Annotated in this window: 100 protein-coding genes and 2 tRNA genes (1 of these 102 cut by a window edge); 42 read left to right on the top strand and 60 right to left on the bottom strand. The window is 63.1% G+C overall.

From position 1 onward, the window contains the following. Window positions 1-285, top strand: partial view of a hypothetical protein gene (locus BBD46_RS12080; protein ID WP_006167237.1) — the 3' portion only. 21 nt of this gene lie to the left of the window's left edge; 285 of the gene's 306 nt are visible here — the last part of the coding sequence; the start codon falls outside the window, past its left edge; the stop codon is at window positions 283-285. A gap of 361 nt (window positions 286-646) precedes the next feature. On the opposite strand, the gene BBD46_RS12075 is transcribed toward BBD46_RS12080, so the two are convergent. From BBD46_RS12075 to BBD46_RS12060, 4 genes are all read right to left on the bottom strand, one after another. After that, the gene (locus BBD46_RS12075) at window positions 647-3,433 is read right to left on the bottom strand and encodes a DUF7527 domain-containing protein (protein WP_071401951.1); all 2,787 of its coding nucleotides are present in this window, start codon (window positions 3,431-3,433) and stop codon (window positions 647-649) included. 37 nt (window positions 3,434-3,470) lie between these two features. Then, a complete protein-coding gene (locus tag BBD46_RS12070; RefSeq protein WP_004216022.1) occupies window positions 3,471-3,749 on the bottom strand; it encodes a UPF0058 family protein in 279 nt (92 codons plus the stop codon). 164 nt (window positions 3,750-3,913) lie between these two features. Continuing rightward, entirely contained in the window at window positions 3,914-5,086 is a 1,173-nt protein-coding gene (locus BBD46_RS12065) for an ABC transporter ATP-binding protein (protein ID WP_071401950.1), read from the bottom strand. A gap of 124 nt (window positions 5,087-5,210) precedes the next feature. Next, complete coding sequence (locus tag BBD46_RS12060) at window positions 5,211-5,681, bottom strand: DUF5793 family protein (protein WP_071402193.1); 471 nt, start codon at window positions 5,679-5,681, stop codon at window positions 5,211-5,213. Window positions 5,682-5,963: 282 nt separating this feature from the next. Here BBD46_RS12060 and BBD46_RS12055 point away from each other — a divergent pair, with 282 nt between their 5' ends. From BBD46_RS12055 to BBD46_RS12045, 3 genes are all read left to right on the top strand, one after another. Beyond that, window positions 5,964-6,704, top strand: a complete 741-nt coding sequence (locus tag BBD46_RS12055) for a class I SAM-dependent methyltransferase (protein ID WP_071401949.1) — start codon at window positions 5,964-5,966, stop codon at window positions 6,702-6,704. A 114-nt stretch (window positions 6,705-6,818) separates the two neighbouring features. Next, window positions 6,819-6,889: transfer RNA gene (locus BBD46_RS12050), tRNA-Gly, on the top strand. Between the two features lie 230 nt (window positions 6,890-7,119). Beyond that, window positions 7,120-7,641 carry a hypothetical protein gene (locus tag BBD46_RS12045; RefSeq protein WP_071401948.1) on the top strand — a complete coding sequence of 174 codons (522 nt, stop codon included), beginning with the start codon at window positions 7,120-7,122 and terminating at the stop codon, window positions 7,639-7,641. A gap of 21 nt (window positions 7,642-7,662) precedes the next feature. Here BBD46_RS12045 and BBD46_RS12040 read toward each other — a convergent pair whose 3' ends face one another. Further along, window positions 7,663-8,214 carry a hypothetical protein gene (locus BBD46_RS12040; RefSeq protein WP_071401947.1) on the bottom strand — a complete coding sequence of 184 codons (552 nt, stop codon included), beginning with the start codon at window positions 8,212-8,214 and terminating at the stop codon, window positions 7,663-7,665. Window positions 8,215-8,429: 215 nt separating this feature from the next. Here BBD46_RS12040 and BBD46_RS12035 point away from each other — a divergent pair, with 215 nt between their 5' ends. The 3 genes from BBD46_RS12035 (at window position 8,430) to BBD46_RS12025 (ending at window position 10,556) form a co-directional block, all read left to right on the top strand. After that, entirely contained in the window at window positions 8,430-8,987 is a 558-nt protein-coding gene (locus tag BBD46_RS12035) for a GNAT family N-acetyltransferase (protein ID WP_071401946.1), read from the top strand. A 75-nt stretch (window positions 8,988-9,062) separates the two neighbouring features. Then, on the top strand, window positions 9,063-10,040 hold the full coding sequence (fen, locus tag BBD46_RS12030) for a flap endonuclease-1 (RefSeq protein ID WP_071401945.1): 978 nt from the start codon (window positions 9,063-9,065) through the stop codon (window positions 10,038-10,040). A gap of 180 nt (window positions 10,041-10,220) precedes the next feature. Beyond that, window positions 10,221-10,556 (top strand): hypothetical protein, encoded by a 336-nt coding sequence (locus BBD46_RS12025; protein ID WP_071401944.1) that lies wholly within the window; start codon window positions 10,221-10,223, stop codon window positions 10,554-10,556. 498 nt (window positions 10,557-11,054) lie between these two features. Here BBD46_RS12025 and BBD46_RS12020 read toward each other — a convergent pair whose 3' ends face one another. From BBD46_RS12020 to BBD46_RS12010, 3 genes are all read right to left on the bottom strand, one after another. Beyond that, a complete protein-coding gene (locus BBD46_RS12020; RefSeq protein ID WP_071401943.1) occupies window positions 11,055-12,302 on the bottom strand; it encodes an NAD(P)/FAD-dependent oxidoreductase in 1,248 nt (415 codons plus the stop codon). Window positions 12,303-12,420: 118 nt separating this feature from the next. Then, window positions 12,421-13,404, bottom strand: a complete 984-nt coding sequence (mvaD, locus tag BBD46_RS12015; protein ID WP_071401942.1) for a phosphomevalonate decarboxylase MvaD — start codon at window positions 13,402-13,404, stop codon at window positions 12,421-12,423. A gap of 152 nt (window positions 13,405-13,556) precedes the next feature. After that, window positions 13,557-14,480, bottom strand: a complete 924-nt coding sequence (locus BBD46_RS12010; protein WP_139173584.1) for a hypothetical protein — start codon at window positions 14,478-14,480, stop codon at window positions 13,557-13,559. Window positions 14,481-14,790: 310 nt separating this feature from the next. Between BBD46_RS12010 and nth the strand changes: the two genes are divergently transcribed. Both nth and BBD46_RS12000 read left to right on the top strand, forming a co-directional pair. Beyond that, entirely contained in the window at window positions 14,791-15,474 is a 684-nt protein-coding gene (nth, locus tag BBD46_RS12005; protein WP_071401941.1) for an endonuclease III, read from the top strand. A gap of 119 nt (window positions 15,475-15,593) precedes the next feature. Further along, window positions 15,594-15,863, top strand: coding sequence for a hypothetical protein (locus BBD46_RS12000; RefSeq protein ID WP_071401940.1), 270 nt, complete (start codon window positions 15,594-15,596; stop codon window positions 15,861-15,863). A 349-nt stretch (window positions 15,864-16,212) separates the two neighbouring features. Here BBD46_RS12000 and BBD46_RS11995 read toward each other — a convergent pair whose 3' ends face one another. The 4 genes from BBD46_RS11995 to BBD46_RS11985 all read right to left on the bottom strand — a co-directional run bounded on the left by BBD46_RS11995 (window position 16,213) and on the right by BBD46_RS11985 (window position 19,846). Further along, the gene (locus tag BBD46_RS11995) at window positions 16,213-17,070 is read right to left on the bottom strand and encodes an NAD(+)/NADH kinase (protein WP_071401939.1); all 858 of its coding nucleotides are present in this window, start codon (window positions 17,068-17,070) and stop codon (window positions 16,213-16,215) included. Between the two features lie 102 nt (window positions 17,071-17,172). Beyond that, window positions 17,173-17,511 (bottom strand): PQQ-binding-like beta-propeller repeat protein, encoded by a 339-nt coding sequence (locus BBD46_RS23175; protein ID WP_253184557.1) that lies wholly within the window; start codon window positions 17,509-17,511, stop codon window positions 17,173-17,175. Then, on the bottom strand, window positions 17,417-18,361 hold the full coding sequence (locus tag BBD46_RS11990; protein WP_253184556.1) for a PQQ-binding-like beta-propeller repeat protein: 945 nt from the start codon (window positions 18,359-18,361) through the stop codon (window positions 17,417-17,419). The genes BBD46_RS23175 and BBD46_RS11990 overlap by 95 nt, the downstream gene beginning before the upstream one ends. 174 nt (window positions 18,362-18,535) lie before the next feature. Beyond that, entirely contained in the window at window positions 18,536-19,846 is a 1,311-nt protein-coding gene (locus BBD46_RS11985; RefSeq protein WP_071401938.1) for a M28 family peptidase, read from the bottom strand. 157 nt (window positions 19,847-20,003) lie between these two features. Between BBD46_RS11985 and BBD46_RS11980 the strand changes: the two genes are divergently transcribed. Beyond that, window positions 20,004-21,068 (top strand): polyprenyl synthetase family protein, encoded by a 1,065-nt coding sequence (locus BBD46_RS11980; RefSeq protein ID WP_071401937.1) that lies wholly within the window; start codon window positions 20,004-20,006, stop codon window positions 21,066-21,068. 15 nt (window positions 21,069-21,083) lie between these two features. On the opposite strand, the gene BBD46_RS11975 is transcribed toward BBD46_RS11980, so the two are convergent. The 17 genes from BBD46_RS11975 to tuf all read right to left on the bottom strand — a co-directional run bounded on the left by BBD46_RS11975 (window position 21,084) and on the right by tuf (window position 38,859). Then, window positions 21,084-22,061 carry a cation diffusion facilitator family transporter gene (locus BBD46_RS11975; protein ID WP_071401936.1) on the bottom strand — a complete coding sequence of 326 codons (978 nt, stop codon included), beginning with the start codon at window positions 22,059-22,061 and terminating at the stop codon, window positions 21,084-21,086. 125 nt (window positions 22,062-22,186) lie between these two features. After that, window positions 22,187-22,993, bottom strand: coding sequence for a CBS domain-containing protein (locus BBD46_RS11970; RefSeq protein WP_071401935.1), 807 nt, complete (start codon window positions 22,991-22,993; stop codon window positions 22,187-22,189). Between the two features lie 35 nt (window positions 22,994-23,028). After that, the gene (locus tag BBD46_RS11965) at window positions 23,029-24,579 is read right to left on the bottom strand and encodes a DHH family phosphoesterase (protein ID WP_071401934.1); all 1,551 of its coding nucleotides are present in this window, start codon (window positions 24,577-24,579) and stop codon (window positions 23,029-23,031) included. A 177-nt stretch (window positions 24,580-24,756) separates the two neighbouring features. Then, window positions 24,757-26,277 (bottom strand): NADH-quinone oxidoreductase subunit N, encoded by a 1,521-nt coding sequence (locus tag BBD46_RS11960; protein ID WP_071401933.1) that lies wholly within the window; start codon window positions 26,275-26,277, stop codon window positions 24,757-24,759. Beyond that, the gene (locus BBD46_RS11955) at window positions 26,277-27,806 is read right to left on the bottom strand and encodes a complex I subunit 4 family protein (RefSeq protein WP_071401932.1); all 1,530 of its coding nucleotides are present in this window, start codon (window positions 27,804-27,806) and stop codon (window positions 26,277-26,279) included. Before BBD46_RS11955 ends, BBD46_RS11960 begins: the two co-directional genes overlap by 1 nt. Further along, complete coding sequence (nuoL, locus tag BBD46_RS11950; protein ID WP_071401931.1) at window positions 27,803-29,839, bottom strand: NADH-quinone oxidoreductase subunit L; 2,037 nt, start codon at window positions 29,837-29,839, stop codon at window positions 27,803-27,805. The genes BBD46_RS11955 and nuoL overlap by 4 nt, the downstream gene beginning before the upstream one ends. A 1-nt stretch (window position 29,840) precedes the next feature. Beyond that, window positions 29,841-30,146, bottom strand: a complete 306-nt coding sequence (gene nuoK / locus BBD46_RS11945) for an NADH-quinone oxidoreductase subunit NuoK (RefSeq protein ID WP_004215987.1) — start codon at window positions 30,144-30,146, stop codon at window positions 29,841-29,843. Further along, the gene (locus BBD46_RS11940) at window positions 30,143-30,616 is read right to left on the bottom strand and encodes a hypothetical protein (RefSeq protein WP_071401930.1); all 474 of its coding nucleotides are present in this window, start codon (window positions 30,614-30,616) and stop codon (window positions 30,143-30,145) included. The genes nuoK and BBD46_RS11940 overlap by 4 nt, the downstream gene beginning before the upstream one ends. After that, window positions 30,613-30,897: an NADH-quinone oxidoreductase subunit J gene (locus BBD46_RS11935; protein WP_071401929.1), complete on the bottom strand. Its 285-nt coding sequence runs from the start codon at window positions 30,895-30,897 to the stop codon at window positions 30,613-30,615. Before BBD46_RS11935 ends, BBD46_RS11940 begins: the two co-directional genes overlap by 4 nt. Window positions 30,898-30,942: 45 nt before the next feature. After that, a complete protein-coding gene (locus BBD46_RS11930; RefSeq protein ID WP_004215981.1) occupies window positions 30,943-31,404 on the bottom strand; it encodes a NuoI/complex I 23 kDa subunit family protein in 462 nt (153 codons plus the stop codon). Continuing rightward, complete coding sequence (locus BBD46_RS11925; protein ID WP_071401928.1) at window positions 31,401-32,513, bottom strand: complex I subunit 1/NuoH family protein; 1,113 nt, start codon at window positions 32,511-32,513, stop codon at window positions 31,401-31,403. Before BBD46_RS11925 ends, BBD46_RS11930 begins: the two co-directional genes overlap by 4 nt. After that, entirely contained in the window at window positions 32,510-34,186 is a 1,677-nt protein-coding gene (locus BBD46_RS11920; RefSeq protein WP_071401927.1) for an NADH-quinone oxidoreductase subunit D, read from the bottom strand. Before BBD46_RS11920 ends, BBD46_RS11925 begins: the two co-directional genes overlap by 4 nt. After that, entirely contained in the window at window positions 34,183-34,890 is a 708-nt protein-coding gene (locus tag BBD46_RS11915; RefSeq protein WP_071401926.1) for an NADH-quinone oxidoreductase subunit B, read from the bottom strand. The genes BBD46_RS11920 and BBD46_RS11915 overlap by 4 nt, the downstream gene beginning before the upstream one ends. Then, window positions 34,887-35,300, bottom strand: a complete 414-nt coding sequence (locus tag BBD46_RS11910; RefSeq protein ID WP_006654641.1) for an NADH-quinone oxidoreductase subunit A — start codon at window positions 35,298-35,300, stop codon at window positions 34,887-34,889. Before BBD46_RS11910 ends, BBD46_RS11915 begins: the two co-directional genes overlap by 4 nt. Window positions 35,301-35,545: 245 nt before the next feature. Next, window positions 35,546-36,196, bottom strand: a complete 651-nt coding sequence (locus BBD46_RS11905) for an AIR carboxylase family protein (RefSeq protein ID WP_071401925.1) — start codon at window positions 36,194-36,196, stop codon at window positions 35,546-35,548. Between the two features lie 14 nt (window positions 36,197-36,210). Next, window positions 36,211-37,467 (bottom strand): 5-(carboxyamino)imidazole ribonucleotide synthase, encoded by a 1,257-nt coding sequence (locus tag BBD46_RS11900; protein WP_256374987.1) that lies wholly within the window; start codon window positions 37,465-37,467, stop codon window positions 36,211-36,213. 120 nt (window positions 37,468-37,587) lie between these two features. Next, on the bottom strand, window positions 37,588-38,859 hold the full coding sequence (gene tuf / locus BBD46_RS11895; RefSeq protein ID WP_071401923.1) for a translation elongation factor EF-1 subunit alpha: 1,272 nt from the start codon (window positions 38,857-38,859) through the stop codon (window positions 37,588-37,590). A gap of 203 nt (window positions 38,860-39,062) precedes the next feature. Here tuf and ribH point away from each other — a divergent pair, with 203 nt between their 5' ends. The 4 genes from ribH to BBD46_RS11875 all read left to right on the top strand — a co-directional run bounded on the left by ribH (window position 39,063) and on the right by BBD46_RS11875 (window position 41,851). Then, window positions 39,063-39,494, top strand: coding sequence for a 6,7-dimethyl-8-ribityllumazine synthase (gene ribH, locus BBD46_RS11890; RefSeq protein WP_071401922.1), 432 nt, complete (start codon window positions 39,063-39,065; stop codon window positions 39,492-39,494). A gap of 71 nt (window positions 39,495-39,565) precedes the next feature. Further along, complete coding sequence (locus tag BBD46_RS11885) at window positions 39,566-40,714, top strand: pyridoxal phosphate-dependent aminotransferase (RefSeq protein WP_071401921.1); 1,149 nt, start codon at window positions 39,566-39,568, stop codon at window positions 40,712-40,714. Window positions 40,715-40,825: 111 nt separating this feature from the next. Further along, the gene (locus tag BBD46_RS11880; protein ID WP_071401920.1) at window positions 40,826-41,575 is read left to right on the top strand and encodes an HNH endonuclease; all 750 of its coding nucleotides are present in this window, start codon (window positions 40,826-40,828) and stop codon (window positions 41,573-41,575) included. Between the two features lie 172 nt (window positions 41,576-41,747). Then, window positions 41,748-41,851 (top strand) — tRNA-Gln (locus tag BBD46_RS11875). 469 nt (window positions 41,852-42,320) lie between these two features. On the opposite strand, the gene BBD46_RS11870 is transcribed toward BBD46_RS11875, so the two are convergent. The 14 genes from BBD46_RS11870 to cobN all read right to left on the bottom strand — a co-directional run bounded on the left by BBD46_RS11870 (window position 42,321) and on the right by cobN (window position 57,463). After that, entirely contained in the window at window positions 42,321-43,559 is a 1,239-nt protein-coding gene (locus BBD46_RS11870; protein ID WP_071401919.1) for a PQQ-binding-like beta-propeller repeat protein, read from the bottom strand. A 6-nt stretch (window positions 43,560-43,565) separates the two neighbouring features. Continuing rightward, window positions 43,566-43,937 carry a DUF3209 family protein gene (locus BBD46_RS11865; protein ID WP_071401918.1) on the bottom strand — a complete coding sequence of 124 codons (372 nt, stop codon included), beginning with the start codon at window positions 43,935-43,937 and terminating at the stop codon, window positions 43,566-43,568. A 74-nt stretch (window positions 43,938-44,011) separates the two neighbouring features. After that, entirely contained in the window at window positions 44,012-45,244 is a 1,233-nt protein-coding gene (locus tag BBD46_RS11860; RefSeq protein WP_071401917.1) for a CbiX/SirB N-terminal domain-containing protein, read from the bottom strand. Window positions 45,245-45,265: 21 nt separating this feature from the next. Continuing rightward, a complete protein-coding gene (locus BBD46_RS11855; protein ID WP_071401916.1) occupies window positions 45,266-46,003 on the bottom strand; it encodes a cobalamin biosynthesis protein in 738 nt (245 codons plus the stop codon). Then, window positions 46,000-46,266, bottom strand: coding sequence for a ferredoxin (locus tag BBD46_RS11850; protein WP_071401915.1), 267 nt, complete (start codon window positions 46,264-46,266; stop codon window positions 46,000-46,002). Before BBD46_RS11850 ends, BBD46_RS11855 begins: the two co-directional genes overlap by 4 nt. 20 nt (window positions 46,267-46,286) lie before the next feature. Further along, window positions 46,287-47,252, bottom strand: coding sequence for a precorrin-3B C(17)-methyltransferase (gene cobJ, locus BBD46_RS11845; protein ID WP_071402191.1), 966 nt, complete (start codon window positions 47,250-47,252; stop codon window positions 46,287-46,289). Between the two features lie 19 nt (window positions 47,253-47,271). Next, a complete protein-coding gene (locus BBD46_RS11840; protein ID WP_071401914.1) occupies window positions 47,272-48,144 on the bottom strand; it encodes a precorrin-3B C(17)-methyltransferase in 873 nt (290 codons plus the stop codon). Further along, window positions 48,141-49,136 (bottom strand): cobalt-precorrin 5A hydrolase, encoded by a 996-nt coding sequence (gene cbiG / locus BBD46_RS11835; RefSeq protein WP_071401913.1) that lies wholly within the window; start codon window positions 49,134-49,136, stop codon window positions 48,141-48,143. Before cbiG ends, BBD46_RS11840 begins: the two co-directional genes overlap by 4 nt. Before the next feature lie 3 nt (window positions 49,137-49,139). Further along, a complete protein-coding gene (locus BBD46_RS11830; protein WP_071401912.1) occupies window positions 49,140-50,030 on the bottom strand; it encodes a cobalt-precorrin-4/precorrin-4 C(11)-methyltransferase in 891 nt (296 codons plus the stop codon). 1 nt (window position 50,031) lies between these two features. Beyond that, window positions 50,032-50,862, bottom strand: coding sequence for a cobalt-factor II C(20)-methyltransferase (locus BBD46_RS11825; RefSeq protein WP_071401911.1), 831 nt, complete (start codon window positions 50,860-50,862; stop codon window positions 50,032-50,034). After that, the gene (gene cbiT / locus BBD46_RS11820) at window positions 50,859-51,476 is read right to left on the bottom strand and encodes a precorrin-6Y C5,15-methyltransferase (decarboxylating) subunit CbiT (RefSeq protein WP_071401910.1); all 618 of its coding nucleotides are present in this window, start codon (window positions 51,474-51,476) and stop codon (window positions 50,859-50,861) included. Before cbiT ends, BBD46_RS11825 begins: the two co-directional genes overlap by 4 nt. Window positions 51,477-51,854: 378 nt before the next feature. Beyond that, complete coding sequence (locus tag BBD46_RS11815; protein ID WP_071401909.1) at window positions 51,855-52,661, bottom strand: cobalt-precorrin-7 (C(5))-methyltransferase; 807 nt, start codon at window positions 52,659-52,661, stop codon at window positions 51,855-51,857. Continuing rightward, on the bottom strand, window positions 52,658-53,419 hold the full coding sequence (locus BBD46_RS11810) for a precorrin-8X methylmutase (RefSeq protein ID WP_071401908.1): 762 nt from the start codon (window positions 53,417-53,419) through the stop codon (window positions 52,658-52,660). The genes BBD46_RS11815 and BBD46_RS11810 overlap by 4 nt, the downstream gene beginning before the upstream one ends. Window positions 53,420-53,470: 51 nt before the next feature. Continuing rightward, a complete protein-coding gene (cobN, locus tag BBD46_RS11805; RefSeq protein WP_071401907.1) occupies window positions 53,471-57,463 on the bottom strand; it encodes a cobaltochelatase subunit CobN in 3,993 nt (1,330 codons plus the stop codon). A 34-nt stretch (window positions 57,464-57,497) separates the two neighbouring features. Here cobN and BBD46_RS11800 point away from each other — a divergent pair, with 34 nt between their 5' ends. The 6 genes from BBD46_RS11800 to BBD46_RS11775 all read left to right on the top strand — a co-directional run bounded on the left by BBD46_RS11800 (window position 57,498) and on the right by BBD46_RS11775 (window position 66,332). Then, window positions 57,498-59,690 carry a VWA domain-containing protein gene (locus tag BBD46_RS11800; protein ID WP_071401906.1) on the top strand — a complete coding sequence of 731 codons (2,193 nt, stop codon included), beginning with the start codon at window positions 57,498-57,500 and terminating at the stop codon, window positions 59,688-59,690. Between the two features lie 195 nt (window positions 59,691-59,885). Then, window positions 59,886-60,404, top strand: a complete 519-nt coding sequence (locus BBD46_RS11795; RefSeq protein ID WP_253184555.1) for a hypothetical protein — start codon at window positions 59,886-59,888, stop codon at window positions 60,402-60,404. 173 nt (window positions 60,405-60,577) lie between these two features. Then, entirely contained in the window at window positions 60,578-61,288 is a 711-nt protein-coding gene (locus BBD46_RS11790) for a hypothetical protein (protein WP_071401905.1), read from the top strand. 293 nt (window positions 61,289-61,581) lie between these two features. Next, complete coding sequence (locus tag BBD46_RS11785; RefSeq protein ID WP_071401904.1) at window positions 61,582-63,402, top strand: alkaline phosphatase family protein; 1,821 nt, start codon at window positions 61,582-61,584, stop codon at window positions 63,400-63,402. Window positions 63,403-63,498: 96 nt separating this feature from the next. Then, complete coding sequence (locus tag BBD46_RS11780) at window positions 63,499-64,161, top strand: helix-turn-helix domain-containing protein (protein WP_006654666.1); 663 nt, start codon at window positions 63,499-63,501, stop codon at window positions 64,159-64,161. 491 nt (window positions 64,162-64,652) lie between these two features. After that, entirely contained in the window at window positions 64,653-66,332 is a 1,680-nt protein-coding gene (locus BBD46_RS11775; RefSeq protein WP_071402189.1) for a hypothetical protein, read from the top strand. 20 nt (window positions 66,333-66,352) lie between these two features. Here BBD46_RS11775 and BBD46_RS11770 read toward each other — a convergent pair whose 3' ends face one another. Next, a complete protein-coding gene (locus BBD46_RS11770) occupies window positions 66,353-67,486 on the bottom strand; it encodes a polysaccharide deacetylase family protein (RefSeq protein ID WP_071401903.1) in 1,134 nt (377 codons plus the stop codon). Between the two features lie 354 nt (window positions 67,487-67,840). Between BBD46_RS11770 and BBD46_RS11765 the strand changes: the two genes are divergently transcribed. Together BBD46_RS11765 and BBD46_RS22215 are read left to right on the top strand one after the other, a co-directional pair. Beyond that, window positions 67,841-69,481, top strand: coding sequence for a polysaccharide biosynthesis C-terminal domain-containing protein (locus tag BBD46_RS11765; protein ID WP_071401902.1), 1,641 nt, complete (start codon window positions 67,841-67,843; stop codon window positions 69,479-69,481). 74 nt (window positions 69,482-69,555) lie between these two features. Then, the gene (locus BBD46_RS22215) at window positions 69,556-69,960 is read left to right on the top strand and encodes a hypothetical protein (protein ID WP_139173582.1); all 405 of its coding nucleotides are present in this window, start codon (window positions 69,556-69,558) and stop codon (window positions 69,958-69,960) included. A gap of 159 nt (window positions 69,961-70,119) precedes the next feature. On the opposite strand, the gene BBD46_RS11755 is transcribed toward BBD46_RS22215, so the two are convergent. Continuing rightward, window positions 70,120-71,217 carry a glycosyltransferase family 2 protein gene (locus BBD46_RS11755; RefSeq protein ID WP_071401900.1) on the bottom strand — a complete coding sequence of 366 codons (1,098 nt, stop codon included), beginning with the start codon at window positions 71,215-71,217 and terminating at the stop codon, window positions 70,120-70,122. Between the two features lie 86 nt (window positions 71,218-71,303). Continuing rightward, window positions 71,304-72,596: a polysaccharide deacetylase family protein gene (locus BBD46_RS11750; RefSeq protein ID WP_071401899.1), complete on the bottom strand. Its 1,293-nt coding sequence runs from the start codon at window positions 72,594-72,596 to the stop codon at window positions 71,304-71,306. A gap of 162 nt (window positions 72,597-72,758) precedes the next feature. On the opposite strand from BBD46_RS11750, the gene BBD46_RS11745 reads away from it, so the two are divergent. The 3 genes from BBD46_RS11745 (at window position 72,759) to BBD46_RS11735 (ending at window position 76,659) form a co-directional block, all read left to right on the top strand. Continuing rightward, a complete protein-coding gene (locus BBD46_RS11745) occupies window positions 72,759-73,862 on the top strand; it encodes a glycosyltransferase family 2 protein (RefSeq protein WP_071401898.1) in 1,104 nt (367 codons plus the stop codon). Between the two features lie 106 nt (window positions 73,863-73,968). Continuing rightward, complete coding sequence (locus BBD46_RS11740; RefSeq protein ID WP_071401897.1) at window positions 73,969-75,171, top strand: sugar-transfer associated ATP-grasp domain-containing protein; 1,203 nt, start codon at window positions 73,969-73,971, stop codon at window positions 75,169-75,171. A gap of 225 nt (window positions 75,172-75,396) precedes the next feature. Next, window positions 75,397-76,659, top strand: coding sequence for a PKD domain-containing protein (locus BBD46_RS11735; RefSeq protein ID WP_071401896.1), 1,263 nt, complete (start codon window positions 75,397-75,399; stop codon window positions 76,657-76,659). Between the two features lie 165 nt (window positions 76,660-76,824). Here BBD46_RS11735 and BBD46_RS11730 read toward each other — a convergent pair whose 3' ends face one another. Next, window positions 76,825-78,159 (bottom strand): polysaccharide deacetylase family protein, encoded by a 1,335-nt coding sequence (locus tag BBD46_RS11730; protein ID WP_071401895.1) that lies wholly within the window; start codon window positions 78,157-78,159, stop codon window positions 76,825-76,827. A gap of 247 nt (window positions 78,160-78,406) precedes the next feature. Here BBD46_RS11730 and BBD46_RS11725 point away from each other — a divergent pair, with 247 nt between their 5' ends. Both BBD46_RS11725 and BBD46_RS11720 read left to right on the top strand, forming a co-directional pair. Beyond that, window positions 78,407-80,131, top strand: coding sequence for an asparagine synthase-related protein (locus tag BBD46_RS11725; protein ID WP_071401894.1), 1,725 nt, complete (start codon window positions 78,407-78,409; stop codon window positions 80,129-80,131). 139 nt (window positions 80,132-80,270) lie between these two features. Beyond that, window positions 80,271-80,915, top strand: coding sequence for a hypothetical protein (locus BBD46_RS11720; RefSeq protein ID WP_071401893.1), 645 nt, complete (start codon window positions 80,271-80,273; stop codon window positions 80,913-80,915). 28 nt (window positions 80,916-80,943) lie between these two features. Here BBD46_RS11720 and BBD46_RS11715 read toward each other — a convergent pair whose 3' ends face one another. Then, the gene (locus BBD46_RS11715) at window positions 80,944-81,594 is read right to left on the bottom strand and encodes a DUF7344 domain-containing protein (RefSeq protein WP_071401892.1); all 651 of its coding nucleotides are present in this window, start codon (window positions 81,592-81,594) and stop codon (window positions 80,944-80,946) included. A gap of 386 nt (window positions 81,595-81,980) precedes the next feature. Between BBD46_RS11715 and BBD46_RS11710 the strand changes: the two genes are divergently transcribed. Continuing rightward, complete coding sequence (locus BBD46_RS11710; protein ID WP_071401891.1) at window positions 81,981-82,964, top strand: DUF1616 domain-containing protein; 984 nt, start codon at window positions 81,981-81,983, stop codon at window positions 82,962-82,964. Between the two features lie 73 nt (window positions 82,965-83,037). Then, window positions 83,038-83,343 carry a hypothetical protein gene (locus BBD46_RS11705; RefSeq protein ID WP_071401890.1) on the top strand — a complete coding sequence of 102 codons (306 nt, stop codon included), beginning with the start codon at window positions 83,038-83,040 and terminating at the stop codon, window positions 83,341-83,343. Window positions 83,344-83,989: 646 nt separating this feature from the next. On the opposite strand, the gene BBD46_RS11695 is transcribed toward BBD46_RS11705, so the two are convergent. The 6 genes from BBD46_RS11695 to BBD46_RS11675 all read right to left on the bottom strand — a co-directional run bounded on the left by BBD46_RS11695 (window position 83,990) and on the right by BBD46_RS11675 (window position 90,552). Further along, entirely contained in the window at window positions 83,990-84,652 is a 663-nt protein-coding gene (locus BBD46_RS11695) for a bacterio-opsin activator domain-containing protein (RefSeq protein WP_071401888.1), read from the bottom strand. Window positions 84,653-84,930: 278 nt separating this feature from the next. Then, window positions 84,931-86,910: a hypothetical protein gene (locus BBD46_RS11690; RefSeq protein ID WP_071401887.1), complete on the bottom strand. Its 1,980-nt coding sequence runs from the start codon at window positions 86,908-86,910 to the stop codon at window positions 84,931-84,933. After that, on the bottom strand, window positions 86,900-87,877 hold the full coding sequence (locus tag BBD46_RS11685; protein ID WP_071401886.1) for a glycosyltransferase: 978 nt from the start codon (window positions 87,875-87,877) through the stop codon (window positions 86,900-86,902). Before BBD46_RS11685 ends, BBD46_RS11690 begins: the two co-directional genes overlap by 11 nt. Window positions 87,878-87,890: 13 nt before the next feature. After that, window positions 87,891-88,958 carry a DUF354 domain-containing protein gene (locus tag BBD46_RS11680; protein ID WP_071401885.1) on the bottom strand — a complete coding sequence of 356 codons (1,068 nt, stop codon included), beginning with the start codon at window positions 88,956-88,958 and terminating at the stop codon, window positions 87,891-87,893. After that, on the bottom strand, window positions 88,958-89,149 hold the full coding sequence (locus BBD46_RS22210; protein ID WP_139173580.1) for a hypothetical protein: 192 nt from the start codon (window positions 89,147-89,149) through the stop codon (window positions 88,958-88,960). Before BBD46_RS22210 ends, BBD46_RS11680 begins: the two co-directional genes overlap by 1 nt. Further along, window positions 89,146-90,552 (bottom strand): nucleotide sugar dehydrogenase, encoded by a 1,407-nt coding sequence (locus tag BBD46_RS11675; RefSeq protein ID WP_071401884.1) that lies wholly within the window; start codon window positions 90,550-90,552, stop codon window positions 89,146-89,148. Before BBD46_RS11675 ends, BBD46_RS22210 begins: the two co-directional genes overlap by 4 nt. A gap of 527 nt (window positions 90,553-91,079) precedes the next feature. Here BBD46_RS11675 and BBD46_RS11670 point away from each other — a divergent pair. From BBD46_RS11670 to BBD46_RS22660, 4 genes are all read left to right on the top strand, one after another. Continuing rightward, complete coding sequence (locus tag BBD46_RS11670) at window positions 91,080-91,895, top strand: helix-turn-helix transcriptional regulator (protein ID WP_071401883.1); 816 nt, start codon at window positions 91,080-91,082, stop codon at window positions 91,893-91,895. A 951-nt stretch (window positions 91,896-92,846) separates the two neighbouring features. Continuing rightward, window positions 92,847-94,655, top strand: a complete 1,809-nt coding sequence (glmS, locus tag BBD46_RS11660; protein ID WP_071401881.1) for a glutamine--fructose-6-phosphate transaminase (isomerizing) — start codon at window positions 92,847-92,849, stop codon at window positions 94,653-94,655. Between the two features lie 589 nt (window positions 94,656-95,244). Continuing rightward, a complete protein-coding gene (locus tag BBD46_RS11655; protein ID WP_071401880.1) occupies window positions 95,245-95,670 on the top strand; it encodes an EamA family transporter in 426 nt (141 codons plus the stop codon). Window positions 95,671-95,715: 45 nt separating this feature from the next. Beyond that, on the top strand, window positions 95,716-95,868 hold the full coding sequence (locus BBD46_RS22660; protein WP_171908199.1) for a hypothetical protein: 153 nt from the start codon (window positions 95,716-95,718) through the stop codon (window positions 95,866-95,868). A gap of 57 nt (window positions 95,869-95,925) precedes the next feature. Here BBD46_RS22660 and BBD46_RS11650 read toward each other — a convergent pair whose 3' ends face one another. Next, window positions 95,926-96,876, bottom strand: coding sequence for a carboxypeptidase regulatory-like domain-containing protein (locus BBD46_RS11650; protein ID WP_071401879.1), 951 nt, complete (start codon window positions 96,874-96,876; stop codon window positions 95,926-95,928). A 597-nt stretch (window positions 96,877-97,473) separates the two neighbouring features. Here BBD46_RS11650 and BBD46_RS11645 point away from each other — a divergent pair. Continuing rightward, entirely contained in the window at window positions 97,474-99,399 is a 1,926-nt protein-coding gene (locus BBD46_RS11645) for a carbamoyltransferase (RefSeq protein WP_071401878.1), read from the top strand. Between the two features lie 33 nt (window positions 99,400-99,432). Here BBD46_RS11645 and BBD46_RS11640 read toward each other — a convergent pair whose 3' ends face one another. After that, window positions 99,433-101,334: a polysaccharide deacetylase family protein gene (locus BBD46_RS11640; protein WP_071401877.1), complete on the bottom strand. Its 1,902-nt coding sequence runs from the start codon at window positions 101,332-101,334 to the stop codon at window positions 99,433-99,435. A gap of 315 nt (window positions 101,335-101,649) precedes the next feature. On the opposite strand from BBD46_RS11640, the gene BBD46_RS11635 reads away from it, so the two are divergent. The 3 genes from BBD46_RS11635 (at window position 101,650) to BBD46_RS11625 (ending at window position 107,949) form a co-directional block, all read left to right on the top strand. Next, entirely contained in the window at window positions 101,650-104,604 is a 2,955-nt protein-coding gene (locus BBD46_RS11635) for a leucine--tRNA ligase (RefSeq protein WP_071401876.1), read from the top strand. Window positions 104,605-104,735: 131 nt separating this feature from the next. Then, entirely contained in the window at window positions 104,736-105,353 is a 618-nt protein-coding gene (locus BBD46_RS11630) for a DUF420 domain-containing protein (protein ID WP_071401875.1), read from the top strand. 181 nt (window positions 105,354-105,534) lie between these two features. Next, window positions 105,535-107,949, top strand: coding sequence for a sensor histidine kinase (locus BBD46_RS11625; RefSeq protein ID WP_071401874.1), 2,415 nt, complete (start codon window positions 105,535-105,537; stop codon window positions 107,947-107,949). A 97-nt stretch (window positions 107,950-108,046) separates the two neighbouring features. Here BBD46_RS11625 and BBD46_RS11620 read toward each other — a convergent pair whose 3' ends face one another. The 3 genes from BBD46_RS11620 to BBD46_RS11610 are packed head-to-tail and all read right to left on the bottom strand — an operon-like array spanning window position 108,047 to window position 111,386. Then, window positions 108,047-108,820, bottom strand: coding sequence for an ABC transporter permease (locus tag BBD46_RS11620; RefSeq protein ID WP_071401873.1), 774 nt, complete (start codon window positions 108,818-108,820; stop codon window positions 108,047-108,049). Further along, the gene (locus BBD46_RS11615; RefSeq protein ID WP_071401872.1) at window positions 108,817-109,845 is read right to left on the bottom strand and encodes an ABC transporter ATP-binding protein; all 1,029 of its coding nucleotides are present in this window, start codon (window positions 109,843-109,845) and stop codon (window positions 108,817-108,819) included. Before BBD46_RS11615 ends, BBD46_RS11620 begins: the two co-directional genes overlap by 4 nt. Window positions 109,846-109,889: 44 nt before the next feature. After that, complete coding sequence (locus BBD46_RS11610) at window positions 109,890-111,386, bottom strand: metallophosphoesterase (RefSeq protein ID WP_071401871.1); 1,497 nt, start codon at window positions 111,384-111,386, stop codon at window positions 109,890-109,892. 160 nt (window positions 111,387-111,546) lie between these two features. Here BBD46_RS11610 and BBD46_RS11605 point away from each other — a divergent pair, with 160 nt between their 5' ends. Continuing rightward, window positions 111,547-112,503 (top strand): TIGR03557 family F420-dependent LLM class oxidoreductase, encoded by a 957-nt coding sequence (locus tag BBD46_RS11605; protein ID WP_071401870.1) that lies wholly within the window; start codon window positions 111,547-111,549, stop codon window positions 112,501-112,503. Between the two features lie 54 nt (window positions 112,504-112,557). On the opposite strand, the gene BBD46_RS22200 is transcribed toward BBD46_RS11605, so the two are convergent. Further along, window positions 112,558-112,743 carry a hypothetical protein gene (locus BBD46_RS22200; RefSeq protein ID WP_139173578.1) on the bottom strand — a complete coding sequence of 62 codons (186 nt, stop codon included), beginning with the start codon at window positions 112,741-112,743 and terminating at the stop codon, window positions 112,558-112,560. 364 nt (window positions 112,744-113,107) lie between these two features. Here BBD46_RS22200 and BBD46_RS11600 point away from each other — a divergent pair, with 364 nt between their 5' ends. The 4 genes from BBD46_RS11600 to BBD46_RS11585 all read left to right on the top strand — a co-directional run bounded on the left by BBD46_RS11600 (window position 113,108) and on the right by BBD46_RS11585 (window position 115,263). Then, window positions 113,108-113,416 (top strand): hypothetical protein, encoded by a 309-nt coding sequence (locus tag BBD46_RS11600; protein ID WP_071402188.1) that lies wholly within the window; start codon window positions 113,108-113,110, stop codon window positions 113,414-113,416. After that, window positions 113,413-114,396 (top strand): tyrosine--tRNA ligase, encoded by a 984-nt coding sequence (locus BBD46_RS11595; RefSeq protein ID WP_071401869.1) that lies wholly within the window; start codon window positions 113,413-113,415, stop codon window positions 114,394-114,396. Before BBD46_RS11600 ends, BBD46_RS11595 begins: the two co-directional genes overlap by 4 nt. Window positions 114,397-114,641: 245 nt before the next feature. Continuing rightward, a complete protein-coding gene (locus BBD46_RS11590) occupies window positions 114,642-114,881 on the top strand; it encodes an antitoxin VapB family protein (protein WP_071401868.1) in 240 nt (79 codons plus the stop codon). A gap of 1 nt (window position 114,882) precedes the next feature. After that, window positions 114,883-115,263 (top strand): type II toxin-antitoxin system VapC family toxin, encoded by a 381-nt coding sequence (locus BBD46_RS11585; RefSeq protein ID WP_071401867.1) that lies wholly within the window; start codon window positions 114,883-114,885, stop codon window positions 115,261-115,263. Window positions 115,264-115,343: the final 80 nt, after the last annotated feature.

The raw sequence follows: 115,343 nt of genomic DNA, 5'->3' as shown, positions 1-115,343 counted from the left end.
GAAGTCGATATGCTCGAACGACATCTGCAGGTCCTGAAGATGGTCATCGAAAACGAACCGATTGGTATCGTGAAGATGTCCAACGAGACCGGCTACCCACACCACAAGGTACGCTACTCGCTGCGTGTCCTCGAAGAAGAGAACCTCATCGAGCCCTCCAGCCAGGGTGCGATCAAGACCGAGCGCACCGTCGAATTCGTCGACGAACTCGACGGCAAAATCGACGACATCGTCGACAAGCTCGACGGCATGAAGATCGAAGACGTCGCTGAAGTCGAAGGGTAATCGGTTCCGAACGACGCGACGAGTCCAGAGACTACTCTCAGATCGATTCGATCGAACAGATCACCAGCGGGTTTCACCGGGCCAGACCACCGGAGACGGACAGCGGCTATGTTACGCCGTTGCCCTCCACTCCTCTACCCGTCTCGGTCAGTGGAGCCACACTGATCTGTCTCTCTTACTTACGACACAGTTCGAACCGAGCGACGCTTGCGCGCAGTGGGACCTGAGCTGGTTGGTACCCACGTGGTACACGTCGCCCATCGAGACGCAGGAAACGGAACGCGGAAAAAGCACAACGAGCAAGCCGAACAGCGGAAAACCCGACGGCGCTCAACCACTCCGACGACGATCACAACACCTCCTACAACTCAGGCACGTTCATGTGGAACCCTTCGCTGCGCGACTCCACCAGACACAGGTGATAGCCACTCTTGCGCGAGAGGTTCACGTAACTCAGCTTCGATCCCCGACTCAGGAAGCCGCTGCTGGTCGCCTGCTCCGTCACCTCGAGTGCCCCCGGTTCGAAGTAACTCGAGGTGACCGCGACTGCCGCCGCGAGATCCGGATAGTTCGCCTTGACCGCCGAGGCGGCGACCTCGAGTTCCTCGAGTAGCTCCTGACTCGCGGGCTCGCGCGAATCGTTGAGCGTCGCCAGGATGAGCGGGTTCCCCATTTTGTCGAACGCAACGACATCGAAGGTGACCTCGTCGGGGACGTCTTCGGTATCGTCGTCCGCGAGCGAAATCGTCGCCCCGAGTTCGGCCCGATCGATTCGCGGGATGGCGTCGTAGAGGTCTGCAAGTCCGTCCGCGTTGCCTGTATCGCGAATCTCGTAGAGCACCATCTCGGTGAGCCAGTCGACGAACGTATACTCGATCGTCTCCTGAAGGTAGGTCTCGTACGGCTGGCCGTCGACGGCGACGCTGTCGGCCTCGAACTCGGTATGGTGTTCGAGTCGCAGGTTCGAGGCGACCTCGTTACGATCTGCTGCGCCATCGTGTGCCGTCTCGAGCGTCGGCTGGCTCTTCGAGTCGTAGCGTACGAAGAGGTTCGTTCCCGAGAGCGCCTCCGTTGGCGAGAGGTGTGTTTCGGCGTCGAACCCGGATCCAGACTGGGCACCACCACCACCACCACCACCATCACCAGCCCGCGCCTGCTCGAGTTCGGACTCGAGTTCACTGATCTGTGTGCGAAGCGAGTCGACGGTGCTCGTCAGTTGCTGGTTTTCGGCACGGAGCTCGTCGCGTTCACTCTTGAGCTCTCTGGCCTTCTCTGCGAGCGCGTTGTGTTTTTGCTCGAGTTCCTCGATACGCTGGGTGTACTGAGCGAGGTTGCGCTTGTGTGCGTCGTCGCCACCGTTGGCTGTGCCGTTGCGGTTCGCGTCGGCGGACTGCTCGCGGTTGCGCTGGTCGCTGGCTGGCTGTGATCGTGCTGATTCAGCCTGGGCCGCCTGCCCGTTGTGTGAGTCTGTGGACGATGTGGAACGAGAGTCGGGGCTGGAACTTGAACCGGAACCGGACCCAGCAGCACCAGCACTCGCACCAGAAGCAGACTCTGTCCCCGACTGCGCCCCCGAGCGGGACCGACCGTTCGCCGCGCGCGAGGGAGCGGCCCTACTCGAGTCGCCCGCGGCCGAGTTGTCGGGATCGATCGAGGGAATCGACCGCGTTTCGCGCCAGGCTTCTTCGGCCTCGAGTTGCTGGTCGAGTTCGCCTTCCGCTTCGCCCTCGGCCTCGCCTTCGTGTTCGTGTTCGTTTTCGCCTTTGTCGGCGTCAGCGTCAGAACCAGCGCCAGCGCCTGTGCCGCTATCGGTGTCGCGCTCGGCCGACTCATCTGCAGCCGTCATCGACTCCGAGCCGGACCCAGCGTGGTCAGGTGCGGGCGGTGCCGGCGTCGCCTCCGGCGTGCCAGCGGTATCGGCGTCGTCAGCGTCGTCCTCGATCCAGGAGATATCGCTCTGGTCGAGTTCCTCCGCGGCCGCCTCGACCGTCTCTGGGTCAGGCGTCGACGACAGCCCCGACTGGCTCTCATCGGCAGGCGTCTCGCCCGTGTCTGCCCCAGTCGTGGACCCCACGACAGGTTCCGTCTGCTCCGTGGACTCGTCGGTCTCGGACTCCGTCGGCGCGGTGATCCCTGCCGGCACGTCCGACTCGTCGTCGACGATCGAACTCGAGTCCTCGGTTGTGATGCCGGATTCGGGTGTGGACCGTGGCTGGGTGTTGGATTCGGCGTCAGTGTCGGTGTCGGCACCGGTGCTGGTACTGGTACTGGTACCGGCGTCGGTGTCGGTCCCCGACTCGGGCGTCAAATCCGTCGTGAGGGTCTGATCTGTGTCCTCGTCCGCAGTTACGTCCGTTTCGGGTCCTGCGCTCGTTCCTGCCTCTGCCCCTGTCCCTGTCCCTGTTCTTCCACCGGTCCCAGAGACATCGAGCTGGTCGATTGCAGACTCGGTCGGGTCGACGCTTGGTTCCGCTCGCGTCGCGGAGTCGGTCGCGGTGTCGGAAGCGTCAGTTGCGTTGTCGATTCCGGTATCGACGCCCGCCGAATCGGAAGCGTCGGCCCCTGAGCTGGTCTCTGCTGTGTCTGCCTGCGTCCCGGCAGTCGCACTCGTCCCCGGAATATCAGTCACGTCGATATCGACGTTGAATACCTTGTAGATTCCAACCTCGTCGTCGGCTCGTTCGAACGCCTCGTCGCCGGTCAGCAGGCGCTCGGCGTTGCCGATGTAGGCCGCGGCCATCCGTCGACCGCCGTAGTAGACAGCGTAGTAGTCCCCACTAAGAACGTTCTCACTGAGTTCGATATACCCCGTGAACGAGCCGTCCTGAAGCGTCTGGTCGACCTCTCGGAGCGGCGTCTCGTTGGTGTAGTACTGTGCCTGTACGTTGCCGCCGCGCTCTTCCATCACAGAAAGCAACGGCAACGAGGGATCTGGTGCGCGATAAACGGTGCCACTCGCGTCCTCGAAGTCTGTTATCTCGCCGTCGACAGTGCCGACAACGCGGCCATTAAGCATAAACAGCCACGCGCCACCGGCAGCGACGGCTCCCGAAAAGTCACTGTCAGCGAGAGTAGACAGGTCATCGAATCCACCGCTGAACGGACGGGAATCCCACTGCTCGACGCGCTCTTGCGTGCGCGGGTCCATAGTTCAACAAGCGGGAAGTGCAACAAATACGTTTCGCCTAGATTTTCGATTCGGCATCCTCTGCGAGTTCTTTCATCCGCTTGCCAATTCGGCCGGCACTCGAGAACTCGTCTTCGCTCATTCCCTTTGCGAGGGCGTTTCCGAGGACGAAGACCGCGTGTTTGTGTTCACTCTTCGATTTGTGGACGTGCGAGGGGTCGACGTCGAGCTGGTGGTACGGCTCGAAAAGGCCCTCGTCGACCTCCTCGCGCTCTTCGAAGTACTCCATAATGACGACGAGTTCTTCGTGGAGTTCGAGGAGTTCATCCTTATGCATGCCCACGGCTACGAACGGTTTCGGCTTAAGAGTTGTGTGCCGTGCAGTCGCAAAAGCGGCTGCTAGTGGGTGTGCGGGCTGAACGTCGGGATAGCGGACAGGGTCCGAGCCGTCGCCTGTCTTGAGTGGGGGCTTGCCGTGGTTACGAAGTCGAGAAAACGCAGTCAGTCGGCTGCCGTCGCCGGCGCACGATCACGCTGGTCTGCGGGGAACCAGGCGAGTTCGTGGTCGGCCGTGACGCGCACTGCAACCCGTTCGTCTAGGTCGATCCGGTCGGAGTGGTTGTGCATACACTCGATCGTCTCGCCGGTATCGAGTTCGACGCGGTAGAGAACCGTCGGCCCAAGATATCGTCGATAGACGACCCGGCCGTTCGCTTCGCCGTCGGCCGCCGGCAGCGCCGTCACGTCGTCCGGCCGAACGAGGAGGTCGAGACCGGTTCCATCGTACTGGTGGGCGAGTCCGTTGACGTCGTCGCGCAGCACACGCCCGAGCGCGGTGTCGACGTGGTCGCCGTGGACCTCACCTGAGAGGAAACTCGCGTGGCCGAGAAAGCCCGCAACGAAGCGCGATTTGGGCTGCTGGAAGACGCGCTCTGGCGTGTCGATCTGTTCGATCTGGCCGTCGTTCATCACCGCGACACGGTCCGAAATCGAGAGCGCCTCCTCCTGATCGTGCGTGACCGAGATCGCCGTCACACCGGCTTCCTTGATGATTCGGCGCACCTCCTCGCGCATTTCTACACGCAGGTCGACATCGAGGTTCGAGAACGGCTCGTCGAGCAAGAGCATCTCCGGTTCGGGCGCGAGCGAACGCGCCAGCGCAATCCGCTGTTGTTGCCCGCCCGATAGTTCGTTCGGGTAGTTGTCTCCATGGTCTGCGAGCCCGACCATCTCGAGTAGCTCCGCGACGCGGGCGTCGCGTTCGTCGGGTTCCCATTCCTGAAGCCCGAAGGCAATATTTTCCCGGGCGGACATGTGTGGGAACAGGGCGAACTCCTGAAAGACAACGCCGACACCGCGTTCTTCCGGCGGAACGAACTGTCCGTTACCCGCGACGGCGGCCTCCTGAAGTTGGACGGAGCCGGCGTCGGGTTCTTCGAGACCGGCGATCAGCCGAAGGGTTGTCGTTTTGCCACAGCCGGAGGGGCCGAGCAGGGTGAGAATTTCGCCGTCGTGAACGGATAACGAGAGGTCTGAAATGACGGTCTCAGCGCCGTAGCACTTCCCGATGCCGTCGAGTTCGAGCACGACGTCGTCGGTGACTGATTTCGGAGTCGGCGTCTGTGTACGCGCAGTTTCCTCGGTCGCCGTGGAAAGTAGTTGTCCGTTCCCCATTATCGACCCCCGGCAGCAGCCGGGACACATTCGGTTTAGGGGTGCCTAAATCACTTATAATTGCCGGTCCGTTCCCACCGGGTGAGACGAGCGGTCATCGGAACGAGAGCGCCAAAAATCGGACTTAGAGTTCGACGCCGCTCGGGATCAGACTGTGCTGGCGCAGCAGACTACCCTCGTCGTCGTAGACGAGGAAGGTCCGCTTGTCGTAGCTTACGAACGGTTCGTCGTCGAGTCTAATTTCGACCTCGTAGCGGCCATCATCGTCGTTGGCCTGCTCGCCGTAGCCCCTCGCTGCCCGAATAAATCGGAGTACGTCGTCTGCTTCCTCGTTCAACTCGAGGATGAAATCTCCCGTGATTCGGTTCGTGACGCTCACGACGCCAGCGGCGTCCTCGTCGAGGGGTTCTTGCAGTCGGAGCGCAACGTCAGTTTCGCCCGCATCGAGAACCTCGTCATCGGAGCCAGTAAGGCGCTCGCGAAGCATCGACGCTGGGCCGGTGAAATCGATCGATACCGAGGGTTTTCTCGGTTCCTCGTCTGTTTCGACCCAGTCGACATTACTGACATGTAACGTGAAGTGCTCGCGCCTCATTCCGTAGTCATCGGTTAGCGCTCCCATCGTATGAACGTAACGCACGGGTCATCATTGCTCTGGACAGACATACGTTTCAGACAGTGTTTGGAACAAGATGGTCACTTTTGACCACCCTTCCTGGGTTGACGTGGACTGATACGGTTCGTTGTCGTTCTGTCCGATGATCGATCCGACGGGGTGGCGCTCACGGGTACAACGCGATCCCGATCCGTCTGATCACTGAAAGAGTTGGCAACCCGTTGCGAACGCTTTTTGCGCGCTCATCGACGACATCGGACAATGGCCGCTCCCCACGACCGCTCAGATGACCGGGCCGACCGCGCAGCCGTTCGCGATACCTACGATCAGATCGCGACGCACTTCGCGAAGACCCGGGAGTACGCCTGGCCCGAAGTCGAGTCGTTCGTCACAGACACCGTCGACGAGCGCGCTCGGGCTGACACTGAGACGGCCCCCGTCGGCCTCGACCTCGGCTGTGGCAACTGCCGCCACGCCGAACTGCTCGCCGATACCGGTTACTTCGACCACGTCCTCGGCGTGGATGTCAGCCGTGGTCTCCTCGAAACCGGGCGCGAACGGGCACAGGAGCGCGAGTTCGCCGTCGACCTCTGTCAGGGCGACGCCGCCGAACTCCCCCTCGAAGCGAACGCAATTTCGGCTGCCGTCTACGTCGCGACACTCCACCACCTCCCCACGCAGGCCGCTCGCCAGGCCAGTCTCGACGAACTCGGCCGCGTGCTCGCTCCCGCCCCTGACGGCCGCGCACTCGTCAGCGCCTGGTCGACCGCCCACGACCGCTTCGACGAGGACGAACTCGACACCGCCGACGGCACCGGCTTCGACACCACGATCGAGTGGACCCTCCCCGGCGGCGACACCGTCGACCGCTTCTACCACATCTACACCCCCGAGGAGTTCGAGCAGGATCTGGCAGCGAGCTCGCTGGAGGTACTCGAGTGGGAGGTCTCGAGCGGCAACTGTTATGCAGTCGTTGCTGGCGCTGCTGCGTCGGATGTGTGAGTGGGTTCGAGAGCGACTCACCTGAGGATAACCGGGGGACAGCGCGCCAATCGCTGGCAAGCGATGACGCCGAAACGGAAGCGCCTTAAACATGGAGCCAAAATCAGGGAGTGAGCGCGGATGGTCTAGTGGTAGGACCTGAGCCTTCCAAGCTCATGGCCCGGGTTCAAATCCCGGTCCGCGCATTCCTTCGGCGAACAAGATCGTGAGCCGAAGGAAGCGAATGAGGGATTTGAAGTAGAGAAGACGGAACCCGCGTAGTGGGCAAAACGAACGATCGGGACCGTCTCGTAGTCGGGTTCAAATCCCGGTTCGCGCTTTCTCTAACACACTTCACACTCGTTCCTGCAAACTGCCTTGCACCCTTGCACATCCGCGCATCGACACTACCGACACCGCGGCCGAGTACTCGAGTATGCCCGACGCAGCCACCAGATACGAAACGGGAGACATCGTCGCGACGCCGGACGGCCGCGGTGTCGTCGCAGCGGTGCTGATGAGCGAGTTCGAGTTTCCGACGGGTGAGGGAGAGGGTGACGAAAACGTCACCGCTGTCGATGCCAGCGACGACCAGCCTGCGTACGTCGTGGGCCTCGGTCCCGAGACAGTCGGCTCGGCAGTGTATCGCGCTTCGGTACTCGAGTCCAGTGCGTTGGACGACGATGATGCGTTGGAGTCGACTGCTGGCGAGGGCGATGGTGACGGCGACGAGGAGGCGCTCACACCAGTCATCAACGAGGACGTGAACGGCCTCGATGACTTGCCCGAGGGCTGGGACAGAAACAGCGTCCTCGAGTTCTGGTCGTCGATCGGCGGCTCCTGGGACGCGTGTGTCGAGGAGATGGCGGACGAACTCGGCGAGGATCGGGCGACGGCGAACTGTTCGGCGATGAAAGACGAAGTGGTGCGGACGCAGCGGTGGCGGAATCGCTTCTGAAAGGTGTCAGGTGCCGCTCTCTCAGTCTTCGAGCGGCGTCTCGGCACGCTCCGGGTGGAGGTTCGTGACGAGCGCGAAGACGATGCCGAGCACCGTCCCGAACAGCAGGTGGCCGACCATACTTTCGACCGCCGTGGTCGGGAAGTCGGCTGCCGCCTCGGTTCCGATTGCGTCGAGCCAGACCGGGAGGACGAGCAGCGGCAGGATTGCCCAGACAGCCAGCCCGAAGACGAAGCCGGCGGCGACGACGCGCAGCGTGATCCCGGTTCGTGAGAGCGACTCGGTCTCGGGGTTCATCTGGATGATGCCGAGAATGGGTTTGCGGGTGACGAGGAACCCAAAGATCAGCCCGAGACCGATCCCGTGGGCGATGTGGATTCCCCAGCCGACGACGCCGGTGGGATCCAGCCCGTAGATGCCGGGAATCGCCGCCGAGACGACCTCGGGATCGAAGAGCCAGATGAGGGCACCGAAGGCGAGTGCTCCGACTGCACCACCGACTGCGCCACCGACCGGCCAGCCAATCGAGGTCTCGATACCGACTGTCGACTGTGTATCGGACTCTGCGCTCATAGTGAGGGCAGTGTACCACAACGGGCTCCATAATGGTTTGTCCGGCACGTGTCACGTCCGCCGGGCAATCACGACGCGTACACAGTGCGGTGGGCTACTCGAGTTCGCTTCTCATCTGTGGTCGCCGGCCTTGTCCCTGCTGTCTTCGGCTGTCCCTTGCTGTCCTCGACTGGACGACGGCTATTAGTTCCCGTCCGACCAAGCGACCCCAACTCGTGCCCCAGGACCTCACGTACGAACTGCTCGGGTGGCCACCCGACGGGCCGAAACTGCCACTCGACCACGAACGATTCAGCTACGCCGGCAAGTTCGTCATGACGAACACCGGGAAGGCGGTCGCCCGTGACGGCGAAACCATCGTCGCAGCCATCGCGTTCAACGAGGATCGAACCGACGAGCACACGCTGTGGCTCCGGTACGTCACCGTCGCTCGCGACCGCCGCGGCGAGGGGGTCGGCCCCGAACTCGTCTCGCTCGTTCGCGACCGCGCCGTCGAGCGCGGCTACGACTGCATCCGAATCGCGGTCAACAACCCCTTCGCCTACGAGGCGCTCTACCGCGCCGGTTTTACCTACACCGGCGAGACGACGGGGATCGCCGAGTTGGTACTCGAGTACCAACCACCCACAGCTAGTGAGAACGACCCGACGGGAACCGAACGCGAACCAGACGCGTATCAGAACGGGCTCGATGAGTTTCGGGACCGGGACCTTTCCGGGGACGAAACGGAATTCCTCGAGTCGCGAGTCGGCAGCGAGCCGCCGGCCCGGTAGCGCTCAACAGTCGTCGGCTGCGAGTCGAGAGCGAGAGGGGACAATTCAAATCCCAGACCCACCAATAGTGGCCCAATGGGAAACGCTGCTTTACGCGACATCGCCGTCATCGAAGAGGTTCCGTTCTCCGAAATCGAGGGTGTCGTCGCCGTCGACGCGCACAACTGGCTCTATCGGTACCTGACGACGACCGTCAAGTGGACCAGCAGTTCGAAGTACACGACTGCAGACGGCACCGAGGTCGCCAACCTGATCGGTATCGTCCAGGGGCTCCCCAAGTTCTTCGAGAACGACGTGACACCGGTCATGGTCTTCGACGGCGGCCCCTCCGAACTCAAGGAAGACGAGATCGAATCCCGCCGCGAGCAGCGCCAGACGTACGAGGAGCAACTCGAGACCGCCCGCGAGGAAGGCGACGAGGTCGCCATCGCCCAACTCGAGTCGCGCACGCAGCAACTGACGCCGACGATCCAGGAGACCAGCCGCGAACTCCTCCGATTGCTCGACGTGCCGATCGTCGAAGCGCCCGCTGAGGGCGAGGCACAGGCCGCCCACATGGTCCGGCGTGGCGACGCGGACTACGTCGGCTCCGAGGACTACGACGCGCTGCTCTTCGGTGCGCCATACACCCTCCGACAACTCACGAGCAAGGGTGATCCCGAGCTGATGGATCTCGAAGCGACGCTGGCACACCACGACCTCACACTCGAGCAACTCATCGACGCAGCTATCCTCATCGGGACGGACTTCAACGACGGTATCTCGGGAATCGGCCCGAAAACCGCGCTGTCGGAAATTTCCGAGCACGGCGACCTCTGGAGCGTGCTCGAAGCGCGCGGCGAGACACTCGAGTACGGTGACCGCGTGCGAGCGCTCTTTCGGGAGCCGAACGTCACGGACGAGTACGAGTTTGAGACGACACTGGATCCGGACATAGAGGCGGCGCGAGAGTACGTGACTGAAGAGTGGGCGGTCGATGCCGACGAGGTTGCACGCGGGTTCGAGCGGATCGAGGAGAGCGTGACACAGACGGGACTGGACCGCTGGACGTGAGAGGTTCGGTGACGGCGACGGATTGTTGCGTGTATCGAACGGTTTTCTGGGCGGCGAAATACCTGCTGTGAGGAAACGAGACGGTAGTGACTACACTTTGAGCAGTTAGTGTGGAGTCGTTGCTTAGCTGACCGATAATAATCCGGTCGTCGCTGGTCGTCGTGACCGGGGTGACCGCTCATGTCCCAACACGAACGCACCCGGTCCGACTCGGCGGCAGACACGGACGCTCCCGCACGGGAGCACCAGCAACAGCCGCCGCCGGACCAGCGACGAGGCTCGCGGTTCGATATCGGCGCATGGTTGCTGTCGACCGCGGTGCAAACGATCGTCGTGCTCGTTGGTCTCGCGGTCGTGCTGTTCGCACTCGGCCAGGCAACTGGCGTCGATCTGCTCGGTGCAGTCGGCGGCGCGTTGCTGACCCACACCGGCCAGTGGCTCGCGGTAGCGTTCATCGCGCTACTCGTGCTCGGCATGGCGCTCAGAGCCATGCGGTACACGCGACCGCGCTGGTGACGATGTACTGCAAGTGATGCCGTCTTGCAGTCGTGGTCTTGCGGTTCTGCAGGGTCGACCCAACCGTGCGGTGTCGGCGATGCAGTCACATCATCCACACCACAACAACCCACCATATCCACCACACCCACCACACCCACCACATCACAACTAACTCACCACACCCACCGCAATGTCCCACCACGCACCCCAGCCACCCACCACCATGATCCACACGACGGCTCACACCGGGCACAACCGATCACAGCTGGCGTCCGGTCGTGAGATCTGACACCTGCCGCTTGTCGTTCGACCCGCACGTCTGCGTCGGTCCACACCACCCTACCGGACCGACGGTCGACTCGTGATTGCATCACCTCGGTCCGTTCTATTCGGTCTTCTTCCGCTTCGGATCCTCCTCCAACCCAGAGCAACAGCTGTGACTAGTCCAAACTGGTCGCACAGCCAACGACGATTCGGTATGCATCGACTTGCAGCGGCTCTGACCCCAACCAAGCGCTACGACTCGCGATCGAATTCGAACGGCAGTCGGTGATCGATCTCCTCTCGCGCGAGCGCCGCCGCCCGGTCAGCAGCGCCGACTTCGGCGAGATACCGAAGCCTGACACCGCTCTTGAGCAGCCGCGCACCGCGGCCAGTAAGCACTCTCGACCCAACCTGTGCGACCGCGTCGTCACCCACGCTGACGACCCAGCCGGGTGAGTCGAACGCGAAGTTCGCGGATGCCGACGCCGACACTGATGCCGACACCGACACCGACACCGACTCTGGTCCACTGCCTCGGTCGCGCTCCTCGCTATCGTCACGTTCCCCGCTCACGAGACCTGCAATCGTCGGCGCGAGCGCCCGCGCCGCCTGTATCGCACTCTGGGCACTCGCCGGAACCGCCGCCCCCTCCACGTCGGTCATCAGCGCCGCATCACCGAGTACAAACGTCCGCTCGTCGAGTTCTAACGCTGGCCCAACCATCGGCCGCTCTCGATCGAGGGCGTCCGTTCCTCGAATCCCGCCCGTCCAGACGACACACTCCGCCGGGAGTTCCTCGCCCGACTCGAGTCCCACCGCCGACGGCGTCACTCGAGTAACGGCTGTCCCAGTCCGGACTGTAACGCCGACGGACTCGAGTGCAGCTGTCACCGCGCGCTGAAAGGGAGCGTCGAACTGTGGGGCGACGGTGTCGAGTTGTTCGAGGAGAGTAACGGACGGCGTAGCGTCTGCATTCGATCCGTGGCCCTCACGAACGAGTGCGGCGAGTTCGCCGGCGACCTGGATACCCGAGAGGCCACCACCGCAGACGACGAACTGTGGGGTATCTTGGTGGCGCACGCGCAGCGCCTCCCGCGCTCGTCTCCGGACGGCAAACGCATCGCCGAGGCATTTGAACGGAATCGCGTGTTCGCGGACGCCCTCGAGTCCGTGGGTGGCAGTCTGTGCGCCGAGACAAACGGCCGCGATATCGTAGGAGAGGGTACCATCGGAGAGTCTGATGGTCTGTCGCTCACGGTCGAGAGCCTCGACGCGCGCTACGCGGACGGTTGCCCGGTCGAGAACGGCCGGGAGCGAGACGGTGATCGCGTTCGCCAGTTCGGGCCGGCGGAGTACGCGGTGGAGTTCGTGCTGGACGAGGTGGTCCGGCGAGTCGTTGACCAGGGTGAGTTCGAGATTCGCATCTGTGGGCACTCGCTTCTCGAGTTCGCGGGTTAGCGTCAGGCCCGCGTAGCCGCCACCGAGGACGACGACGTGCATACCCGATGTAGGTTCCCCGCGCCCAAATACTGGGGACCAAACGCCGCCGTTGTCGTGCAGTGCAGTGTGCTCGTTTCACCCGGTGCAGTACCAAACCGCGAGAAAGTACAGAACCGTCTTAGAACAAGTGCTCGTCCTCGTCGAGCAAGCGAGCGGGGCCGCCGACATCCCAAATCGTCGTCGAGACACCGCAGTCGGCGATCTCCTCTTCGACGAACTCGGCGTGCTCTTCGGTCGTGTTGACGTAGACGCTCGCGCCCGTGTCCGTCGAGAAGTAGACCGGAATGTCCTCTTCCTCGCGGAGTTCGCGCACGCGGTTGAAGATCGCGAGCGTGGCCGGCTGCCAGTAGACCCAGCCCTCGGGGCCGGTCATCGTCGTGGCCGCGAGCGAGAGCGAGTCGTGCTCGGCGAGTTCGAACACGTCCTCGAACTCGTCGTTACGAAGCGCATCGCGCATTTCGGCGATCTGGCCGTGGATGTGCGCGTTGCGGGCCTGGAACATGTGACTGTCCTCGGCCTCGTTGTGCGCGTCTTCGGTCTCCTTGTGGTACGGCACGAGTCCGACGACGATCTTCAGATCCTCGTGGAGGTTACTCGGCAGTCGCTCGGAGCGACAGTCCTCGTCGTTCAGCCCGGTGTTGAGTTGCGAGAACGCACCCGTCACCGCACGAGCGGCCGACGCCGAGCCGACGCGTGCGATCGTGGAAACGGTTGGTCGGTCGGCGTCGAGTTCGGCCGCCTCGGCCAGCGCCATCGCCGCCGCGGCGAAGCCCGAGGAGGAGGAGCCAAGCCCGACGTTTGTCGGGAAGCTGTTCTCACTCTCGAGTCGGACCGGGTAGACCGTGTGGGCTGCGTCGGACATATCTCGGGCCTTCTCGACGACGGCGTCGACGCGCTCGGCCGCGCGGCCCTCGAGTTCCTCGCCGTCGACGACGTAGGTGTCCTCGTCGTAGTCCATCGAGAACTCGACGGTAGTGCGGGTGTGACTCGGGGCCGTACAGACGCTGATGCTGTCGTGATACGGGAGTCGCTCGATATCGTCGCGCATCCCGTGATACTTGACCAGCCCCTGGATGGGGTGGGCCATCGCGGTCGCCTTCATACCCGGATAGGCGGATGATGGCCGCTTAAAGTTCACGGCATCCGATTGGTGTGCCACTGGCGAGTATCAGTAGTCCTCGGCGCGTCGTAGCGGCTGCTAGCAGGTGTTACCGACCGGGCTCAGGGGCAAGCCCGCTCGACGGTGCCCGCCAGCTACCGGATCGCATCCTGTAGTGACTCGCGCCACTCCTTTGCAGCCACAGCCTCTCCCTCGAGTTCACCCAGTCGCAACTCGACCGACTCCATGTCCTCGTCGATGCGCTCGATCTCTCCGGAGACCGTCGAGCGGACCAGAAGGAGGTCGCGTTTGAGCCGTACCTCGGTTTCGTCGAGTCGCGTCGCCAGCGAATTTGTTTCGGACTCGAGTGCGGTTTCGAGCGTGTCGAGTCGCGTCTCGAGGTCGGTGAGCCGTTCGTCGTGCGCCTCGGCGGTGGATTCGAGTTCCTCAAGTTGTTCGTCGTGCGCCTCTGTGGTGGATTCGAAGCCGTCGAGAGACTGTTCGAGGTCGTTACGGGTGGCCTCGAGTTCGGCCTGTTGGGTGGCCGTTTCGGCTCGGTGGCGTTCCAGTTGTGTATCGAGGGCTTCGAGCCGATCAGCGACCGAATCGAGGTGTGGTTGAAGCGTCCCATTGATTCGTTGCCGGAGGACGTCGTCGGCTGCGTTCAGATCTTCGATATCGGATTGTAAGTGCTCAACGTCGGTTCGGATTGCTTCGAGATCGGTGTGCAGGCTGTCGAGTTCGAGCGGGGTGTTGTCGGAGTGCTGGCCAGCGTTGTCGGTGGTGGTAGAATCCGTGGCAGTTGTAGCGTCAGTAGCAGCTATCGCCGTAGTAGCTTCGCTATCGGATGTATTACCGTCGCTGTCGTCGTCGCAGTCGCCGCCGTCGCTATCACCGATGTCCTCACTGGCCCTGTTATCGTCATCGTCACCGTCCTCACGAACGAGCACACGTCGAAGCGCCGCTCGCTGGTCGTCGTGTTGGTCGTCGCGGAGTTCGGCCAGTAACGCCTCGAGAACGTCGGTATCGGACGAGGTCGACGGACCATCCGACGGGGGAGTCTCATTTTGTGATGACATCGGTATCTCCGTCTGCGGGTGGGTGATCGGACCGGCGGACAGCAGCCAGACGCACGACGCCAACTGCCCAGTTGCTCGTCACGTTGGCTGCCGCGAGCGTGACTGGGACCGACGACGCTTCGTGGTCAGTGACCAACCCTCCGACGTGAGATATTAATACCCCGTGTCAGTTGGACGCGCGACAACGGTTCTATGGACTCGCTATCGGACTGGCGGCCAAGATGGTACACGGTGCGGACGACAGACTCGACCCGGACAAACTCGACGCGAACCGAACACCTCAAATGGCCGCTCTCGCAACGAACGCTGCATGGGAACCCCGCTCGAGAGCCGCACGGAACAGGCCGAAGAACTCGTCGATCGACTCGAGGAGGCCTACCCCGACTCGACGATCTCGCTTCGGTATTCGAACCGACTCGAGTTACTGATCGCCGTGATCCTCTCGGCGCAGTGCACCGACGAGCGGGTGAACAAGGAAACGAAGCACCTCTTCGAGAAGTACGACGGGCCGGAAGACTACGCCAACGCACCCGAGGAGGAACTCGCCGAGGATCTGAGTTCGATCACCTACTACAACAGCAAGGCCGGGTACATCAAGGACTCCTGTGAGATGATTCTTGAGGAGCACGACGGCGAGGTGCCAGACACGATGGACGAACTCACCGAACTGTCGGGTGTCGGCCGCAAGACGGCGAACGTGGTGCTTCAGCACGGCCACGACGTGGTCGAGGGCATCGTCGTAGACACACACGTCCAGCGCCTCTCGCGTCGACTGGGACTAACGGAGGAGGAGTACCCCGAACCGATCGAGCAGGAACTGATGGACCTCGTCCCCGAGGGCTACTGGCAGCAGTTCACCCACCTCTGTATCGACCACGGGCGGGCGACCTGTACGGCCCGCAACCCCGACTGCAGTGACTGTGTGCTCGCGGATATCTGCCCCTCTGAGAAGGGTGACAGCGAGATCGACCTGGCGTCGGGCGAGCCCTGGTAGGATCCAAGGAGACGGTGACGCGGCCTCGCTGGCCTCTACACGGCTGATCTGGATCCGACACGACCCACGCAAGCCAAACACCTTTTCAGTGAGACGTGCTAGCTTTCGATGCGATCACTATGGTTGATGACCCAGACGAAACCGGCCAGACCGACAGGACCGGGAAAGACGAGCACGGGCGTGACGTCGAACTGGAACACGAAGACACCGATGACGACGCAGACGCGGAGGAAGAGGAACTCACTGAGGAAGAAAAGGAGGCTCGAGAGCGTCGCGACGAGGAAGAGCGCCGACAGGACATCGAGCACAAATCCGACGAGCGCGAGGCGGACGCGCTCGGGAACACGAACCCCAATAATCACCGGGACGAAGAGCCGTACAACAGCTAGACAGTTGTCGCCGTCACGTGCCAGTCGCGCCAACTGCAAGGAGCTGCAAGTGGCAGTCACGGCAACTGTAGTGTAAATCGCTCACGCGCGGAACACGACCAGACTGCATTCGGGCGAGTGCAGCAGGCGGGCGACCTCGCGTTCCGTGCTCCCGGGCCGACCGATCGAGATCGGTTCCGACGACCACAGCACTGGGCCAGCGCAATTCCCGGCGGATCGGACACGTTTCGGCTCGTTCCGCAGTTTTTCAATCTGACACCCTCTCGTACTCTCGTACTGTCCCTGTCTGTCTCCCTGCCTCAACTCCGCAGTCCGCAGTCCGCAGTCTGTGCGACGCCCCTAACCCCGCTCACGGAGCCCTCTCAGGCACGCACAGAATCGGCACCGTCCCCGCCACCGACACCGGAATTGGAGTCTCAATTGCAACACGACCCACCGACCGGTCGTCGGCGATCAGCGCCACCGACTGTTCGTCTCGGTCGACCGTCAGCACAACCTCGTCCGGCGGGAGGACCCACTGCCGAGCATTCGTCGAAAACGGGCTGATCGGAACCACGGACACAGCATCGACCGCGGGCGAGAGTCGCGGGGACTCGAGTGCACTCGCGTAGCCGTGCGTCCCGAGTGCTGTCGCGACGACGATCCCGTCCGCGCGGACGGAGCCGACCGACTTCTCCTGACTTCGAACCGAAAATTCGGAGATCGCGGCGGGTTCGGCGGCAGCGAGCGTGAGGTCGAACAGCGCTCGGACGGTCGTCTCGGAGCCGTCGACCAGTGTGGCGGTGCACTCGAGTACCGGTCGCTCACAGCGCGCGGTCTCAACCTCCCCCGAGAGGATAGCTGTGAGCGCGTCAGGGAGGCTTTCCTCGGAGACGGTGCTGAGGTCGGGAATCGAGCCGACCGGCAGAATCGCCGGCTTCCCATCGCTCGTGGCGCTCTCGCGTGCGGTTTCCGCGAGGGCAGACTCACCGACTGCAACGACGACCACTGGATCGGCGTCCAGAACGGGGGCGGCCTCGGTGTCGACTACTAGTGTGGCGTCGTGTGTAGAGAGGGTGGACTCGAGTGCACTAACATCGAGACCATCGTCAACCAGCTCGCGTGTGTCATCGTCCGCTGATGATATCGAAACCGCGTCGGTGGGATCGACGACGCCGACGACTGGCTCGTCGTGGTCGGGTTGGGTGCCGTCGTCCCCGTCGCTCATGCCATCTCGTTCGCGCGGCGGGTGCAAAAGCGTAAGGTCCGAAGGGGCGGCCGGGCGTCCGGCACGATCAGTCGCTCGCGACCGCGACGACACGTCCGACGATCACGAGATTGCAAACAGCGTCCCGTCGCGCCCGACGGTGAGCCACAGATCGTCGGCCAGCGCGCAGCCACTCCCGAGTCCCCATTCCATTTCGTCGGTGTTGAGACGCCACTTGACGGAGCCGTCGGTTATATCGAGAGCGGCCGTCATCCCGCCGTCGTGGGCGGTGTAGACGGTATCCTCGTCGCTCGCCCAGAAGATCGCGCCGAAACTGTCGTCCCAGATCTCGGTGGCCCAGAGACGCTCACCCGTGTCCCGGTCCAGCCCGACGAATCCGGGGCCGCGGAAATCGTCGATGACGACGACGGAGTCGACGACGCTGGCCCATCCACCCCCCAATTGAACGGTTGTCTGGACGGTACTCCCAACGGTTCTCCATCGTTTCCCAGTCGTACGAGACGAGACCGCCGTCGTCGGAGCCATAGTACTCGCCCTCCCGAAGAACGGGATAGTTGACTGGTGTCGACAGTTCTGCGCTCGGTTCGCCCGAGCGAAGATCTCTGAAGGACGCAGCGTTCGGATACAGGACGCCACTATCGGTGATGAGTGGCAGACGTGGCTCATTTCCGCCGCTCGCGCCACCGCTGTCCCAGCGTACGTCTCCTGACTCGGCGTCGAGGACGTACAGCTGCGGGAGGGGCTCGAAATCCCCATCCGAATAGTCGTACAGTTCGATATCAGAAAGAACGACGATTGCGTCCCCGACTCGCCGAACCGAGGAGAGCCCACTGCTCAGTTTGTCACTCCGCCAGCGTTCGGTTCCGTCGGCGAGGTCGTACGCTCGAACGGACGTTCCGACGGCGGCGTAAACGGTATCGTCGACGATCGTCGGACGCCAGATACGGTGATCCGCCTCGAAAATCGGCTCAAATTCGCCGGTATCGGGATCGACAGCGACGAACGTTCGATGTTCGTTCTCACTGGTATCGCTCGTTTCCGCTCGTTCGATAGTAGTGTACACCGTCCCATCGACGATCAGCGGATGGCGGCGAGGGTGGCCACTGGTCTCTCCGTCAGTGCTATCCTCGAGCGTCCACTGGACGCTCGGATCGTCGGACGGACCATCCGCGTGGGGATTGTGGAACGTGTTTCCAGTGTCGTGGCCGAGCATTCGCCAGTCGGGGTCGTCGGTGTACGTGGTGTCTCCTCGGAGGTCGAGTTCCGTCCAGTGAGCGGGTTCGCTTCTCACTTGACAGCCGGCAATACCGAGCAATCCAGACGTAGCAACCGTCTGCAGAACAAAACGACGGCTCGTGGAGGGGGACCGTTCGGGGGACATCAGGTTACGGTACTGACTCGTACACCATAAATTCCCATACAAATTGGGAGAACTGAACCGCTGTTCTCGTACTGCCAGAATCGACTAGTTATCGTACGGCCAGTCGCCCGTAATCTTGCTCCCTTCGGCGAGGTTCTGGTCCTCCAGATCGGCGGCGATTTCCTCTGGCTCGCGGTGCTCGATCGTCTGCTCCTCGCGTGCGAGGTCGACGGTCAGATCCGTGAGGAGGATGGCCTGTTCGCGCAGCGTGCGCTTCTCGACTTTCTCCAGCGTGTCGGCGAAGGTGTGGCCCCAGCCGCGACCGACCTCGTCCGAGGTCGACATCACGTGATAGCCGGGGACACCCCACTGGACGAACGGCCAGTGGTCGCTGTGCGGGCCGAGCTGTGGCACCGTCTCGATCGGGTGGCCGTGACGCTCTGCGATCTCCTCTGCGGCGGCCTCGAGTTCGGGGAAGCCGTGGGTCGTCATCGAAAGCGTGCGACCGCGGACGACGCCGTCGTTGTTGACGATGGCCTTGATGGAGTCGTGGTCCGCTTGCTCGGCGTGGTAGCCGGAGCCGACCAGGCCGACCTCCTCCGCGCCGTAGGCGACGAACTCGACGCGCGTCTCGAGTTCGTCCTCGCGCGCGGCGAGTGCGTTCGCGAGTTCGACGACCATAGCAGTTCCAGCGCCGTTGTCGAGGGCACCCTCTGCGATATCGTGGGCGTCGACGTGGCTCGTCACGAGCACGCGCTCGTCCGTCTCGGGACCGAGTTCGGCGTGAATATTCTGGCTCGTTGCGTCGCCAATGTCCGCCTCGACGGAGACAGCGATTTCCTCGCCGTCGTACCGCCGAGCCAGCCGCGCGCCGACCTCACTCGAGACGCCGACCGCCGGAATGTCGCCGATCGGGTCGTCCTCGGTGCCGACACTGCCCGTCGGTGGGAGACAGCCCTCGACGTGATTACGGTAGACGAAGCCGACGGCACCCTGATCGACCGCGTGATAGTACTTCTCCCGGCGGTGAATGTAGCGCTCGTAGTACTCTGGAATGTCGCTGCGGACCATCGCGATTTTGCCCTCGAGGGCTGCGTCCTCGAAGTCCTCCGGGAGGCCGTAGCCGAGGTCGACGAGTTCCGCCGTCGCCTCGTCGCTCGGGCTTCGCGGGAGCGCGATGCACTCGAGTTCCTCGTCTGGCGCGACGACTGCACTGTCGCCGCGGGTCCAGCCCTGAATATCGAACGACTCGAGACGGGCGTTTCGCGCGCCGGCCTCGGCGAGCGCGTCGCGGGTCAGTTCCGCGGCTTCGCGTTCGCCGTCGCTGCCAGCCATTCGATTGCCGATGTCGACCAGGTGTTCGAGGTGTGTCCAGCCGACATCGCTGGTGAACACATCACTGATCCAGGTGGTCATGGGTATGGGACAGGGGTCTCACTGGGGGCGTGTAACTGTACCGTTCGGCGATGTCTGTGCCGGAACTTGGTGTCCTACTGTCGACTATCTAACCCGAAAATCGGACGTTCAGTGCGAACTGAGAATCTTTTTTACCCCGCTCGCACTCGGGGCGTGTATGCGGGAGACGCTTGCCGAGTGGCGGCCGGCCGTAGACGAGGCGATTGCCGACCTCGTGCCGCGGGAGATCGACACCGACTACCTCGAGTCGTTCTTCGGCGAGCCAACGTACGAGTACGATCCTGACGGCATCCAGCGGGCGCTGTCGGATCCGCTCTGGGACTTGCTCGACCGAGGTGGGAAACGATGGCGGGCAGTGCTCTTTCTGGTCTTCATCGAGGGGTTCGGTGAGGATCCGACCGAGTACATGCCCTACGCCTGTATCCCCGAGATTCTGCACAACGGGACCATCATCGTCGACGATGTCGAGGATCAGGCGGCAAAGCGCCGCGGGGAACCGGCGCTGCATCACATCTACGGGCGCGATGTCGCGCTGAACGCCGGCAATGCGCTCTACTTCCTGCCGTTGAAGATTCTTCGGGAGAACCCCGGCGACCTGCCGGCCGAGCAGCGACTGGCGGCCTACGAGATGCTGATGGACGAACTCAATCGTACCCACCTCGGCCAGGGGATGGACATCTGCTGGCACAACGAGCGCGAGGTCCGCATCACGCCGGCGCAGTACCTCGAGATGTGTGCCTGCAAAACCGGCTGTCTCGGCCGCATCGTCGCCCGACTCGCGGCGATCATCACCGACCAGCCCGCCCACGTCGAGGAGGCCGTCGCGACCTACACCGAACTCACTGCGGTCGCCTTCCAGATCGGCGACGATATTCTGGACGTCGAGAACTCCCTCGGCCGCGCCGGCGAGTTCGGGAAGGAGTTCGGGAACGACGTCCGCGAGGGCAAGAAAACGCTGCTCGTTATCCACGCAATCGAGGAGAGCGAGCCCGCACAGGCCACGCGACTCCAGGAAATTCTGGAAGCCGAGACGAACACCGACGAGGAAGTCCTCGAGGCGCTCTCGATTCTCGAGGATGCAGGGAGCATCGAGTACGCCCGCGAGCAAGCGCTCGAGCTCGCCGCCGAAGCCCGCGCGGAGATCGACGGACTCGAGTTGGACGCGGAGACGACAGAGCGGCTCAATACGTTCACGGAGTTCGTGGTGGATCGAGAGGAGTGATCGGATCGAGGAGCGTTATTCCTCGGAGTTGGTTCCGGTGTTGGATTCGGTTCTTGTTTCTGTTTCTGTCTCTCCCCCTGCCGCTACCCCTGTTTCTGCCTCGACGTAGATCCGATCCGCAGTCGGCACGCGATCCTGAATCCTGGCCTCGATCACGTCGACGGTCTGCTCTATCGTGGCCGTCTCCAGGTCGGGATCGAACCGAACGTCACAGGCGACGAGCACCGAGTCGGGGCCGAGGTGCATCGTTCTGAGATCGAGCAGTTCGGCGACGCCGTCGGCGGATTCGATCGCGTCGACGATCGCCCTGTGTTCCGTGCGGGTGACGCCCTCGCCGACGATGAGGCTGCGGTTCTCCCAGGCGAGTGCGAGTGCGAGCGCCATCAACAGCAGGCCGATGACGATGCTCGCTGTCGCGTCGTAGACCGGGTCGCCAGTCTGTGATGTCAGGTAGACGCCCAGAATTGCCACGACGACGCCGATGACGGCGACGATGTTCTCCGTGGCCGCGGTGAGCAGCGGTGCGTCCTTCGAGTGGCGAAAGGTGGCAGCTAGCGAGGTGAACCCCGCGGCTTCCCGCTCGCTCTGCAGGCCGTGATAGGAGGTGTAAAACGCGTACGATTCGAAGACGAGGGCGACGCCGAGGACGATGTAGTTGATCGTCACGTCAGTTGTGCCGGCCGGCCCGTCGAGTGCAGCGTACCCCTCCCGAACCGAGGCGAAGCCGGCAATGCCGAACAGCAGGACGGTGACGACGAACGCGAAGAAGTACTGTTCCTTGCCGCGCCCAAAGGGATGTTTTCGACTCGCACCGGCCTCGCTGAGCCGAAAGCCGAGCAACAGCAACACCTGGTTTGCGGCGTCGCTGATGGAGTAGTAGGTCTGGCTCAGCATGCTGACGTTGCCGGTCGACAGGTACGCGACGAACTTCGCGACTGCGATCGCCAGACTCGCGCCGAACGAGACGAGCACGACGACGCGAGTCGAAACCATCTGTCCGGTACTCCCACACCGGCCGCCGTATAGGTTTGGCGCGGTTGCAGTCGGGCGTAGTCCGTACTCCGCGACTACTCCCCGACCGAAATCCTCACTCCCCGGACTGCAACCCAGACTACAATCTACTCCCCAGACTGCAACCGCTTCGTCGTCTGCACCAGCGGATGGCGCGCATAATCGACGACGTCGATATCGTCGAGCGACTCGAGTCCCTCCTTCGCAGCGGTCTCTGCCATCCCGAGGGCGATCTCGTTTTCGACGACGATCACGTAGGCGTCCATCGCGTCGATCCCCAGACGATCGGCCGCGAGCACGCGGTGGTGACCGTCCGCCAGCAACAGCGTGCCGTCGTTGTCGATGACGACAAGCGGCTCTGCCAGCCCGCGTTCGAGTTCGTACTTGCGCCCCTCAAGTTCGTCCGCGTAGACGCGCCCTTGCGTCGGCGTCAGTTGGTCAATCGCGACGGTGCGTCGTTCTTGTGCCAGACTCACGCTGTGGATCTGCTCGAGCGTACGGACCAGTTTGCCGACCTTCTCGGGCGTGGCGCGCTCGATCTGGCTGCGGATTACGTCGGCGTTCGAGATGATGCCGACGAGGTTGCCCGCGTCGTCGACGACGGGGAGTTTCTGAATCCCGGAGCGGAGAATAACGCGGGCGGCGTCGTTTACCTTCATCTCCGGGTGTGCCACCAGCAGATCGGTCGTCATCACTTTGAATATGGGGTCGTCGTCGCCGGCCAGCAGCAGGTCGCGAGCGCTGATGAACCCCTCGACACGGCGGCGTTCACACACTGGAAAGCCGCTGTGTTCTTCACTCTCGGCGATCCGCTCGGCAACCGCGCCGACGGTCGAATCCGGCGAGACGGTCACCACGTCGCGGGTCATGTACTCTTTGACCTGGGGTTTGGTCCGTTCCGACGCGAGCTCCATACGCAGCGCTACCGCGCCCGGCCGCAAAAGTACTGTTACTGGTGGTCGTCGGTTCCGTTCTCGGGACCGGTGACGTATGACTCCTGGTCTGCTACGATTGCATCCCATTCGTCCTCTTCGGCGAACAGCCACTGGCTCGTCCGACTGTACGTCCCGACTGGAACTCCCGGTCGCGTCTGAATGGCCTCGAAGAACCGGTCTGTAATTACGTCCTCGGCGACGCCGACAATCGATTCGACCTCGTCTTCGTCGTCAAGCCGGCCGAGAATGCCGACCTCGAGTTGTGCGCCGGCCATATCGGCATGGCCGCCCGCACTCCCGATCTGGTCGAACCCGTCCCGTAGCGTCTCGCCGAGGTCGACATCGTTCGAGCGCGATCGGGCCGAGAGAAACGCCATCTCGTCTCTGAACCCGAAGACGAGCGTCGTATCGATCCCCTCCATCGCGAGGAGTTGATCCGCCGCCTGCGGCAGCGCATCCCGGTTTCCGATCCGACCAACGCTTGCGACCGCGACCGAGTCGTGCTGGACGCGATTCTTGATCGCGCGGGCGATCGTCTCGAGTGTGTCGCCTTCGACGGTCGGCTGTTCGATCTGGCGCAAGACGGCTGCATCGACGTGGGGGTACAGCGTCGAGGCGGCTTCGAAGTCCGCAGAGGAGACCTCACGCGTGAAATCGTTCGTATCGATCCGGATTCCATAGAGGAGGGCGGTCGCCGTCGACGACTCGAACGAGAGGTTGAACCGGTCCATGTACTCCGTCAGGATCGTACTCGTCGCGCCGGCTTGCTCGCGCAATTCGACGAAGTCACTCGGCACCGGGCCGCGTGGCGGATGGTGGTCGATGACGATATCGACGTGGCAATCCTCGTCGAGTTGATCGTTGACGCCGGGTCGCGAGTGATCGACCAGTGCAATCGACCCGTAGGTGTCGAGACGCTCTCCGGGCGAGAGATTCCGCAGCGAGAGATCGAGCAGGTTGACCATCGCCCGATTCTCCTGGTGGGAGATGTCGCCAAAATAGCAGGCGTCGGCCGCAACACCGACCGACTCGGCAATCGCCGTGAGGGCCACCGCACTCGCAATCGCATCCGGGTCGGGGTTGTCGTGCATGACAACCGCGAGTGGCCCCTCGATCGTCAGCAACTGCTGATAGAGGCCGATCGCTCGCGATGCCGGCGTCGTTCCCGTCTCCTCGAGGAGGTGCTCGGCGAACGCGCTCGCCGCATCGATGGTATGGGCTGCGAGGTCGGTAAATCGATTCCTGTCCGCCATCGTCGGATTGCCGCCCATGTAGGCCGTGATCGATGCATCGGGGAACGCAGCGGCAGCCAACTCGAGTGCCTGTCGGTTGACGTCGGTTCGGTCGCTGCCGACGAAGATGACGTCGGGCGCGTCGACGCCGTCGAGGGTTTCGGCGTCGGTCGGATCGCCGCGGCGGGCGGGGATACTTTCGTCGCGAAGGGTTTCGGCGACGCTCTCGTCGGCGGTGATGACGAGGAGTCGGCCGTCATCGTCGCGCTCCGTGAGTGCCTCGGCGACGGCGCGGCCGACGGTTCCGCACCCGAGGACGAGCCGGAAAACCATGTATCGCGGCTTGCAACCCAGAGGGGTAAAAACTACCGGGTCTCGTCGGCGGTATGAGTGTGTTCTCACTGGCGAATCGTCTGATTGCACACCTCGATGTAGTGGGATTGGACGGAAAGAGAACAGATCAGAACGAAAGACGATCGGGCGAAACGGTTGTACCAGTCAACCGCGAGCTCAGGCGAGCATCGCAGTCGCCGCATCAACGGCCGTGTCGGCAACCGGGCCGAACAGCGGCAGCAGTGCGAGCGTCATGACGGCTGCGACGACGATCGCCGCGTAGAGACCGATTGGCTGGGAGAGCGCATCGCGTTCGGTGACTGGCTCTTCGATCCAGACCGCCTTGACGAGCCGCGTGTAGTAGTACAGCGAGAGTGCGCTGTTGACCACCAGTGCGGCGGCGACGACGAGCAGACCCGCTTCGAGCGCGCCGGTGAACAGGAAGTACTTGCTCCAGAAGCCACCGAGCGGCGGGATGCCCGCGAGACTGAACATGAATATCGCGAGCGCGAAACAGGCGACCGGAGCGCGCCGGCCGAGCCCGTTGTAATCCTCGAAGGTACGGCCGACGCCCCAGTACTCTGCGAGGGCGACGAACAGGAACGCACCGGTGTTCATGAAGCCGTAGACGAACAGGTGCATCATCGCCGCACCCATGACGAGTTCGCCACCGCCGGCGGAGATGCCGGCGAGGCCGATCAGCGCGTAGCCTGCGTGGCCGATCGAAGAGTACGCCAGCATCCGCTTGACGTTGTTCTGCGTCGCGGCGGCGAAGTTCCCGAGCGTCATCGTGACAATCGCGAGGATGATGAACGCGAGCGTCCAGTCCACGCCGATCGCACTCGCGGTCTCACCGACCGGGAACGCCTCCGTGAAGACGCGGAACGCGATCACGAAGCCGGCGGCCTTCGAGGCCGAGGAAAGGAACGCTGCGATCGGTGCTGGCGCACCCTCGTAGGCTTCCGGTGCCCAGAAGTGGAACGGCACGCTCGCCGTCTTGAACGCGAAGCCACCGATGAGCATGAGGATACCGAGGCCGAGCAGTCCGCCGTACGGATCTGCGTCTCCAGCCTCGACGACCTCTGCAATGTTCGTGAGCTGTAGGTGACCCGTCGCACCGTACACCAGCGAGATCCCGTAGACGAAGATCGCCGACGACAGCGCACCGATCAGGAAGTACTTCAGCCCCCCTTCGACGCTGCCGCGGTTATCCTTCAGAATCGAGACGAGCGCGTAGGACGGCAGGCTCGCTAACTCGAGTGCGATGAAGATCGTCACCAGGCTGTTGGCGGCGGCCATGAACGACATGCCGGTCGCCGCGAGCAGGACGAGCGAGTAGTACTCGGCCTGGTAGGTGTGATCCTCCATGTAGTCGTAGCTCGCCACCGCCACGAGCGCCGTGACGACGGCGACGATGATCATGAAGAACAGCGCGAGCTGGTCGACGACGAACTGGTCGCCGAGTACGTCGATGACGCCGCGACCGCCGTCGACCGTCGGGGTGCCGACGCCGGCCAAGAGGTACCAGACGGCGACACCGAGTGAGACGATCGAACCGGCGGCTGTCGTCCCAGCGAGCAGCCCGCTGTTACGCGAGTCCGGCGCGATGCTGTCGATGATGAACAGCGCCATCGCCGTCAACGCGAGCAACAGTGCCGGCGCGAGTGCGGTCCAGGCGGGAAGTTCGAACAGCTCCATTACAGTTCACCTCCGGTCTCCAGGATCGGATCGACTGCGTCCGTAATCATCTCGAAGATCAGCTCCGGTGCGACGCCGAGCAGGATGATCAGGCCAAGCAGCACGAACATCGGTGCGATGTCGTGCAGCGGGGCGCGGTCGACGTCGTAGTCCGTTTCCAGGTGGTACGGCCCGAAGACCGTCCGCTGGAGTGCAAAGAGCAGGTAGCCCGCAACGATGACGATACCGAACATCGCGAGTGCGGTGAACACCTGCGAGTAGGCGAGCCCCTCGGCACCGAACGCGCCGAAGAAGATCGTGAACTCGCCGAAGAAACCGCTCATCAGCGGCAGTCCCATGTAGCCAAAGGCACCGGCGACGAGGATGCCGACGGCGACTGGCATGCGGTCTGCCATCCCGGACATGTCCGTAACCATCCGGGTGTGGGTGGCGTTGTAGATGACGCCGACTGCCATGAACATCAGTCCGGAGATCAGGCCGTGGCTGACCATCTGGAAGGTCGCGCCACCGACGCCGAACTGGGTGAGGGCAATCAGGCCGAGAATCACGTATCCCATCGACGAGACGGAGGAGTACGCGACGATCCGCTTTAGGTCAGTCTGAGCCAGCGCGAGCATCGCGCCGTAGATGACGCTGATCACGGCGATGGCCGCGATCGGGATCACGAACGGCTCGATGACCTCGGTTGGGAACATCGTGAAGTTGAATCGCAGCAGTGCGTAGGTCCCCATCTTCAGCAGGACACCAGCCAGCAGCACCGACGCGGGCGTCGGTGCCTCGACGTGGGCGTCCGGCAGCCACGTGTGGAACGGGACGATCGGGACCTTCACCGCGAACCCGAGGAACATCGCGACGAACACGAGCGAGGCGAGCGTCGTACCGCCGATGCCGAGGAAGCCGTCGGGGCCACCGTCGAGCATCGCGGCCGTCACGTCCGGCAGCGCGAACGTCGTCACGTCACCGAGCCCGAAGACGAGCGCGATGAACGCACCGAACATCACGAGCGAGGCGACGTTCGTGTAGACGAAGAACTTGATCGCCGCATACTTCCGGCGCGGACCGCCCCAGATCCCGATGAGGAGATACATCGGGATGAGCACAGCCTCCCAGAAGATGAACCAGACAAAGAAGTCCAGCGCGGCGAAGACGCCGATCAGGTTCGCTTCGATGAAGAGCACGAGTCCGTAGAACTGGGACTCGCGCTCGTCGATCGGCGTCCACGAACTCACGATCGCGAGCGTCGAGAGGATCGTCGTCAGGACGACGAGCGGCATGCTGATGCCGTCCAGACCGACGAGCCACGAGATCGAGTACTCGCCGAACTGGATCCACTCGAACTCCGAGGCGAACGCAAGTTCACCGCCGAGTAGCGCGTTGCCGCTGCCGTCGAACGCCGAGAACATCCACAGCGAGAGCGCTGCGGGAATCAGGCTAATAGCGAACGCCAGCTTCCCGGCGATGCGATTCGGCGCGACGAACGTTACGAACGCGCCGACCAGTGCGACTGCGATCAGTGCTTCGATCATCATAGGAACCACCCTCCAACGTAGCCGAGAACCAGCAGTAAGCCGATGAAGCCGGCCACCAACAGTGCTGCGTAGTTCGTCACGAGTCCCGTCTGAATCCGTTTCAGCCGGCTACTGCTGAACAGGCTGGCGGTCGAGACGCTGTTAACAACGCCGTCGATCACCGTCTGGTCGAACCGATCCGCAGCACGCGCAAGCGGCTGGGTGAATCCTTCGGCGAGCCAGACCTGGTACTCGTCCTGATAGTAGTTCGACTCGAGTGTCTGGCGTGCGCTGCCCAGGCGTTCTTTGTGTGCGACCGGCTCTGGAACGTTGTAGAGCTTCCAGGCCAGGCCGGCACCGGAGAACGCGAGCAGCAGGGAGACGCCGGCAGCGATCAGGACAGTGAGTTGCTCACCGCCGATGTAGGCGGTTTCGAAGGCGAGCAACTCACCGTAGGCGCTGTAGGTCAGCCCCTCGACGGCACCGTACTCGCCGTCGAGCCAGTGCTCCAAGAACGTGATGTCGATCTGTGCGAGCTTCGCGACAGGTGCGAGGTTCGCAATCCCGGCGACGAGTGCGAGGACGCCGAGCACGACCAGCGGGGCCTTGATGGACCAGCCGATGTCGTGTGGGTCCTCCGCGGCCTCTGAGCGGGGTTCACCGTGGAAGGTCAGGAAGACCATCCGGAAGGTGTAGAAACCGGTGAAGAAGACCGCGACGAGCGCCATCGCGTAGGCTGCGAGGATGATCGGCTCTTCGAGGCCGATAATGAGCGCGTCGTACAGAATCTCGTCCTTGGACCAGAAGCCCGAGAACGGGATGATGCCCGCGAGCGCGAGTGCGCCCGCGAGGAACGTGTAGTAGGTGATGGGTGCCTTGTCCTTGAGGCCGCCCATCTTCCACATGTCCTGTTCGTGGTGCATGAGGACGATGACGGCACCGGCACCGAGGAACAGCAGCGCCTTGAAGAAGGCGTGGTTCATCAGGTGGAAGACCCCGGCGACGTAGCCGCCGACACCGAGGCCGAGCATCATGTAGCCGTATTGGCTGATCGTCGAGTACGCCAACACCTGCTTGATGTCGTCTTTGACGACGCCCATCGTCGCGGCGAAGAGCGCGGTGAAGCCACCGACGAACGCGATAATCGCGAGCGCAGTTGGCGACAGCGCGTAGTAGCCGAACATCCGGGCGACGAGGTAGACACCCGCTGCGACCATCGTCGCCGCGTGAATCAGCGCGGAGACGGTGGTCGGGCCCTCCATCGCGTCGGGCAGCCAGGTGTGCAGTGGGAACTGTGCGGACTTCCCGATGACACCGCCAAGCACCAGGAGTGCAGTGATCGTCACCCAGGTTTCGGCACCGAAGCCGAACAGGGTATCGCCGTTGTCGATTGCCGATTCCGCGGCCGCAATGAACGAGTTGTCGCCGGCGAAGGCGACCGTCCCGAACGTCGCGGCGATGGCGACGACCCCGAGCAGGAAGAAGTAGTCACCGAAGCGGGTGACGAGGAACGCCTTCTTCGCGGCCGAGGGTGCAGAGCGCGTGCGGAACCAGAACCCGATCAGCAGGTACGAACACAGGCCCACGAGCTCGAAGAACATGAACGCCATCAGCAGGTTGTCCGCGTAGACGAACGCGAGCATGCTGAACGTAAAGAGACCGAGGCTGGCGTAGTACCGCGGCAGCCCGGTCTCGCCCTCGGCGTTCATGTAGCCGAGGCTGAAGATGTGGACCAGGAACGCGATCAGCGAGACGATGACGAGCATCAGCGCGGCGAGCGGATCGATCAGGATACCGAAGGTGAACTCGATCCCGTCGGCACCGATCTCGCTCGCGGCGTCACCGATCGCCCACTGGTACAACGTCTCGTGATACACTTCACCGCTCGCGACGGCCACGAGCATCAGCACGGAGAGCGCAAGCGAGCCCCCCGTCGCGATGATGCCCGCGAGCGCGCCCTTCTTCGGCATGTACTTGCCGAACGTCAGGGCGACGACGAACGCCACGAGTGGGAACAACGCGATCGCCGGCGCGTAGTTGAACACATCCTCCATCTTACCACCTCATCGTCGTTGGAACCGTGACGTCGACGTCACGGAAGTTGCGGTACAGCAGCAGGATGATCCCGAGTCCGACGGCGACCTCGGCGGCCGCAAGGGCCATCGTGAACAGGGCGAAGACCTGTCCCGAGAGATTGCCGTGGTAGAACGCGAACGCGATCAGGTTGATGTTGGCCGCGTTCAGCATGAGCTCGACGGACATCAGGAACATCAGTGCGTTTCGACGCGTCAGGATTCCGAACAGGCCGATGGCGAACAGCGCCATCGACAGGAGGACGTAGTGCTCGACGCCGACTGTCATCGGTCGTCACCTCCCGTTGCCGCCTTGGTGTCGTCGGTGCTGGCGGCTGGCGTTTCAGAGCCAGTCTCGGAGACACCGCCGTCAGTGGCGGCAGTCTGTTCGTCCTGAGCTGGGCCCGAAACCGGTCCGGGACCGTCGTCCTGGGGGAGCGCCACGATCGGCTCACCGTTTTCCTCACGCTTTGCAAGGACGATCGCACCGTCGAGTGCGGCGTCAAGCGCAAGTGCGATCAGCAAGAACGCAGCGAGGAACGCCTCGGTGTTCGGGATCGATCCCGCTTCGGACTGCAGCGGGTCGAGATCGAACATCGCATACCCCAGTTCGGACGTGATCGCAATTCCCTCGGGGAAGCCCTGGCCGTCACCGAAGCTCGTGTTGAGGGCGATCAACGCCATCAGCCCGAACAGGCCGATTGCGAGCACACCCGGGACCAGCGTGCGGCCGAGTCGAAGCCGCGGTCTGGTCGTCATGTCTGTACCACCTCATCCGTCTCCGTCTCGTCTGCTGCGCCCTTGTGCTGGGTTAGCATCACGGCGAACGTGATGAGGATGAGGACCCCGCCGACGTAGACGAGAACCTGCATCATAGCGACGAACTCGGCCGCCTGCATCACGAAGTGTACCGCGATGCTCATCAGCGCGACGCCAAGCATAAGCGCCGAGTGCCACGGGTCCTCGAGGAGGACCACACCCAGCCCGCTGGCGAGCGTGATGAACGCAAACAGCGCGAACGCGATCAGCTCGTATGTCATTGTTGTAATAGACTGCCCGTGCTCGGGGACGGGCGACCCAGACGGTTACTGGTAATCGACCTCCCCGTCTCCCTCGCCGATCCACGCGCCCCGATCCGGTTCGCGCGACTCGAGCGGGTCGATATCCTTGTACCACGGTACCGATTTCAGCTGCTCCTTGTTGTAGACCAGATCGTGTTTCGTATCGCCGGTAAACTCGAAGTTCTGGGTGAGCAGGATGGCGTCGACGGGACAGACTTCCTCACAGAGCCGACAGTAAATACACTGTCCGATGTGGAGGTTGTACTGCTCGCCGTTTCGCTTGTCGTCCATCACGATCTGAATCGTATCGTTCGGACAGACGTTCTCACACTGGCGACACCAGATACAGCGCTCCTGACTGAACTTGTGCACGCCGCGGAACCGCGGCGAGACATCTGGTGCTGCCGTTGGATACTCGACCGTAAACGTCGAGCCGTCCAGTGCGTGTTTCATCGTCGTTGCCATCGATTTGAGTACGCCGATCATGCAATCACCCCTACAATTGCCGCAGTGAGTCCGAGATTCGCAAAGGAGAGGACGAGCAGTCCCTTCCAGCCGATCTCGATAAGCTGGTCGATCCGCACACGTGGCACCGCAGAGCGGAGCCACTGAGTCAGGAAGAACACACCCCAGATCTTGAGGGTGAACCAGAGAATACCGAGCTCGTCCGGCCCTGGCCCGGCGGGTCCACCGAGGAAGATCGTCGCGATGATTGCACCGCCGAGGAAGATGTGCAGGAACTCGCCCAGATAGACGAGCACGAAGTAGACCGAGGAGTACTCAGTCTGGTACCCCGCAATGAGTTCCGCCGGCGCTTCGGGCATGTCGAACGGATTCCGTCCGACTTCCGCGAAGTTCGCGATCAGGAACAGGACGAACGCGAACGGGTTCACCAGCGCGAACCACGCTGGCACCGCCCACTCGAGTCCCGGGATTGTGAACAGCGTCTGCTGTTGCGCATCCACAATCGTACTCATCTGCAGCGAGCCCGCAAACAGTACGACTGACATCCCGGTCACGACGAGCGGGATCTCGTACGCGACGTTCTGTGCGACCGCGCGCAGTCCGCCGAGCAGCGAGTACTTGTTACCCGATGCGTAGCCGGCCATCACGAGGCCGATCGAAGCGATGCCGGCGACGGCGAAGACGAACGCCAGGCCGACCTCGGGGTCAGCGAGGTGAATCCCGCTGCCCATCGGAATGACGGCGAAGCCGAGCATGGCCGAGCCCGCGATCACGATCGGTGCGAGGTCGTAGGCCGGTCGGTCGACGTTCTCCGGAATGATGTTCTCCTTCGCGAGGAGACGAACCGCGTCGGCGATGATGATCCCGATCCCGCCGGGACCGAGATGGTTGACCGCGATTCGGTCCGTAAACGAGGCGGTGATCTTTCGTTTCGCCCACGGGCCGGCGACGCCGGTCATCGCGAGGATGAAGTTCCCGACGATGAACGCGGCGACGAACGTCGCGAGCAACTCGCCGGCGAGACCGAACTGGTCTAAGCCGGTGAGCTCCGTGATGTGCTCGGGGAGCAACACCGGGTCCCCGCCGTTTTGCAACGGAAACAGGCTCGGAGTAGCCGTCGCCCCGCTCATCGATCCACCTCTCCGAGAACGATGTCCAAGCTGCCCAGCGAGGCGATCAGGTCAGGAATGTACTCCCCTTCGGACATCTCCTCGAGTGCTTGTAGGTTCGAGAAGCACGGACTCCGGATCTTGAATCGACCGGGCTTGTCCGAGCCGTCCGAGCGGATGTAGATGCCGAGTTCACCCTTCGCTCCCTCGACGGCGCGGTAGATCTCAGTGCCAGCATCCGGCTTCAGCGTGCGCGGGACGTTCGCCTGTACGTCCCGTTCGTCTTCGGGCCAGTCCTCGAGAAGATCGAGACACTGCTCGATGATCTTCGCGGATTCCTCGACCTCCTCCATTCGGCAGAGGACGCGCGCGTAGTTGTCAGCACCATCGCGCGTGATGACGTCCCAGTCGAGCTGTTCGTAGTAGCCGTATGGATCGTCACGGCGCAGGTCGTAGTCGACGCCGGAGCCACGTGCGACGGGTCCGGTACAGCCGTAATCTTTGGCGACCTCGGGCTCCAGCACACCGGTGTCGATACAGCGGGTCTGGAAGATTTCGTTGCCCGTGATGAGGTCGTTGTACTCGCCGACCTTCGCCGGGAGTTCGTTGAGGAACTCGCGGGTCTGCTCGAAGAACTCCTCGCGCGGTTCGGGCAGATCCCAGGCGACACCGCCGACGCGGAAGTAGTTGAACATCATCCGCTGGCCCGTCAGATCTTCCAGAATGTCCTGGATGACCTCCCGGTCGCGGAACGTGTACATGAACGTCGCGGTGAACTCGCCGTAGACGTCGAGTGCGAACGTTCCGAGCGCGAGCATGTGCGAGGCAATTCGGCACAGTTCCGCACCCATCGTTCGGATGATCTGTGCGTACTCGGGAACCTCGATGTCTGCCAGATCCTCGATCACACGCGCGTACGCCCACTCGTTGAGCAGGCCCGCCGAGACGTAGTCCCAGCGGTCCGGGTAGGGCATGATCTGGTGACGGTAGGTGCCCTGCTCGCACATCTGCTCCTCGCAGCGGTGGAGGTAGCCGATGTCCGGCTCGACGTCGGCGACCGTCTCGCCGTCTAACACCGTCTTGACGTGGAGCACGCCGTGGGTCGCCGGGTGGTGTGGCCCGATGTTCAGGAACATCGTATCCGACTCGGCGTCGTGATGGTCCGGCTGAATCGGGTTCTGGTGCTCCGTCAGCGTGACGAGCTGTGGCTTCTCCTGATCGTAGTCCTTCGACAGGGGGTGGCCCTGCCACGTTTCCGGCAGGAGAATCCGTCGCAGATCAGGGTGATCCTCGTACTCGACACCGACCAGATCGTACGCCTCTCGCTCGTGCCAGTCGGCCGTCCGGAACACCGGCTCGGCGCTCTGGCTCACCGGATCGTCGACCGTCGTCGGGACGACGATGCTGACTTCGTCGGTCGGGTCAGCGAACTTCTTCATGTGGTAGATCGACTCGTATCGATCCTCGTACTGCTGGGCGGTAACACACGAGAGGTGGTCGTAACCGGCCTCGTCGCGCAGATCCGAGAGCACGTCCTGAACGTCGTTCGGGTTGATAACGAAGCCCGGCGCGTTCAGGTGATCGTCGCGCGCGATGGCGCGCTCACCGAGCAGGGACTCGAGTGCAGCCTCGTTGGTTTCGGACCCTGGCTCTGCGAGCTCTGCTTCGGGCTCTGTTTCGGTTCCCGTGCTCATGGTGAATCAGCCCAGTTATAGCGCATGACGAGGTCGTCCTCGTCGATCTCGCTTGCGAGTTTCTGTACGAGTTCGTCCTTCTGGAGGTCGCCGAACTCCTCGAGTTCGTACGGTTTGACGACGACGGCCGAGGACTCGCCGTTCTTGATTCGCTCCTGGAGTTTGAGGACTCCGTAGAGCAGCGCCTCCGGTCGCGGTGGGCAACCGGGGACGTGAATGTCGATGGGGATGATCTCTTCGGCACCCTTGACGACGTTGTACCCCTCCTGGAACGGGCCGCCGGAGATCGTACAGGAGCCCATGCCGACGACGAACTTCGGTTCGGGCATCTGGTCGTAGACGCGCTTCATGCGCGGGCCGAACTTGGAGACGATCGTTCCGGGGACGATCATCACGTCGGCTTGTCGCGGCGAAGCGCGGGGGACGCCAGCCCCGAAGCGGTCCAGGTCGTGTTTGATCGCGTACGTGTGCATCATCTCGATGCTGCAGCAGGCGATCCCGAACTGGAGCATGAACATCGAGTTCCCGCGAACCCAGTTCATGAACTCGTCGAACTTCGTGAGGATGAACGGCGACGCGCCGAACGCCTCGCGAAGCTTGGAGTTGAAGCGGTCGTCGACACCCTCGCCGATTCGGGCGTCGCGGGTGTCCGTCGACGGCGCTGTGCTGTCGTAGATCGTTTGTCGTGGTTCGTCGCTACTCATGGTCGGTTATGCTCGGTTTCTACCTGACGAGGTGTCTGTGCCCACTGGACCGCACCCTTTCGCCACGCCCACGCGAGTCCGACGAGGAGGATCGTGACGAAAAGCACCATTGGGCCGAGGATCTCGAGCAGCGAAACGGCGTCCGATTCGACGGCATCCAGGTACACGACCGCCCACGGAAACAGGAGGACGGTTTCGATATCGAAGATGAGGAACAGAAGCGCAACCATGTAGTACTGGATGTTGAACCGGACGCGCGTGTCGCCGGTCGGGATCTCGCCACTCTCGTAGGTGGCACGTTTGCTCGTTTCGGGTACACTCGGGCGCAGAAGGTACGATACCGCCATCATACCGAGCGGTATCAGTACTCCCACGAGTGCAAGCGCCCCGATCGCTATCCAATCGTTCATCTCCGTAACGTTCGGGAGTTTAAACCGCATGCACATAAGGGTTGATTGTTCGTTTTCCGGCCCAATACGGGCCAAGCGGAGAGATCAGGCAAAAACTCTCCGGCCGAATAATTGCCGTAGACTTGCCGTACGCGTTCCCGGCGGAACGTACCGCTACTCAGGAGTTCCATCGCTCGAGTGGATAGTGAAAAATAGTGACAGTCGTACCCTGGTGTCGCCGGCACATCTGCGCGGCGACGGCACTCCTATTCGGACGCCGACTCGTCGCGCTCGCGGAAGGCCGGCGTTCCGTTATCGTGTAACTCGCGCGAAACGGCACCGACACCGTCGCGCAGGTCCTCGTGGTAGGCGACGAGCCGGTCGCGAACCTCGTCGTGCTGGCGTGCGAGAATCTGTGCCGCCGAGAGCGCGGCATTGAAGGATTTGCCGGCATCGACGGCGACCAGCGGCGCACCCGCCGGCATCCCGATCACGCTGTCGACGGACTTCTCCTGAACTGGGACGCCGATCACGGGGAGCGGATACGCGATCGACGCCGTCATGTTCGGCAGATCCGCTGACTTCCCGCCCGCACCCGCGATGATGACCTCCAGCCCGCGCTCCTCCGCCGTCTCCGCGTAGGCCGTCATCAGATCAGGCGTCCGGTGGGCCGAGGTAACGTACGTCTCGAAGGTGAATCGCTCGTCCGGTGGGCGCTCGTAGTCAGTCTGCTCTGCAAACTCGAGTTCGTCGACGAACGCGTCGTACGCGCCGGGACGCTTCCCGCCGGTCATCATCGTCTCGAGGTCGGAATCGCTGCCCATCACGATTCCCACGTCCGGTGTTTCGGTGTCGGGCCGGTCCCGGTCGGCCTCGGCGTGCAGTCGATCGATCAGCTCGGAAACGGTCTCGCTCATACTCTCTCGTTTACTCACTCCGACGTGAACGTGACGGACTCCTCGAGTTCCCGAGCGGCCGCCAGTAGCTCGTCAGTCGTCTCCTCGTCGCGACCCGACAGCGTGACGTGGCCCATCTTCCGCAGCGGACGGGCTTCGCGCTTGCCGTACCAGTGCAGGTTCGCACCCGGCGTCTCGAGAATCTGCTCGACGTTCTGGAGCGCCGCTGGCTGGGACTCCTCGACGTCGCCGAGCAGGTTCACCGACACCGTCGGCGACCGCAGCTCTGTGGCTGCGAGCGGCCAGCCGAGCACCGCGCGGGCGTGCTGTTCGAACTGCGAACTCTGTGCGCCCTCGATGGTCCAGTGGCCGGAGTTGTGCGGGCGCGGCGCGATTTCGTTGAGCAAAATCTCCCCGTCCCGCTCTCGCGGGCTCCTCCCGCTCGAGTCTTCCGAGGCACTATGCGCCTCGCTTGTCTCGAACAGTTCGATACCATAAACGCCGCGACCCTCCATTACCTCGAGGACATCCGCAGCAACCTCGCGGGCGCGCTCCTCGACAGCGTCGGCCGATCCCGCCGGCACGACCGTCTCCCGCAGAATCTCGTCCTCGTGAATGTTCTCTCCGATCGGGAACGTCGCGATTTCGTCGTCGCCCTTGACGGCAATCACGGAAATCTCGCGCTCGAACTCGACGAACGCCTCGACCATCGCCGGCCCGGCGACGGACTCGAGTGCATCCTCGGCTTCGTCGGCCGACTCGACGGGGACGTTGCCGCGGCCGTCGTAGCCACCGGTACGCGCCTTGAGCATCACCGGCGCGCCGTAGTCGTCGATCGCCGCGCGGATATCGTCGGCGTCCTCGACCGCCCGGAACGGTGGGACCGGAACGCCGGCGGACTCGAGTTCCTGCTTTTGGACCAGTTTGTCGTGGATCGTCTCGAGTGTCTCGGGTTTCGGGTGAACGGGGGTGCCGGAGTCCTCGCTCACGCGCTCGAGGACATCCTGGTCCGCGAGTTCGATTTCGAACGTGAGCACGTCGGCACGAGCAGCGAGTTCGCGGATGCCCGCTTCGTCGTCGAAGCCGGCGACGATCTGATCGCGCGCGACGGGAGCCGCGGGGCAGTCGGCCGTGGGGTCGAGGACGATGACCTCGACGCCCAGCGGCGAGGCTGCCTCGGCGAGCATGCGCCCGAGCTGTCCACCACCGACGACGCCGATCGTCGGACCTGGCGTCTGTAACGTCGTCATTGCGCGCTCGTTATCGGCGGCTCCGCTTAAGAATTTGCAAATTTGCGCACACAGTGCGCGTAGTTGACCTCCTCGATACGCACCGATGTGGATATGTCTGGCGTTGCACGGAACGTGTCGCCGACTCGCAGCACCGGGTCTGGGTTACGGTGGGCTGCGCAGTTAGCTGCGCTCGTGTACCTCGAGTACCTTACCCGCCGCAATCGTCTGGCCCATGTCCCGAATCGCGAAGCTGCCCAGCTCGGGAATCTCGCCCGACGGCTCGATGCTGAGCGGCTTCTGCGGGCGAATCGTCACGACCGCAGCGTCACCCGACTGGATGTAGTCCGGGTCTTCGTCTGCGACCTCCCCACTCGAGGGATCCATCTTTCGGTCGATGGATTCGATCGTGCAGGCGACCTGTGCGGTGTGGGCGTGGAAGACCGGTGTGTACCCCGCGGTGATGACCGAGGGATGTTGCATGACGACGATCTGGGCCTGGAACGTCTCGGCGACGCTTGGTGGGTCGTCTGCCGGACCGCAGACGTCACCGCGGCGGATATCGTCCTTGCCGATGCCGCGGACGTTGAAACCGACGTTGTCGCCGGGCCTGGCCTCTGGAACCTCCTCGTGGTGCATCTCGATCGTCTTCACCTCGCCGCCGACATCGCTCGGCTGGAACGAGACGGAGTCGCCGACGTTCATGATGCCGGTTTCGATGCGGCCGACGGGAACGGTGCCGATACCCGAAATCGTGTAGACGTCCTGAATCGGCAGCCGAAGTGGCGCGTCAGTCGGTGGCTCGGGCTCTGGCAGGTCGTTCAGCGCCTCGAGCAGGATCTCGCCGTCGTACCAGTCCGTGTTCTCCGAGTGCTCGGCGACGTTGTCCCCCTCGAACGCCGAGACGGGGATGAACGAGGCGTCTTCGGTGTTGAACTGGACCTGGTTGAGTAGTTGCGTGACCTCTTCGACGACCTCGTCGTACGTCGACTCCTTGTAGTCGACGATGTCCATCTTGTTGACGGCGACGATGAGTTCGTCGATGCCGAGGGTACGCGCCAGGAAGACGTGTTCCTGGGTCTGCGGCGCGACGCCGTCGTCCGCTGCGACGACGAGGACAGCGTGATCAGCCTGACTCGCGCCCGTGATCATGTTCTTCACGAAGTCGCGGTGGCCCGGCGTGTCGACGATGGTGAAGTCGTATTCGTCGGTCGAGAACTCCTGGTGGGCGATGTCGATTGTGACGCCGCGCTCGCGCTCCTCGGAGAGGTTGTCCATGACGTAGGCGAACTCGAAGCCGCCTTTGCCCTTCTCCTCTGCTTCCTCGCGGTGCTGTTCGATGACGTGCTCGGGAACGCTCCCCGTCTCGTAGAGGAGTCGTCCGACGAGCGTGCTCTTGCCGTGGTCGACGTGGCCGATGATGGCCAGGTTCTGGTGTTGACTGGTGTCGCTCATAGTGATGTGTTCCCCTAGCAATGGTACTCGCGTTTGCGCCTAAACCCTTGTTCCCCCTCGGCTGAACCGTTCAGCATCCGAAATTGTCGGTTGCTGTGATGGGTTTGAGTGGAGCGTGCCGGTCGTCTCGGAACCACTTCCGTTGGTCCGGTGTATTCGCCAAGAACGGTACCTCTTTTAGGCGCGCTCACCTCGGCTCGCGTATGACCACGCTCGGATTGGTGGTCGCGGAGTTCAACCGACCGATCACCGAGCAGATGGAGCAGGAGGCCAAAGCCACAGCGCAGGCTGCGGGTGCGACGATCTACGACACCGTTAGCGTCCCTGGTGTCTACGACGCCCCGCTCGCGGCGGACCGACTCGCCCGACGGTCGGACGTCGACGCCGTCGCTGTCATCGGCACCGTCATCACCGGCGATACCAACCACGACCAGGTTATCACCGATGCGACCGCCCAGCAACTCGCAGACGTCAGTCTCGAGCGTGATACGCCGGTTACACTCGGCGTCACCGGCCCCGGTATGTCCGCGGCCGAAGCCCGCGAGCGCATCGAGAACGCCGGCAAAGCCGTCGACGGTGCGCTCGACCTCGTGGACGAACTGCCGGCTGCCGACCCGAATGCGACAGCCGACTAGGAAGCTCACCCACACAACTCACGACTCGCCACCAGCCACCAGCCACCCACACCGACACCACCTCACCAACCATGACCATGGAATTCACCGACCGCGTAACCCGAGTCGAACCGTCAGCAACCCTCGCCATCTCCGCGCTCGCAACCGAACTCGAGCAGGAGGGCGCAGATGTCGTCGACCTCTCCGTCGGCGAACCCGACTTCCCCACGCCACAGAACATCATCGACGCCGGCCAGGAGGCTATGGACGCCGGTCACACCGGCTACACCACCTCCGCCGGCATCCTCGAACTCCGCGAAGCCATCTCCGAGAAGCTCGCAGCAGACGGTCTCGACCACAGCCCAGAGGAGATCATCGTCACCCCCGGCGCAAAGCAGGCGCTCTACGAGATCATCCAGGCCCTGATTCAGGACGGCGACGAGGTCGCACTGCTCGACCCCGCGTGGGTCTCCTACGAGGCGATGGTCAAGATGGCCGGCGGCGACCTCACCCGCGTCGACCTCTCCGAGACGGCGTTCCAGCTCGAGCCCGCACTCGACGACCTCGAAGCCGCCGTCTCCGACGAGACCGAACTGCTGATCGTCAACTCGCCGTCGAACCCGACCGGTGCCGTCTACACCGACGCCGCACTCGAGGGCGTCCGTGATCTCGCCGTCGAACACGACATCACGGTCATTTCCGACGAGATCTACAAGGAGATTACCTACGGCGTCGAGCCGACGAGCCTGGGGACACTCGAGGGCATGGCCGAGCGCACGATCACTGTCAACGGCTTCTCGAAGGCCTACTCGATGACCGGCTGGCGGCTCGGCTACTTCGCCGGTCCGGAAGAGCTGATCGACCAGGCTGGCAAACTCCACAGCCACTCGGTCTCCTCGGCCGTCAACTTCGTCCAGCACGCCGGTGTGGAAGCGCTAGAGAACACCGACGACGCAGTCGCTGACATGGTCGAAGCCTTCGGCGAGCGCCGCGAACTCGTCATCGACCTGCTCGACGACCACGGCGTCGACGTCGCGGTGCCGGACGGAGCGTTCTACATGATGCTCCCTGTTGCGGACGACGATCAGGCCTGGTGTGAGGGTGCAATCGAAGACGCCCACGTCGCAACGGTCCCCGGCAGCGCCTTTGGCACGCCTGGCTACGCGCGAATCTCCTACGCCGCGAGCGAGGAGCGACTCGAGGAGGGTATCGAGCGGCTGGCTGAGGAAGGCTACCTGTAAACCGCTGCTAGCAGCCATTGTTGTGCTATACGCGTCTGCTGTTGCAACATTCTGGCGTCCGTTCTCGGGCAGGAGTTCATATCCAATGCCGCAGGAAACCGACACATCCCGATGCAGTGTCCGACCTGCGACCGAGAGCTCCCGACCGAACAGGGCATGCGCCAACACCACACCAAAGTCCACGGCGAGCCACTCCCGAACCGAACGTGCAAGGACTGTGCACTCGAGTTCTACGATCCAAAGGCGCGCAGATCGTACTGCGACGACTGCAACCCGAACGCCGGCTCGAACAACGGCAACTGGCGCGACGCGAAAGAGACGACAACGTGCACCCACTGTGACGCGGACTTTTCGTACTACCCCTCCTCGAAGAAGGGCGTGTTCTGCCCTGACTGCGTCGCGGACGCAGACGGATTGCTCCCGGAGAACTACGCCGAAACCGTCGACCGAGTGACGGTTGCGTGTCGCGCCTGTGATGCACCTCTCTCAGTTCGACCCGCCGCACGCGAGTCACAAGAACGTGGATTCTTCTGTACACTCGAGTGCTATGGTACGTGGCTCTCTGACAACGTCGTCGGACCGGCTCATCACCAGTGGGAGGGTGGAACGATCACGTACGGACAGAAGTGGTGGGCGGTTCGCCGGCGTGCACTCGAGCGGGACGACTACACGTGTCAACACTGTGGTGTCGACGCGGACGAACTCGGGCGGAATCCAGACGTGCATCATCTAGAGCCAGTTCGATCCTTCGACGAGCCTGCGGGAGCGCATCGACTGGAGAACGTGGTGTCGCTCTGTCGACAATGCCACAGACACGCAGAGGAAGGGACGATCTCCGCAGGTCCTCGAGACGAAAAGTAACACTATTGTGTAACGGGGCGCTATCCAGCGAGTGACGTGAGGAGTCCCGTGGTGGTGAGCGGTTCCGAAGGTACCGCGATCCGCATGGGGCTTCGAACGGTGTGAGAAGTCCCGTGGTGGTGAGCAGTTTCGAAGAAACTGCGAAGTACACGGGACGACAAGTGAACGACGGAGTCCCGTGGTGTAGTGGCCAATCATATGGGCCTTTGGACGTGATCGGTTTCGGCCGTTTACGGAAGACAGCCCATGACGGCGGTTCGAATCCGCCCGGGACTACTTTTGCGCCGAACAAACTCGTGAGGCGCAAGTATCCTCGGCGGTTCGAGCCCAGAGGACGAGAGGATTCGAGTCCTCGCGGTTCGAATCCGCCCGGGACTATTCTGCGACGAACGGACGTGAGGAGCGAATAGCCCAACGGATTCTAATCAGGGAGTGAAGCGTAGCGGAACGACCGTGGTTCGAATCCGCCCGGGACTACTTCTGTCGCGAGCAAAACCGCGAGCGACGAATCCGTCTGGGACCGTGAATCGAAGGGGAGTCTCCCAACCGATAGTATAGACTCAAGCCGCGTTGGTGACTCTCACAAGATCACGAAGTAGTGCCACTCCCGGTTACCACTGATTCCGTTGCGCTGTTCCCCTCAATGCCATCATATGAACCTGTTCAGTAACCGGAAACCGTGGCATTGTGCCTCGAATGGTCAGTTATGACCTTCTATACCCGAACACGACGAACACCGGCTCAGCTACACAAAATGCGACCCGATACCAAGGGCGTACTCGCCGTGGACTCGCTGTTCGTCGTGATATTCAACCGGTTCTTCGATCACGGCGATCCGTTCGCTATCGATGGCCGCAGCCGTTGCGATACCCGTGGCGTTCCGTTTGCCCTGCGCTCCGTTTTTGAGGTCGAACCAGCGGAGCGCGTGGGTTTCTGAATCACGAACGCGGAAGTTCTGGGCGCACGGAGCGACGACCGTGCGACCGCGTGCAGCGAGTTCGGTGACAAATCCCCGAACGGACGCATCCCACAGCGGTTCGCCATCGATATCGAAGGCGGCGATACGGTGTTCGTTCGGGTGCCGAGACGACGTTTCTCTGCTGTCAACAGCGTACGTATTCCCGGTGACGAACGCCACGTATCCGTCGTTTGCGTAGGTATGATTCGGGTACGCATACAGCGTTTCGCCGTCGACGTCGGTCTCGACCGCGAGATCAACCGTCCACCGTTCGGTACCGCCCTCCTCGAGTAGGTAGCCGCGCTTGTCGCCGTGGCTTGCAACGGCTAGGTGCTCGCCGGTAAACGAAACGTCGCCGACACGGCGGTCGCCATCCGTTTCAGGGTCCCACATCCATTCAGAGTTACCTGTCTCCGAATCGAGGACACTGACACCGCAATCGTGCGTTCCCGTACAGCGGTTGTAACCGACAGCCAGGCGATCCCGGTCACTGTCGAGTGAGAGCGCGATGGGTGAGGCATCGGTCTCGTACCGCCACCGAACCGCGCCGTCTGGCTCGATCCCGTAGATGGCGCTCTGCCAGCGGCGTTCGTCGCCGTCGCGCTCGTACCGCCGAGCGGCCGCATACAGGGTCTCCCCGTCGTCATCGGCCTCGATCGCGAGAACGTACGGCATGGAGAACAGTCGGTCGCTCGTGGGCGTCCCGACGTGTGCTGCGGCGTCGACAGTCCAGCGTCGCTCTCCCGACTCGAGAGCGTACCCCGCGATGACTCCGTCCTCGCCGCGCCCCCCGACGATGAGCGTCTCACCGGCGACCGCTAGCGAGACGGCGCTCTCCGGATGGTCGACCTCCCACCGAGGATCGAGCGACTCGGTGTCGAAGGCGGTGACTGTCCCGTTCCACTGTCCAGCAATGGCAACGTTGTCGGCGAACTCGACGCTCGAGCGCGTCCACATCTGCCGGCTCCCTGCACTGTCGATCTCGCCGAGCGGGTGTCGGTCGAACCGGTGCGTGCGTTCTGCCATTCGCCCTCACTCCTCGACGGGAAAGGTCTCGTGGAGCAGATCGTGTGCCTCTCCGAGACCGTCGGTAATGCTTTTGCCCTGTGCCCGCAGCCGATGAACGGCGCGCTCGGCATCGCGAACGGCCAGCAATCGACCCCGAGTGTAATCGTACTCCGGATCGTCGGCATCCATCGCGGCGACGGTCTCTTCGAGGTCGACGAGCGCGGCGTCGAGATGGCGTTCGATCTCCGCCAGGCTCTCGGCCTCCGAGAGCCCCTCGATAGGGCCTTCGAGGTGTCCTTCGAGTTCTTTCTCCGCGTGGTCGCGGGCGTGTTGATCCTCGACGCCGAGGACGTTCATCAGTCCGAGTCGAAGTGCTTCAATTTCGTAGCAGCTCATACGTGTGTCGTGTCGTGTTGGTTCGTCTTCGCTGTCTGTTTCGAGCGCGATGCAGTACTGCTTCTGAAACCGTTCTAGAGGATCTGATCGACGAGATTACTGACGATGCGATCGCCCTCCAGGTGATCGGTAACGATTCGGTCGGCGTCTTCGGCCGCGACATCGCCGTACCAGATTCCGTCGGGATAGACCGCAACCATCGGTCCGTCGCCGCAGCGACCCAGACACGACGAACGGGTGATGCGGACGTCACAGCGCTCGGAGTTGCGAGCCTCCTGCCGGATGCGTTCGAGCACCGCGGTCGATCCCGCATCAGCGCAGGTTCGATTTGTACAGACCGTGACGTGCTTTTCCGGTGCGTCGTGGCTGTGTGGTTCGTCGTCGATATCCTCCCGATCAGCGTGAGCCTCCCGGTGGGCCAGCGCGCGAAGCATGGCTCGCGCCCCGCCGACATCCTCCTCGTAGCCCTCGAGATCGACCTTGTACTTGCACGTGTCACAGGACATCTCGACGCTCCCCGACCGCGCCTCCTGCCAGCGATCCGCGAAGACATCGAGCAGCCGCGAGTCGGTTCCAAGCGGATCGCCGGCCAGCGCGTCGACGTAGGGGTAGTCGTCGTCAAAGTCGGCCGTCCAGTCCCGGACCCGCTGGGTGAGCACGCCGTCGCCGAGCATGTAGGGCAGCACGACGACCGCGTCCGGCCGGTGCTTCGAGAGGCCGTGGAGGGTATCCTCGAGCGTCGGTTCCGTGACGCCGATGAACGTCGCCTCGACGCGGTCGAAGTCGCGACCCTCGTACAGCAGTCGCGCGAGCTTTTGCACGTCGCCGTTGGCGTCCGGATCACTCGAGCCCCGGCCACAGAGAACGACGGCAACCTCGTCGTCCCCACGGTCGACCCCGAGTTCGGCCTCCACTTCGGCGGCCCGGTCGTCCAGCAGGTCGATGATCGCCGGGTGGATACCCAGATGCGCGCCGTTGTCGATCTCGAGATCGCGGGTCGCGCGGGCTTGCTCGATCGCCAGCGGCACGTCGTTCTTGACGTGGCTCGCGGCGAACAGCGAGCAGTGGACGACCGTCACTCGCGAGACGGCCGATTCGAACGTCGCGAACGCCTCGTCGATCGCCGGCTCCGCCAGTTCGAGAAACGCCGCGTCGACCGGAACGTCGAGCCGAGACTCGAGACCGGCCGCCAGCTCGCGCACCTGTTCGTTGGACTTCTCGCGACGGGAGCCGTGGCCGACCAGCAGGACGGCCTCGTCGTCGAAGCCGGCGGTCGTTACGGACGTGGGTTCGTCGGGTGTGTTCATCGGTGGATGGTATCGCAGTCGTTACTCGTCGTACGCTTCTGCCTGCTCGAGGCTGCGTTCGAGTTTCCGGCGGCGGCTCGGCGCGAAGAGACCGGTCTCCTCGCAGTCGTCGTAGAGCCACGTGCCGAACTCGAGTGCGACGGCGTCGTCGACGCCGAACCAGTAGCCGCCCGAAGACGTCTCCGAGAGCTCGTCGTAGGGGGTCTCGATCGGACAGTCGTCGATCAGTTCCTGAACGCACTCGAGTAGCGCCCGGTCGTCGTGGACAAACGAGATGCCGACGGTGCCGCTGGAGGACTTGAAGCAGATCGTGCCACAGCCCTCGAGCAGGCCCCGGAGCAGTTCCCGGTCGTACTCGCTGAACGCGCCAAAGCGGTAGTTGCCGCGACCGTCGACGGGCAGGCCGAGCGCGCCGCTGCGGCCGAGCAGCCCTGACTCGTTACCGTTGTCGCTGTCGATCGTGAGCGTGTACTCGTCCTCGGTGCGAGTGATCGACGTGTCGTGGGCGTACTCGCGGGTCGTGGTGTCGTGCTCGAGGTCGCCACCGGCGACCGCCGCGAGCACCTGCGCGGATTCCTCGTCGTTGGCAACGACTTCGATGCCGCCGTCCGAGACATCGCCGCTGCCGGCGACGTGGCCCCAGAAGTACGCCGACGCGGGGTGGCCCGCGAGCGGGTCGGCCGGGACTTCGATCTCGGCCAGTGAGCCGGTGGCGTCGGCAGCGTCGGCAACCTCGCTTGCGGCGTCGGCGTCGCTCATTCGACCACCTCCTCGACGACGATCGCGTCGGTCGGACAGGCCGCGGCGGCCTGTTTGGCCTCGTCGATGCGGTCGTCGTCGAACGTTGCGACGACCCGTTCTTCGTTGTCGGTGACCTCGCCCTCGCAGTCGTAGACCGGATCCGCGCCGGGGTCGATCGTCGCCAGCCCGTCCTCGCCCTCGACGAATCGCGGATCGCGAGTCAGGCAGGCGAAGATGCCGTCGCAGGCGTCTTTCTCGATGGTGACTTCGTATCGTGGCATTGTGGGTGTGAAACCGCTGTTCAGTAGTCGTACTTCGTCTCGTATCCACGGGGCGTGACCATCCGGTCGTCCCAGACGTAGGTGTCCTCGGTGCCGACGACGATCGTCGTCGTCATGTCGATGATTTCGCTCTCGCCGAGTTCCTCGAGTTCGCCGAGCTCGGTGATCATCACCTGCTCGTCCTCGCGGCCGGCGCCGTGGACGATGCCAACCGGCGTGTCGGGCTCGCGGTGCGTGAGGAGAATTTCGCAGCACTTCTCGAAATTATCGCGGCGCTTGCGGCTCCACGGGTTGTAGATCGTGATCGTGAAGTTCTCGCTAGCCACGGAGTGAAGTCGCGACTCGATTTCGGGCATCGGGACGAGGTGATCCGACAGCGAGACCGAGACGGTGTCGTTCACCAGCGGCGCACCCAGGCGGGCGGCGCAGGACTGGGCCGCCGGAACGCCCGGCACCACTTCGAAGTCGACCATCGACGCCGTCGCGCCCTTGGACTCGAGTATCTCCAGCGCCAGCCCGGCCAGCGCGTAGACGTTGGGATCGCCGCTGCCGACGATGGCGACGTCGTTGCCCGCGAGCGTGCGGTCGATCGACTCCTCCGTGCGGGAGACTTCGCCGCACATCGGCGTGTCGTAGATGTCGTCGGCCTGCTCGGTGATCTCGTCGGGGATGAGTTCGATGTAGGTCGTGTAGCCGACGATGTGGTCGGCCTCGAGCAGCGCGTCCTTCGCGCGCTTAGTCATCCCCTCCGGGTGGCCGGGCCCGAGGCCGACGGCGATCAGTTGGCCGGGCTCAGCATCGAAGTCCTCGATCGTCGCGCCGACCTCCTGCTCGTTCGAGTCGTCGTCCGAACTCGAGTCGTCGCTCGTCTCACTCGAGGGAGCACCGCATTTCGAGCCCGAGGACTCAGTATCGGTGTCGCTCGTCGAAGCGCCACATTTCGATGCCGATTCGTCGTCAGCGTCTGCGTTGGTGTCCGTGCTCATGGTTGGTTCGTGGATATCGTCAGAAGTCGTCGACATCACGCCCGCCGCGCGGGGTGACGAGGTACGTTCGGTCGTCGTTGCGCCAGGTCTCGGTCTCGTGGGTGCCGATGATCAGCGAGGTGCCCATTCCCGAGACCTTGTCGTCGTGGTCGGCGGCCTCCCCCAGCGTGGTGATGTGCTGGCTCTCGCCGTTGCGGCCGGCGTCCGCGCGGCCGGCGTCGTTGACGATCGCCACGAGGGCGTCGTCGGTCCGCTCCTCGCGGACGATCTCGACGGCCTGCTCGTAGTTGCGCCAGCAGTTGTAGAGGACGATCACGAAGTCCGAAATCGCGGCCGCCCGCAGCTTCTCCTCGATCTCGTCCCAGCCGCGCCACTTGTCCGACAGCGAGACGGTGCAGAAATCGTTACACAGCGGCGCGCCGACGTTGGCCGCGCCGCCCAGGGCCGCGGTGAGACCGGGAACGATCTCGATCGGGACATCGGTGGCGTCCTCCTCGTCGGCCATCTTGAAGATGAGGTCGGACTTGCCGTAGACGGAGGGATCACCGCCCGAGACGTGGGCGACGTCTTTCCCCTCGCGGACGTAGTCGAACGCCGCGCGGGCGAGTTCGATCTGGCGACCCATCGTCGAGCGGACGATCTCCTGTTCGAAGCCGTCCTCGCGGGTGGCGATGCCCTCCTCGTTGGTCCGCTCCTCGGAGGGGATGGTCCCGTCGTCGCGCAGGAACTCCTGGTAAAGGCTCGAGGCGATGACGACGTCGGCGGACTCGATCACCCGCTTGGCCTTCACCGTCATGTGATCCGGCAGACCGGGGCCGATACCGACGACCGAGAGGGTGCCGTGGTCGTCGGGCGTGCCCCCAGTCTCGGCGGTCGCATCGTCGACGCTCATCGGCCGATCGCCACCGTGACCTCGTTCTCGTAGCTGATCTTCTCGAGTACCAGTTCCCGCTCGCGGCCGCCGGCGATCGCCGAGGCCTCGGAGACGCCGGGCCAGCCGATCAGCTCCTTCGACTTCGAGGGCGTCGGCCCCTCGTGTTCGAGCAGCGTCTCCTTCTCGAAGGCCACGACGCCGAGATCGAGTTCCTGTGCGGCCTCCAGGAGGCCCTCCTCGTCTTCCTTCCGGGTCGCTGTCCCGACGAACTCGACATCCTCGACGTCGTACTCGGTCTGATCGAGGGCCTCCTCCCACGCGGCGAGGAAGGCCTCCTTGTCGGCGCCGGAGACGCTGCCGGTGCCGAGGACGACGCCGTCGTCTTTGTTGCGCTTGAGGACGGTAACGTCGTCGCCGACGAGGACAGCCTTGGGTCCCTCGAGTCGCTCGACAGGACCGAGGTCGTCGTCCAGCACGGCGAGGTTCGTCTTCACCGTCGAGTCGCCGTTGACGACGTGGGTGTCCATCGCCTTCGCGCGGGACTCGACACCCTGCTTGCCCGCGGCCTCGCTCGCGGTCGTCATCGCCGGGACGGCCCCCATCGTCGCCAGGTCCTGCGCGACCTGATTCGCGCCGTGGTGGCCGCCCGTGATCGGAATGGCCCACGTGAGTTCCTCGTCGACGACGCAGATCGCGGGGTCGTCCCACTTGTCGTCTAACAGGTGGGCCGTCTTCCGCATCGCGATCCCCGAGGCCATGAGGCCGACGAAACAGTCGTACTCGCCCCAGTGCTCCTCGAAGACATCGCCGTGGTACTCGATGATGTCGATCGTCTCGTACCGATCTGCGAGTTCAGATTCAATCTCCTCGGCGGTCTCCATCTTCCGCTCGAAGGAGACGACCGCGATCTCCTCGGCGACCTCGCCGTCCGAATCCGGCGTGGAACAGTGACCGCTGTCGTTCGATCCGTCGTCCGTCGTGTCCGATGTGGTAGCGTCGTCCGTGCTCATGAGTCAGTCACTCTCGACTTCTTCTGTGTCGTTCGGTCCGCGATTTGCCCAGTCCCCGTAGAGGTAGGAGCGCTCGTAACCGGCGCCCGTCACGGCGTCGCCGATGACGACCAGCGCCGAGGCGCGGTAGCCCGCCTCCTCGACCTTGTCCGCGATATCGCCGACCGAGCCGACGATCACGTCCTCGTCCGGCCACGAGGCGTGGTAGATCACCGCGACCGGCGTCTCGGGATCGTGGCCGTCCGCGAGCAGTCGATCCATCGTGTCGCGAACGGCGTGGGTCCCGAGGTAGATGCAGGTCGTCACGTCGCCCATTGCCACGAACTCGGAGATGTGGTCCTCCCCCGGCTCGAGTGTCTTGCCTTGCGGCCGGGTGAACGCGACGTGATTCGAAACCTCGTTGAGCGTCAGTTGCGTCCGCAGCGTCGCGCTGGCCGCGAACGCCGAGGTGACCCCCGGCACGAAGTAGGTCGGAACGCCCTCGTGCTCCAGCGCGTCCATCTGCTCCAGGGCGGCCCCGTAGATCGCGGGATCGCCGCTGTGGAGCCGGACGACGTTGCGGCCCTCCTCGTAGGCGTCCCGCATTAACGGGATCAGCTCCTCGAGATCCTTCCCGACCGAGTTCACAAGTTCGGCGTGGTCACAGTACTCCTCGAGTAGTTCGCTGTTGACCAGCGACCCCGCGTGGACCACGAGGTCGGCCGTCTCGAGTAGCTCCTTCCCGGCGACGGTCAGCAACCGCGGGTTGCCGGGGCCGGCGCCGACGAAGGGAATCCCCGCCTGCTCGTCGCCGGCGCTGTGTTCGAAAATCCGATCGTCTAGCTCCTCGTGGCGGCGCTCGCCCTGGGAATCGATCGCGTCCTGAGGGTCGTCGCCGGTAGTCTCGTCCGTCATATCAGTGGCCTCCGCAGTCGCCGTGTGCACAGCCCTCGGCGATCTCTTCGCTGACTACTGTTCCGCCGTCCGCGACGGGTTCGCCGCCGCTCGACTCGTCGTCGTTCGCGTCGCTCTCGTCCGAGGCGGCCGTCGATCCCTCGCCGTCATCCAGAAACGCCGCCGTCGCCTGCTCGATCTCGAGATCCGCCTTCTCGGCGTAGGCGAGCGTGTAATAGTCACGCTCGTCGATCTCGGTCGGGTCGTCGGTGACGAGCGTCTCGCCTTGCTCCATGAACAGGCGCCGGCCGTAGGTCACCTCGTAGCCGGCCGCGACGAGCCCCTCGTGGGTCGCCGGCGCGTCGGTGACCTTGAACAGAATCATCCGATCCGGCCCCGTCGGGCTCGCCCCGTTGGCGGCCTCGCGCAGGGAGAGCCCCGCACCGGCCTCGATCTCGACCCCCATCGCGGTCGCGAACGCCGTGACGGCGCTGACGCCGGGGACGATCTCCAGTTCGACGTCGGGGTGGAACGCGTCGATCGTCCGCCGCAGGTGGCCGAACGTCGAGTAGACGTTCGGATCGCCCAGCGTGACGAAGGCGACATCGCCCTCGCGGGCCTTGGGGGCGACCTCCGCGGCGGCCTCCTTCCACGCCGCTCGCAGCTTCTCCTCGTCTTTCGTCATCGGGAAGTCCAGATCCCCGATCTTCGACTCGTCGACGTGTTCGAGTGCGACTGAGCGGGAGAGCCGCCCCGGCGAGTAGACCACGTCGCACTCCTCGAGTACCTCCTTCCCGCGGACGGTGACGAGGTCGGCTTCGCCGGGGCCGAGGCCGACACCGTAGAGTGTCACTGCGTCGCACCTCCGTTTCCGTCCGCAGCGACTTTCTCGCCCTCGTCTCTCTCATCGTCTGAATCCGGTGTCGCGCTCCCGACCAGCATGTAGACCGGATTGTCCGAGTTAAAACTCGTCGCGCCGGCGAGTTCGTAGCCGTGGCTCACCTGGAACTGGACGACTTCCTCCAGTAGGTCCCGCTCGCGGAACGCCTCCGTCGCCCGCCCGGCGACCTCGAGTCGCGAGACGTTCATGACGATGCGGTCGACGCCGGTCTCGACCGCGTGATCGAGCACGGCCTCGAAGTTCCGACTCCCTCCCAAAAAGAGCGCATCGGCGTCGTCGGGCAGCCCCGCCGGAGCTTCCGCGTTGCGCAACTCGACGTCGGCCACGATCGACTCCTCGTTGGCCGCGAGGTTCTTCTCGGTCGTCTCGAGTCGGTCGGCCGTTCGCTCTACGGCGGTCACCCGCCCGGCCCGCTGTGCGGCTTCGATCGTGACGGCCCCCGTACAGGAGCCGACCTCCGCGAAGTGGTCGGCCGCGCCGAGTGCAAGCTTCGAGCGGACGACGGCGCGGACCTCTGATTTGGTCGGTCCGGCCTTCGCATCGTGTGGCAGCGCGATGGGTGGCATCACCCGTGGATGACTGTCGCATTCACTAAAACAATTTTGGTTGAGTTAGCGCAAATTATATTGCTCATTCTGAGTTGAACCAGTGAAAGTATCGTTTATTCAGTGCCGTCCTGGTCGACGAGTGCGGCGAACCAGATTCGAGTGCCAAAGCGGCTCGGAAGCCGGACCGCCGATCTGCGTTCGTCGTGTCCGATCGGCGAGTGGGAGACCGAAAAGGGGACACCGTCGGGGGACTCGGTCCCATTGATGGCCAGACGAACGAAACGATCGGTGACCTCGAGAACGTCTGTGGTGAGTATCTACAAGTGAACAAGGCGGTTCACGACGGCTGTGCGTTCAGCGTCGGCCGGTTTTCAACGGGAAAGCAATCGGTCGCGACTACACGGGTTGTCGGACCACGAGCACAACCAGATCCGAGAACGGCGTGTCCTCCCGGCCACTGCCGCCCGCGTGTTCCGACAGTTCGGCTAGCGTGAACCGGTGTATCCGCTCGTCCTCGTGGGTCAGTTTCTCGCAGACCAGCGCTTCGAGGTCGGGATCGGCGCCGCGCTCGAGCAGCAACTCGGCGAGATCCCCGGGCATTCGATCGAACGGCCGCGGGAGCGCGAGCAGGTGACGGTCGTCCTCGACAACCGCCGCCGCGAGTCGGTCCACGTCGGCCCCAAGGTCGCCGCTCTTGTGGAGCGTGACGAACTCGGTGTCCTCCATCGGGGTCCGAGCGCGGCTCGCGGCCACCTGCAACGAGGAGATGCCGGGGACGACGCGGACCGGCCGCGGCTCGACGTCTCGGGCGTCCGCTTCCCGCCCCACGGCGTCCTGAACCTTCCCAACGAACTGGTAGCCCGAGTGGTTGGGGTCGCCCATCGCGACGGCAGTGCCCGACTCGCCGGCCGCGACACGCTCGGCGAACTCCGCGAGTGCCTCGGCCTCGTCCCTGTAGCCGCAGGTCAGCAGATCGGCGTCGGTCAGGTCCTCGACGAACTCTACGACGGTCGTGAAGCCGACGACGACGTCGGCCTCCTCGATCGCCCGCCGGCCGCGCGGCGTGAGGAACTCCTGGTTGCCCGGACCGACGCCGACGGCGTAGACGGGATCGTCCGTCTCCTCGTCGATCGCCGACTCGGCCGCCGCAGCCGCAAACGTCGCCGGATCCGGCCCTGCATCGAGGTCGTACTCGCCGCTCATTTGTCCTCGCTCGCGGCTCGGGTCGCGCGCCCGCCCGCTGTACGCTCCAACTCGAGTTCGTCGGTGCGGACATCCGTGGCGACGTGGATCAGTTCGTTCGTCAGCGCGGCGGCGAGGCCGCTGCCGCCGCGGCGGCCGACATGGGTGATCGCCGGGACGCCATAGGCCTCGCTGACCTCGCGGATCCGCTGGCGACTCTCCTCGGCCTTGACGAAGCCGACGGGGGTGGCTACCACGACCGCAGGCCGGGTCCCCTGTTCGATGCAGTCTGCAAGTGCGAGTGCGGCCGTCGGCGCATTGCCGATCGTGACGATTGCGTCCTCGAAGGCGTCCTCCTTGTCGAGTTTGAGCATCGCCGCGGCGGTCCGGGTCATCCCCGTCTCCGTTGCGAGTTCCTTCCCGCGCCCGATGGCTTTGGAGACCTCGCAGTCGTGGCCCCGTCCCGTGATGCCGGCTTTGACCATCGTGATGTCCGTAATTACGGCGGCCTCCTCGAGCACTGCCCGCGCGCCTGCACGAACGGGTGCATCCTCGTCGTCGCCGAGGTCGTCGCTGCCGGTAAAGCGGATCAGGTGCTGGAACTCGATGTCGCCCATCGAGTGGACTGACTTCTGTCGCAGCCGGTCGGCCAACGTCTCGTCGGGGACGAACTGCCGGACGATGTCCATGCTCGTCTCGGCGATGTCCATCGCGTTCTGGGTCGTCGCACCGAGGTCGGCGTACTCTTCCTCGAACGTCTGGCTATCACTGTTACTCATACTGTCTCACTCTCGTCGGTTGTCGTCTCGATCGTCTGCCGAACAGGTTCGTCAGTCATCGGTCGGTACCCCCGCGCCGACGGCCTCGTTGGTCGTCCGCGCCTCGAGATCGCCCTCGACCTCGAGATTCAGATCGCGCAGGCGGTCGACGGTCTCCTCGTCGGCGTTCCAGAGGTCGCGCTCGATCGCTTCGAGCAGCGTGTCCGTGATGGACTCGAGTGCCCACGGGTTGACATCGCGCATCCACTCCTGGCGCTCCTCGTCGAAGGCGAACTTCTCGGCGACCGCCTCCCAGAGCGTGTCGCTGACGACGCCGGTCGTCGCGTCCCAGCCCAGCGTCACGTCGACGGTCGTCGAGAGGTCGCCGGCGCCCTTGTAGCCGTGCTCCTCCATGGACTCGAGCCAGTCCGGGTTCAGGACACGGGAGCGCATCGCCTTGCGAACCTTCTCTTCGTTCGTGTAGACGTCGACGTTATCCGGGTCCGAGGAGTCGCCGACGTAGGAGGACGGCTCCTCGCCCGCGATTTCCGAGACGGCGGAAATAAAGCCGCCGTGGAACGCGTACCAGTCCGAGGAGTCGAACTCGTCTTGCTCCATCGTGTCCTCGATCTTCACAGTCGCATCGACACTCGAGAGCCGCCGTTCGAAGGCGTCGTGGGCGTCCGAAACCCGGCCACGCGAACCCATCGCGTAGCCGCCCCACTGGACGTAGACCGAGGCCAGATCTGAGCGGTCGTCCCAGTTGCCCTCGTCGACGGCCTTGTTCGTCCCGGCGCCGTAGCCGCCGGGCTTGGTCGTGAACACGCGGTGTTTCGCGGCCTTGCGGGCGTCGGACTCGTCGAGTCCCTCCTCGTCTTGCAGTTCCTCGACCTCCTCCTCGACGTGTTTCTTCACGTAATTCATGTCGTGGGGTTCGTCGAGGTCGACGACCGCATCGACGGCGTCGTGGATGACCCCTGCCGCGGCCGGGAAGGCGTCGCGGAACAGTCCCGAGACGCGGGTCGTCACGTCGATACGGGGTCGATCGAGTTCCTCGAGCGGAATCGGCTCGACGTCGTCGATCCGGCCTGCGTCAGTCCACTGCGGTTCGACGCCCAGCATGGCGAGCACCTGGCCGATCGTCTCTCCGCGCGTTCGCACGGTCGGAGTGCCCCAGGCGACGACGCCGATCTCCTCTGGATATTCGTCGTTCTCGTCGTGATGGCGCTCGAGCACACCCTCGGCGACCTCTCGACCCACTTGCCAGGCTGGCTTGGCCGGCACCTTCCGCGGGTCGAGCGTGTAGAAGTTCCGCGCCGTGGGCAACAGGTCGACACCGCCGCGGGTCGGTGCACCGGAGCCACCGGGAGGCACGTACTCGCCCGAGAGGGCGTCCGCGGTGCGGGGAATCTCGTCCTTGGCGCCCTGTACGCGGGGCTGGGCCTCCTCGCAGATGTACGCTAGCGCCTTCCGGAGGTCGTCGTGAGCGCCCGATTTGGCTCGCGCGTCGCCGATCGTCTCGAGGTCGACCACGAGCAGGTTCATGTTCACCTCAACGTCAGACTTCGTCTGACGAGCCTCGTCCTCGCGCTGCTCGGACGAGACGTCGTCGGACCCCATTTCACGCTCGGATTCCGGCACATCGAAGTCGTGCGCCGCCAGCGTCTCCACGAGGTCGAGGCTAGTCTCGTGAACCACGTCGGCGGCTTCAGCGTAGGTCATCCCCAGATCCTCGTCGTACTCGCCGGGCGCGTTCAACATCTTGTCGTAGTCGACGCCGAGCGCGCCGGCGACGCTCTCGCGCAGGCTCGGCGCGCCGGGGTTCTCGAGTCGGGTGAGCGCGACGAGGTACTCGACCAGCCGCTCGTCGGCCGGTGGCTCGGACATCGTGTGGAGGCCGAGCCGAATCTGGGTCGTCTTGACGTCGGTGAGGTACTCGTGGATCCGCTCGACGAGTTCGTCGATCTCGACGTCGTCGCCGTCCACGTCTCCCTCGGCAAGTGTCGAGCCGGCTTCGTCCGGACCGCGGACGTCGACCTTCTCGTCGATGCTCCCTTGGACCCCCAACTCGACGGCGAGGTCCAGTTCGTCGACTTTCTCGCGGATCAGCGTCTCGAGATGCTCCCCGTCGTCTGCCCGGGCGTCTTCCATCCCGGCCTCGCGATACTGGTTGGCGAGTTCCTCGAGTTCCGCGAGTTCGTCGTAGGTTCCCGCCGACCGCATGACCGGGGTGAGGTAGTCGACGATGGCGGCGTAGGAGCGCCGTTTCGCCTGGGTCCCCTCGCCGGGGTTGTTGACGATGTACGGATAGACGTTCGGGAGGTCGTCGATCAGCTGGTCGGGTGCGCTCTCGCCGTTCAGGCCGACGGTCTTTCCGGGGAGCCACTCGAGACTCCCGTGCGTTCCCAGGTGGACGAGCCCGTCGACCTCGAACTCGTTGCGCAGCCAGCCGTAGAACGCGTAGTAGTCGTGTGGCGGCTGGAGGTCCGAATCGTGGTAGACCTTCGAGGGGTCCATGCCGAATCCACGGGGCGGTTGCACCGTCACGAGCACGTTGCCGAACTCGACGCCCGGAATCGCGAACGGGCGGTCGGGCGCCTCGCCCCACTCCTCGACGACGTTCTCCTGGAACCCCTCGTCGGCGTCGCTGAACCACTCCGCGTAGGTGTCGGGGGAGACAACGTCGACGGAGAGGTCGCGGACGTCCTCGGGGGCGACCCAGCGGTCCTCGAGGGTCAGTTGCGACGTGAGTTTCTCGACGAGCGTCTGGCCGTCGTCGGGCATCTCGCCGTCGAGATCGTAGTTCCGGGCCTCGAGTTCCTCGAGCAGATTGACGGTCGACTCGGGCGAGTCGAGCCCGAAGGCGGTGCCGATCCCGTCGTCGCTCGGCGGGTAATTGTGGAGGACGACGGCGATCTGTTTGTTCTCGTTGGGCGTGTGGCGCAGCCGTGCCCAGTTGACCGCCAACCGCGTCGCGTGGTCGATCCGGTCGTCGATCGGGAAGTGGTGTTTCGGTGCGGAGCCGATACCGGCCTCGTCGTCGGTGCGCTCTTTGCCGGAAATCGGGTGCGTGATCACGTTCCCGTCGAACTCCGGCAGGGCGACCGAGAGGGCGAGTTCGAACCCCATCACGCCCGTGTCGCTGGATTCGTACCGGGAACGGGAGCGCATCGTCGTGACCGTCTGGAGGACCGGCACGCCCAGTCGGTCGAGGAAGATGTCCTCCGCGCTGTCGCCCTCGTCGTCGCCGGACTGCGTCCGGCTGCCAGAGGGATTCCATCCCTCCCCGGTGGCCGACCGGCCGCGCTCGTCCATCGAGAGCGAGAACATAAACGACGAGAGGACGGCGTCGACAACGGGTCCACCCTCGTCATCCAGCAGCCAGTTGTCGGTGACCCACTCGGCGTCCTCCTGCTCGTCTGTGTCGGTCGCCGGGTTACAGAAGATCGGGAGGGCGTTGACGCCCTGTTCCTCGAGTGCCCGGACCTGCCGATCGACGTACCGGGTGTTCTCGTGGGTCCAGTGGGATTCGTAGAACCAGATCGCGATCGTCGGCCGGCCGGAGTCGTGGGTTTCGAGCAGTTCTTCGTAGCCGATCCCCGGATAGTCAGGGTGGTAGACCCCCTCCGTCGGCAGTTCCTGGGGCTCGTCGTACTCGAGAACTCGGTCCTCGTACTCGGCGACGAGGAACCGACACAGGTTGGCGACGTTGATCGTGCCGCCTTTCTCCAGATACTCGTAGGCGAGGTCACGATGGTCGTCGGCGACCGTTGTGTCCTCGAACGCGAAGGCGTCGCCCGTCGCTTTGACGATCAGCGGAACGTTCGCCTCCTCGAGTGCCCCCGTCGCGTAATCGTAGCCCGGCATGCTGTCCTCGGCACCGTGCAGCCAGAAGATCGCTGCTCCGGCGTCGTGCAGTTCGTCGACGAACTCGTCGATCGCCGCCTCGTCGTCTAAGTCGCTCTCTGAGCGAACGACCAGTTCGACGTCCTCGAGGCGCTCGGCCGCACGGCCGATCGATCCGAGTTCGTTCTCCGTCGCGGTGTAGATCCCGATACGTGCCATCGAATTTTTAAACCTCTATTGTATTAGCGCAACTATGGTTGTAAACGCCGGGGGCAAAAACCTGTCGTCGATCCCCTTTCCGGCGATCGTCGGCCAACCGGAACTCAAGCGTGTGTTGCTGACGGTCGCCGTGAACGATTCGCTCGACGGCGCGTTAATCGTCGGCGAGAAAGGCACCGCGAAATCGACCGCTGTTCGAGGGCTCGTCGATCTGTTGCCCGAACAGCGCGTCGTTGCGGAGTGTCGATTCAGTTGTGCACCCGACGATCCGAGCCGCCAGTGCCCGGACTGTCGAGAACGCGATGCCGACGAGTTCTCCGTCGAGACCCGTCCCGTCCCCCTCATCACGCTCCCGCTCGGAGCGACCCGTGATCGGGTCGTCGGAACGCTCTCGGTCGAAGACGCGCTGGCCGGCGAGGCCGAGTTCGATCCCGGCCTACTCGCTCGCGCAAACCGCGGCGTCCTCTACGTCGACGAGGTCAATCTGCTCGACGACCACCTCGTCGATGTCCTTCTCGATGCGGCCGCGAGCGGCGTCAACACCGTCGAGCGTGACGGTGTCAGCGTCTCCCATCCGGCGAACTTCACGCTAATCGGGACGATGAACCCCGAAGAGGGCGACCTCCGGCCGCAACTCCGGGATCGGTTCGCCCTTCGGGCAACCGTCGAGGGCTGTCGAGATGTCGCGGACCGCGTCGAGATCATCGACTGGGCGATCGACCGCGGAACCGGCCCGGATCCGACCGAAGCGCACGCCGATGACGTCGAGCGACTCGGCGAGACGGTAACCGAAGCGCGCGACCGCCTGCCCCGCGTCAGCGTTCCCGACGAGTTTAAAGCCGAAATCGCCGAGCTGTGCCTCGATGCCGGCGTCGAGGGCCACCGCGGCGACATCGCCACGGCGAGAACCGCCGCGACGCTGGCCGCACTCGAGAACCGAACGACCGTGATCGAGTCAGACGTTCGCGAGGCGGCCACCTACACGCTGCCACACCGCCTCCGGAGTACACCGTTCGAAGACGAACCGGAGCTCGACGACCTGCTCGAGGATCGGTTCGACGAGGAATCGCGGGGGGAGGAGAAAGGTGACGACGAGACCGCCGGGACCGACGAGACCGACGATGACAGTGAGCGGGAGCCCGCACCCGCGGACGGCGGCGAGCGCGGCACCGACGACGGCGACGGTCGCGAACGCGACGAGTCCGGTGAGGGAGACGACGACCACAACGGCGACTCGTGCAGTTCAGATACTGACGACGCAGAATCCGAAACCGCGGGCCACGGACGGCGGCCAAACGGGGACAGGGGATCGGCTTCAGCCGAGAACGAGCACGCAGAGCACAGCGATCGCGACGACTCTGCCGAGACATCCGAAGCGGAGACGGAGTCTGACGAGAGCAGTGACGAGACCGCCCATCCGCTCGTTCCCGGTCAACGACGGGCCGAGGTTGGTGACGCGAGCGCGCCGGAACTGGAGACGCCGGAGGCCACTGCCGAACGCTCCGCGGGTGCGAGCGGCTCTCGCACGAGCGTCACACCCGACGCCGATAACCGGGGTGCCCGAATCAGAACGGAAGCCGCGTCGGACACGGGCCCGATAGATGCGGCGGCGTCGGTCCGATCCGCTGCGGCTCGCGGCGCATCGAACGTTGAGGCGGGCGATCTCCGCCAGTCCGTTCGAACTGGCGAAACGTCAACGACGATCGTCTTCGCGGTCGACGCGAGCGCGTCGATGCGGCCCGCGATGCGGACCGCGAAAGGTGTCGTCCTCGAGCTTTTGCGAGACAGCTACCAGCAGAAAGACGACGTCGCGTTCGTCGCGTTCGCGGGCGAGGAAGCTGACGTGTTGCTCCCACCGACGAACAGCGTCTCCCTCGCCGCGCGTCACCTCAAGGAGCTGCCGTCTGGCGACCGAACGCCGCTTCCAGCCGGTCTCGAAACCGCCCGGTTGGTCGTCGAGCAATCGGACACCGAAACTGCCATCGTCGTCCTCGTTACCGACGGCAGAGCGAACGTGGCCGACGGAAGTCCGACTGACGCGACGCGAAACGAGGCTCGACAGCTTGCACGCACCGGTACGGAACTCATCGTCGTCGATGCCGGCGACGAATCTCGGGCTGGCCTCTCGGCTCTTGTCGCCGATACTGCCGATGGTGAACGTGTACCCTTGTCGTCTCTCTCGGCAGACCTCGTTCGCTCGGCCATCGACTCGACATCTACCGAGTAGTCCCATTCCTTCGCGGCGTTGGTCTCGTCGGCAGTGTCTCTGAAACCTGCTCCTGTACTCGAGTACACGCTTCCCAACGACCAACGAAAGACGCGAGAACGGACGGGGTAGCAGAGAGTCAGAAATGCCGCCTGAAATCATCTCTGCGGTGTTCGGGCCTGATAGAACTATAGCGCTGTGGCGACTAGAGATGGTATGGAACAGACATACAAACGCTTCACTGTGATGGCCGGCAGCGCCGCGGTCGCCGCTGCCGTAGTGACGATCATCTTCACCCCACCATCTGCGCTCGCGGCGGTGTTCTCGTTCGTGTCGATCATGCTGGCCGTGCTCGCGCTCTCGTACGTCGTCGGGTCGTTCAGAGCCCCTCGAGTCAGGACGACGGCCAGTACTGGTACTGGTACCGGTACCGGCCGTGGGTCTGGCGCAGCATCCGGGACACCCGACGCTAGTGAGAGCACACCGGAACATCAAACCGACGCTGCACAGGTGGATGCCGAGGAGTTCAGATGGCTCGTCCGCGAGGGAATCGGCGTGGCGATCGCCTCGATGTTCGGCTTGCTCCTGCTCGTGCTGTTCCTCCTCGAGGAGACCGCGGTCGTGCAGGGTCCCGAGACGGCCATCGGTGAGTGGGCAGCCTGGCTGGTCCTGGGGGTCCTCGCGCTCGTGTTGATTGTACTTGGACTGTGGAGTTGGCGCGGTCGCGAGCAGTGACGTCCATCTTGTTTCGCTTCGGGCCAGTCAAGCCGTTCTGGCCACGCTGGCAGTGTTGCTATGCAGCGCTTTAGCACTTCATAAACGAGCGTGAAATGTCGATAAACGACTAAAAACAGTGCGGACGACCAGTCGTTTATTTGTACTGTACCAATGGAGCCTCGAGTACAGCAATGTCCACAGATCAATCCACGCACGCCACGTCGCAGTCGGTCCGCTACGAGACGGTCCAGTCGATCAGCAAGCTCCTGCTGGGGACCATCGCGTTGCTCGCGTTCGTCGGCCTCGTCTCGGTACTCCCTGGCGTCGATCGCGTCATTCCGGGAACCCCGATCACGGTGATGGCGATCGTGAGCTTCGTCGCGACGATTGCAGTGGTTGGGCTGTTGCTCGTACTCGCACCCGGACTCGCCGAACTCGTCCGTTCGACGCTCGACGGCCCGCAGCAGGTCGTCGACGATATCGCCTCGGTGGTTCACCTGTTCGTCGTCCTCGTCGCCGTGCTGGTCGCCCACAGCGGCATGGCTCCGGCGATCACCCCGCTGCTAGAGGGTGCGACCTGGGTGTACGATGTCGTGTTCTTTGCGATCGCCCTCCCACCGCTCGCGATCCTCGCAGCGCGCGTCTACGTTTCGCTCGACCCAATGTCGGAACTCCTCGCAGACCGTGTTGCGGGGCCGGACACAAATGCAGACGCAGCGTCGAACGCTGGGACAGCTAGCCCGGACGACAGCACAGCGACGCCGACGGGTGAGGAGAGCGAGGACACGACTCGAGACCAGCGCGCCGAACGCCGAGCGGTACTCGAGTCCACCGCCGGCGAGGACGGGACCGACGACGCAGACGAGCAGGGGAACGATACCGAGGACGAATCGTCCGAGTGAAGCTGCTCGGTACACCGAGAGCGAGTCGTTCGAGTACGATCGACCGGAGATCAATGACGACGGATCGGGCTGAGTGAGTGCCAATCGGCAGTCGACGCAGTGTTTGCTATCGTCGCCCTGACGAGCCACTGACGGTTTAACAAACCGATAATGAAGAGTCTCGTCTGCTTCTCGCTGACCAAGACACGTGCACGGACAGCTCGGACAGCGACAGCGGCTGCAACTGCAGTCGGCCAGCGTGGCCGGCCGCTGTCGTCGCCGAACCACTCTCTCAGAACCCTACGAATGATACGATGAGTCGGACGTCCCGCAGCGACGAGACAGCATCGAACGCACAGGAATCACCTCCGAAGATCGACGGCGAACCGGACTCGACGTCAGCATCGACGAGTTCGCTCGACACCCTCGTCATCGGTATCGACGCAGGCTGTCTGCCGGTCTTCGAGCGCCTATTCGAGGAGGGCCGTATCCCGACGATCGAACGTCTCTGTACCGACGGGCTCACCGCACCACTCGAGTCCCAGATTCCGCCGTGGACGCCGAGCGCCTGGCCGTCGGTCTACACCGGCCAGAACCCCGGCAAACACGGCGCGATCGGCTTCGTCGGCTACGACGGCTACGACTGGCACGTCACCAGCAACGACGACGTCGACGCACACCCACTGTGGACCCTGCTCGACCAGCAGGGGCACTCGAGTGTCGTCGTCAACGCGCCGGTCACACACCCGCCGGACGAGTTCGACGGCGCGGTGATTCCCGGCTTCCTCGGGCCGGAGGATCCGCCGTGTCACCCAGCGGGGCTGCTCGACGACGTGCGCGACGAAATCGGCGAGTATCGGGTGTATCCGAACTACACCCGTGATGACGACTCGGTGTCAGAGTCGGCGAAGATCGACGAGTACCAGCGGCTGGTCCGAATGCGCGGCGACGCGTTTCGTTATCTCGCGGACGAGTACGACCCCGACTTTGGATTTCTGCAGTTCCAGAAGACGGACACGGTGTTCCACGAGTTTGCGGGCGCTGAGGACAAGGTGAACGCCGTCTACGAGGCGACCGACGAGGCGATCGCGCAGGTGCTCGAGGACTGCGACCCAGACCGCGTCTTCCTCGTGAGTGACCACGGTATGGGTCCCTACGAGGGCTACGAGTTCCGGCTCAACGAGTTCCTGCGCGACGAGGGGTTCCTCGAGACGACTACGGGCGGAAAAGGGATGCCCTCCTGGACGCCGATGCGGCGGCGACTCCGCGAGGGCGAGGAGTACGACACCTGGGAGCCGGGAACGGTCGCCCGCGTGGCCTCCGTCGCCGCGCAGTTCGGCATTACCGCCAGCCGGATTCGGACGATACTCGAGCGCGTCGGCCTCGCGGAGCTGGCAATCAAGTACGCACCGAGCGGCGTCTCTCGGACGGCGAACGAGCAGGTGGACTTCGGGGAATCGAAGGCCTACGTTCGCGCCCGGACGGAACTTGGCGTTCGGATCAACCTCGAGGGACGCGAACCGATGGGCGTCGTTCCGCCCGCGGAGTACGAGGACCTCCGAGAGGAACTCATGGAGACGTTGCGCGGTGTCGAGACACCGGACGGCGAACCGTTCTTCGAGACGGTCGCGCCTCGCGAGGAGTACTTCCACGGCGAAAACGTCGAGGAAACGGTCGACATCGTGACGATTCCGGCCGATTTCGAACACGCGCTTTCAGAGCAGTTCCGAGAGGATGCAGACGGCTACTTCGGTCCGGTCGAGCCGTGGAATCACAAGCTCGACGGAATCTTCGTCGCCGCGGGAGAGGGGATCGACGAGACGGCTGCGATCGACCGCGCGCACCTCTTCGACGTTGCCCCGACCGTGCTGGCCGCGATGGGCGTTCCCACCAGCGAGCGGATGGACGGCGAGGTCGTGCCAGCCGTCGACCCAACCGAGGCGATCGAGTATCCTCCCTACAGTGGCGTCGGTGCCGTAGACCGAGGCCGAAACCGAGAGCGAGAGCGAGACGGGGCGGACGAGACAGGAGATCGAGAACGAACTGCCGAAGACAGAACCGAAACCGAACGCGACCGCCCCGAGGCCGACGACGACGTCACGGAACGACTCGCGGACCTGGGGTACATGAACTGAGACAGTCGAATCAGACAGTTCCAGCCGCTACAATCGACTTAGACACACGATAAGTATGGGGTCGCGAAACCGACAGTCGTTCGAACAGAGACCGCCATGGGGTTCATCGCAGAGATCTACGTCGCTCACGACGAACTCGTGCTCGCGCCAACGATCGATCATCATCCGGACGTGACGATCAGGTACGAGTACGAGGTTGAAACTGCGGAGACGATGACGTACTTCGTCTCGGTCTTTACTGACGAGTACGACCATCTCGAGGCAACGATGGAAGCGGATCCAACGGTCTCGGATCCCGCCTGTATCGCGACGTTCGAGAACCGAGCGATCTACCGCGTTCGCGTCGAGACGGACCGGCACCTGGTTCCCGAGCGCTGTGCCGAACGGGGACTGTTCGTCTTTACGATCACGAGCGGCGACGGCGGCTGGGACGCCCGCGTTCACTTCCCGAACCGTGAGACGCTGGCCGCGTTTCGCGAGTACTGTCGCGAACAGGGGATGACGTTCCGCGTGAACCAACTCTACGAGTCCTCGGCCTCCGATGACGGCACGTACTTTCTGACCGAGCAACAACACGAGATTCTCTCGATGGCGTACTATGCGGGCTACTACGACATTCCCCGCGGCGTCACACAGGACGACCTCGCCGAACAGCTCGATATTACCGACTCTGCGGTCTCACAGCGGCTTCGCCGTGCGGTTGGAGAGCTAATCGGAGCCACGCTCGACGACGAGCGGACGCCCGACGAGTATCGGTAGTCCGACGAGTACCGATAGTCCGACGAGTGCCGGTAATCCGACGAATATCCGTAATCTACCGTCTCCGGCCTGCACAGTCTCGCTTCGCACCTCGTACTTTGTACTTGGAACTTCGATCACCGCTCACCGCTCGCCGACCCCCGCTCGCTATCCTGCACCCGTCGCTCGCGACAGTACGCCGGAGTCCCCTACTCGAGTACCCGCTTTCGTTCGTTCGGATTCCGTACTAGTCAGGCGACTCCCGAGATACCGTTCTGGACTCTGCCTTAATTGCCTGTTAAACAGCATTCGCAAACCGGGGCCACCTCCTTCGTGTGTGGTGTTCTCATGCATGTTTCACCGTATGCAATCGTTGCAGTTCGTACAGCAAGGGGAGATATGATCTCAGCAGACTGTCGTATCGAACTTAAAGGCTTGCTATCCGAATCCATAGATACTGGACCCAGAGATCACTCAAAGTAAAGTGACTATCAATGTCGGAACGAAGTGGTATGCGGAACGCGGTACATGGGGACAGATGCGACGAAGCGGGCACACCGGACGCTGACACGGAGTCTACAACTGGCTCGGCTGCTGGGGATGGGGACCTAAACGGGACCGAAGTCAGGAGTGAGACGTCACCGACCCGATCGCGACGAACGTTCCTCCAGGGCGCATCGATCGCCGGTATTGCAGCACTCGGCCTCGGGGCCGCCGCAACGGGCCCCGCGACGGCCGTCCACGAAAACGGCGAGGACTTCGACAACGTCGTCAACATGGTCGACGCCGGCGCGGACCCGACCGGTCAGGAGTCGATCACGCCGGTACTCGAGAGCGTCCGTGCTGACAACACCATGTTGCTCTTCCCGGAAGGGGAGTACTACATCGACGAACAGTTCCGGTTCACCGGGTTCGAGAAGTTCGGCATCGTCGGGGACGGTGCCACGCTCGTCCCGGCGAACTATCACGACTTCGACGGGCCGCAGTTTCGCCTGTTTCGGCTCGGCGTCTCGTACAACCCGGGTGGCCACCTTCTCTTCGAGGGAATCGACGTCGATCAGACGGCACCCGACACGGGGATCCGAGTCATCGAGGCGACGATCGCAGATCAGCTCGAAGTGCGCGACGTGACGGTCCACGGCGAGCACGACAGCGGCACGTGGGGACCAGGTATGTTCGCTATGGCGGACCCGAACGGTGAGGGAATCGTCGAACGGTTCCGGGCACCCGACGGCGGGCTTCACGCGGATCAGACTCCGAACGCGGGCAACATCTGGCGCGGCCCGATCGGTATCGAGGCCAACACCAACATCGGCCACATCGAGTTCAAAGACTGCGAACTCGGCGGCTTCCCGGACAACGGCCTGTACGCGATCAACGAGGAGGGCTCCGTCTACGTCAACGGCGGCGAGTTCCGCAACAGCAACGGCGCGAACGTTCGCGTCGGCGGCCAGGGCAGCGTCGTCCGCGACGCAACCGTCGAGATCGATCGAACGCGCTCGTACGACAACAGCCAGCGCGCGGTTCGCCTCGAGAACGGTGACGAACTCCACGTCGACAACGTGGATATCTCGATTACATCGCCACAGCCAACCAGCCACGCCGTTTCGGTGATGAACACCTGCCACTCCTCGCGCATCGAGAACACCTCGATCGAGATCAGCGGCGACCAGGTGAACCACGGTATCGTCGTCTCGCCGGACGCGGGCTACACGCACGTCTACGGCGGCGACATCGTCCACGAAGCGGCCGGCGGCTACCCGTTCTGGATCCGTGACAGCGACAAGGACGACCAGGTGCTCGTCGAACTGCTCGACATTTCGGGCGAGGCCGGCGTCACCGGTGCCGGCTTCCGCGACGGCATCCGCTGTGGGCGGAACGGCTGTCGGTTCAGCAACGTTTCCGTCGACCAGCCCGGTCGCAACGGTGTCGACCGAAACGGGATCTACCTCGCCGGCGACGACACCACTCTCTATCGCTGTTCCTTCCAGGCCAGCCAGTACCCCTACATCGACAACGGGAACGGCAACCACCTCCGGAACTCGACGGCCGAGTCTCACAACCCGAACCTCGAAGGCGTCCGCCTCTACCCGGGCATCGACAGCCCCGCGCTCAGAGTGAATGAGATTGCAAACGGTATCGACGACCTCGGCGCGAGTAACGTCGTCACCTGGCGAAACACGATCGTCTAAGGCTGAGAATCACAACCTGACTACCGGGCCGCTGTCGCTCGAATCAAGTCCCGTAACGTCACGACCTCGAGGTCGCGCTCTTCGATCCACTCGAGTGTCTCGCGAATTCGATCCGCAGTCACCTCTTCTTTGAACGTGTGGGCGCCGATGATCCCGAGGCCCTCCTCAGCGGCGAGCTGGTCGAGTTCAGACTGCACCTGTTCGGGCGTCGTGAACTCGATGAAGTAGTCGCGGTTCGTGTCGAACGGATCGAACGTGTCCGGATCGTTGTGCATCGAGCCCGGATTGACGTTCGCGATGCCGTCGTAGTACTCGCGGGAATGATCGATTGCCCAGTCGTCGACGATATCATACGGGGCGAGCAGCGTGTCGATCTCGAAGCCGTGGTCCTCGAGTTCCCGTTTGGAGCGTCCGAGGAAGTCGTCCATCACGTCCTCGGGATAGCGCTCGACGGCCTCACCTGCGGCGAACGATTCGCCGAGCGGTTCGTCGAACTCGAGATAGCCGCCGGTATCGTCGGTATCCGAGTCGACGACGGTTCGGCGGACGCTCGTCTCGCCGTCGGTAATCTCGACGTCGTGGCCGTGGTGAAAGCCGTGGTTTCGCTGTTCGGGGTAGACGCGAGTATCGTCCGGATCGGCGTCTTCGACGAGGTCGAACGCGCCGAGGGCGGTGTGGGCGGTCGTGTGGGACATGATCTCCCAGCCGGCGTCCTCGAGTTCGGCGATCTGTTCGACGGTCATCCAGTCGGTTCCGTTGAAGTCCTCGCGGCCGATCCACTCGGAGACGATGCCCGCACTCGCGGGCGCGTCGAACTCCTGGTGGACGGGGAACGCCTGTTCGTAGTCTTCGATCGGGCCGTCGTCGTAGACGAAGGCGACGGCGCCGCCGTCGATTTCGGGGACGTCGTCAACTGTCTCGTCGTCTCCGTTGCCATCTCCTTCACCATCGCCGCCATCAGTCTCGCCACCATCACCGGACGCGTCGCCGCTACCGTTGTCAGCGCCATCCGTACTCGAGTTGTTCGATCCTGGACTCTCATCGTCCGAGGAACGGAGGTCGGTACAGCCGGCGGTCAGGCCTGCGAGGCCGAGGCCGGCGGTGCCGAGAAGGCGGCGACGACTCAGGCGGCGTCCTGTCGGTTCGGTACCCATTGGTGTTGTCGCTCGCTTGCCGTCGCCCGTTCATACTTATAAGTCAGTTAACCGGCTGGTCGACGCCGGACAACCGTCTGCTGTCATCGAACGATCGTGCGGAATTCGGTCGCTGTCAGTCGTCTTGCTGGCGGTCTGGTACTTGCTGGACAGAAACTGTGCGAGTACCACACATAGCAGTGGGGTCGACTGTGGCCGCCAGCGCTCGCTCACGCCGTTTAACCTGGGTATAATAAGGCCCCGTCGGCGTCACCGATCGATCACTGTGGCTCCCGATCGTGCGCGATCGACGAATGGGATGGATGGACAGCGGAGCGATCGGCAGTGGCGATCGGCGATGTTGGAGGCTACTCTATGAATAGAAGCATTGCAAGTGGTATTTTCTCGGTCGTCAGCACGAAGGTGATCGTGCTTATCGTCACGGCGCTCTCGACGCCGCTGCTGTACCGGTTCCTCGGTGCGTCGGGATTCGGCGACTACTCCTTCCTGATGTCGGTGTTCGCCATCTACATGATCTTCGTGAGCTCCGGCATCACGGACGGGGTTCGAAAGTTCCTCGCGGAGGATCGAAGCGCGGCCAACTGGAGCGAACACGTCGTCGGCTACTACTTCCGGCTCGCGGTGATCCTCGCTATTGCGGGCGCAGTACTGTTGCTCGTAAGCGCCCAGTTCGGACTCGTCAGTTACGCGTTCGGCGACGAACTGGCGATCTACTTCTACACGCTCGCCCTGCTCGTCATCACCGCGCAGTTTCGCGACTACGCGCGCAAGACGCTCATGGGGTTCGGACTCGAGCGCTACTCCGAGCCGCTGAAGGTCCTCGACAAGGTCGGCTTCGTCGTCGTCGCGATTCCGCTCGTCTACGCCGGCGCTGGCGTCCTCGGTGCGCTCGCCGGCCACCTCTTTGCGAGCCTGCTAGTTGCGACGGTCGGACTGCTCATCGTCCACCGTCGGATCTCGCTCTCCTGCGTGTTCAGCACGCCCAGTTCTGACTTCCCGCGAAAGAAGATGCTCACGTTCAACTCGATGAGCATTGCCCTCGTCTTCCTGCTGATGTCGCTCTATCACATCGACATCGTGATGCTCCAGCAATTCCGCGAGAGCGCCGATGTCGGGAATTATCGTGCCGCGCTCACGCTCGCGGAGTTCCTCTGGTTCGTCCCGCTCGCCCTCCAGACGGTGTACGTCCACTCGACGTCCGAACTCTGGTCGCAGAACCGTCACCGGAAGATCACCGAACTCGCCTCGCGGACGACCCGCTACACGCTGTTATTGACGGTGATCATGGCAGTCGGTCTCGCCGCGCTCGCGGATGTCGCCGTCCCGATCTACTTCGGCGAGGAGGCAGTGCCCGCGGTCGAGCCGCTCTTGCTCTTGCTTCCCGGCGCGCTCGGCTTCGCGCTCGCGCGACCGGTGCTCGCCATCTCGCAGGGTAACGGCACGCTCAGGTACCCCGTCGCCGCAACCGGTGTCGCGGCGCTCATCAACGTAATCCTCAACGCGCTGTTGATCCCGCGCTATGGAATGCACGGCGCGGCGGTCGCGACGAGCGTCGGCTACGGCTCGATGTTCGTCTTCCACTGCGTGAGCGCCCGTCAGATCGGTTTCGACCCGCTCGCGGACGCCCGACTCGGACGCGGACTTCTCGCCGCGGTGCTCTCCGGTGGACCGATCTTCGCGCTCTCGGCGGCGATCACGCACCCGATTCTCGCCCTCGTACTCGTCCCGCCGGTCGGCTTCCTGCTATTCGTCGGCTTCGCGATCCTCGTCGGCGCACTCGACCCGACGGAGCCGTTCGAAATCCTCGGCCTCTTCCCCGACCCGGTCGGTTCGAAAGCAACTGCCGTTCACGATCGACTCGAGCGGTCGGCTATCGGTGACAACGACTCGTCCAGGGGCTGGCTGCAGCGCCTGCTGTTCGTCGTCGGCCTCTCACTGCTCGCCTCTGGGCTCGCACTGAGCTTCCTCGGCCCGACGGTCAACGCGCTGCTCTAAAGCAGAATCATATCAGTTGTGACCGACACCAGAACCCATTTGCTCCGAACGGAACTCGAGACCCGTGATTCCGTATGGGAGACGGCCGCATACTGGTCGTTCTCGCATTCGATAGGTGTCGCGTCAAGACGGATCAACCGGTCGTCAGCCCGGCGAAACGGCGAACACTGACATTCGTGTCGGAACTGTTCGCGGTCTCTAGTGAGGATGTCCTCGAGGCCAGAAACGATCGCTGTGGCGTGTGGTTCGTTTGCGTGCCGACAGTGAGTGAGGTAGTTCTCACCGATCAAACTACTCGTCTCGATCCCGATATCTTCCTGTATTGCGGGCAGAGACGTCTCGTTCGTGTAGACGATTACGCCGGTGTGATCGAGTACAACAACGCCAAACGGGAGTGCATCGACTCCGGCTTCGAGGAGGCCGGTATCGACGGCTTCGTTCACGTATGGCTGAGAATACATACCTTGGACGGCATATGAATATCGGCATAATTATCACTTGTCTCGGGTGGAGAAACAAGCCCAATGAGTAGTTTCGGGCGGTGTATGTGGGATCCTCGCTATCGTAACAAGCAGTGTTATCTGCTTTCCGATACTACCGCTACTAACGACAGTAGACGAGACGCAACCCGTGTGCGATTAGTACACCTGCGCCTCGAGATGCTCGCTCTGAGCCATATCGAACACCATCGCGAACAGCAAGAGCGACACGCCGAGCGCGAAGACCAGCACGCTCGCGACACTCTCCAGGAACGGCACTGACAGCTGCGAGAGCGCAATGATCAGCGTCCAGAGTCCGGCGAAGACGCCGACCCCAGCAGTCGCCGCTCCAAAGAGGTAGAAGAACGCGAGCGGGTGGAAGTCGAGCGCGAGATACTTCGTCTTGAGCCGCCAGAAGAAGTTTCGCAGGAGCATCGTCGACACCTTCGGAATGTACTCCGAATAGGTGATACTCGATTCCTCGTCACCGTAGACCGCCGGCATCGCCACGTCCGCGACCGCCATATCCTCGACGTTGAGCTTCACCAGCAGATCGTTACAGTAGCCGTAGTACTCGTAGAGTTCCTCGAGTGCGACCGACTCGAGTGCCTCCTTCGAGATGGCGGTGTAGCCGTTCTGGGGGTCCATTGTCTTCCAGTAGCCCGAGGCGACCTTGGTCAGGAACGTCAGAATGGTGTTGCCGACGAACCGAAAGCGCGGCATTGCCTCGCGGTACTCGGCCGAGAGGAGGCGATTCCCCTTGGTGTAGTCGGCCTGTCCCTCGACGATGGGGTCGAGGAGCCGCGGCATCTGTGAGAGATCCATCTGGCCGTCCGCGTCGACGGTGACGGTCGCGTCGACACCGTCCTCGCGGGCGGCGAGATAGCCGGTTTTGATCGCGCCGCCGGCACCGAGGTTCTCGCGGTGCTGGATCGGTACGACGCGGCCAATTGGGTCGTGGACCTGTGCGCGACTCGCCAGCGCCGAGGTGCCACCGTCAGTCGCGACGCCGGCGTAGCCCTCCTCGCCGCTGGCGTAGCGCTGGCCGGCGGTTCGCTCGTAGCCAGCGGTGTCCGTTCGTGCGTCTCGGTCCGCCGTTGCGGCCTCGCAAATCTCGTTCCAGGTGTCGTCGGTCGACTGATCGTCGATGACGTACAGGCGGTCGACGTACGCCGGCATCTCGGCGATGACATCGCCGACGAATCCTTCCTCGTTGTACGCCGGGATTACGACGCCGACGCTACAATCTCGGTACATACTGTGATCTGTGTTGTCGTCAGTTCGTGGCGGTGTGGTCGTTCATCGTGTGCGTATGCGTGTGCGCGATCAGCTGCGATCCGGAATCACGGCTCGTACTCGTCGAGATCAGCCGTCGTCACGACGTCGACATCGGCGTCGTCGATGTACGACAGCAGGTTCTCGAACGCGAGTTCGCTCATGCTGTTCGGGCCAATTTCCTCGAAGTGAAGCACGGCGAGTTCGCCGTGGGCCGCGGCGTAGTCGATGTAGGTTTTGGTGTCCTCGCCGGCGTTCCCGGAGAAGAACCCGAGGTTGTACGGATCAGAGATCGGCAGTCCGTTCGTCCCGCCGCCGTAGCGGAACGCGCGGTCGTGATACTCCTCGACGAGGTCTCGGGTCGTCGGCCCCATGACGTTTCGCGGAGTGAGAAAGCTCGCTGTCCCATCCTCGAAGCCGCGGTTCTCGAGCCAGGCGTTGGTCTGCCGGATCAGCCCCTCCTGCTCGGTGTCGGAGTAGTCGGTGATGTTCTGCGCACCCGTTCGCGGGCGAGCGGCCACGTCCCAACCGGCCTCGACGAGGTCGTCGAGCTGGGTGAGCGAAAGTCGGCCGTCGTTGCCGACCGTCTCGGGAATCACCGCTTCGACGCCCGCAAAGTCGTACTCGGAGAGTGCTTCGAGTGCGATCTCGTGGTGGCTCTCGAGTGTGCCGTCGAACAGCAACATGACCTTCCCCCTGTCTGGGCGGGATGCGACACGGAGGTCGTCGATCGCACAGTCGATCGGACCCTCAGTCGCGCCGCGCCGGCGAGCCGTGAGTCGGATCTCGCGGACGTTCGAGAGATCCGGCTCGCCGTCGATCCCCGCGGTTCCGAAGTCGACGCGCGTCCAGCGATCCGTCGGCCCGATCAGGGTTCGGCGTAGCGTGACCGAACGACTCGAGTTCGGTGCGAACAGTTCGAGGGTGAGCACGAGCTGTTCCTGGTCGGCAAAGCGAACTGCCAGCGAGAGCGTGGAATCGGACAGATCCTCGCCGCCGGAACGCGTCGTGTAGATGCCTGCGTACTCGGTGCCCTCCGCTGCCGTGAGGGATGCGGACTGTGGCCCGCTGTAGGGGTCGTCCTCGTCGGCGTCGAGGTCGCCGGCATCGAGCATCGTCACCCAGCCGTCGAGGTCGTCGAAGGAGACGAGCGTCTCGCCCGGTAGCTCGTCGGCGCTGTGGTAGTGGAACTCGCGTGTGTCGTCCGGCTCACTCTCGGAGTCGTTGTCGTCGTGGTCACCGGTACCCTCACCGTCACCGCCGTCGCCCCAGCCGTCGATGGTGGAGAGACAGCCAGCGACGCCGAGCGTGCCGACGGCTGCGGTCGCCGCCACGAACGATCGTCGGTTGCTGTCCGTCATTGGTTCGAGGCAGGAGCGTTCGGGTCTTTCTTATACACCTCTTAGTGGCCGTCGCGCCGACAGCAGTTCGGTTCAGACCAACAGCCACACCGTCGCGAACCGGGCCGTACGCGGCGGTTAGTAGCTCGATAATAATGGCCCACGGCTGGCGAAACCCAAACAATGTCACAGCCGCGCGTCAGCGTCATTATTCCGACGTACAACAGAGCCGAGAGCCTGCCGCGAGCCATCGACAGCGCCCTCGACCAGACTATTTCTGACTCGTCTTCAGGGTCCGAACTCGAAGTCATCGTTGTCGACGACGGTTCCACCGACGACACTGCCGAAGTGCTCGCGAGCTACGACGACTCCCGTGTTCGTCCCGTTATCCACGCGACCAACCAGGGCGCGAACGTCGCCCGCAACACCGGCATCGACCACGCCCGCGGCGAGTACGTCGCCTTCCTCGACTCCGACGACGAGTGGCACCCCGACAAACTCGCGCGCCAACTCGAGACACTCGCCGAGCGCGACGACGACTGGGTCGGCGTCTACTGTGATACTGCACTCGAGTTACCCGAGACGAGCGACCGGGCGCGCGGGCTCGTGGCGTCGCTGCTCGCTCGCTCGGATTCGGAGCCGGTGCGCGAGGGCGACGACGAACTGATCGGCGAAATTCTCGCGGACAACGTCCAGCCCGGCGCGGGCTCGACGCTGGTCGTCGAGACCGCGGTCGCACGGGCGGTCGACGGCTTCGACGAGGAGCTAGACCGGTTTCAGGATCCGGAATTCTGTCTGCGCGTGCTCGGCGAGGGGAAACTGGCGTACGTCGACGAGGAACTCGTCGTCCGCGAGGAGACGGGCCACCCGCCGGCCGACGTGATCCGGAAGGCGGACGAGCAGTACCTCTCGCGGTACGAGGACGAGGTCGAGCGCTTCGAGGCGGCAGGATACGACATCCGCGCGAGTCACGAACTCGTGCTCGCAAAGCGCTACCTCGCAGAGGGACGCTTCCTGCGTGGTGCGTGGCACCTCCGTGGGGCGGCGACGTCGCTGCGGCGCTGTCCTGGCCTCTGCTGGGCTGCCGGTGCGGGTGTGCGACGCCGCCCGAAGACCGTTCTCGCGGGCACCGCCGTTGTCGCGCTGGTTGCAATCACGATGATTGCGGCGCTCGCGCGCATCTCGGTGGCGGACCAGATCAGGCCCGATATTGACGACCTCTCGGCGGCGGACACGCCGGTCACGATCGATCCCGAGGACGAGCCCGAAGAGTCGCCGGCGGAGTGAATTCCCGGTCGGTACGACGGAGTTCCACTCTGTGCAACTGAGTGTCGGTCGGTGAAACGGTCTTTCCGATTCGGTAACTAATACGGTCGGCCTGACAGCGCTGGACATGAACGTCCGCAGGCTGTACCACACGGCCAGAGGAATACAGGGACTTGCCGGAACCGAGTACGACAGCGACGTCAGCCCGTCGCTTCGTCGCCGCCTGTGGCTTTGGCGACGCGGGTTCCTGAGCCGGTCGGATGCAATCTACGACATCGACGGCCATCGCGTCCAGGACTTCATCACCGACTATCAGCGCTACGTGCGGACGAAGCGAATCAACGGCACCTGGTCCGTCGCCCTGTCGAACAAACTCCTCTTTCACCGCGTGATGCAGCCGTTCGACGACGAGCGCATGACCGTGTACGGGATGGTAAACGACGGCTCGTTCCACACCGTCGACACCGACGGCGCTCGGTTCAGTACCGACGGCGGTGTTCAGTCACCCAGTTCGGTAGACTCCCGGCACACGAACAACGCGCAGACGGACACACCGCACACGGCCAACGCACACACCAACAACGCTGCCCAACGCGTCGTCGAGCAACTCGAGTGCGACGACGACGGGAAACTGGTCCTCAAGTGGGTTCGCGGGGGCGGCGGAAACAACGTCTACCTCTGTTCGCGGACCGAGGACGGCTATCGGGTCAATGGCGAACACTATGCGGATGCCGAGTTTCGCTCGCTGGTCTCGAACCTGTCCGAATACCTCGTCTGCGAGCACGTCGAACAGGGCTCGTTCCCCGCGGATCTGTATCCGAAGACGCCAAACACGCTTCGACTCATCACGATGTACGACGAGGAGACCCACGAGCCGTTCATCGCCGCGGGGATCCACCGGATCGGAACGACCGATTCGGAGCCGCTCGACAACTTCACGCAGGGTGGGCTCTCCGCCGAAATCGACCTCGATACCGGGGAGTTGGGACCCGGTGCACGGCCGCCAAATGCCGGTTCCGAATCTGATTCCGACTCCGTCTCCGGGCAAGACGCCGTCTCCTGGCACACGACACACCCCGACACCGGCGCACAGATAGAGGGCGAACATATTCCAAACTGGGAGACGATTCGCTCGCGGGTACTCGAGATGGCTTCCTCTGCGTCGTTCCTGCCGTACATCGGCTGGGACGTGATCGTCACGGACGAGGACGGCTCGTTCTCGGTGATCGAGGCGAATAGCTATCCGGGCCTGAAGTCGATTCAGGTGCACGGACCGCTGCTGGCGGACGACAGGGTGCGACGGTTCTACGAGCGCCACGGCGTCTGTTAGGGAGAGTCAGTTGCTCTGGTATCAGTGGAGTTGCCCGTTTGTACGGGCCATTCGTATCACCGAGAATGGGTAGAACGGTTAGAGCCACAACCGTTGCCGTCTTGCAACGGCACGGACCGCTTCCGGCCGGTGATTTCGCCGAACCGTTTTCGAGTACAAAACCGCCGCTGTAACGGTCTTACGCGCGCTATAGTAAACAAATCCGGGCAGAGAGTGGAAACTGGAATGCAGCGGGATTCACTCTCACGACGATCAGTACTGTCTCTTGCCGGCCTCTCGCTGGCGAGTGCAGGTGTCGCGACCGGTGCACAGCTGAATCGCGGTTCACAATCCGCCCAAGGGGCGGCAGACGACGCGAGCGTGACACGCGAGTCGTTCCAGATCATGGACGGGACAGAGAAGGAAACGACAGTCTACGTGACCGACGCTGAAGCCGACGGACCGACAGTGTTCGTCATCGGCGGCGTTCACGGGAACGAGACGGCCGGCTACGTCGCCGCCGAGGAGATCGCCGAGTGGACGATTGACGCCGGGACGCTCGTCACGCTGCCGCGAGCGGACGTCGTCGCTATCGACCGCGGAACACGGGTCGACGACGACGGCATCGACCTCAACCGGCAGTTCCCCGAGGGCAGTGAGCCCCAGACCGACCTTGCACAGGCGATCTGGGACCTCGTGGTCGACCTCGATCCGGCCGTCGTCGTCGACCTCCACGAGTCACGCGGGATCTACGCCGGCAATCCCGTCGACGGCGTCGGGCAGGCGATCTTCCACGCCAATCGCGACGAAGACCGAACGGCCGCGGACAGCGCAGTCGAGTACGCCAACGACAACTACATCGACGTCTCCGAACGCGCCTTCCAGACCGGCTACTTCTCCGGCCCTGACTCGGAGCCAACAGGGCTGCTCGTCCACAAAGCTGCGCGGGAACTCGGTTCCGAAGCCTTCCTCGTCGAGACGCTCTCGACCGAGAACGAACTCGAGAAGCGGGTCACCTGGCACTCGGCGGTCGTCGAGCGACTGGTCGAGGACGAACTGTTCCCCGAGGAAGAGCCGAACAACGGCCACGAGCCGGAAGAACCGATCGAAGAAGAGCCCGACGAACCGGCGGAACCGCCTGCAGACGAAGACGAAGACGAAGACGATGACGGAGATGGTGATGGTGAGGATGAGGATGGCGAGACAGACGACGAAATTCCGGACGACCACACCGAACCGGTCGCCGAGATTCGCTCCGACCCGAGCAACGCGGTCGAGGCGACACTCGAGCCGGAGCAGACGATCACTCTCGATGCGACCTGTTCGGAGGCACCGGACGGCGAACTCGTCAGCTACGAGTGGGGCATCAAGAACGACGGCACGTTCAACGAGTCCGGGAAGACGGTCGACGTAACCGTCAGCGCGAGCGGCGACCACCGCGTGTTGCTGCGGGTGACTGACGATACCGGTGCGAGCGAAACGACGGAAGTGACGCTGACAGCAGCCTGAGCTACGAGGCGGTGTCAGCTGCACAACCTCTCCGTAGCTCGCCAACCTCTGGGTTGTTCATCACTGTTCTCAGGAAGTTCACGAGCGTATCGTTGCTCTCTCACAACCACGAGACTACCCAATGAAGCAACGGTCACCGCAAGAAACGAGACCGAAATCAGTACGCTAGAACGGATCCGTTCGAAGCTCCCACAGGTCGTCGAAGTCGATAACCTCGACGTCAGCTTGATCGATGTGCTCGAGTAGCTCCTCGTAGTCGTCCTCGTCCATCGTGTTATCCTGGTCGAACGCGTGGAAGTTCAGGATGGTACACTGGTTGTGTGCTTCGGCGAGGTCGACACAGCGCTTCGAGATGTCGAGGTCGTGGCCGATGGTGCGGGGCAGCGCCAGCGGGTCGAACCCGTAAACGTTGGTCAGGTTGACGTTGCCGGACTGGTTGAAGCCACCGCAGTAGTGGTAGTCCGTGAAGTACTCGAGGCTGGTCTTATCGTAGCTGTTGTGCGGGTAGACGATGTAGTTCGCGCCCTCGAAGCCGTTCTGGATGAACCAGTGTTTGTCGCCGCGGACGCGCGTTTCGATCTCATCTTCGTCGTCATACTCGTGGATCGGGTCGTGCGTTCCGTGGACGACGATCTGATCGCCTTCCTCCTGACGCTCCTGGAGTTCCGAGACCGTCATGATCCCGTCACGGGCTTCCTCGGTCCACTGCGGAACAGGGGCCTGAATCGTCGTAAACCCGAACTCGTCGTGCATCGGCGAGGCCGTCTCGTAATAATCGCGGAAGCCGTCGTCCCAGACCAGCATGACGTACCCCTGCTCGGGCCGGTCGTGGGTTCGGATGTCGTCGATCCAGACCTCCGCTTCGTCCATCGAGTGCAACACCTGGAACTCGAGTCGGTCGATCTCGTCCATCGCCGGTTCGATCTCGCTCTCCTCGAAGACGCCCGGACTCGAGCGGAACCAGCCAACGTCAGGCTCACGATAGGTAATTTCTCGCAGCGAGTAGTATCGATCGCTGCCGAAGTTGTCGACGACGCGCAGGTTGACCGTGATGTTCTGCGGCGTCGTCGTCCGAATCGCGAACGAGAAGTCCTTGTCGGTGAGGTCCTCGTCCGGAACGTCGATCTCCGCGACGATCGTTTCGTCCTCCTCACCGGTCAGACGCAGACTCTGCGAGCCGTCGAAGACGACGTCCTCGTCGACCTCGCCCTCGCCCTGCGTGACCTCCCAGGCGTCGCTGTCTTCGAAGTCGTACAGCGACTCTCCCGGCTGACCGTACTCTTCGCGGCTGTTGTACGCGGTTTCGAGTTCTGGAACACCATCCGCCAGCGCGGACACGTCCGTCTCGTCAGTCCCCGTCGACTCGTTCCCCGGCGTCTCACCATTGCCGTCATCGCCGCGCAGGTCGTCCAGACGGTCGGTACAACCCGCGAGTCCAGCGGCCGCAGCAACGCTCGAGCCGGCGAGCAGCCGTCGTCGTGTCATTCGGTTGTCTGCCATGGTACCTCGACCGTACCGCCAGTGAGCCCATTATTATGGATCCGATAGCCGCTCACGAGTGGGTCTCGTCGTCTCCCTGAATCCGTCGAATACCGCCGTCTCGAGACTTAACAACGGCATAGTTAATGGCCACACGGCCGCAGACGTGAGACAACACCTGCGGGAGGCACTCGAGTAGCCAAGAGCCGAGTCGCACGCCTGTTCCTCGAGTCAGTGCCAGCCCGCGTCTTCGCGACGATTACCAACGATGAACAAGGAACTGTTCGGTGTATCCGGCGATAGTGAGACGTTCGAGCGGTTTCGATCACCCGACGAGTTCGACGAGTTCCTCCGCGGCTCGTCGCTCACGGTCGGTATCAGAGACCCCGGTCTCGAGTACGACGGCTGGAGCGCGACGCACACCGACGACACCGGCTGCTGCGTGATCTGGGGCGAAGCGTACGTGCCCGGCGACGAGCAAAACGCCGCACGCTGGCTCCTCGAACGCTACGACGCCGAGGGGCTCGATGCACTCCACTCGCTGAACGGCTCGTATCTCGCCGTTCTCGACGTCCGCGGCGAGGAACCGTTCGTCGCAGCGGATCCCGTTCGGTCGCGCGAGTGTTTCTATACTGCAGCACACGACGCTCGTGGAGACTGTGACGGCTGGGTATTTGGAACCGACGCGGCCGCCGTCGGTCGGACTGTTTCAGATCCAACCGTTGACACCGACGGGATACTCGAGTTCCTCCATACGGGGCTGTCGCTCGGCGAGAAGACCTGGGTCGACGAAGTGTCGCGACTCCCACTCGATAGTCGGCTCACGCTCGACGGTGTCGACGCGCTGTCGCGGTTCATTTATCGACCGGCGGATCTCGACGAGTTCAACTACATCGACGAACTCGCTTCGCGACTCGACCGGGCGATACGCCGCCGGTCGTCGAATCCGGGCCCGAAGGGGCTCTTACTCTCTGCGGGCTACGACTCGCGAATCGTTCTCTCGCAGGTCGAGGGAATCGATCACTGTTACACCGTTGGCTCCCCCACCGCACAGGAAGTCCAGGGCGCGAAACAGGTCGCAACCCAGTACGACGCGACTCACACCGCGTTCACACCGGACGATCGGTATCTGTACGCCGACGAGTCCAAAGTGCAGTACACAAACGGGATCAAGGAGTCCTTGCACATCCACCACGCCGGCTACACCGACGAACTCGCAGGCGAGATCGAAACGATGTATCACGGCCTCCTCTGTGACACCTTCTTCCGCGGGCACTTTACCGCCCAGGACGGCGTCGATGTCCTCGGCGCGCGCGTCCCATTCAACCGCCTCGACCCGGACCCCGACCCCGTCGAGTCGCTCCTCGGAAAGTACGGCTACAGACGCGACGCAAGCGTCGACCTCGCCGAGCGGATCGACCTCGACCACGACCCCGAAGCGTTCGTCAGGGAAGCTATCGCCGCCGAGTTCGCCACCAACCGCTCACGAGCGAACTCGATCCAGAACGCACTCACCTGCTGTGGCATCGCCAACCAGCCCTCCGTCCCGTTCCACAACCACCTCGCCGACCAGTTTTTCACCCCGTTTCTCGCGACGGATATCGAACTCCTCGAGTGGCACCTGCGGACGCCGCCGGAACATCGCACGACGGAGACGTTCCTGCGGGCGTGTGAACGACTCGACGACGAAATCCTTCGTCACCGGCCGCCGGATCGGCCACACGGGGCAATGCTCCTGAACGAAGTCGAAGGGTTCGTCCGGCGCAAGACGCCGCTGCTCACGTCGTTCGAGCCACCGTGGCCGGACCGTCGAGAACTGTTCGACCGCTACGAACTGGATCAGCGACTTCTCGAGTCGACGCCGCATCTACATTCGCTGCCACCGCGACACAAACTTCGAGTGAACGATCTGCGGACGTGGCTCGACTCCTGGAGCGCGGGCAGTGAGACGGGACTGCCATGGTTGCAGCAACCGCCACGGATTATGTCCTAGTATAGCACGGCGTTCGCGACTGTTCGCCGAGCCATACTGCGGCCAATATTTCCGGAACCCGCCGCTAACGACCAGATAGACCGTTTATCGTATTTGAATCGTGAGAATACTTATATACCACGACGAGTTAGGCTGGAATATGCGTCTGACGCCGTCTTGGATTCGCTCTTCGTCGGCCGCTACCTCAGAAGAGCAATCAGTAGATGGCGACGCCTCACTCGACGTCCCGATCTACCATTCGGCGGACGGAACACAGTCGCCAGGAAGGCCTGAGAGTGGAACAAATGCCATCCGTGACGATCGATCTGCCGACGCATTTCTGCCCGATTCGGACGCGACGCTGTGTGCGGTGCTCGATGATCTGTCGACACCCGTGACTGTCGATGAACTGGTCGACGCGTTGATTTCGAGGGCAGACCCCCCGGAGTCAGTGGGGACAGCATCGGATACAGCGTCGTCGACACCACCTCCCGTAACCGACGACACCACAGTCCCCGTCGAAACCTGGGCTACGATCCACGAACAACTCCATCAGCACCGACTTCCCCGCCTCGACGAGGAGGGGGCACTCGAGTTCGAACCGACGTGTGGTACTGTCGACCGTGGCGGATCCGAGGTAGTGAGTTGGCTGCTTCGCTCTCCTGCGGTTGCCGGGATGGTTTCGATCGGACTCCTCTTTGTACTGGCCGTGCTGGTGACGGCGTCGATGGTGACGGCAGTAACAGTGACAGTTGCGGCGACGACGTTTGCGGTCTGGTTTCTTCCGGCCTACGGCGTTATATAAGCCCGTTTTCGGGGAGTAGTGAGTCGGGTCAATTGATGAATCGGCTGGCGGTGACCAGCGTGAACAGGAACAGAATTAGGGCGCTCAGTCCGATTCCCGAGAGAATCGAGAGCACTGGGAGTTCGAAGACGGCACCCAGCAGCGCGACGTAACAGACTGCGGTAGCACCGATGTAGTAGTCGTCACCGATCGAGATCGCGGAGTCGTTCTCGTCCGTGGTGGTCTCTGCGTTTCCGTTCGTGTGCGTGTTCATGTGCCCGTTCTGCTCGGTGACCTGCAGGTACTGGTCGACTTCATCTGCGAGTGGCTTGCGCTCGACGATGCCGCGGTTTTGCTGGTAGTCGATGACGCCGGCTTCGTCGAGCTTCGAGAGGTGTGACTGGTACAGCGGGATGTAGACGCGCTGGCGCTGTGTCGAGGTCAGTTCGGCGACGGTGGTGTCGTGTTCCCAGGCTGCGACCTGCTCTGCGACATCACGCATGCGGACGGGTTCGTTAGTTCCGCGGAGATAGCGGAGTACAAGCCGTCTGCGTTCGTTTTGCAGCAGGTGGAATATTTCGTCTTCGGTGAACGTCTCGTCGTCATCCGCTGGTTCCTCACCGCTCTCACGTTCCTCAGCCTCGTCTGCGGACTGTACCTCCAATTCCTGTGCGTCCGAGCTGATATGTTTCGCTTTCATCGAGCCAGTCTTCCCTAATCAGGAGTGGGTAATAAAGTGTAGAAACCGACCAGTTCAATTGATTCGGTTTCACGACGTTTCATCAGCCGGATTGCTGTTTCATGACATTTTATATTCGCTCATTACTACTCCAGAAGCACGATATCGAGACATTCAATATATCCCTATGGATTTTATTACACGCCATATTGGAGAGATAATTCCAGAAATTAAACCCGAATTTTCGATAGTTCTGCTGGATAGGAGTATCACGTGTGAGCGATCTCCCCCTCCCCGATAACAGTGTCGAGATTGTGGTATATCGGGGGCATCGAGTGGGGTGAATTTCCCGCTGATTCGGGCTTACCAGGGTGATAATAAACCCCTCTGAGAGCCACGTTGTCGGTATGAGCGACACCGATTGGTGGTTTCTCGATCTGGCGGTCGTCATCGCAACGACGGGGGCACTTTCGATCGGCCTCTTCACCGCGATTTCGGGCCCTCTCCGCATCGCACTCGCCCTCCCACTCGTCTTGTTTCTGCCGGGGTATGCACTGGTCTCCGCTCTGTTTCCCGACAAAGCAGACGAGACGTACCAGGACTTCGACGAGGAGAAAACCGGCCTCGGAAATCCCCTGCTGTTGACCCGGGGACTCGAGCCGATCGAGCGCGGTATCCTGTCAGTTGTGTTTAGCGTAGCCATCGTTCCGGCGATCACCCTTTTCGCGAGCGCAACCCCCAGGGGTGTGACGCTCGATCCGGTGCTCCTCGGTGTCGCTCTGACAACAATTAGTCTCTCGCTGCTCGCAATTGGTACTCGGTATCGATGCCCACCCGAACAGCGATTCGCTCCGACTCGGACAGAACTCTCAGTATTTTTCCCACGGTTCCGGCCGAACACCTACTCCGAGACGAATCCGCGACCGTACAACATCGCCATCGTCCTCGCGCTCGGCGTCCTCCTTCTGAGCGCGGGGTTTGCCGTCGCCAATCCGCCACAGCACGAGGGCTACACCGAGTTCGCAGTCGAGACGACCGAGGTCGACGGCGACATCGAAACGATGTACGATGCAGAGTACACTGCCGGCGAAGCGACATCGCTCTCCGTCTCGATTACGAACCAGGAACACAGCGAGCAGTCGTACACGACCGTCGCGATGCTCGAACGTGTCGACGAGTCGGGCGAACCCACTGGCGAGGCAGAACAACTCGCGAGCACATCGACCACGATCGCCGACGGCGACACGGCAGAACCGACACTCGAGTTCACCCCGTCGATGCAGGGTGACGATCTGCAGGTGACGCTGTTGCTCTACCAGGGTGATGCGCCGGCAGAGCCGGATGCGGAGTCGGCGTATCGAGTGATCGAGTTGCCGGTTGTCGTCGAGTGAGCGGGACGGTTGCGTTCGGTACTGCTGTAGAGAGACAGACAGTATTTTCACGGCCTGTCAGTTCTGTGAATGTATGATTTACGACCTCGTCGGGTTCGCCCTCCAGTTCGCAGTGCTGGTCTTTGCGGCGTACCTCGGCACGATGCTCGCGCTCAGTCAGTTCCACCGACAGACGACTGGGGAATCGAACGAGCCGATGACCATCAGCCACCGGCTGACGCCGAGTGTCATGCAGCCGAATCACGAGCAGTATCTCACCTCCACGGGCGATCAGAGCGCGTCTGCATCGGCTGCTGGGTCGACTCCTACCGAGGGGGCGAACGGAGACGATGCCAGCCGTGACGCGACGGCCGATGCGGAAAACGACACTGATCGGTAACGCAACCGCTCGCGGCTACGCACTTCTCCCCCGAGACATCACGCTGGCTATCGAGCGCCACTGTACTCGTGTCGAGTGTCCCCCTACCTGGCCCGAATGGAAGAGTGTAGTACTGACGGTGGTGACGTGGTGCCGTAGCGGACAGTGTGTACTCGAATGCCATACGGACAGTAGTAGATAATAGTACGGTTTCTTTATTCAACCTCACACCTGAAAGTGACACAGGCGATTCGGCAACTATACGTGCGAACTGAGCGACCTACTGCAGAGATGAGGCCTGAAAGAGCGTTATTTCGAGATGGTCTCAAACTCTGATGCGCCACATCGACAGCCGCCTTTCTTCCCAATCGGCTGGACAGTGTCGTCGGGAAGGATCCACGCAGAGTAGACTGCGCCGCACTCACAACACTTACCAGCTACCTTCTGCCGTTCGTTAGTCGACCTCCCGGATTCGTTCTGCCGGTCGTCCGTCGTCTTATCGCCGGTCTTGTGCGCTTGCTGGTTCCACGCCATGTACGGTTAAACAGCATCCTTGCGGAAGGGGAACTAGGTTGTATAGACTACCCCGAGAGCAGGACCGCGAAAATTCTCGGACACTCACGCAGATTCGAGGCAGAAGCCTTCACTTTAGTCGTGGGTACCCGACTCATTCATCGTCCGGGTGGGTAAACGTCAAAGTGCTCGTGATGAGGTTCTTATGTGCAGCGTGAAACCGCTTTGAGAGGGCCTGCTGTGAAACGTCCATCTGGTCGGCTAGTTCGCTCATCGAGATCTCCTGTGGAACCTCGTAGTATCCTTCTTTGAGCGCAGAGACCAGCGTCTTTCGTTGCTTTGTCGTGAGATCGTACTGGGCGCTCGCCATCGGTTGTTCCTGATTCTGTATTCGATTGAGTTCGTACGAGATGTCGTTCTCCTTGCAATACGTTTGGAATTGGGAAAGGGTTTCCTGGTCGTCGAACCGCATCCGGAGCTCCCAGTTCGTATCCCTGCCGATCGCTTGCAGGATTGACGACCCGAGTTCGATGTATGCGTAGACGATCGTCTCGACGTTCTGCGTCCACTCGGCACGGTACAAGACGGCTCCATCTACTTCGTCGATGGGAGTAGTGTCCGTCACCGATTCATCCTGTTCGAACGCTGCTTCGAACTCTGCATGATCTCCGCCGCTCACCCAGAAGTATGGCATCACCCTATCCTCCATCGTCGCCACGACCTGCTCGATCTCGACAACCATATGCGGAGCCTCGGTGAGGGAGTGATACAGCGCAAAGTCATCGGATTTCACGGAAAACTCTGCAACGATACTCATACTACTGGTTCGCCCCTGACGGGGTTAAGAGCGGTGCTGAATCGACCGAACGAGAGATGATCCCACGCCATTTCGAGCGAAAATACCGCTATCTGTAACGCCTGTACTTGCCGCGAGTTTCACACCCGACGCTGAATAAAGAAACCGTATTGCCAACTACTGGACAGTGATTTTGAGTCGTAGCAGCGCAGCGAGGATGGTGAGAGCGCAGTCAACGGAAGTCAGAGAGCAGTCGAAGTGGGAGACAAACAACCGTCACCGAAGAGCAGCCTGAAACCCTACGTCGTCGGCGACGGCGTACACATCGTTACCTCACCGTTCGTGTACACCGTCGCGTGGTGTGGCTGACAGAGCCGGTCCTGAGAAACCTGCTCGATCCGGCCCTCGCCGTTCTCGTCGTTGAAGTACGTCGCATCGGTCGACTGCGTCGTCCGGTGAACGACGTACTCGTGGTCTGCAGTCCCGTCATCGGGCACCGTCGCTGTCGTCGTCGATGGATAGGCCCCGGTTCGACTGATCACCGTTTGATAGGGGTGGTCCGTGTGCAACTGCTGATCGGGACGGATCTCCTGGCCGTCTGGACCACCGGTGAGTTCACCGATACTCGAGACGGCTGCGAGCTCGGCGTCGGTGTAAGCGAGCCGTTCGTGCTGGTCAGAGAACACCGGGTTCTCGGCGTTGCTCTCGACTGCGAAGAGCATCGCGCCCGGATAGATGAGCGCGAACAGTACGAGGACGGCGACGACGACGCCCGGCGACAGGCTGCGAACGAGCGTTCGAAGACCGATTGCGCCGAGGATGGCCATCGGCGCGTAGAGGAACGCGAACCAGCGCGTTGGGATGAAGTTCCGGATGCCGAACATCGGCAGGACGAGGACGAACACCAGCATGATCGCAGCGGCGAGCAGGAGGGTGAATACCGACTGCTCGGCGCGCCGGCGGTGGACGACGTAGAGACAGCCGGCGAACGTCGCACCGAGCAGGAACAGGAAGCCGAGCGCGTCGATGTAGGGGACCGCCTGTTCGAGCAGTGTCGGCGCGGCCTCGGCGCTTGCCTCCGCTGTCTCGTCGCCGGTGCTGCCGCTCGCGATGTTGAGGAAGCCGGCACTCTCCTCTAAAGTCTGCGTGAAGAAGCTGAGAACCGTTGCGAGGAACGACTGCTCGCGGTAGGGCGTCAGCGACCAGACGAAGATGGTTAGCCCGAAGTTGAAGACGACGAGCCCGATCAGGTTGACCGGCTTCTTCGCGCGGAAGACGCTCGTGTCGAGGCGCGTGAGCCCGAAGGGGCCAACCACGAACACGACCTGCGCGACGAACGCGGCGAGCAGGAGGACGAGCGTGATGAACGTCGACACCTGGTGTGTGAGGATGACCGCGACGCTCAGCAGGATCAACAGCGAGAAGTCACGCATCGTGTACTCGATGCGCATCACGCGGATGAGCGCGTAGAGGATCGCGAGGAAGAACACCAGTCCGAGGCTCGTCGGGATGAGGTGCAGCCCCCACATCGAAACGTGGCTGGTGAGCGCGAACAGCGCCGTCGCCAGTACGGCCCAGCGCTCGGAGACGAGCAGGTTCGTCGTCGCGTAGATGAGCAGCACCGACAGCGGCATCAGAATCCCGACGGAGAGATACAGCGCGAGCCGCAGCGGTACGTCGAGTAAGAGCGACGACGCGACGACGAGCAGGTGGTAGAACGGCGAGGCGTAGTGTTTGTCGTGTGAGATCGCACTCAGAGACTCCTCGGCGTAGATCGCCTCGATGAACTCCATGTGCGTCCAGACGTCGATCCCGATGTAGCCCGGCGTCGCGTACAGCGCGGTAAATCGGAAGACGAGCGCGAAGAGGACGACCTGAAGCAATAGCAGCCGCCGGTTGAACGCCTCCTCGCTCGTAAAGAAGATCTGAACGACGACGAGCGTCGCCAGCACGCTCGCAACCGCAAAGTACACCGGTGTTCGCGCTCCCTGCAGGACCGTCAGGACGACCAGTGCGCCGAGTCCGGCAAACACGACACTCGGGAGCGTCATCGCAACGGGGCGGGGCAGACGCGGCAGCGCTGTGGACGTATCCCGCTGATACAGCGCGAGGAGGTACAGCGCACACGCCGTCCCGAGCACGAACGGCACCGTGTTGAGGTAAATCTGTGACGCCAGCAGCCGAAGCGGCAGGAGTACGAGTGCCAACAGGAGCCCGACGATCGCCGCAACCGTGTCGAGTCGCAGCGGTCGTAGTTGCGAAATTTTGTTATACACCACTGGAGACACCTCGCTGTACAGCCTCCGAACCGGACAGCGCCGCCGGATCGAGCAGGCGCTCGTAGAGGTCGACCAGCCGGTCGCCCATCGAATCGAGGCTCAGCCCGTCGATTCGCTCACGACCCTGCGAGGAACCGCCGTTCTCGAGTGCAACCGTGAGCCCGACGGCCAGCTCGTCGTCCTCGTCGCTGACGAAGCAGTTGGGAAGCCCCTCGACGGTCTCGGCGACGAAGCCGACATCGGTGGAGACGACCGGGAGATTGCAGGCCGCAGCCTCCTTGACGACCATCGGGCCGCTCTCGCGTTTCGAGGTCACGAGCAACACGTCGCTCGCGTTCATGTAGTACGGAATCTCGGCGTGGTCGACGCCGCTGACGGTCCGGAGTTCGACGTCGACGCCCGAACGGTCGACGAGACGCTTCGCCCGCGGGAAGTCCTTGACTGCGCGCTCGCGGTCGTATGGAAAGAGGGCGATGTTGGTGTCGGGATCGGCGTCCCAGCCGAGGTGCTCGCGAGCCTCCGTCTGCGGAATCGGACGGAACAGCTCCGTGTCGACGCCGAAGGGGATCAGCTCGTGGTCGATCTCGAGTTGGCGCGACATCGCCGGACTCGGAACGACGGTTGCGCTCGCGCGACGTGCGCCGTGCCGGCTGAGCGATCGGAGCCACTCCTGGTCGGCCATGAGGTCCGTTCCCCACAGCGTCAGGACGACCGGTCGGGTCGGCTGAGCGAGCACGAAAGGGGCAACGAGCCCGTAGTTCGCGTGCACCAGATCGTACTCGTCCGAGCGGAGTTCGGCGAGGATTCGCGGGTAAAAGCGCGCGTAGTCGACAGGCGTCCGGCCCGAATCACCGTGGTGTTCGCCCGGCACACCGACCACCGTACAGTCGACGCCGCGCTCTTCGAGTACCGACACCTGCTGGTCGAAAAACGGTCGTGGCGTGGTCACTACCTGAAGTACCTTCATTGTCACACTCACACTAGCCGGGGTTCGTCGCAAGCGACGGCTGCTCCGGTCGCTCGCCGCGTGCAGTCGTCTCGAGTGCCTGTACGATTACGTTCGTCACGTCGACGCGCTCTGCGAGCAAGCGCTCGCGTCGCGCCGCCCACGGCTCGTCGTCGCGCTCGACGATCGACACTGCCTGCTCGAGTGCCCGGACGTGCCGATCTTCGTCGTTGAACTCGAAGAGGAGACCGTACTCCGAGTCGAGTTCGGCCGTGTAGCCGAGCGAGAGCGAGTTTACGTAGACCGAGGGCGTGCCGAGCACGGCGGCTTCGGCCGCAGTCGTCGCTCCTTCGCCGACGACGACGTCCGCGAAGGCGAGCAGGTCGTGCATCAGTTCGGGCGGCGTCTCGAGTTGGTACTCGGCCAGGTCGTCAGGTGGCTCGCCCTCTGCCGTCAGAAGGACCGTCGCGCCCGCGTCCTCGAGTTGGTCGACGACCTCGCGCGGATCGTCGAAGCCGCCGTGGCCCACGTCGTGGGAGGCCTCCCAGCTACTGAGGCGGACGACGGCGATGGTCTCGTCGCGCTCGACGCCGGCCAACTCGAGTACGCTTGGATCTGGCTCGAATCGGTCGGGATGGAGGTAGGCCAGTTCGTGGTAGCCGGGGTAGGTGACCTGCTTCGCACCGATTTCCTCGCGATAGCACGCCGGCGTGCAGATCACGTCGGCGAACGGGTAGCCCAGTTTCGTGATGAGCGTCGCGTGTTCGGTGTCGTAGAAGACGACGCTTTTCGCGCGAAGCGCCGTCGCGACGTGTGCTGCGGCGACGCCGCCGATCGCGGTGATTACGTCGGGGTCGATCGACCGCGCTCGGCGGAGGAGTTTCGCCTCGTACGTTGCCTGTACCGCCGCGAGCGACGCAAGCGAGTCCGCGTCGCCGGCCAGCACCTCGTGGTCGATGTCGTAGCCCTCGAGCAAGGCGACCGCGACGCTACTCTCGCGGGCGAAGACGTGGACCTCGTGGCCGCGGCACTCGAGTTTCTCGATCGCGTTCCGGAAGAAGTGGACGTGGCCGGGGTGCTGGATCGTGACGATGATGCGCATTATGTGTCCTCCGTGCTGTCTGGGTGTGTTCCTGTGGCTGGCACCGAGTTGGGTGGCGTCGTCGTCGGTGCTGGCGCTGGCTGTGCCCGTGAATCAGCGGCACGGCCGCTCTCTGCTGCCGATCGAGCGTCCGCCATCCCCGTTTCAGTCACCAGTATCATCACCACAATCGCGTCCCCCCGTCCCGTCATACTCTCCGGTAGGTGAAGCCGGCGTCCACGGCCTCGTTCTCGTCGATCGCACCGGCGACATCGACCAGCGCGGGATCGTCGTCGAGCTCGCTCGCAACTGCCTCCAGGTCCATCTCGGTGAACTCCTCGTGGGGCGTCGCGAGCACGATTGCGTCGAAGCCTTCGAACGAGAGTTGTTCCTGGACCTCGAGATCGAACGTCTCGCGGGCCGCCTCGTGGTTCGCGATCGGGTCGAAGCCCTCGAGGTGGATGTCGTACTCGTTCAGGGTGTCGACGACGTTCGAAACCTTCGAACTGCGCAGGTCGCCGACGCCGGGCTTGTAGGAGAGTCCAAGGACGAGTACGCGGCTGTCCCGGAGCGTCTTGTGGCACTTGTTGAGCGCCTTGATCGTCAGGTCGGCGACGTGGCCCGGCATCGACTCGTTGACCTTCCGCCCCATCTGCATCAGTTCCGGCTCGAAGCCCTCCTGTGCGGAGCGGTAGGAGAGGAAGTACGGATCGACCGGGATGCAGTGCCCGCCGACGAGGCCGGGCTGGTAGTCGTGGAAGTTCCACTTCGTGCCGGCGGCATCGAGCACGTCCTGCGTATCGACATCCATGTGCTCGAGTGCAACCGAGAGCTCGTTGACGAACGCGATGTTCAGATCCCGCTGGGTGTTCTCGACGACCTTCGACGCCTCGGCGACCTCGATCGATGGCGCGCGGTGAACGCCCGCGTCGACGACGGAGCCGTAGAGCTCTGCCACGTCGTCGAGAACTGCCTCAGTCTGGCCGCTGACGACCTTGACGACATCTGAGAGGCCGTGTTCCTCGTCGCCCGGCGTCGCACGCTCGGGCGAGTAGCCGACGAAGAAGTCCTCGCCGGCAGTCATCCCGGAGGTCTCCTCGAGTGCCGGGATGAGTACCTCGCGGGTCGAGCCCGGATAGACGGTGGACTCGAGTACGACTGTCGTGCCGGCGCTCATCTTCGAGCCGACGGTCTGGCCGGCGCTTTCGACGTAGCTCAGGTCGGGACGATCGTCGTCCCGGATCGGCGTCGGAACGGCGATGACGACGTACTCGGCGTCGCTGATCGCGCCCGCGTTCGTGGTGTAGGAGATGTCGTCGTTCTGGACGGCCTCGTCCGTGAGGTCGCCGGTCGTGTCTTCACCGTCTTTGAGCTGTTCGACGGTGGATTTGTCGACATCGTAGCCGATAACCTGGTAGTCCGACTGGGCGAAGCCGACCGCGAGTGGGAGGCCGACGTAGCCGAGTCCGACGACGCAGATGGTCGCTTCCCGGGTGTGGTGGTCTTCGTCGACGTGTTCGAGCGTGGTCGTCTCCGAGCTGCGGTGCTCGAGTACCTGGTGGCCGTGCAGTCGGTCGTCCGATCGGTTCTCGGTGTCGCTGATTGTCGGTGTCATGGGTGTCCTCTCTGAGTTCGTCTCCGGCGCACCCGGTGTGTGCCGGCGGTTGGGTTCGGTTTCGGATTCGAGTTGGATCGATTGCGAGTCGGTTCCGTTCGATTTCGGTCAGGTCCGTGTCGTTCGTGCCCGAGACACGGATTCATCCGCGGTCCCACCGAAGCGGGACTGGTCTCGATCCGGACAAGCAGGGATGAGCGGTTTACTATAGCGCTGATAAACTGTTGCAGTGATCGGACGGGAACGAGATGTGGGCTACTAGCGTCTCTCGAGGGTGGTTTGGCGCTCTGCCAGAATGTCGGCGACAGATCGGCTTAGCAGTCCGCTAAACCTGCTTGTATCGACCCATAATGAAGGTGCCACACCGTGCAGTGTCGATGCGGTCGTCGTGACCGTCGTGCGATTCGGAGTGGAACTCCGACGCAGCCGGGCAACCGGGTACGCACGCATACAACCACGTCTACGTCTCGGTCCGATAGGCCGCGACAGACACAGAACGAGCGATCCAGAGACAGAAGCGCGAAACCATGGCACCACTACCCAGTATCCAGATTAGCGCCGGACCGCACGCATCGGTGAGGAGCCCCGAATCCGTCACCGGCTCGGTTCCGGCCGCTGCAGTCGACGCGTACACGGTCGAAGCGACGATACCCTTCTCAGGGTTGGGCGAAACGGCAGGAGGATCGTCGTACTGGCTGTCGACGATCCGTGATGCGTCGACCTGGGAGGTGTCACTCATCGCGATTCTGTTCCTGATGATCGCCCTCCTGGTCGGTATCCGCGTCGTGCAAGCGTTCTCCGTCGACGATTTCGGAGCGCTTGTCCGACAGACTGGCACCGGAACTCGGACCGGTGGCGCTGATTCCGGCACCGGCTCCGGCTCCGGAACCGGCTCTGCGCCCACTCCCGGTTCAACAGACCCACAGCATCCCGCTGGCGCAAACGCTGCACGTGCGAGCGCATCCGCGAAGACGAATGCGAACGCACCCACAGAGACACGACCCACTGCCGGAGCCGCCGGAGCAACCGGTACTGAGTCCGAATCCGGCCAGGCACGCTCCTACGAGAACCTCGTCTCCGCTGACACACCACCAGAGCTACTCAGCGACGAAGGACGTGTCGTCCGGCTGCTCGTGAAACACGGCGGCCAGATTCGACAACACCAGATCGCCGACGAAACCGACTGGTCGAAGTCGAAAGTCAGCCGCATCCTCTCGAGTATGTACGACGACGGCACGATCGAGAAAACCTCCGTTGGTCGAGAGAACGTGATCTCGCTCCCGGACCGACCGATTGGTGAGGACGCGTCGACGGCGACCGACAACTCGAGTCCAGTGCCGTAGTTGCAAGGGATGCCTTGTTCTGACGGTGCAGCTAGTGATGAGTAGTGAGTGGTGAGCGACGATCGACCACCGACGAACAGCAAACGGCGAACGACGAAACGACGCCGCTGTGCAGTGTCGTGCGTGTCAGAGGCGCGGCAGTACGGTTTCGCCGACGTTTCTCCGTTCTCGGAGATGCAGTCGTCTCCGCATTCCAGATGCAGTCGTCTCCGCGTTTCATAGAGAGGACTACCAGCCAAACCGTTCGTCGCGTTCACGGCGACACACTGGTTCTCTCCCGTGTTGTGAGCTGTTCGGTCCACTACCTACGAGGCAGCGACCGCTGACCGAACGGTCGGTGACGGATTTCCACAAACTGCCTGAGAAGCCTCTTACCAGCCTGATAAACAGGAATGTACTGTGTGAAACAGTGCGAACGACTCCGTCGACGAAGAACCCGTCAGTGGGCGACGACACGTAAGCGTCGCGGAGTGACGGGCACCTAACAGAACCGCGAGAAGCGTACTATCGTCCGCTTCAGACCGTGTCGTTCTGGTTCTGGGGAACGTCTTCGTCGTCTGTCTCTCAGGACGACCGTCTTATTCGCTCTATAGTAATGCCTGCAGGACGATTCGCTTCGGGTAGATGCTCGGATCCGCCGTGTAGGCGGAACGGGTACACGCAGCTCAAAACCATGACACTGAACAGCACCGATCCACGGGCAGCTGTCTCGAGCCGAATTACGACGGATGCGACGACCAACGTTGCGGGCGGAGTCGCGGTTACCGGCGAGTCCGAACGCAGTGTCGCGTCCGAAGACACAGCTACGATCGGCGAACACGGGCACCAGCAACGCCAACGCCAGCGTCATCGCCATCGTCGTCGAACCCAATTCACTACAGGAGGGCACGTGGGATCGACGTGGTTGCACGTCTGGTCGCCACAGGCAGCGGTAACGGAGGTGAACGGCTAATGTGCGGTATCATCGCTCGAATTGGGCAGGGCGAAGCCGCAGATACCCTGCTCACCGGCCTGGAAAACCTGGAGTATCGCGGCTACGACTCCGCCGGCATCGCCGTCCAGAACGGCTCCGGCGTCAAGGTCCACAAGTGCTCGGGCGAGGTTTCGGAGCTCAAGTCCCAGCTCGACGGCCAGCCCCACGGGAACCTGGGCATCGGCCACACGCGCTGGTCGACCCACGGGCCGCCAACCGACGAGAACGCACACCCCCACACGGACACCGTCGGCGACGTCGCCGTCGTCCACAACGGCGTCATCGACAACTACGACGAGCTCAAGGCCGACCTCCAGGCGAAGGGCCACGAGTTCGAGAGCGACACCGACACCGAGGTCATCCCCCACCTCATCACCGAGTACCTCGACGACGTCGACGACACCGAGGCTGCGGTCCGCCAGGCGGTCGACACGCTCGAAGGGAGCTACGCTATCGCCGCGATCGTCGACGGCGAGGAGCGCGTCTACGCGGCCCGAAAGGGTTCGCCGCTCGTCCTCGGCCTCGACGACGAGGAGTGGTTCCTCGCGAGCGACGTGCCGGCGTTTCTCGACCACACGGACGAGGTCATCTACCTCGAGGACGGCGACCTGGTCACGCTCGAGCCCAATGCCTACTGGATCACGGACCTCGAGGGCCAGCCGGTCGACCGCGAAGTCGACACCGTCGACTGGGATCCGGAGGATGCCGGCAAGGGCGAGTACGACCACTACATGCTGAAGGAGATCCACAACCAGCCGACCGCGCTCTCGAACACCATCGAGGGGCGGGTCGAAGACGGCGACGTAGCGTTCGAAGACCTGCCAGCGGGCACATTTGCAGACATTGAAACAGTCCAGTTCGTCGCCTGCGGGACCTCCTACCACGCCGCGATGTACGGCGCACAGCTGCTTCGCGAGGCCGGCCTCCGTACCGAAGTCATTCGCGCGAGCGAGTACGAATCGACGACCGGCCCCGTCGACGAGAACACCCTCGTCGTCGCGGTCACCCAGAGCGGCGAAACCGCAGACACGCTGGACGCCGTCCGCACCGCGACCGACCGCGGCGCACGCTCGCTCGCCGTTACCAACGTCGTCGGCTCGACCATCTCTCGCGAGGCCGACGACGCGGTTTACATCCGCGCCGGTCCCGAGGTCGGCGTCGCCGCGACCAAGACCTACTCCTCGCAGGCGGTCACCCTCTCGCTGCTCACCCAGCGCATCGCCGCCGACGTTCCCGAGACCACCCCCGCCGCGGACCGCGACGCGATGCTCGCCGAACTGCAGCACCTCCCCGAGTACGTCGAGCAGGTACTCGAGTCCACCCGCGCGGAGACCCTCGCCGAAGAGACCCTCGACAGTGACTCGTACTTCTTCATCGGGAACGGCCTCGGCCACTCGGTGGCACTCGAGGGCGCGCTGAAGTTCAAGGAGATCACCTACGAGCACGCGGAGGGATTCGCGTCGGGACAGCTCAAGCACGGGCCGCTGGCGCTGGTGACCGAGGCGTCACCGATCTTTGCAGTGGTGACGGGTGACGGCGACGAGAAGACGAAGACGAACGCGATCGAAGCGCAGTCCCGCGGCGCGCCGATCGTCGCGGTCGGGCCGGAAGAGCACGCGCTCGTCGACGTGGCGGACGAGCACCTCTCGGTGCCGGCAACGCATCCGGTCTGGGCGGGGCTGCTGGCGAACGTGCAGCTCCAGCTCGTCTCCTACCACGCGGCGGAACTGCTTGACCGGCCGATCGACAAGCCGCGGAATCTGGCAAAGAGTGTGACCGTCGAGTAGGGTTGACGAGTACAGCCTGTCGACCACCGGGTGCGTGTAACTGCATCGGGGGTCGACCTGCGCGGTCCACTGCAGTGCAGTCGTCTGGTTTTGAGTTGCGTCCGGGGTGACCCGGGCGGTGACTCGTTTCGTGTGTTGGTTCGAATGTGCACCGCTACCGCTATCTGTATCTGTTTGTATCTGTCTGAACCTATCTGAACTGTTCCCGTAGCCGCTGCAGTCGGGTATCTGCGTCTCGTCGATATAGTTAGCCACTACAAGTCACTGCACGCCTGATCGCACGATGAACGCGCGGTTCGGAGCGAGCGCGGTTCGGAGCGAGCGCGGTTCGGAGCGAGCGCGGTTCGGAGCGAACGAAGTGAGTGAGAACCGCGGATAACGAGCGGGGAACAGCGTGACCCGCGAGTGAACGAAGTGAGTGAGAACCGCGGAACAGCGAACGGGGAACAGCGTGACCCGTGAGTGGACTGCGCGATCAGTGTGTAACTAGTTTCAGTTGTTACTATTGCACACCATTCTCAAACAGAGGCCGGTGACGAACCACAACTAAGGGTGGGTGCTTTTCGGTAGCAGGGTAGAATCACACCTGATGAGTGTTCCTGAGATCGATTCGGCTGTGTTCTTTGGTGTGATTACAATGGTAACCTGGGGGGTCTGGGTAGTCTTGGGTAACGCTGCGTCGGAGTCTATCGACCCGAGAACGGCCGCCGCAATCTCCTATCTTGTTGCGACACCCCTCGCACTCGGATACATCCTCGCTTCGGACGCGTCGCTCGCTATTACTGCGAGAGGCGGACTGCTCGCTGCCACGGCTGGATTGTTCACCGGGATCGGCCTGATTTCGATGTACATCGGCCTTTCCGGGGGGTCAACAACTGTCGTCTCGACTCTCAGTGCGATGTACTTCGTCGTCGCGGCTCTCATCGGTGTGGTCGTCCTCGGAGACGAAGTCACGATAACGAGATTGGCCGGGATCGCGTTCGCAATTATCGGAGTCATCTTGGTTTCCCAGTGACTGCCTCCCACGACCGACACCGTAGGCTCTCTCGCTGCTTTCCGTATGGGTATCAGCGGAAACAGCATTCTTCTCGTTGCTGGTCCACGTGAAACCGTACGTGAGCACGAAGCCGAGAAAGTGGAACCTGAGAAGGCGAAGAAGAAAGCGGTAGAAAGCAGTGAAGCAAGATATGCAAAACCAGAGAAACACGACTGAAACCGCCTGTTGCCGACGAAATACCCGAATTACGACTCCATTCGTTGTCCGTCTCGATCACTCCTCCTCGAGTTCGACCGTAATCTCGTCGTCGTCGTCGACCTCGAGATCGAACTCGGCGTCCTCGTAGTCGTCCGCCGAGACGACTACCGTGTACTCACCTTCTTCGACATCGAGTTCGGCTTCTCCGTCGTCGTCGGTCGTCGCCTCAGCGTCCGGACCGAAGAGCTGCGAGCCGCTGTAGAACTCGATCGTCGCGTCCTCGATTTCGTCGCCGTCGCCGTCGTCGTCTTCGACGAGGGTCGTGAGGGTGTATTCGTCTGCGTCGTCATCCTCGTCTTCGTCCTCGTCGTCCTCGCTCTCGAGTACCAGCGTTTCGTCCTCGTCGTCGCCGTCGATTTCGACGTCGGTTTCAGCGTCCTCGTAGCCGTCCGCGCTGGCGGTGAGCGTGTACTCGCCGTCGTCGACGGTGAACTCGACGGTTCCGTCGTCAGCGGTTCGCTCCGTGGAGCTGAAGCCGCTGGTGAGTTCGACCGTTGCGCCGTCGATTTCGTCGCCGTCGTCGTCTTCGATGGTGGCCGTGAGGGTGTGCTCGTCGTCCGCGTCGTCGTCCTCGTCCTCGCTGCCGTTTCCGTCGCCGTCCTCGTCGCCGTCTTCGTCGTCGCCAGTGCCGTCGTCTGACTCGTCGCTATCCGTTCCATCGTCCGGGTCGCCATCGTCGTCTGTGGCATCGTCATCGTCATCACCGGCATCGCCGTCGTCATCACCATCCCCATCGTCGGCTGCGGACTCATCGTCACCACCGTTGGCAGCCGGATCATCCGCTTCGGGCTCTGTCTCGTCGGCGTCGTCACCGAACGGTCCGAGCGCCCCGTTGATCGAGGCACCGCTTGCGGCGAGTGCGAGACCGGCGACCAGCAACACGACGCCGGCAACCGTCAGCATGACCTGTACACCTGTCTGGATCGAGCGCGTCTCCGCGGGCTGTCGGCGGGAACTGTTTGACATGGTCCTAGCAGTGTGATGAACGGGTGTTCGCTGGAGTCACTGGGGACACAACGGTCACCGAGGAACTCGTCCCGAAGTGGTTACTCAGCCGATCGACAGTGCGGTATGGCCGCATCCGACACATTGGCTGCGGCCCAGGCGGTCTATCACGACGTCGCGGGCGATACTGGAGTCGTTGCATTACGAAAACCGTTCTCGCTTTCGGCGGTTCACTATACACGTGCTAAGGTCAGTTCGTTGGCGTAAACTCGCGTGAACCGGTCCCCACCCGTCCCCGTACATATCCTCTCTCACCACTCTCCAAGCACCTTCCATCAGATATCCGTGCGGATCAGCAGCAAACAGTCCGAAGGTGACCGTCTCGGTCCGGAGACAGTCACCGACAGTGGTGAAACCCACGACTCGTCCACTCCCAACTCGACTCGAGTACACCCGTCGTTTTGCAACAGGAAGGTGACCTCGCTGTCCGGCCGTCTCGTTGCCGGGTCGCAGGCCACCAGTTGACCGTGCTGGCGGCGTGTCTCGAGTCGGATGCAGCGTACCGAACGGTCGTTTAACAGCCCCATAGTATCGGGTACGCTGTTCGAAGACCGAGGTATGGGAGACTACACGCTCGCGTTCAAACCGGCGATCGGTCTCTACGGCCAGCACGATCCGAGTGCCGTGCTCTTCGAGGACGGAACGCCGGTGTTTGGAATCGAGGAAGAACGGCTCACGCGCCAGAAACACGCCCCAGAGACGTTTCCGACGAACGCGATCACCGCCTGTCTCGACTACCGCGACCTCGAACTCGCCGATCTCGACGAGATCTATCTACCCTACGATCCGCAACTTCGGTCTCGAATCCGCTCGCACTACATCAGTGACGCCCTCCGTGCACCCGGCGTGACGCGAAAACTCTCCGCACTCGAGGAGACCCTGGTTTCGGAAGTCCAGAGCAAGGTCGCGCCGACGCGGAAGATCGAAAATCGGTTGGCGGAGATCGGAACGCCGGTGCCGCCGATCGAGACGCTTTCGCACCACCGTTGTCACGCCGCGAGCGCGTTCCACCCGTCGGGGTTCGACGATGCCCTGGTTATGACCATCGACGCGAAAGGCGAGTTCGACTCGACGGTGATCTGGCGCGGTCACCAGGGTGGGCTCACGCGCGTAAAAACCTACGAGCACCCGAACAGCCTCGGGCTGTTCTTCGCGATCATCACCGAGTTCCTCGGCTACCGGATGTTCAACGGCGAGGGGAAGGTGATGGGCCTTGCACCCTACGGAGAGGAGAATCCCGAGATCGAACGCACCCTGCGGAACCTGATCGACACCGGTGCGGCGTACGACGTGACCGAACTGACCAAGCGCTGGGGAACCGGCTACGGTGTCGAGCGCCTCGAGAAGGAGTTCGGCCGGACGCAGAAGGAGGATCCCGAGTCGTTCACCCAGTGGGAGAAGGACCTGGCCTACACGGCACAGAAGATACTCCAGGAAATCGTCACGGACATCGTCCGCACCTACGCGCCCGGCATCGGTTCGGGGAACGTCGCGCTTGCGGGCGGGGTCGCGCTCAACTGCAAACTCAACAAGGCGGTCCGGGAGACCGCCGTCGTCGACGACCTGTTCGTCCAGCCCGTCGCCCACGACGCGGGGCTCGCACTCGGCGCAGGCTGGGTTGGCCAGCGACCGTCGGCCGTCGAACCGCTCTCGGATGTCTACTACGGCCCCGAGTACGACGCAGCGGAGATTGAGTCAGAGCTCCAGACGAACAAGATCGAGTACGCGGAACCAGACGATCTGGAACGCTACGTCGCCGAACGGCTGGCAGACGGCGCGCTCGTCGGCTGGTTCCAGGGTCGAATGGAACTCGGTCCGCGCGCACTCGGTGCGCGAAGTATCCTCGCAGATCCGCGCACTGCGGCCTCGCGCGACCGCGTCAACCGCTTCGTCAAGCACCGTGAGGAGTGGCGGCCGTTCGCCCCCTCGATGCGTGAGGAGGCTGCTGCGGAGTACCTCGTCGACGGCCAGTCCGCGCCGTTCATGATCAACAGCTTCGACGTCGACCCGGAGAAAGCGGACGACCTGACCGCCGTGGTCCACCCAGCGGACGAGACCACTCGCCCCCAGACGGTCCGCAAAGACCAGCACCCGCGCTATCACCGTCTACTCTCCGAGTTCGAAGCCATCACCGACGTCCCGGTTCTGCTCAACACCTCGTTCAACGACCACGGCGAACCGATCGTCAATACCCCCACCGAGGCGGTCAAAGACTTCTACGGGATGGGCCTCGACGTGCTGGTCCTCGAGGACTACGTACTCGAGAAGGATGCACCAGCAACCAGTCAGACACAGACGATCGATGTGACGACGACGAGTCGTACCGACCAGGAGGGGGCGCGGTCGAGTAAGCGTTCGAGGGCGGACGACAGTGGACAACAGCGAGACACAACCAGTGGCGATCGGCCGTTCGACGAGACACCGGCTACTGCTGACGATACCGTGACGGCACGTCTCCTTTCGAATCTCGGTACCGACCGATAGGCAGGATACGTCGTTTTTCGCGATCGCGGAGAGTCAGCTATCGCCGAGTGCGATCGTCCAGTCGCCGTCCGCCTCGACGTTGAGCCAGACCGCACCACCCGCGCTGTAGGATCGCGAGCTATCGAACGCGCCGTGCTGGTGGATCAGTTGCTCCGAGCGACCGTCGGCACCGTAGCCGCTGACCATGAACAGGTCGTCACCGTCGTGGGTCACGTCGAGCGAGACGTTGCCCTCGGTGTCGAACGGACCGACGTAGGAGGAGCCCGACCCCGACACGTCGGCCGGCAACGCCGTCAGATCGTCACTGTGGACCTCAGGTTGGTCCAGGTCGAGCGACCACGCGCCGTCTGCGTCGACTTCGAGTTGGTACGTTCCGTCCTCGACCGTGATGATCGACTCGCCGGAACGGGTCGCCGTGTTCGTCGTCGGAATAACGCGGTCGTCGCCGTTCGTGTCGCCGGCCGGCACCAGTTCGATGGTCAAATCCGTATCGCCGTCGTGCGAGACGTCGGCCGTGAGGATACCCTCCTCGAGTGCAAACGTCTCGGTCGTGTTCGAGTCGATGCCGCCGAAGGAGTGGTGCTCACCAGCATCGAGGATGACGCCCTGCTGGTCGCCTGCCTCCTCGTCCGATTCGTCATCGCCACCCATCGTCCCGTCAGCCACATCGGACGGTGTCACAACATCGAGGCCGCGGTGCTCGATGTGGTCGACCAGTTCCTCGAAGTCCTCGAGTGACATGCTGTTCCCGCTCGCTTCCTCACCGTCCTCGAGTTCGACGATGCGTGGAATTCGGAGGATGACAAGCTGATTGTACTGATCGCAGAGGTTGATCGCCCGGCGGACGCCGCCGTGGAGATCTGGCCCCCAGATCTGGGAGAGCATGTGGGTGTTCGTCGGCGGCGCACCGGTCGGCGAGCCGCTGGCGAGGACCGCGGACTCGACTTCCTCCCGGAGGACGGTCTGGAGCGAGGCGTCCATCCGATCGGCCGGCGCGTAGAAGTGTCGGGAGCCGTCCTCGAAGCCGAGGTCGGCGAGCGTGTCGCGAACGTTCGCGACGACCTGTCGCTGGCGGTCGTCGGGCATCTCCGGCAGCGGCGTGCTGACGCTCGGGTAGCCACAGATGTCCCAGCCGCGTTCGTGAAGCTCGTCGAGTTGGACGAGGTCCATCCGTCCGCCGGAGCCGATCTGGTCCGGGTCGACCGGGACTGCGCCGGCCCAGTCGCGCTCGTCGAGCCGGTCGAGTGCGTGTTCGTAGTGAGAGGTGTGGCCGTCGTAGAACGAGAGGATCGCCTTCCCGTTGTCGGCTGCTTCGGTCTTGCGGAGGTCGTCCGCGACGAGTCGGGTGCCGTCCTCGGGGCCGACGGCGACGACGTTCAGTCGGCGAACGTCCGAGAGGTCCGGCTCGCCGTGCTTCTGGATGTAGCCGAAGTCGAGGCGGAGCCAACCCTCGTAGTCGTCCGGGATATGGCGGATACTGGTCAGGTGGTCGCCCCGCGACGGCGCCATGAACTCGAGGTGGACCTGGTCGACGGCATCTGCGCGGATCGCCATCGAGGTGTCCCAGCCGTCGAGGTCGATCCCGCGGGGGAACTCGATCCGCATCGCGGCCTGGTCGCCGTCGCTCTCGACAGCGAGCGCTTGCGACCCCGTCGGTGTGTCGGAGACTGTCTCGGTTTCGCCGGTAACGGCGACCCACTCGTCGGCGGATTCGAAGTCCGAGAGGAGTTCGCCGTGGTCGATTGCGGGCCAGCTATCGGTGCCGTTCTCGTCGCCGTTTCCACCGTCTCCGTCGCCGTTCGAATCGGAGCCACCGTTGGAGTCCGCCTCCGGCGACTCGTCACCGGAAAGTACATCGAGACAGCCCGCAACCGTTGCTGTCGACGTGACGCCGAGTGCCGCCACCAACTGTCGCCGAGAGAGTCCACGCGTCATGCTGTGATCACTTCTCGCTCGCGTTCGGGGACACTTTCTAATAGAGCCGTTAATTGTGCTGGCGTGAACTGTTTCGGGTCGGTGTGCGGACGGTACGTGGCACAAAAAGCAGGGCACAGGGACTGGCTGGGACGGGCCAGACGGCAGCAGTGGGCTGTCTTCGGGCTTTAACAGGGTGCTAAGCGGCGTGGCTTAGTCGAGGTGCCGGCCTGGTGCTGGACCTGAACACAGGTCAAATCCGGACCACACGGACCGAATCCGGGCCGAACAATGATATGGGCGGCCCCCAGAGTTGGGGGCAACGAGCAACGCCACATGACAAACCAGTACGATCACGCGCAAGTACAGGAGTTCTGGCAGTACGTCTGGGAACGCGACGGCGTCGCCGAACTCCCGGACGGGGCCGTCGACCCAACCTACGTCCTCGGAATGTTCCCCTACACCTCCGGGACGCTCCACATGGGTCACGTCCGAAATTACGCGATCACCGACGCCTACGCCCGCTACCGGCGACTCCGCGGCGACGATGTCCTCCACCCGATGGGGTGGGACGCGTTCGGACTCCCCGCGGAGAACGCCGCCTACGAACGGGCCAGCGACCCCGAATCCTGGACCCGTGCGTGTATCCGCCGAATGCGCGAGGAACTCGAGACGCTCGGCTTCGGCTACGACTGGTCGCGAGAGATTACGACCTGCGAACCGTCGTACTACCGCTGGAACCAGTGGCTGTTCAAGCGGTTCCACGAGGCCGGTCTCGTCGAGTTCACCGGCGCGACGGTCAACTGGTGTCCGGACTGCGAGACGGTGCTTGCTGACGCACAGGTTGCGGTTGATGAGGGTGCACGAGCGGCGACTGGTGAGACTGGCGATGAAGACGGTGACAACGTACACGACCATACGAACACCAACGGCCGCGTCTGCTGGCGCTGTGCAACCCCCGTCGAACAGCGCGAACTCGACCAGTGGTTCTTCACGATCACCGACTACGCCGACGAACTGGTCGACGGACTCGACGACCTCGAGCAGTGGCCCGAAGGAGTCCGCGAGATTCAGCGCAACTGGATCGGCCGACAGGAGGGGGCACGGCTCACGTTCGACGTGTCGACGGCAGCCGACGAGTCGGAGACCGCTGTCGACGTCTTCAGCACCCGCCCCGAGACCGCCTTCGGTGCGACGTTCGTTGCCATCTCTCCCGAACACGACCTGGCGAGTGAACTCGCGAGCGCGGACGAGGACGTAGCAACGTTCGTCGACCAGGCGCGAACGAGTGCACCCGACACTGGCCACGCCGCGCGCGACGACTTCAGTACCGCGGGTATCGAAACCGACGCGACAGCTCAGAATCCGCTCACGGGCGAGGAGATTCCGGTCTACGTCGCCGAGTACGTCCTCGCGGATGTCGGAACGGGCGCGGTGATGGGTGTCCCCGGACACAACGAGCGCGATTACGAGTTCGCCCGGGCACACGAGCTGCCGATCGAGACGGTCGTCGTTCCCGAGGCTGGCGAGAACGGTGAGGGCGGTACAGATGCAGGTAGCGAGACGGAGACGAACACGGACACAAGCGCAGGCGCAGACGCAGACGCAGACACAGGCACGAACACAGACTCCCCTCTCACCGCCGACGGAACACTCGTACTCGAGTCCGTGTCCACCTCGCACAGCGAGTACGACGGCCAACCGAGCGAGGTCGTTCGCGAGCACCTCGTCGACGATCACGAGGCGATCGACCCGGACGTGACCTACCGACTCCGGGACTGGCTGATCTCACGTCAGCGCTACTGGGGGACGCCGATCCCGGTCGTCCACTGTGAGGACTGCGGGCACGTCCTCGTTCCCGACGAGGAGCTGCCGGTCGAGTTACCGGAGTTCGTCCAGACCACGGGGAACCCGCTCGACGCCGCCGAGGAGTGGAAACGGACGAGCTGTCCGGACTGTGGCGGCCCCGCAGAGCGTGAGACCGACACGATGGACACGTTCGTCGACTCCTCGTGGTACTTCCTCCGATTCCTCTCGCCAGACCTCGCGGACGCGCCGTTCGACACCGAACTGGCGAACGAGTGGCTTCCCGTCGACGTCTACGTCGGCGGCGACGAACACGCCATCTTGCACCTGCTGTACATCCGGTTCGTGACGCGCGCACTGGCGGATATAGGCTTCCTCGACCAGCGCGAGCCCGTCGAGCGACTCGTCAGCCAGGGGACCGTGCTCTACGAGGGCGAGAAGATGTCCTCCTCGAGTGGGAACGTCGTCACACCGGACGAGTACGGCGCGGAGACGACCCGGCTGTTCGTCCTCTCGGCGGCCCACCCCGAACAGGACTTCGAGTGGACGGCGAACGACGTTCGCGGCGCGTACGATCTGCAGCAGACGCTGTACAGCATGGCGACCGAGTTCGTCGACGAAGGCGAGACTCGTGTCGAACGGGCGAGCCACGACGAGTTCGTCGACCGCGAAATCGACCGCACGATTGTCGCCGCCCGTACCGAATTCGAGCGCTTCCGGTTCCACCGCGTCGTCACCGAGGTCCAGGAACTCGCCGGCCTCCTGCGCCAGTACCGCAGCTACGACCGCATCCACGGCGAGGTCTACCGCCGCGGGCTGCTCACCATCGCGGCGCTCATTTCGCCGCTCGCGCCCCACCTCGGCGAAGAGCTCTGGAACAAGCTCCGCGGCGACGGTCTCGTCGTTGAGGCCGACTGGCCGGCACTCGAGTCCGATCCAGCAACGATCGAGTCGGACTACCAGCTCGAACGGCGACTGGTGGAGACGACGCGCGCTGACGTACGTGATATTCTCGACGTGGCGTCGATCGACGATCCGGCCCAGATCGATCTCGTGGTGGCCGGGCCCTGGAAGTACGAGGTTGCAACGCGGCTCGCGGCATCAGCCAGCGAGACGGATGACGACAGCGCGGCCGAGACCGGTGACACCGTGGGCGACGAGGCGATCGATGTCGGTGCGCTGGCCGACGAGGTGGGTGTCGAGACGGACGTGCTCGCCGAATTCGTTGCGGAGCAGCGGGACAGCGGCGGGCAGCGTCCGTCCTCGCTGTCGCCTTCCCAGGGACTCACAGCGACGCGCGAACAGGCGCTTCTCGAGCAGGCGGCGTGGCTACTCGCGGACGAGTTCGACGTGACTGTGAGCGTTCGGTCGGCGACGGCGGTAGGCGCCGAAGACGAGACAGCGGACGCTGCAGCGGACGATCTCCCGGACGCGGACGTCGCGTCCCGTGCCCGGCCGGGGAAGCCGGCGATCAGTATTCGGTAAGCCACAGCCTGCCAGCCGATCGGGAGCCGAACGCGCTGTTCGGACGAAGATGTGCGGCCGAGTGACCACGCGGCCGAATCGCCTCTCGGTGAACAGCAAGAAAGATAGGTCGCCTCTCCTAACGGCCGCTAATGGCAACTGCCGACGCAGCACGAGAGCGGCTCCGGGAGAACCCCCTCGGCGTGACGATTTTCCTGTCGATCGTCGGCTACGCACTAGTTATCGGAACCTTCCTGTTCGAGTTGCCGATCTATCCGGAGCTGACGAACGCGCAGGTGAACCTGTTCACCCACGCGATCGCGGTCATCAACCTGGCGACGACGGTCCTGCTGATCGCCGGCTGGTACTGGATCCGCGTCGACGAGGTCGAGAAACACCGACTCGCGATGATCGGCGCGTTCGTGCTGATCCTCCTGTTCCTGGTGGTCTACCTCACTCGCGTCGGCGGTGGCGGCGGCGAGAAACAGTTCGTCGGTCCGGACCTGGTCCGCTACGCCTATCTGGTGATGTTGGCGATCCACATCGTCCTCTCGATCGTCTCCGTTCCGGTGGTCCTCTACGCGCTGATCCTCGGGCTCACCCATACGCCCGCTGAGTTGCGCCGGACCGCACACGCCCGAGTCGGCCGAATCGCAGCCTCGGCGTGGATTCTGAGCCTCGTCCTCGGTGTCGTTACCTACCTGCTGTTGAACCACATCTTCGACTACGAGTTTCCGTCGATGCTCGTCTCACTGCTGCCTGTCGGATAGCGTCATACTGGGTTGGTGAGCGGCTTGTCGTGCCGAGAGACGTACAGGGCCGTGTTCGGTAGATGCTGGGGCGCACTGGAAATTGCCGTTCCCCACATCACAGAGAGAGTCACGAAAAATCACCATCTCTGGACGCTCTCGGGGCAGGATTTACAGGGAACGACGGAGTATATATGTCGTCATGGATTCGTCGTCTGGTGGAACCGACGCCGAACAGTCGCGACACTTCCGCCAGCAGCAACTACTGGCGGAACTCAGTGACTGGGCGCTGTCAGTGGGTGGCCAACGGAACGGGTGGGAAACACAGCCCAACAACGGCTCCGGCGAGGAGGCCGGACGCACCGATAGAGGCGCTGACCACCCACGGACACTCGAGTCCCTGCTCCAGCTCACGACCGAGCAGGTTGCGGCGGTGTTCGATGCCGATTCGGCGTACGTCCTGCAGGTAGCTGGCGACGGAGAGCAGTTCCGGCTGCGCGCGGGTGTCTCTGTAGCGGCTGCGGGACCGACATCCGAGGAGTGTGGGACCAGCAGGGATGTGGAAAGCGATGGTGTGGAGACCGAGACAGAAGCAGGAGAGACGACCGAGAGTGAAACCGAACCCCACACCGAAACGTCCGGCGCCGCTGCAGCCCACGCCGACGAACCAACGCCTGTCGCCGCTGGGACTCAGGACCGAATTCCGATCGAGCCGGCGACACAGCTCGCCACGGCACTCGAGTCCACCGAGCCGGTGCTGGTCGAGGAGCTGGCGTCGACCGATCAGCTCTCGGCAGTGGGCGAGCCGGTGTCGGATGCGGCGACGAGCGGGATCGCCGTCAGAATCGGAACGAGCGAGCAGACTGAGTCCACGGCTGGTTCGATGCAGGTGGCGGGGACCAGCACGGAATCACTTCGTGCGGACCGTGACGACGGCGACGACGGCGGTGACACTACCGATACTGACGGGGCTGACAAGACTGACGACGCTGACGAAACGCACGAGAACGGCGTCCCGTGGGGTCTACTGACTGTTCATACCACCGCGGAGTGTGACTTTACCGATGCGGACGCTGCGTTCCTCACGACGGTTGCTAACGTGCTCGGCTCGACGATTAGCCGAGTCAGCGCACAGCGACGGCGCGACGAGGCGACGACCTGGGCTGACAGCGTGCTCGACGCCACCCCGGTCGGAATCACGCTCATCAACACCGATGGGATGAACGTCTTCGCGAACAGGCGTGCCGAAGAGATCACCGGACGGCCGCTCTCTGAACTGCGGACGTTTACTCACGACGACGAGCGCTGGGGACTGGTCGACGACAACGGTGAGCCGATGTCGTTCGACGAACTACCGTTCACCCGGATCATCGAAACCGAGGAGCCGGTTCGAAACGAGGTCGTCGGTATCAGACGTCCCTCCGGAGAGCGCGTCTGGCTCTTGATCCACTGTAGTCCACTCTACGACTCGGCTGGCGACCTCGATGGCGTCATTTACGCCTTCAGGGACGTCACCGAACGCCGTGAACTCGAGTCCCGACTCGAGGAGATCCTGGGTCGCGTCGAGGAAGCAATCTGTGCGTTCGACGAGGACTTTCGGTACACACACGTCAACGACAGGGCCGAGGAACTCCTGCAACGCTCGCGTGAGGAACTTCTCGGTGAGAAACTCTGGGAGGCATTCCCCGAGTCGGCGAACGAAGAGGTCGTCCGGAACAGTTTCGAGGACGCAATGAACTCACAGGAGCCAACCAGCTACGAACACTACTACGAGCCGGCAAACGCCTGGCTCGAGGTGACGATCTACCCCTCCGAAACCGGGGCCTCGGTCTATTTCCGGGACGTAACCGACCGCCGAGAGTACCGTCGACGACTCGAGGAATCGAACGAACGCCTCGAACAGTTCGCCTACGCCGCTTCCCACGACCTGCAGGAACCGCTTCGAATGGTCAGCAGCTACCTCGAACTGCTCGAGTCGCGATACGTGGACGAACTCGACCAGGACGCCCAGGAATTCATCGAGTACGCCGTCGACGGTGCTGACCGCATGCGGGAGATGATCAACGGGTTACTCGAGTTCTCCCGTATCGAGACGCAGGGGGAGCCGTTCGAACCGGTCGATCTGGACGAGGTACTCGAGGACGTCGTCCGGGATCTGCGTGTGAAAATCGTCGAGAACGACGCGGACATTTCCGCGGAGGAACTGCCGAGAGTTGCAGGCGACGGCAACCAGTTGCGCCAGGTGTTCCAGAACCTGCTGTCGAACGCGATCGCGTACTCGGGCGAGGAGCCGCCTGAGATCGATATCGCGGCCCACGACACCGGATCAGAGTTGGTGATTTCGGTGAGCGACGAGGGGACAGGTATCGATCCCGATGACGCCGACCGCATCTTTGGACTGTTTCAGCGCCGACACGCCGGTGACGAGCATACGGGGAGCGGGATCGGATTGGCGCTCTGTCGGCGGATTGTCAAGCGCCACGGCGGCGAAATTTGGGTCGATAGTGAGCCGGGCGAGGGGGCGACGTTTTCGTTTACGCTTCCGACCCGCCTGGACGCCAAATCGGTTGACTCCGAGTCAGCAACAGAGCCGGCTGAGTCAGCAGACGAAGTGTGACGACGGGGACGGGTGCCTGTATTCGCGTACAGGGTTGCGGCTAGTATGGTGACTCGAGTGCGAACTGCAAACGCACGAGACGGAGCCGACCCATACCTTAGTCAGTCTGTGGAATCGACCGCGCACCGAGTGCGAACGTAATCGCCGAGAGCACCGCGAGAATCGCGAGGTTCGCGAGCGCCGGGTCGAGACCGGCGATGGTCGCGGGGTTCGCGGCGGGATCGGTCGCCGCACGAACGCCACGGGAGAAGTACGTCAGCGGTGAGAGATTCACGAGCGGTTCGAACCAGCCCGGGAGCTGATCGAGCGAGATGAACGTCTCCGAGAGAAACAACAGCGGCAGGCCGATCGCGTTGCTCGCCGCGACTGCACCGTCCTGGGAGTCGGTGTAGCTGCCGAGCATCGCGCCGATGCCACAGAAGCCGACGACGCCGACGAGGATGTACGGCACGAGCAGCGCCGAGAACGTGATCTCGGCACCCGTCAGGAGGACGACCAGCGCGAGGATCAGCAGACTCGCGAGCCCAATGATGACCGCGTTGACGGCCGTCTGGGCGAGCAACCACTCGGTTCGCGTCAGCGGCGTCGTCGCGAGTTTCTCGAATCGGTTCCCCTCGCGGTGGCGTGCGACCTCGCTCCCCATCCGCGAGAACGGCGTAAAGAGGACGACGACGGCGAGATAGCCCGGCACGTAGTAGGCTGCCGGCTCGGCGAACAGGCCGCCGTCACCGGGGTCCGTCCGCACGAGCGCGCCGAAGATGACGATCAGGATAACCGGGAAGAAGAACGTGAAAAACACTGCCGTCCGGCGGCGGATGAACGATCGCCACCCGGCACTCGTCGCGGATCGGATGCGCCCGAGGCGGCTCATGCGGTCTCACCCGGCTGCGTGAGCTCGGTGGCGTCCCCATCGTCGGACGTCGCTGCACCACTGTCGCCAGCACCCCCAGTCCGCTCGCGTTCCATCCGATCCGCCAGTTCGAGATATACGTCCTCGAGATCCGGTTCGGTCCACGAGAGGCCGGTGTACTCGAGTCCCTGCTGTTCAAGAACCTCGACTACAGACCCGATTGCGGCAGGGTCGATATCCTGCACGACGAGGGTGTCATCGGGTGTCGACGATGAAACCGTCTCGTCGGCAGCTGTGTGCGTTCGGCTCCGGGCACGTTCGACGGGGTACTCGAGTTCGGCGAGTGCGTCGGGGTCGGCGGCCGTCTCGATCTCGAATCGACTCGAACCGCCGTACTCGGCGACCAGTGCGTCGGGGGTGCCCTGTGCGATCAGCGAGCCGTCGGCCAGCAGGCCGACGCGGTCGGCCAGCCGTTCGGCTTCGGCCATGTCGTGGGTCGTAAGCAGGACGGTCGTCCCGCCGGCTGCGAGCTCCTCGATCAGTCGCCAGACGGTGCGGCGGCCAGCGGGGTCGATGCCCGTCGTCGGCTCGTCGAGAAAGAGCACGTCGGGGTCGTTGACCAGTGTGGAGCCGACGCAGACGCGTCGTTGCTGGCCGCCGGAGAGGTCTTCGTACCAGGTGTCGCCGGTGTCGGCGAGGCCGACATCTGCGAGCACGGCGTCGGGATCTCGCGGATCGTCGTAGAGGCCAGCGTAGTAGGCGAGCAGTTCGCGGGCGGTGAGGCGATCCGGCGGTGAGAAGTCCTGCGGGAGGACGCCGAGGCGGTCCCGGTCGATCGCCGTCGGGGACTCATCGAGGACCGTCGCCGTTCCCGAATCCGGCTCCGTTGTCCCCGTCAACGCGCGGACGAGCGTCGTCTTTCCCGCGCCGTTGGGGCCGATCAGTCCGAAGACTTCCCCGGCTGGAATCGAGAGCGACGCCCCCGACAGGGCGACGGTCTCGCCATAGCGCTTCTCGAGGGCTGTCGCCTCGACTACGGCAGTCATATCCGACGATAGCGATGCAGCGTGGGTAAGGGGTTCGGTTCGTGTCAGTCGTCCGCCGCCGCGGAAACCGGCTCCGCGACCGGTTCTGCGCGCTGACCCGACGGATTGACGACGTGGCGCTCCGGCAGATCCGGTTCGGGTTCCCGGCCAACGGTGAAGAAGCGTTCGGTGCGGGTGAGCTCCTCCGAGGCGGGGCTCGGTTTGGTGATCTGCTCGAAGCCGACGGTGACACGCGGTGATTCTGTCCCGTCCGCCGCGTCGTCTGCAGTCGTCGTAGCGGAGTCGGATCCAGTCGAGTCCGGCGACGCTGGCTCGGCCGCGATTCGTACCGCTGCGAGCTGGTATGACGGGTAGAACACCGGCGGCAGAATGCCGATGATGCCGTCGCGTCGGTGGAGGCGCTTGAGCCACGTCCCGGTGTTGACCAGGACGCCACCGTCGACCTCCGTGAGCATCGGTCGGTGCGTGTGACCGAAACAGAAGATGGTCGTCTCCGACTCGCTCGCGAAGATTTCGCGGGCGGTTTCCTCGTAGGACGCCGTGGGATCGACCGTAAGTTCGGTCTCGAACACGCCGAATCGATCGATCGTCTTCCGGATGTCGCGGCGGATGAAGTAGAGCGGGATCCCGACGAGTACCAGCATGCCGGCGACGCCGACGTTGAGCAACAACAGGAACCAGGCGGCCGTTCCGGCCGTGCCGAACTGGCCCAGGAATGAAATCGTCTGCTCGACCGGCAGCGTCCAGATTCCGGCGACGTGGAGTCCCGACAGCACCGCGACCAGCGCGCTGATGTTGAACAGCAACAGGAACGGCACCAGCGAGTACCGGATGAGCGGGTTCATCTCCCGGTAGAAGTACTTCGAAAAGAGCCAGATCGGCATCCGTTCGGTCGGCGTCACCGCCTGCACATCCTTCAACCAGTTGTACCGCCCGCGGTTCGACAGCTGGCCCGCGCGACTCGTCACGAGCGTGTTGTAGTAGTAGCCAAGCGGCGTCGCGTGCGGATTCCCCCAGTCCTCGATCCGGTTGTTCGAATCCTGCTGGTGGCCGTGCTCGAAGTGAATCGCCTGGTCCCCGACGGGCCGAGTGATCGACTTCTCCTGGACGAGGTCGACGTTGTACTCGGCAAAGCGCTCGACGAACTCGTCGTAGGCCGCCAGTTCGTGGTCGTGATTCCCCGGAATCAGGGTGATCGGGATGGTCTCGCCTGTTGCCCGGAACTGTTCGAACAGCTCCGGATACGTCTCCTCGAGTACGTCGAACTTCTCGATGCCCTCGACGGTCGTGAACTCCCAAAGGCCGAATGCGTCGCCGTTGATCACAAGCTCGGCGTTCTCGTCGGTCTCTTCGAGTCGTTCGAGGAAGGCGAGCAGTTCGTCCAGAAACTCGATCTCCTCGAGTTGTTCGTCGCCGCCGATGTGGAGGTCGCTGATGACGTAGTAGACCCGGTTGTCGTGGTCGGCATCGTCCTCGACGGGAGTCTCGGCGTCGGTGTCGCCGTCTTCGCCACCATCGCCATCGTCGGATTCGGTACCCATTCGTGTATGTTCCCAGTCTGTGGCTCCACTTCGAAAGGTGTTGTCGTCTGGAGTCGCTGTGAGAGAGGTGCACTCGAGTACCGCATCGCCTGCCAGCCGACCAGAACCGCGCTCGTGCAGGCTCAACCGTTACCCTCGGGTTCGTGGTAGCCAGTTCGGAATGACACAGTTTGGCTACACCCTCTCGAGTGAGGAACACGGTCCGACCGAACTCGTCGAGTACGCACAGCGCGCCGAGGAGGTCGGCTTCGATTTCGTCTCGATTTCGGATCACTTCCATCCGTGGGTCTCCGCGCAGGGAGAGTCACCGTTCGTCTGGTCCACGCTGGGTGCCATCGCGACGGCGACCGACGAGATCGAGGTCGGCGTCGGCGTTACCTGCCCGACCATACGGATCCATCCGGTCAACGTCGCCCACGCCGTCGCGACGGTCGACGTGATGTTCGACGATCGGTTCACGTTCGGCGTCGGCACCGGCGAGAATCTGAACGAACACGTCACCGGCGAGCGCTGGCCCGAACACAGTGTTCGCCTCGAGATGCTAGAGGAGTCGATGGACGTGATGCGCAAGCTCTGGACCGGCCAAACGACGAGCCACTACGGCGAGCACTACACCGTCGAGAACGCGCGACTCTACACGGTCCCCGACGACCAGCCGACCACCATCGCGAGCGCGTTCGGCCCGCAGACGGCCCGCTGGGCTGCAGACCACGGCGACGGCATCTGGTGTTCCGGCCCGAAGGGCGAAATCGTCGAGGAGTACAGAGACGCCGGCGGCGAGGGGCCAGCCTACACGCAACTGCACATGTGCTACGCCGAGAGCGAGGACGAGGCCGTCGACACCGTCCACGAGTACTGGCCCAACGGCTCCATTCCGGGCGAACTCGGCCAGGAACTCCCGACGCCGGCGCACTTCCAGCAGGCCGCCCAACTGGTCGAACGCGAGGACATCGCCGAGGGCAGTACTGTCACCGGTCCGGACCCGCAGGCCCACATCGACAGCATCGAGCAGGCAGTCGACGCGGGCTACGACCACGTCTACGTCCACCAGATCGGCCCCGAGCAGGAACAGGCACTCGAGTTCTACGAGGAAGAGGTGCTGCCCGCGGTTCGGTGAGAACGAGCGGTTCAGGACAGTCGTAGTCCAACGATCCGTTCTCGGTCGCCGTGCTCACTTTCCGTCCTTGTCCTTGTCCCCGCCCCCTCCCCCGCCCCCGTCCCGTGAACGGCCATCGTTCTGGCGCTCCGACTGCCACCAACTCATCGCGAGGGTTGGCAGGAAGAGCAGGACACCACCCACGACGAGCACCACGACGAACAGGAGGAACTCGAGCATCGCTCTGTCTCGGCAGTACACGGTGTCGAGACCTTACTGTTTCGTCCCGACACGTTTCCAGAGAATATGATTGGGAGGAAATCGGTACTCGAAACAGCCGTATTCCAGACGCTTAGAGAGATTCAGTGCTGATCAGTCAGTTTGGCCTTGTTGAAACCCTCAATCGGTGATAGGCTTCAGCAACCGTGCTGAATACAGGTCGCAAATGTGGCACTCGGTAGAGCGCGATCTGCACGAAGAGTCGAACGCTCAGTACAGGGTGTACACCTATCGATGCGAACACCATGTGGTAGAATAGCATTCAGTATTACAGGCGTCATACCATACCTTAATCTAATTTATATATTCTCGATGAATAGGCAGAGGTGGTATGGTCGAGCAAACCATCATTGACCGTCTCGAGAAAGAGGTCGATGTTCTCAATCGGCATTTAGAGGTCTTCGTCCTCGTCTGGCAGGCCGAACCGATTGGCATCGTCGAATTATCCACCCGGACTGATCTCCCGCATCATAAGGTTCGGTACTCACTTCGCGTTCTCGAGGAAGAGGAACTCATTGAACCGTGTTCAGCGGGGGCAACGACGACAGACCACGCCCGACAATTCGTCGAGACGCTAAACGATGAGCTGACGAGTGTGATCGACGCATTAGATGACATGAAGATTTCCGAGTCAGCAGAGCTACAATCCGTATGAATACCTACGAGTTACTCATCCGGAACACTGAGGAAGCCGTTACCGAGCAAGAGGTGCGTGAACTCGCCGCTGATCCGGCAGACAAACGAGTCTACGTCGGTTACGAACCGTCCGGTGTCCTCCACCTCGGCCACCTTCTGACGGCGAACAAACTCATTGACGCGCAGGAAGCGGGGATGGATGTTGTAGTCCTGCTTGCAGACGTTCACGCACATCTCAACGGGAAGGGCAGTTTTGAGGAGATCCACGAGACAGCGGAGCGAATGAAGGCACAGTTCGCCGCGTACGGCCTCGACGAGGAGAAGACCGAATACGTCTACGGGTCCGACTTCCAACTCGAAGCGTACTACTCACTCGATCTGCACGAACTCGGCGTCTCGACGACGCTCAACCGTGCCCAGCGAGCGGTCGCCGAACTCCAAAGCGGCGACACCGCAACGGTGAGCCACACGGTGTACCCGTTGATGCAGGTCCTCGATTTCGAGTTCCTCGGCATCGACCTCGCTGTCGGTGGAACCGATCAACGGAAGGTGCATATGCTCGCTCGAGAGAAATTGCCAGAGTTGGGATACGAGGTGCGACCGTGTTTGCACACGCCCATCCTCGCTGATCTCGAAACCGGCGAGGGGAAAATGTCCTCAAGTGAGGGGACGACGATCTCGATGGAGGATTCCACTGATGACCTCGAGCGAAAGATCGAGTCGGCGTTTTGTCCTCCGACCCGTGATCCCGAGGGTGATCGCGAGAACCCCGTTCTCCAATTGTTCGAGTACTACGTGTTTCCGCGATTCGAGTCGGTGACCGTACGACGACCTGAGAAGTACGGTGGAAATCAGACCTACGACTGCTACGATGACCTTGCGGCGGCGCTCGAGTCCGGAGAGCTGCACCCGGCAGATGCGAAAGAGGCAGTAGCCGGATATCTCGATGAGGTGATCGCTCCCGGACGGGAAAAGCTCCGGGAACTGACGAGCGAATAAGTCGAAGCCGGTCAATTCGCACGTGTAGTGTGCGGATGTTCACTGCCTGCGGCGCGAAACAAACGGAGGTGGCGTGCTGTACTCATCCTCTGTATTCAGCATGCCTCTCTTGTCCGGTTGTGAGGGTTTCAACAGAGCCGTCAGTTTCAATCCGTCTTCGCGTCAGGTGGCAAATTACAGTCTCCCGAGAGCCCCGATACGCCTAAGGCACCGAGCCGTGTACGTGTACACGTACACGTAGACGTATGGGAACGAAGAACATTACAATCACGACGGAAGCGTACCAGAATCTCAAAGCGCACAAACGAGAGGACGAGAGCTTCACGGACACGATCCTGCGCCTCACCGAGGCAGACAAGGACGTAATGAAAGGGTTCGGCATGCTCGCCGAGGACGACGGCTTCCCAGATTCGAGCGAGCGTACTCGAGTCGATCTCGATGAGGCGTTCGACGAGCGAGGGGAGCGACGGGACCGGAGCCTCTGAGATGATCGCACTGGATGCGTCGTTCGTGATCGACTATCTGAACGGCGTCGAGGCAACACGGTCGTTTCTGGAGCAGCGAGACGAACCGGTCTACTACGTGCCGACGCTGGCGCTGTTCGAAGTCGCCCGGGAAGCGGCCTGGGCCGAGAGCCGATCGGTCGAGGACGTACTGGCGGGGCTCGACTGGACAGAGCCGCTGGCGCTCGACGCGGGTGTGAGTCGAGAAGCAGCGCAGATTCACGCGGAACTGCTCGAAAACGGGACGCCGATCAACGCGGCCGACGTGATGATCGCCGGCATCTGTCGGCATCACGGTGCCTCGCTGGTCACGCGTGACGGCGACTTTGCGGACGTTTCCAGGCTGGAACTGGTCGATTATTGACGGTGAGCATGTCCAATCGATTGAGTCGCTAGTCCCAGTTCCAGTAGAACCCATCTCTACGATTTGGCTGAGATTGCCGG

The sequence above is a fragment of the Natrialba sp. SSL1 genome (assembly GCF_001861355.1).
In the GTDB taxonomy this organism is placed as follows: domain Archaea; phylum Halobacteriota; class Halobacteria; order Halobacteriales; family Natrialbaceae; genus Natrialba.
Note: the sequence above shows the minus strand (reverse complement) of the source record. Positions and strands in the feature narration are given on the sequence as shown.

Excerpts from the sequence above, each read along its gene's own strand:
- BBD46_RS11650 (WP_071401879.1), bottom strand. The coding sequence starts at position 96,876 with ATGTCAAACAGTTCCCGCCGACAGCCCGCGGAGACGCGCTCGATCCAG.
- BBD46_RS11645 (WP_071401878.1), top strand. The coding sequence starts at position 97,474 with ATGGGAGACTACACGCTCGCGTTCAAACCGGCGATCGGTCTCTACGGC.
- BBD46_RS11730 (WP_071401895.1), bottom strand. The coding sequence starts at position 78,159 with ATGGCAGACAACCGAATGACACGACGACGGCTGCTCGCCGGCTCGAGC.
- BBD46_RS11830 (WP_071401912.1), bottom strand. The coding sequence starts at position 50,030 with ATGACGGACGAGACTACCGGCGACGACCCTCAGGACGCGATCGATTCC.
- BBD46_RS11885 (WP_071401921.1), top strand. The coding sequence starts at position 39,566 with ATGACCATGGAATTCACCGACCGCGTAACCCGAGTCGAACCGTCAGCA.
- BBD46_RS11750 (WP_071401899.1), bottom strand. The coding sequence starts at position 72,596 with ATGACGGACAGCAACCGACGATCGTTCGTGGCGGCGACCGCAGCCGTC.
- BBD46_RS11615 (WP_071401872.1), bottom strand. The coding sequence starts at position 109,845 with ATGACTGCCGTAGTCGAGGCGACAGCCCTCGAGAAGCGCTATGGCGAG.
- BBD46_RS11940 (WP_071401930.1), bottom strand. The coding sequence starts at position 30,616 with ATGACGACCAGACCGCGGCTTCGACTCGGCCGCACGCTGGTCCCGGGT.
- BBD46_RS11855 (WP_071401916.1), bottom strand. The coding sequence starts at position 46,003 with ATGAGCGACGCCGACGCCGCAAGCGAGGTTGCCGACGCTGCCGACGCC.
- BBD46_RS11935 (WP_071401929.1), bottom strand. The coding sequence starts at position 30,897 with ATGACATACGAGCTGATCGCGTTCGCGCTGTTTGCGTTCATCACGCTC.
- BBD46_RS11585 (WP_071401867.1), top strand. The coding sequence starts at position 114,883 with ATGATCGCACTGGATGCGTCGTTCGTGATCGACTATCTGAACGGCGTC.
- BBD46_RS11930 (WP_004215981.1), bottom strand. The coding sequence starts at position 31,404 with ATGATCGGCGTACTCAAATCGATGGCAACGACGATGAAACACGCACTG.
- BBD46_RS22215 (WP_139173582.1), top strand. The coding sequence starts at position 69,556 with ATGGGAGACGGCCGCATACTGGTCGTTCTCGCATTCGATAGGTGTCGC.
- BBD46_RS11745 (WP_071401898.1), top strand. The coding sequence starts at position 72,759 with ATGTCACAGCCGCGCGTCAGCGTCATTATTCCGACGTACAACAGAGCC.
- BBD46_RS11920 (WP_071401927.1), bottom strand. The coding sequence starts at position 34,186 with ATGAGCACGGGAACCGAAACAGAGCCCGAAGCAGAGCTCGCAGAGCCA.
- BBD46_RS11810 (WP_071401908.1), bottom strand. The coding sequence starts at position 53,419 with ATGAGTAACAGTGATAGCCAGACGTTCGAGGAAGAGTACGCCGACCTC.
- BBD46_RS11850 (WP_071401915.1), bottom strand. The coding sequence starts at position 46,266 with ATGCCACGATACGAAGTCACCATCGAGAAAGACGCCTGCGACGGCATC.
- fen (WP_071401945.1), top strand. The coding sequence starts at position 9,063 with ATGGGAAACGCTGCTTTACGCGACATCGCCGTCATCGAAGAGGTTCCG.
- BBD46_RS11840 (WP_071401914.1), bottom strand. The coding sequence starts at position 48,144 with ATGAGCGTCGACGATGCGACCGCCGAGACTGGGGGCACGCCCGACGAC.
- glmS (WP_071401881.1), top strand. The coding sequence starts at position 92,847 with ATGTGCGGTATCATCGCTCGAATTGGGCAGGGCGAAGCCGCAGATACC.
- BBD46_RS11675 (WP_071401884.1), bottom strand. The coding sequence starts at position 90,552 with ATGACACCGACAATCAGCGACACCGAGAACCGATCGGACGACCGACTG.
- BBD46_RS11605 (WP_071401870.1), top strand. The coding sequence starts at position 111,547 with ATGACACAGTTTGGCTACACCCTCTCGAGTGAGGAACACGGTCCGACC.
- BBD46_RS11640 (WP_071401877.1), bottom strand. The coding sequence starts at position 101,334 with ATGACGCGTGGACTCTCTCGGCGACAGTTGGTGGCGGCACTCGGCGTC.
- BBD46_RS11975 (WP_071401936.1), bottom strand. The coding sequence starts at position 22,061 with ATGGTTTCGACTCGCGTCGTCGTGCTCGTCTCGTTCGGCGCGAGTCTG.
- BBD46_RS11960 (WP_071401933.1), bottom strand. The coding sequence starts at position 26,277 with ATGGAGCTGTTCGAACTTCCCGCCTGGACCGCACTCGCGCCGGCACTG.
- BBD46_RS11880 (WP_071401920.1), top strand. The coding sequence starts at position 40,826 with ATGCAGTGTCCGACCTGCGACCGAGAGCTCCCGACCGAACAGGGCATG.
- BBD46_RS11915 (WP_071401926.1), bottom strand. The coding sequence starts at position 34,890 with ATGAGTAGCGACGAACCACGACAAACGATCTACGACAGCACAGCGCCG.
- BBD46_RS11765 (WP_071401902.1), top strand. The coding sequence starts at position 67,841 with ATGAATAGAAGCATTGCAAGTGGTATTTTCTCGGTCGTCAGCACGAAG.
- BBD46_RS22660 (WP_171908199.1), top strand. The coding sequence starts at position 95,716 with ATGGGTATCAGCGGAAACAGCATTCTTCTCGTTGCTGGTCCACGTGAA.
- BBD46_RS22210 (WP_139173580.1), bottom strand. The coding sequence starts at position 89,149 with ATGACGGGACGGGGGGACGCGATTGTGGTGATGATACTGGTGACTGAA.
- cbiG (WP_071401913.1), bottom strand. The coding sequence starts at position 49,136 with ATGAGCACGGACGACGCTACCACATCGGACACGACGGACGACGGATCG.
- BBD46_RS11715 (WP_071401892.1), bottom strand. The coding sequence starts at position 81,594 with ATGAAAGCGAAACATATCAGCTCGGACGCACAGGAATTGGAGGTACAG.
- cbiT (WP_071401910.1), bottom strand. The coding sequence starts at position 51,476 with ATGCCACCCATCGCGCTGCCACACGATGCGAAGGCCGGACCGACCAAA.
- BBD46_RS12055 (WP_071401949.1), top strand. The coding sequence starts at position 5,964 with ATGGCCGCTCCCCACGACCGCTCAGATGACCGGGCCGACCGCGCAGCC.
- nth (WP_071401941.1), top strand. The coding sequence starts at position 14,791 with ATGGGAACCCCGCTCGAGAGCCGCACGGAACAGGCCGAAGAACTCGTC.
- BBD46_RS11695 (WP_071401888.1), bottom strand. The coding sequence starts at position 84,652 with ATGAGTATCGTTGCAGAGTTTTCCGTGAAATCCGATGACTTTGCGCTG.
- BBD46_RS12040 (WP_071401947.1), bottom strand. The coding sequence starts at position 8,214 with ATGAGCGCAGAGTCCGATACACAGTCGACAGTCGGTATCGAGACCTCG.
- BBD46_RS12000 (WP_071401940.1), top strand. The coding sequence starts at position 15,594 with ATGGTTGATGACCCAGACGAAACCGGCCAGACCGACAGGACCGGGAAA.
- BBD46_RS11725 (WP_071401894.1), top strand. The coding sequence starts at position 78,407 with ATGAACAAGGAACTGTTCGGTGTATCCGGCGATAGTGAGACGTTCGAG.
- BBD46_RS11620 (WP_071401873.1), bottom strand. The coding sequence starts at position 108,820 with ATGAGCCGCCTCGGGCGCATCCGATCCGCGACGAGTGCCGGGTGGCGA.
- BBD46_RS11780 (WP_006654666.1), top strand. The coding sequence starts at position 63,499 with ATGGGGTTCATCGCAGAGATCTACGTCGCTCACGACGAACTCGTGCTC.
- BBD46_RS12020 (WP_071401943.1), bottom strand. The coding sequence starts at position 12,302 with ATGCACGTCGTCGTCCTCGGTGGCGGCTACGCGGGCCTGACGCTAACC.
- BBD46_RS11795 (WP_253184555.1), top strand. The coding sequence starts at position 59,886 with ATGGAACAGACATACAAACGCTTCACTGTGATGGCCGGCAGCGCCGCG.
- BBD46_RS11790 (WP_071401905.1), top strand. The coding sequence starts at position 60,578 with ATGTCCACAGATCAATCCACGCACGCCACGTCGCAGTCGGTCCGCTAC.
- BBD46_RS12010 (WP_139173584.1), bottom strand. The coding sequence starts at position 14,480 with ATGTCATCACAAAATGAGACTCCCCCGTCGGATGGTCCGTCGACCTCG.
- BBD46_RS11970 (WP_071401935.1), bottom strand. The coding sequence starts at position 22,993 with ATGGAGCTCGCGTCGGAACGGACCAAACCCCAGGTCAAAGAGTACATG.
- BBD46_RS11630 (WP_071401875.1), top strand. The coding sequence starts at position 104,736 with ATGGCAACTGCCGACGCAGCACGAGAGCGGCTCCGGGAGAACCCCCTC.
- nuoL (WP_071401931.1), bottom strand. The coding sequence starts at position 29,839 with ATGGAGGATGTGTTCAACTACGCGCCGGCGATCGCGTTGTTCCCACTC.
- BBD46_RS11860 (WP_071401917.1), bottom strand. The coding sequence starts at position 45,244 with ATGAACACACCCGACGAACCCACGTCCGTAACGACCGCCGGCTTCGAC.
- BBD46_RS11625 (WP_071401874.1), top strand. The coding sequence starts at position 105,535 with ATGGATTCGTCGTCTGGTGGAACCGACGCCGAACAGTCGCGACACTTC.
- BBD46_RS11740 (WP_071401897.1), top strand. The coding sequence starts at position 73,969 with ATGAACGTCCGCAGGCTGTACCACACGGCCAGAGGAATACAGGGACTT.
- BBD46_RS12045 (WP_071401948.1), top strand. The coding sequence starts at position 7,120 with ATGCCCGACGCAGCCACCAGATACGAAACGGGAGACATCGTCGCGACG.
- BBD46_RS11685 (WP_071401886.1), bottom strand. The coding sequence starts at position 87,877 with ATGAAGGTACTTCAGGTAGTGACCACGCCACGACCGTTTTTCGACCAG.
- BBD46_RS11995 (WP_071401939.1), bottom strand. The coding sequence starts at position 17,070 with ATGAGCGACGGGGACGACGGCACCCAACCCGACCACGACGAGCCAGTC.
- BBD46_RS11770 (WP_071401903.1), bottom strand. The coding sequence starts at position 67,486 with ATGGGTACCGAACCGACAGGACGCCGCCTGAGTCGTCGCCGCCTTCTC.
- BBD46_RS11680 (WP_071401885.1), bottom strand. The coding sequence starts at position 88,958 with ATGCGCATCATCGTCACGATCCAGCACCCCGGCCACGTCCACTTCTTC.
- BBD46_RS12070 (WP_004216022.1), bottom strand. The coding sequence starts at position 3,749 with ATGCATAAGGATGAACTCCTCGAACTCCACGAAGAACTCGTCGTCATT.
- tuf (WP_071401923.1), bottom strand. The coding sequence starts at position 38,859 with ATGAGCGACACCAGTCAACACCAGAACCTGGCCATCATCGGCCACGTC.
- BBD46_RS11590 (WP_071401868.1), top strand. The coding sequence starts at position 114,642 with ATGGGAACGAAGAACATTACAATCACGACGGAAGCGTACCAGAATCTC.
- BBD46_RS11905 (WP_071401925.1), bottom strand. The coding sequence starts at position 36,196 with ATGAGCGAGACCGTTTCCGAGCTGATCGATCGACTGCACGCCGAGGCC.
- BBD46_RS11955 (WP_071401932.1), bottom strand. The coding sequence starts at position 27,806 with ATGATGATCGAAGCACTGATCGCAGTCGCACTGGTCGGCGCGTTCGTA.
- BBD46_RS11870 (WP_071401919.1), bottom strand. The coding sequence starts at position 43,559 with ATGGCAGAACGCACGCACCGGTTCGACCGACACCCGCTCGGCGAGATC.
- BBD46_RS11720 (WP_071401893.1), top strand. The coding sequence starts at position 80,271 with ATGCGTCTGACGCCGTCTTGGATTCGCTCTTCGTCGGCCGCTACCTCA.
- nuoK (WP_004215987.1), bottom strand. The coding sequence starts at position 30,146 with ATGACAGTCGGCGTCGAGCACTACGTCCTCCTGTCGATGGCGCTGTTC.
- BBD46_RS11635 (WP_071401876.1), top strand. The coding sequence starts at position 101,650 with ATGACAAACCAGTACGATCACGCGCAAGTACAGGAGTTCTGGCAGTAC.
- ribH (WP_071401922.1), top strand. The coding sequence starts at position 39,063 with ATGACCACGCTCGGATTGGTGGTCGCGGAGTTCAACCGACCGATCACC.
- BBD46_RS11865 (WP_071401918.1), bottom strand. The coding sequence starts at position 43,937 with ATGAGCTGCTACGAAATTGAAGCACTTCGACTCGGACTGATGAACGTC.
- BBD46_RS11985 (WP_071401938.1), bottom strand. The coding sequence starts at position 19,846 with ATGACCACCTGGATCAGTGATGTGTTCACCAGCGATGTCGGCTGGACA.
- BBD46_RS12060 (WP_071402193.1), bottom strand. The coding sequence starts at position 5,681 with ATGAGGCGCGAGCACTTCACGTTACATGTCAGTAATGTCGACTGGGTC.
- BBD46_RS11710 (WP_071401891.1), top strand. The coding sequence starts at position 81,981 with ATGAGCGACACCGATTGGTGGTTTCTCGATCTGGCGGTCGTCATCGCA.
- cobN (WP_071401907.1), bottom strand. The coding sequence starts at position 57,463 with ATGGCACGTATCGGGATCTACACCGCGACGGAGAACGAACTCGGATCG.
- BBD46_RS11910 (WP_006654641.1), bottom strand. The coding sequence starts at position 35,300 with ATGAACGATTGGATAGCGATCGGGGCGCTTGCACTCGTGGGAGTACTG.
- BBD46_RS11705 (WP_071401890.1), top strand. The coding sequence starts at position 83,038 with ATGATTTACGACCTCGTCGGGTTCGCCCTCCAGTTCGCAGTGCTGGTC.
- BBD46_RS11965 (WP_071401934.1), bottom strand. The coding sequence starts at position 24,579 with ATGGTTTTCCGGCTCGTCCTCGGGTGCGGAACCGTCGGCCGCGCCGTC.
- BBD46_RS11755 (WP_071401900.1), bottom strand. The coding sequence starts at position 71,217 with ATGTACCGAGATTGTAGCGTCGGCGTCGTAATCCCGGCGTACAACGAG.
- BBD46_RS11775 (WP_071402189.1), top strand. The coding sequence starts at position 64,653 with ATGCGGAACGCGGTACATGGGGACAGATGCGACGAAGCGGGCACACCG.
- BBD46_RS11785 (WP_071401904.1), top strand. The coding sequence starts at position 61,582 with ATGAGTCGGACGTCCCGCAGCGACGAGACAGCATCGAACGCACAGGAA.
- cobJ (WP_071402191.1), bottom strand. The coding sequence starts at position 47,252 with ATGAGCACGGACACCAACGCAGACGCTGACGACGAATCGGCATCGAAA.
- BBD46_RS11655 (WP_071401880.1), top strand. The coding sequence starts at position 95,245 with ATGAGTGTTCCTGAGATCGATTCGGCTGTGTTCTTTGGTGTGATTACA.
- mvaD (WP_071401942.1), bottom strand. The coding sequence starts at position 13,404 with ATGAAGGCGACCGCGATGGCCCACCCCATCCAGGGGCTGGTCAAGTAT.
- BBD46_RS12065 (WP_071401950.1), bottom strand. The coding sequence starts at position 5,086 with ATGGGGAACGGACAACTACTTTCCACGGCGACCGAGGAAACTGCGCGT.
- BBD46_RS12075 (WP_071401951.1), bottom strand. The coding sequence starts at position 3,433 with ATGGACCCGCGCACGCAAGAGCGCGTCGAGCAGTGGGATTCCCGTCCG.
- BBD46_RS11735 (WP_071401896.1), top strand. The coding sequence starts at position 75,397 with ATGCAGCGGGATTCACTCTCACGACGATCAGTACTGTCTCTTGCCGGC.
- BBD46_RS12025 (WP_071401944.1), top strand. The coding sequence starts at position 10,221 with ATGTCCCAACACGAACGCACCCGGTCCGACTCGGCGGCAGACACGGAC.
- BBD46_RS11800 (WP_071401906.1), top strand. The coding sequence starts at position 57,498 with ATGGTTGTAAACGCCGGGGGCAAAAACCTGTCGTCGATCCCCTTTCCG.
- BBD46_RS11610 (WP_071401871.1), bottom strand. The coding sequence starts at position 111,386 with ATGGGTACCGAATCCGACGATGGCGATGGTGGCGAAGACGGCGACACC.
- BBD46_RS11670 (WP_071401883.1), top strand. The coding sequence starts at position 91,080 with ATGGCACCACTACCCAGTATCCAGATTAGCGCCGGACCGCACGCATCG.
- BBD46_RS11925 (WP_071401928.1), bottom strand. The coding sequence starts at position 32,513 with ATGAGCGGGGCGACGGCTACTCCGAGCCTGTTTCCGTTGCAAAACGGC.
- BBD46_RS11595 (WP_071401869.1), top strand. The coding sequence starts at position 113,413 with ATGAATACCTACGAGTTACTCATCCGGAACACTGAGGAAGCCGTTACC.
- BBD46_RS11815 (WP_071401909.1), bottom strand. The coding sequence starts at position 52,661 with ATGAGCGGCGAGTACGACCTCGATGCAGGGCCGGATCCGGCGACGTTT.
- BBD46_RS11980 (WP_071401937.1), top strand. The coding sequence starts at position 20,004 with ATGCGGGAGACGCTTGCCGAGTGGCGGCCGGCCGTAGACGAGGCGATT.